This window comes from Pseudomonas halotolerans (genome assembly GCF_039581215.1).
Taxonomy (GTDB): domain Bacteria; phylum Pseudomonadota; class Gammaproteobacteria; order Pseudomonadales; family Pseudomonadaceae; genus Aquipseudomonas; species Aquipseudomonas tehranensis.
Genome location: NZ_JBCNTJ010000011.1, coordinates 1 through 114,453, shown reverse-complemented (window position 1 = coordinate 114,453; position 114,453 = coordinate 1). Strand labels below are relative to the sequence as shown.

Genomic DNA, 114,453 nt, shown 5'->3' with positions numbered 1-114,453 from the left:
AGGCTTTGGCTCTGCCATTGGCGATCATCGCGTACTTCGACCGAGTAGACATCTTCCACGGATTCAATCTTTTTGTGGATATCAGTGACGGCGGGGCAGGTTATTTCATCGGCTTGGACATGGCCGACAAACAGCATCAGTAATCCCGCCACTTTCCCCAGTGTGTTTTGCATGTGCCGGGCCCCAAGCCTTGGTTTGTTTCTATGGTTTGCGGCTTTTTCCGGACGGGCTACTGTCAGTACTGACAGTTATTCATGCCAATTTTGAATAACAAAAGGAGGGGCTATTGACGCTTGGCGATAACGCTTCCACTGTTTGGTTTATGTAGGCGGTGTCGCATGAGTTGACGGGCACTGGAGCAATGAAAGGCGTGCCGGGTATATGGCCTGTGTGGGGGAACAATCCTCGCCTGCCCCAGTCAAACGCACGATTTTGCGCCGCCCCTCTGCGGGCGGTTTTTTCATGGCTCAAGAGGATGTCCGGGATGAAGGTTTCACGCGGTTTTGCACTGTCTTGCCTGCTTGCGCTGGCAGCCAGTCCGGCCTTCGCGCAGTTCAGCCTCAGTGATGCGGCCAATGCGGTGGCGGCGATGCAGGGCGATCAGCAGGAGGGCGCGGTGGCAGCTGCGCCGCAAGCCGCCGGGTTGCTCAATACCTTGGGCTCGGAGCTTAAGATCACGCCAGAGCAGGCCATCGGCGGCGCCGGTGCGATGTTGGGACTGGCGAAGAACCGGCTCAGCGAGCCGCAGTTTTCCGAGTTGAGCAGAAGTGTGCCGGGCCTGGATCAGATCGCGGGCAACAACGCCATCGGCGGGCTGAACGGCTTGGGCGGCCTGGGCGGCTTGCTCGGTGGCGGGTCGGACAAAAACGCCTTGCTCGATGGCCTGCTGGGTAACGTCAAGGACACCCGCGACCTGAACAACGCCTTCAGCGCGCTGGGCATGGACAGCGGCATGATCGGCCAGTTTGCCCCGGTGATCCTTGAGTACCTCGGTCAACAGGGCGTCGCCGGCTCGCTGCTGCAGAACCTGAGTGGCATCTGGGGTGCCGGTGCCGGTATCTGATCAGTCGCGCTCGCTGCGCAAGGCCGCGATGCGCTGATCTTTTTCGATCCAGAGCTGGTTCACCCAGTTCTGGACGTGCTGGCGAAACACCGGATCGTTTTCGTAATCACCTTGCCACAGCGCCGGGTCCAGCTCGCGGGTCTGGATGTCGATAATGACTTTCGGCACCGCACCGCTGATCAGATCCCAGAATCCCGGCGTCCGCGCCTGGGGGTACACCACCGTCACGTCCAGCACCGCGTCCAGTTGCTCGCCCAGCGCCGCCAGCACGAATGCCACGCCACCGGCCTTGGGTTTGAGCAGGTGAATGAAGGGAGACTGTTGCTGCTGGCTCTTGGCGGCGGTGAAGCGTGTGCCTTCGAGGTAGTTCACCACGGTGACCGGTTGGCGCTTGAACAGCTCGCAGGCCTGACGGGTGATTTCCAGGTCCTTGCCGGCCAGTTCCGGGTTTTTTGCCAGGAAGGCCTTGGTGTAGCGTTTCATGAACGGGTAATCCAGCGCCCACCAGGCCAGGCCCAGGAACGGTACCCAGATCAGCTCTTTCTTGAGGAAAAACTTGAAGAATGGCGTACGCCGGTTGAGGGCCTGGATCAGCGCGGGGATGTCGACCCAGGACTGGTGATTGCTGATGACCAGATAGGACGTGTCGCGGCGCAAGTCGCCACCGCCACGTATTTCCCAGCGGGTGGGGATGCACAGGGCAAAGATCAATTTATCGATTTCGGCCCAGGTTTCGGCGATCCACATCACTGCCCACGAGGCGTAGTCGCGAAGACGCCCGGGCAGGACCAGTTTGAGCAACGCGAACACCATCAACGGCCCGAACAGCACCAGGGTGTTGAGCAACAGCAGCAGGGTGACAAAACAGCCGGTGAGCAGGCGGCGCATAGATGACTCTTGCAAACAGGTGGGCGGGCCATGATAAGCAGCTTCGGGCGGCAGGCCAAATCGAGGTGAAACGAGCAGCTTGTGGCGAGCGAAGTGATCTGTGGGAGCAAAGCTTGCTCGCGATGAAGGTAACGCCATTTCTCTGGAACCGGGGTGGCTGTATCGCGAGCAAGCTTTGCTCCCACAGACCCCTTTTCCCCGGCAGAGATGTTCTTGACGCCAACCGAACGAATTCACAGCCCACGGTCTAAAATCCCGCTGCCCACCCTTATAAAGGAAGTCCATTACGTGAAATCCCTTCTTGCCCTGCTTTCCCTGGTGGCCCTGCCAGTGCTGGCCGCCGAGCCGACCCTGTACGGGCGCTACGAATACATCGCGCTGCCGGAAATCGGTGGTGAAGTGCTCAAGGCCAAGATGGATACCGGCGCCCTGACGGCCTCGCTGTCGGCCAAGGACATCGAAACCTTTACCCGCGACGGCGAGGACTGGGTGCGATTCCGCCTGGCGACCAAAGGCGCGAGCAACAAGCTCTTTGAGCATAAAGTCGCCCGCATCAGCAAGATCAAGACTCGTTCCGAGGAGGACGAAGACGACGAATCGGCTGCACCCAGCAAACGTCCGGTGGTGGAGCTTGAAATGTGCCTGGGTGATGTCAAGCGTACCGTTGAGGTCAACCTGACGGACCGCAGCAGCTTCAACTACCCGCTGCTGATCGGCGCCAAGGCCCTGCGTGAGTTCGACGCGGCGGTGAACCCGGCCCGACGCTACACCGCGGACAAGCCCGACTGCTGATTTCCCTGATTGACGTGCCCCCGGGGTTGGGGCACCGTTCCGGCAACTTTACTGTCGGGCGCGGACGCCATGCCTCACATTCTGATTGTCGAAGACGAAGCGGCCATTGCCGATACGCTGGTGTTTGCCCTGCACGGGGAGGGTTTCGGCACCACCTGGCTGAGCCTCGGCGCCGCGGCGCTTGAGTATCAGAAAAACACCCCGGCAGACCTGATCATCCTCGACGTGGGCCTGCCGGATATCAGTGGGTTCGAGACGTGCAAAAATCTCAGACGTTTCAGCGACGTTCCGGTCATTTTTCTTACAGCCCGGGATGCTGAGATCGACCGGGTGGTGGGGCTGGAGATCGGGGCCGACGATTATGTGGTCAAACCGTTCAGCCCTCGGGAAGTGGCGGCAAGGGTCCGCGCGATCCTCAAGCGGGTCGCGCCGCGACCGCCCACCGATTTGGGTGCCGGGCTATTTCATGTCGACACCGACCGGGTGCAGATCAACTATCGCGGCAAACCCCTGAACCTCACCCGCCACGAATTTCGCCTGTTGAACTGTCTGCTGGAGCAACCCGAGCGTGTGTTCAGCCGCGAACAACTGCTCGACGCCCTGGGTGTGGCCAGTGATGCCGGTTACGAGCGCAGCATCGACAGCCACATCAAGAGCGTGCGCGCCAAGTTGCGTCTGGTCAGGGCCGAGGCTGAGCCGATCCAGACTCACCGTGGCCTCGGTTACAGCTACAGCCCGGGGCATAGCTGATGTCGCTGGGCATCCGGATTTTCCTGGTGTATGTGCTGTTCATCGGTTTGACCGGGTATTTCGTCCTCAACACGGTGATGGAAGAAATACGCCCCGGCGTGCGCCAGTCCACCGAAGAAACCCTGGTGGACACCGCCAACCTGATGGCCGAGATCCTGCGGGACGATTTCAAGGCCGGCACCCTCAACCAGAACCGCTGGCCGCAACTGCTCAAGGCTTACGGTGAGCGCCAGCCGGCGGCATCGATCTGGGGTTTGCCAAAGAATCAGGTCAACCATCGCATCTACGTCACGGACGCCAAGGGCATCGTGGTGCTCGACTCCAGCGGTGTGGCGGTGGGCCAGGACTATTCGCGCTGGAACGACGTCTACCTGACCCTGCGCGGACAGTACGGCGCGCGCTCGACCCGCAGCGTTGCCGATGATCCGACGTCTTCGGTGATGCACGTGGGCGCGCCGATTCGCGACAACGGCCGGATTATCGGCGTGGTCACCGTGGCCAAGCCCAACAGTTCGCTGCAACCCTATGTCGACCGCACCGAGCGGCGTCTGCTGGCTTATGGTGTGGGGCTGATCGGCCTCGGTCTGCTGTTGGGCGCCGTGCTGTCGTGGTGGTTGAGCGCGGCGCTGCGGCGTTTGACCGTTTATGCCGAGGCCGTCAGCCAGGGCCAACGGGTGGAGGTGCCGCATTATCGCGGCGGCGAGTTCGAACAATTGGCCGGTGCGGTTGAGCACATGCGTACCCAACTGGAAGGCAAGGCCTACGTCGAGCGCTACGTGCACACCCTGACTCACGAGCTCAAGAGCCCGCTGGCGGCGATTCGTGGCGCGGCCGAGCTGCTCCAGAGTGACATGCCGACGGCCCAGCGCCAGCGTTTCGTCAGCAACATCGACAACGAAAGCGTGCGTATGCAGCAGTTGATCGAGCGTTTGCTCAACCTGGCCCAGGTCGAGCAGCGCCAGGGACTGGAAGAAGAGATTGCCGTACCGCTGGCGGCATTGATGGACGACCTGCTGGAAGCCCGCAGCGGCTGGATCGAAAGCCGGCAGTTGCGGATCGAGCGGCACATTGCCGTGGACCTGACATTGACCGGGGAGCCGTTTCTGTTGCGTCAGGCCCTGGGCAATTTGCTGGAAAACGCCCTGGACTTCACGCCCGTCAACGGGTTGTTGCGCATGAGTGCCGAGCGTGTCGGCAACCGCGTCGAGATCCGGCTGTTCAATCAGGCCGAACCGATTCCCGACTACGCCCTGCCGCGCCTGAGTGAACGCTTCTACTCCCTGCCGCGCCCGGACAGTGGCCGCAAGAGCACGGGTCTGGGCCTCAACTTTGTGGAGGAAGTGGTGCAGTTGCATGCCGGGCAATTCAGTATTGGCAATGTCGAGGGTGGGGTTGAGGTGGTTCTGCGGTTGCCCTGAAACCGAGGCGCGGCCTTCGCGAGCAAGCCCGCTCCCACAGGTTCAGCGCAGTCCTTGTGGGAGCGGGCTTGCTCGCGAAGGGGCCCGTTCAGTCTCCACACAATCTCCATAATCTCTCCATAACCCCGGCACACAGCCACCCCAGACTCTCCTTCATTCGAACAGGGAGAGCCCCACATGAACCGCAGCCTCGCCATAAAACTGGGCATGATCGCCCTATTGATCCTCCTGCTGATGATCCCGTTGTTGATGATCAACGGCCTCATCGACGAGCGTCAGGAGCTGCGCGACGATGTGCTGCAGGATATCGCCCGCAGTTCCAGTCACAGCCAGCAACTCATCGGGCCGATGATCGTGGTGCCGTTTCGCAAGGATGTGCGAGTCTGGAACACCAACGAGAAGACCGGCGTGCGTTTCCTGGAAACCGTCGAGCAAAGCGGTGAGTTGTATTTTCTGCCGGAGCAATTGGACATCGACGGCCAGATCCGCACAGAAACCCGTGCGCGCGGGATCTACGAGGCGCGGTTGTTTCATGCCGACAACCGGATCGACGGCCACTTCAAGGTGCCTGAGCGTTTCGGCGTGGCCACCAAGGATTTGGCCGACTACCGCTTTGACGAGCCGTACCTGAGCGTGGGCATCAGCGACATCCGCGGCATCGAGAATGCCCTGACCCTGACACTCAACCAGCAGACCGTCGATTTCCTGCCCGGCTCGCGGATCGGCTGGCTGGGGCAGGGTGTGCATGTGCCGTTGCCAATGGTCACGGCCCAGGGCAGCACTGAGCTGACCTTCGGTTTCGACCTGCGGCTGCAAGGCACCGGTCAGTTACAGATTCTGCCGGTAGGTAAATCCACCCAAGTGCACCTGTCGGCCGACTGGCCGCACCCCAGCTTCATCGGCAACTACCTGCCTACCCAGCGCGACATCAATGAGCAGGGCTTCAGTGCCGACTGGCAGACGTCGTTTTTCTCTACCAACCTGCTGGAAACCCTGCAAGCCTGCGAGCCAAGCGATGGCTGTGAAGCGTTTCGCAGCCGTGCCTTTGGTGTGAGTTTCATCGACCCGGTGGACCAATACCTCAAGAGCGACCGGGCGATTAAATATGCACTGCTGTTCATCGCGCTGACGTTTGCCGGGTTCTTTCTCTTCGAAGTGCTCAAGAGCCTGGCGGTGCATCCGGTCCAGTACGCCTTGGTGGGTGTGGCGCTGGCGTTCTTTTACCTGTTGCTGCTGTCCCTGTCGGAACACATCGGTTTTGCCCTGGCGTATCTGGTGTCAGCCAGCGCCTGTGTGCTGCTGATCGGGTTCTATGTCTGCCATGTGTTGCGCAGCGTGAGCCATGGCCTGGGGTTTTCGGCGGGGTTGGCGGGTTTGTACGGTTTGCTCTATGGGTTGTTGAGCGCTGAGGATTATGCGCTGCTAATGGGGTCGTTGTTGCTGTTCGGTCTGCTCGGTGTGTTCATGGTCTTGACCCGTAAGCTGGACTGGTACCGGGTCGGAGCGAAGCCGATGGCGGCGATGACGTTCGATCTGGGAGAGGTGAAATGAGCCGGTCGCTGGGGTTGCGCGAAGATCGGCAATGGCGGGAAGTGTTGGTGATGCGCATAGCGCAGTTGTTTCCCTTGGATTCGGTGCGCTGCCATCGCGGGCAAGCCTTGCTCCCACAGGAACCGCGCTCAGGCTGTGGGAGCAAGGCTTGCCCGCGATGACGTCGGTACAGTCACCGCAAAGTTAGACCCTGGGCACTGTCTCGACCATCGAAGGCCGCAAGCTTACTTCGGCAAACCACGCTGCCAATTGCGGATTGGCCTCGCGCCATTCCAGATCGGGATGGCGCAGGTCCAGGTAACCCAGGGCGCAGGCCACACTGATGGACGCAATGTCGAAATGGCAGGCCAGTTCGGCGATTGCCTCGGCTTCGAGCATGCCCAGGGCGCGGCGGATCTTGTCCCGTTGCGCATCGAGCCACTGGGCCCAGTGTTTTTCTGAAGGTCGCAGGGCGGTTTCGTAGCGAATCATTACCGCCGCATCCATGATTCCGTCAGCCAGGGACGCCAGGGTCAGGCGGCGCCACCGGGCTGCGCCGTCCCGGGGGATCAGCGGATTGCCGACGTGCTGGTGGTCGAGGTAATCGAGGATGACGCGGCTATCATGGATCACCGTTCCGTTGGCCAGGCGCAGGGCCGGGATCTTGCTCAGGGGGTTGTCATCCATGAGCGCCGGATCCGGTTTGACCGGCGTAAGCTGGCTGAGCTGCAAGGCCACGCGGTCCTGCTGGCCGGTTTCGTGCAACAGCACCAGGACCTTGCGCACGAAAGGCGAAGCGGGGTTGTGGAACAACGTCATGCTGGGGGCCGACATGCAGGTATCCTCGATTGGCGGGCAAGAGCTTAGCCTAGACAGTTCCAAGGCGGCCGGCGAGGCCGATTGGATGCCAGTGTGGGAGCGAGCCTGCTCGCGATAGCGCAGTGTCAGTCGATATAAATGTGACTGGTTCACCGCCATCGCGAGCAGGCTCGCTCCCACATTGGGGCCGCGTCGGGCTGAATTTATCTGCGTTTGATCAGGCCCCAGGCCCCCAGCACCGTCGGTATTCCCAGTCCCACCCAGCTCACGGCATCCCAGGCCCCGTCGCCCAGCAATGCTGAAAACAAACCTGCTGCGCTAAGCACGCCAATCAGCAGGGGAATACCAAACACCTTCCAGAAACTCGACTGCCGGGGCCTCACGCGACCACCTGCGCTGCGACCGCTGCGCGCTTGGCCGCTTTGCGCCGCACGACCCACAGGTAGACGCCGCTGCCGAGGACGATGATGGTCAGCACGTCCAGGGTCGCCCAGAAGATCTGCATCGGCCGGCCGCCGTAGTCGCCGAAGTGCAGCGGCAAGGACAGGCTCATCACATCCATGTACCACGGCCGTTCAGCCACGGCGGTGACGTCCAGGGTGCTGGCATCGATCAATACGGGTGTCAGCAGATGGGAGGTCAGGTGGGTGTCACCCTTCATGAACACGCTGTAGTGGTGTTCGCTGGAAAACAGCGTGCCGGGGAAGGCGATGAAGCTGGGTTCCATGCCCGGCGCAACCTCTTTGGCGATGTCCAGCAAGCGGGTCGCCGGGGCCAATTGCTTCAGCGGTGGGACGTCGCGATAGGGCTCGACCATGGCGCTGAGGCTGTCATTGCGCCAGGCAGCGATGATCAGGTCGGCGCAGGCAGCGATGACCCCGGTTACGCCCACCGTGAGCGCCCAGACCAGCGTGACCACGCCAATCAGGTTGTGCAAATCGAGCCAGCGCAGGCGCGTGGATTTGTCCTGGCGCACCGTGGCGAATTTGAGGCGGCGCATGAACGGCAGGTACAACACCACACCGGAGACAATGGCGATCACGAACAACAGGCCCATGAACGCCAACAGCAACTTGCCAGGCAAGCCGGCGAACATGTCCACATGCAGGCGCAGCATCACCATCATGAAGCCGCCGTTGGCCGAGGGCATTTCCAGGGCCTCGCCGGTGCGGGCATCGAGCATGAACGTGTGGGAGGAATTGGGTTCGGTGCCCGGCGTCGGCGCCATGATGGTGATGACACCGTTGGGATCATCCTCGTCCCAGCCAAAATACTGGACCACCTCACCGGGGCGATGGGCTTTGGCTTTTTCCACGAGTTGCTGGAGGTCCAACTGCGGCGTGTCGGCTGGCATTTCCCGAAGCTCGGGGGCATCGCCCAGCAGGTGCTCGATTTCGTGATGAAAAATCAACGGCAGCCCGGTGATCGCCAGCATCAGCAGAAACACCGTGCAGATCAGGCTGGTCCAGGTGTGGACGAAGGACCAGCGGCGGATGGTTTTGCTTTTCATGATTGATCCGGGGGCAAAAAGGGCCAACAGGTGGCCCTTAAAAAGGTTTGCGCAAATGCTAACCGTTTACCATTTGTAATTCACGCTGGCGACGACGCTGCGTTGATCGCCGTAGTAGCAGTAGAAACCGTCGCAGGTGGACAGGTAGTCCTTGTTGAAGACGTTTTTTGCATCCACCGCCACCGAGACCCCTTTGAGCGAGTTGTTCAGGCGACCCAAGTCGTAATGGGCCGAGGCGTCGTACACGGTATAGGAACCGACATGTCCCCAGTCGGTGTTGGTGGTGTTGCCGTAGGTGTCGCCGACATAACGCACACCCGCACCGACACCGAAGCCGTCCAGCGGGCCGTTGTGCCAGGTGTAGTCGGCCCAGGCGGTAGCCTGGTTGCGCGGAACCTGGGCCATGCGCTTGCCTTTTTCAGCCGCAGTGCCTTTGGTGATTTCGCTGTCGTTGTAGGTATAGGAACCGATCAGTTTCAGGTTGTCGGTCACATCGCCCGAGGCTTCCAGCTCAAGGCCGCGCACTCGCACTTCGCCTACCTGGCGGGTGACGCTGTTTTCGGTAACGGAGTTGTTTTTCTGGGTCAGGTCGAACACCGCAGCGGTCAACAAGGTCTTGGTGCCGGGCGGTTGGTACTTGATGCCAGCCTCGTACTGTTCACCTTCGGTCGGTTTGAAGGCGTCGGTGCTGTTGACGTTGGTGCCGGCCGCCGCCTGGAAGGATTGGGCGAAGGAAATGTACGGCGTCACGCCATTATCGAAGACGTAGCTCAGCGCCGCGTTGCCGCTGAATTTCTTGTCGCGCTGGGTGTTGGTTGCGTCGGCCTGGTTGTGGAACACCGTGCCGGTGTGGATCCAGTCCTCACGACCACCAAGGGTCAGGCGCCAGTTGTCCAGGGCGATCTGGTCCTGGACGTAGACGCCGGTTTGCTGGGTTTTCTGGTTGTAGTCATACATGTCGAACCACTGGACATTGGAAAAGTCCTGCCCATAGGTTGGGTTATTGATGTTGCTGGTCGGCACGCCGGTGGACCCCCACTGCCAGCGGGCATTGCTGTTGGAGCGCTGGTGATCCAGGCCCAGCAACAGCGTATGGCTCAGGGCACCGGTCTGGAAATCGGCCTGGAAGTTGTTGTCCACGGCGAATTGACTGACGTCTTCGTCAACGATGCCGGCGCTGCGCTTGATGGTGCCGTCGGCGCTCACGGCTTCGTCAGGACCATCCGGCCAGAACGAGCCACCGGCCGTGACGCCCTGAAACGCCAGATCACTCTTGGTGTAACGCAGGTTCTGGCGGAACTGCCAGGTGTCGTTCAAACGATGTTCAAACGCATAACCGAGGGCGTAGTAGGTGCGGTCGTAGAATTCCCAGTCCGGGTCACCCAGGTTTTTGTGGTGGGAAATCTTGCCGGCCGGCGACGACAGCTTGGTGCCTTGCAGCGGCAGGAATTGCCCGGTGATGCCGGTGTCGTCGCGGGTGTATTGAGACAGGAATGTCAGGCGGGTGTCGTCGTTGATGTTCCAGGTCAGGCTTGGGGCGATGTTGTAGCGTTTGTCCGGGATGTGATCGACCTGGGCGTTGCTGTCGCGCACGGTGCCGCTGACCCGATACAGGAACTGGCCTTCGTCATCGACCTTGCCGGTGCTGTCGAAGTTGATCTGCTTGTGTTCGTTACTGCCGGCTTGCAGTTCGACCTCGTGGCTGCTTTCGGCTTGCGGGCGACGGCTGACCATGTCCAGCATGCCGCCGGGCGGCGTCTGGCCGTAGACCGAAGACGCTGGACCACGCAGCACGGCGATGCGCTCAAGGTTCCAGGGCTCGATTTTTGGCGTGACGTAGTTGCCTTTGGGCAGTGGCAGACCATCGAGAAACTGCGTCGGTACAAAACCGCGAACCAGCAGCCAGTCGTTGCGTGAGTCCGAGCCGTAGCCGCTGCTCTGCACGCCCGCGGTGTAGCGCAGGGCGTCATTGAGGTTGAGGACCGAGCGGTCTTCCATCTGCTGGCGCGTGACCACGGAAACCGAGCGCGGCAGTTCGACTATCGGCGTATCCGTCTTGGTGCCGGCAGCGGTGCGGGTGGCGACGTAGCCTTCAGTGGGGCCCCATGCGGTTTCGCTGAGGCCGGCACCGATCACGCTGGTTTCCGGCAGCGCCATGACACCTTCGGGCACGGCCACCAGGCTGTAGGTGCCGGCGCTGCTTTGTTGCAGTTGAAGGCCCGTGCCGCGCAAGGCCTCACGTAATGCGCCAATGGCATCGAACTGGCCTTGGACCGGTGCCGAGGTTTTGCCCGAGGCCAGGGACGGGGTCAGACTCAGGGCGAGCCCGGCCTGACTGGCGATCTGGTTCAGGGTGCTGGCCAATGGCGCGGCGGGCAGGTTGTAGGTGCGCACGCTCGAGGCTTGTTCGGCGGCCAGCAACGGGCCGCTGACCAACGGGGCAGCAAAAGCGATGGCGACGGCCAACAGACTGGGGCGCAACAGGGTGTCTAGCGGGCGGGACATACGGCGGCTCCTGAATGGAAATATTTCTCAATTGCCTTGGTGCCGGATGAAAATTCAAAAGTGATAGGGCTGGATGAAAATAATTTAGATTCGGTTTGCGGATTGGGGCGTCCAGTCTGGTTTTTGTGCTGAGGCAACAGGCCTCTTCGCGAGCAAGCCCGCTCCCACAGGAGTCCGCATTTCCATGTGGGAGCGGGCTTGCTCGCGAAGGCGGCCTACCTGATAAAAGATCGCTCAGGGTTTCGGCGCGACCCTCGGCCCCACCACCACCCACCAACGCGTGTGATGCTCGACCTGCACCGGCAAGGTCGGCAGCAGGGCGCTGAGTGCCAGATCGGTGTCGTGCAGCGGGAAGCTGCCAGTGATGCGCAGGTCTGCCACCTTTGGCTCGACGCCCAGGTAGCCGCGACGATAGCGCCCCAGCTCATGGACCAGGTCTTCGAGGCGGGCGTTGTCCACCACCAGCATGCCGCGGGTCCAGGCATCGGCGCCTGGACTGAGGGCCATCGTCGGCCCGAGACCGTCGCGACGCATCAACACCTGCTGGCCTTCACGCAGGATCTGCTCTTCGTCGGTGGCCTGTGGATGCGCCGCCACCGCCGACTTCAACACGCTCAAGCGCGTGCCTTCTGCTTCTCGCTTGACCAAAAACCGGGTGCCGAGGGCGCGCATGTTGCCTTCGCGGGTTTCAACGATAAACGGACGCGGATCGTTGTGGCCGGTTTCCACCAGGATCTCGCCTGCTTGCAGGACAATGCGTCGCTGCTTGTCATCGAAACGCACGTCCAGCGCACTGTGGGTGTTGAGGTTGATCAACGTGCCGTCCGCCAGGCGCAGGACGCGTTGCTCGCCGGTGGCGGTGCGCTGGTCGGCCAGCCAGTAATCCAGCGGCAAGTAACGATCCCCGGCAAACAACGCCAGGCCGATCACTGCAACAATGCTGGCCAGGCTGCTGCCGAGCTTGCGCACCCGGCGACGAATGTTGGCTCTGGATTGCAACAACGCCGCTCGCCCAGGGCCGTTGGCGACACTGAAGCGTTGGTCGAGCATGCCCAGTTGCCGCCAGGCCCGGGCATGTTCTTCGTCGGCGGCATGCCATTGGGCGAACGCTTCACGCTCTTGGGCGCTACCGCCGCCTGAGTCCAGGGACAGTTGCCAGGCAATGGCCGCATCCAGAACTCCGTTCGAGACGGGTTTGGAAGAAGGCGTGCTCATGTCGGCTCACCATAAAGGGCGATGTAGCATTGGCGCATGCCCTGGGCCAGGTACTGCCGCACCCGGGGCACGGAAACCCCCAGGCGCTCGGCGATTTCTGCATGGCTGAGGCCGTCGAGGCGGTTATAAAGGAAGGCGGCGCGAGCCTTGCTCGATAATTTGCCAAGCAGCCGATCAATCGCCTTGAGGTCTTCGAGGATCAGTTGCTGCTCTTCCAACGACGGCTGTTCGTTTTCCGGAATCAGCATCAGCTCAGTGAGGTAGGCCTGCTCCAGCGCTGCCCGACGGAAATAATCGAACAGCAGTCCCTTGGCGATCGCCACCAAAAATGCCCTGGGCTCCCGGGGCGCTGTCAGTTCCGTCCGGCCCAACAGGCGCACGAAGGTGTCCTGGCTCAGATCTTCGGCCCGCTGCGGGCAGGCCACGTTGCGGCGCAGCCATGCCAATAGCCACCCGCGATGGTCACGGTACAACGCACCAACCAGATCATTGTGGGGGCTTGGGACTGACGACACGAAGCATCACCGACGTTTTAAGTAACGAGAATTGTTCGCGATTGTCGCAGAGGCGGGGGAGGGAAAGCAATTGGCGCTGGTCGGGACCCGGTCTGTGGGCCCAAACAAGTCTGTGGGAGCAAGGCTTGCCCGCGATGCAGGCGACTCGGTTTGGCTGTCAAACCAGGCGATGCCATCGCGGGCAAGCCTTGCTCCCACAGGTAAACCCACCCTCGGAGCAGAGGATTTAGAGCGAAGGCGCCCGTTGCCGTCGCTTCCATTGGCTTACGCGCTGTTGCAGATCCAGTGGGCTATGGATCTGTTGCTGACGGGCGCGGCTGAACAGAATGAGCGCCAATTCGGCGGTGGCCAGGGCGTCGGCGCTGGCGTTATGGCGGTCGAAGACTTGCAGTTTGCACCAGTCGATCCAGTCGTCCAGGCCGGCCTTGCGCAGGTGTGCTTGAGGGCAGAGCATGGGCGCCAGGTCAGCGACATCCAGAAACGTATGCTGCAAGCGGTAACCGAGGTAATCCTTCAGTGCCCGCCCCAGCATGTGGGAGTCGAACGGCGCATGGAACGCCAACAGTGGACTGTCGCCGACGAACTCCATGAACGCCAGCAGCGCCTCGGCGGGGTCGCTGCCGGCGGCAATTTCACTCGGCGCCAGGCCATGGATCAATACGCTTGGCCCCAGCTTTTGCTTGTCGCACTGCAAGGTGCGTTCGAACTGTTGGCTGAAGTCGATGGCGCCGTCTTCTATGACCACCGCACCGATGGACAGCACCTGATCCTTGCTCAGGTTCAACCCCGTGGTTTCCAGATCCAGCACTACCCAGCGTTGCTCCCTCAGGCTGCATTCACCCAGGGGCGCGGGGGCTGGTAGGCGTTCCAGGCGCTGTTGCACGTCGTCAGGCAACATCGGTTGGACCGGGCGTAGCCAGGAAAAAATGCTCACAACTGGTACCTCAGCGTCAGGCTGCTTTGCAGCCGTTGGGCCTGGCGCAGGGATTCGCGCAGAATGCGCCGGTCCAGATGATTAAGGCTGTCGGGATCGACCCGGTTGGAGTAGGGCAGGTTTTCGCGGGTTTGCAGCTGATGTTGTTGCATGCGGGTTTGCTGGATGAAGTGATAGGCCTCTTCATAGGCCGCGCCATCGAGCGGTTGGATCACGTCCTTGATGACCAGTTGCCGCAAGCGCTCCAGGGTATTGTTGGCTTCGATGCCATTGGCCAGGGCCAGCAGGCGGGCGCCGTCGACAAAAGGCGTCAGGCCTTGCACTTTCAAGTCCAGGGTGGCTTTTTCGCCGTTCTTGCGGCTGAGCACGAAATCCCTGAAGCGTCCCACCGGTGGACGATGACGCAGCGCGTTCTCGGCCATCATGCGCTGGAACAAACGGTTATCGGCCACCTGTTCGAGCACTTGCTGGCGCAACTGCTCACAGCCTTGCTCATCGCCCCAGACCACCCGCAGGTCGAAATAAATACTCGAGCTCAATAGGTTTTCCGGCGTCGCTTCACGAATGAAGGCGGCAAAGCGTCGGGCCCATTCGGCGCGGGACAGGCACAGCTCCGGGTTGCCGGCCATGATGTTGCCCTTGCACAAGGTGAAACCACAGAGGGCCAGGCTCTGGTTGATCTGTTGGGCGATGGGCAGCAGCAGCCCGCGGATCTGCGCCGCATGGGCGGCGTCTCGGGCTTCGAACAGGATGCCGTTGTCCTGGTCGGTGTGCAGGGTCTGCTCGCGCCGCCCTTCACTGCCGAAACACAACCAACTGAACGGCACGCCTGGGTCGCCCTTGTCGGCCAGGGTCAGTTCGATGACCCGGCACACGGTGTGGTCGTTGAGCAGGGTGATGATCTGGGTGATCTGCGTCGACGACGCACCATGGGCCAGCATGCGCTCCACCAATTGACCGATCTCGCCGCGCAGGGCCACCAGGCTCTCGACTTTCGGGGCGCTGCTGATGGTCCGTGCCAGATGCACCAGGTCGACCCGCTGCAGGGAAAACAGATCGCGCTCGGACACCACGCCACACAAGCGATGGTCCTTGACCAGACAAACGTGGGCGATGTGGCGCTCAGTCATGGCGATGGCCGCGTCGAAGGCGCTGTGGTCCGGCGACAGATAAAAGGGTGTCGGGGTCATGTGCGCGGCGATGGCTTCGGAAAAGTCCCCTGAACCGTCGGCGACCACATGCCGCAGGTCGCGCAGGGTAAAAATCCCTACCGGCGCTTTTTGCTCGTTCACCACCACAATGCTTCCGACCTGCTGTTCGTGCATCAGTTTCACGGCTTCGCGCAGCGGCATGTCGGGGGGGCAACTCACTGGATGACGCATCGCCAGTTCGCCCAGCCGGGTGTTGAGGGAGTATTGGGTGCCAAGGGCTTGCGCGGATTTCTGCTGGACTTGCTGATTGAACTGGTCGAGCAGGCTGCTGACGCCACGCAGCGCGAAATCACGGAACGGGCTCGACAGGGCGAACAGCTTGATGAATGCCTGCTTGTTCAACTGCAGGCAGAAGGTGTCCTCGCCGGCACGGTGTTCGGTGCGCGTGGCCCGCTCGCCCAGCAGCGCGGCAAGGGGGAAGCATTCGCCGGTGGTGATTTCGAAGGTGGTCTCGGTGCCACCTTTTGCCGAATGCGGACGCTCACCCACGACCCGGCCCTGCTTGACGATATAAAAGTGTTCCACCGTGCCGTCGGCCGGTTTGATGATGGTTTCCCCCGGTGCGTAAAAACGCAGCAGGCATTGCTCCACCAGATAAGCCAGGTGAGCGTTTTCCATTTGGTTGAACGGGGGAAAACGCTGCAGGAATTGCAGCGTCCCTTGGATGTTTTGCAACACTGCGGTTTTCCCTGCCTGGGTAAAGGCGTCCGTTTTTTTCATCACCATGGCGCAGTCTTTTTTTGAATTGTTGTGGTCGGATCTGTCCCCATGGTCAACCCCTGAAGGTAGGGTGCCCATTGGACGTAAGTCTAGGTCGCGGCAAAAGGCGGGGAACGATAGAAAAATCCCACGGTTGGTCTCATCAAGTCTGCAGTAAATGTACTTGGAAAAAAATCCGACGAAGTGCACATTGAAGTGTCGCAGAACGATGTCTGACCACTGTGCCAGGGGATCGATTTAAAGAACGTAGAGAGCATCATGTCCGACCACGATATTTTGAGTGACGCCGAGCGCGAGGCGCTGAGTGCCGTCATGCTGGAACCCGATCTGCCGCCGCAGCGAGTCTTGATTGTCGATGACGACAAGGACGCCCGCGAGCTGTTGTCGGAAATTCTGGCGCTGGACGGTATTCACTGCATGACCGCCGCCAGCGGTGAAACGGCGCTCAAGTTGCTGGAAACCAAGCCGTCGATTGGCCTATTGATCACCGACTTGCGTATGGGCAACGTCGATGGTCTTGAATTGGTCCGCCTGGTCCGTGAGTCGGAGCGGGCCGCGCTGCCGATTATCCTCGTCTCCGGCGATGCGGACGTGAAGGACGCCATTGAAGCGATGCACCTGAGCGTAGTGGATTTTTTACTCAAGCCTATTGATACGGAAAAATTACTGGGCCTGGTCAAGCATGAGTTGGGAGTGGATCTTTGAAAGGATCGCAGCCTTCGGCAGTTCCTACAGGTTGCGCAAATAAAAAGCCCTGATCTTTCGATCAGGGCTTTTTTCGTTGTCACGGTCGCTCAATCACAACCCGTTGGCTGCCTTGAACTCGCGACGACGACGGTGCAGCACCGGCTCGGTGTAGCCGTTAGGTTGCTTCGTGCCTTCGATCACCAATTCGACCGCCGCCTGGAAGGCGATGTTGCGGTCGAAGTCTGGCGCCAGCGGCCGGTACAGCGGGTCGTTGGCGTTCTGGCGATCCACCACCGGCGCCATGCGCTTGAGGCTTTCCATGACCTGGTCCTGGGTCACGATGCCGTGGCGCAGCCAGTTGGCGATGTGCTGGCTGGAGATACGCAGCGTCGCACGGTCTTCCATCAGGCCGATGTCGTTGATGTCCGGCACCTTGGAGCAGCCGACGCCCTGGTCGATCCAGCGCACCACATAGCCGAGGATGCCCTGGGCATTGTTGTCCAGTTCGTTCTTGATCTGCTCCGGCGTCCAGTTCGGGTTGACGGCCAGCGGGATGGTCAGGATGTCGTCCACCGAAGCGCGAGCGCGCTTGGCCAGTTCGGCCTGGCGAGCGAACACGTCGACCTTGTGGTAATGCAGCGCGTGCAGGGCGGCGGCGGTCGGCGAGGGAACCCACGCGGTGTTGGCGCCGGCCAGCGGATGAGCGATTTTCTGTTCGAGCATCGCGGCCATCAGGTCCGGCATCGCCCACATGCCCTTGCCGATTTGCGCGCGACCTTGCAGGCCGGTGCTCAGGCCGATATCGACGTTCCAGTTTTCGTACGCGGCGATCCACTTCTCAGCCTTCATGTCGGCCTTGCGCACCATTGGGCCGGCTTCCATGGAGGTGTGGATTTCGTCGCCGGTGCGGTCCAGGAAGCCGGTGTTGATGAACACCACGCGTTCACTGGCGGCCTTGATACAGGCCTTGAGGTTGACCGTGGTCCGGCGCTCCTCGTCCATGATCCCGACCTTGAGGGTGTTGCGCGGCAGGTTCAGCACGTCCTCGACGCGGCCGAACAGTTCGTTGGTGAACGCCGCTTCTTCCGGCCCGTGCATCTTTGGCTTGACGATGTACACCGAGCCGGTGCGGCTGTTGCGCCGCGACGTGTTGCCGTTAAGGCTGTGGATCGCCGCCAGGCTGGTGATCAGGCCGTCGAGAATGCCTTCAGGTACTTCGTTGCCGTGCTGGTCCAAGATGGCGTCGATGGTCATCAGGTGGCCGACGTTGCGCACGAATAGCAGAGAGCGGCCGTGCAGCGTCACGCTCGAACCGTCGACTGCGGTGTAGACGCGGTCGGGGTTCATGGTGCGGGTAAACGTCTGGCCGCCCTTGGCGACTTGTTCCGCCAGGTCGCCCTTCATCAGGCCGAGCCAGTTACGGTAAATCACCACTTTGTCATCGGCATCGACGGCGGCGACCGAGTCTTCGCAGTCCATGATGGTGGTCAGCGCGGCTTCCATCAGAATGTCTTTGACGCCGGCGGCATCGGTCTGGCCGACGGGGGTGCTGGCGTCGATCTGGATTTCGAAGTGCAGGCCATTGTGCTTCAACAGGAGGGTGGTCGGTGCCGAAGCATCGCCCTGGAAACCGATCAGTTGCGCGTCGTCACGCAGGCCGCTGTTGCTGCCGCCCTTGAGGGCAACCACCAGTTTGCCATCGACGATCTTATATGCGGTGGAGTCGACATGGGAGCCGGCCGCCAGGGGGGCCGCTTCGTCGAGGAAGACGCGGGCGAAGGCGATGACCTTGTCGCCGCGAACCTTGTTGTAGCCTTTGCCTTTTTCCGCGCCGTCGGCTTCGCTGATGGCATCGGTACCGTACAGCGCGTCGTACAACGAACCCCAGCGGGCGTTCGAGGCATTGAGGGCGAAGCGGGCATTCATCACCGGGACGACCAACTGCGGGCCGGCCATGCGGGCGATTTCGTCATCGACATTTTGGGTCGTGGCCTGGAAATCCGCCGCTTCCGGCAGCAGATAACCGATGTCTTGCAGGAAGGCTTTGTAAGCCACGGCGTCGTGGGCCTGGCCGGCACGGGCCTGGTGCCAGGCATCGATCTGCGCCTGGAAATCGTCGCGTTTGGCGAGTAGGGCTTTGTTCTTCGGGGCCAGGTCGTGGATGACTTTGTCGGCACCGGCCCAGAACGCATCGGCGGTGAGGCCGGTTCCGGGGATGGCTTCGTTATTCACGAAGTCGAACAGGACTTTGGCGACCTTAAGGCCACCGACTTGAACGTGTTCAGTCATTGCTTGCCTCACTCTGCTCAGCTATTTCGCTTTTCAGCTCTTCGATTTTGACAATGAAGCCTCGGGACATTTAAACCACAAACCCCGGAACCAGTACATGCCATCGCTGGCGGCTGGGTGGGACCTGTCACGGGCGTTAAGCCTTGCTGACGGGGCTTTCAGGGATGCGACTGCGCCTTAAGCAGACATCGGTCCAACGTTATGTAGTGCGCGCTGCGGCATACTACATGATCAGTTGCGGTTGTGAAAATTAGACTAATTGCGTCGTTCTGCGACCCACTAAAGTGCTACGGTCACAACGAGGCACGGAATGTTCTCAAAAAAATTACAGATTGTTCCAGTTAAATCTTTGAAGTTGTACACGATATTCTTGGCGCGTCAGTCCCGTGGGCGCAAAGCTTGCCCGCGATACAGGCGCCGTGGTTTCAGAAGGACCGAATTGTTTTCATCGCGAGCAAGCTTTGCTCCCACAGGGGCGAGGTATATATCTTTAGGCCACCCGCCTGTCCGCGACCACCTGCCTATACTCTTCTTTCCACAACCAGAGGGCTCGCGCCATGGACCATCTCGTCATCACTGTTTTCGCCCCGGACAAGCCTGGGTTGGTCGAGCAAATCGCCCTTTGCATCGCCGAGCACGGCGGTAACTGGCTGGAAAGCCGCATGTCCCGTCTGGCGGGACAATTTGCCGGCATCCTGCGCCTGAGTGTTCCGGCCGAGTCCCATGATGAACTGATCGAAGCTCTACAAGGGCTATCGGCCCACAACATCCGCGTGCTGATCGCCGAGGGCAGCGTCGAAGAGTCCTGCACCTGGAAACCTATCGCGATGGAACTGGTGGGTAACGATCGTCCTGGCATCGTCCGTGACATCACGCGCCTGCTGAGTGAGCAGGGGGTTAACGTCGAGCGACTGGTCACGGACGTGCGACCGGCACCGATGAGCAGCGAGTTGCTGTTCCACGCCGAAGCGCTTCTCGGGGTGCCGGTGACCTTGTCCCTGGAGACGTTGCAGGAGCGTCTGGAAACCCTGGCCGATGAGCTGATGGTGGAGCTGAAACTCAGCGACGAAAGCTGATACGGGTTATCCAAGGAAAAACTGCGCCTGCCTGTGGATAACCTGTAGAGACACGCCGCTAGCCCATACGGGCCGGGGCTCGATGATGAGTGATTAAAAAATCACCAGTTTTCAATGGCTTGTGCACAAACGGCGGGGATCAGGCTGTGGATAACCTTGGGGCGGATCGACGCAGGCCACGTCGTCTGTGGCCTGCGCAGGGCTGTTCGATTTTTGATCAATTACGTCGGCGCATGCTCACTACGGCATCGATGCTGTACACCGCAAGCCCGGCCCAGATGAACAGGAACGCCACTAACGTGCTGGACGACAGATGCTCGTCGAACAACAACACCGCCAGCAGCAGCACCAGCGTCGGGGCGATGTACTGCAGAAAGCCCAAGGTGGTGTAGGGCAAGTGCCGTGCAGCGGCGTTGAAACACACCAGTGGCACCAGTGTCACGGGCCCTGCCGCCACCAGCCACCAGGCTTCGGAAGTGGTCCAGAAAACGGCTTGGGCACTGGTCGCCGCCGGGTTGAACAACAACCAGGCAACGGCGATCGGCACCAGCATCCAGGTTTCCACTACCAGCCCGGGTAAAGCCTTGACCGGGGCCTGTTTGCGGATCAGCCCATAAAAGCCGAAGGTCAGCGCCAGCATCAACGACACCCACGGCAGGCTGCCCACTTGCCAGACCTGCTGCGCCACACCGACCGCCGCCAACCCCACTGCCAGCCACTGCATGCGCCGCAACCGTTCACCCAGGATCAACATGCCGAGCAATACGTTTACCAATGGGTTGATGTAGTAGCCCAGGCTGGCTTCGAGCATGCGCCCGTTGTTCACCGCCCAGACATAGGTCAGCCAGTTGGCTGCGATCAGCGTACCGCTCAGGGCCAGGATCGCCAGCCGGCGCGGGTTATCCCGCAGTTCACGCCACCAGCCCGGGTGTTTCCAGACCATCAGCAACGCCGCGCCGAACAGCGCCGACCACAGCACCCGGTGGATGATGATTTCCACGGACGGCACATTGGCGATGGCTTTGAAATAGATCGGGAACAGACCCCAGATGATGTAGGCACTCAGGCCCAGGATATACCCGCGACGCGGGTTGGCGGCTTGCATGCAGAATCCTTGCTTAGGCAGCTAACAAAGGAGTGATTGTAAGGAGATTTGTCAGGTTGTGCTGGGAACCTTGTGAACAATCATCAAGGATTTCCTGTGGGAGCGGGCTTGCTCGCGAAGGCAGCGTGTCTGGCAGCACAACTTTGCCTGACCCAGCACTTTCGTGAGCAAGCCCGCTCCCACAGGATGATTCTGAGTGACATCAGAACAACCTCAACGGCTCCTCATTGAGCGCCGCCAGTTGCTCGCGCAGCGCCAACACCTGGTCGCCCCAGTAACGTTCGCTGCCGAACCACGGGAAGCTGCGCGGGAACGCCGGATCGTCCCAACGGCGTGCCAGCCAGGCGCTGTAGTGCATCAGGCGCAGGGCCCGCAGTGGCTCGATCAAGGCCAGTTCACGCGGGTCAAAGTCATGAAACTCGCGGTAGCCGTCCATCAATTCCGACAATTGCCCCAGGCATTCCTGGCGATCACCGGCGAGCATCATCCACAAGTCCTGTACCGCCGGGCCCATGCGGCAGTCGTCCAGGTCGACGATATGAAAAACCTCGTCGCGGCACATCATGTTGCCGGGGTGGCAATCGCCGTGCATGCGGATGTTCTGATGGGGCGTGGCGGCATAGACCTCTTCCACCCGCTTGAGCAGATCCCTGGCCACCGACTCGTAGGCTGGCAGCAGGCTGCGGGGCACGAAACCGCTTTGCAGCACGGTGGCCAGCGAATCGTGGCCGAAGTTTTTCACGCCCAACGCTTCACGATGCTCGAACGGACGGGTCGACCCAACCGCGTGCAGGCGCCCGAGCAATTGCCCCAGGCGATAGAGTTGGTCGAGGTTGCCCGGCTCAGGCGCGCGGCCGCCGCGACGGGGAAACAGGGTGAAACGAAACCCGGCGTGTTCGTGCAGGCTGACGCCGTTGTGAATCAGCGGCGCTACCACCGGCACGTCGCATTCGGCCAGTTCGAAGGTGAAGCGGTGCTCTTCCAGAATCGCTTCGTTGGTCCAGCGCTGAGGGCGATAGAACTTGGCGATCAGCGGCTCGGCGTCTTCGATACCCACCTGATAGACACGGTTTTCATAGCTGTTGAGGGCCAGCACACGGGCGTCGCTGAGCAAGCCCATGCTTTCAACGGCATCGAGCACCAGGTCGGGTGTGAGGGTTTCAAACGGATGGGACATGCTGACTCCTGCGCAGCGGCAGGGCTGCCGCGTCCGGCCCAGCATGGTAGCGCAGACGGAGGGAGATAGGTGACGGCTGTGCTGATGCCATCGCGAGCAGGCTCGCTCCCACAGGATTTTGTGGCGCACCGTAGATTGTAGGTGCACTGGAATCAATGTGGGAGCGAGCCTGCTCGCGATAAGCCCGATCAGGCGCCGATGACCCCGCCGTCCTCACGGGTAATCACCATCACCGACGAGCGCGGCTTACCGTTGGGCAGGTGCTCAGGGAACGTCGAGCCGCCGCTGGGGTGCTGGATGCCGATGAACAGGGTTTTGTAGTCCGGCGAGAAGCTGATTCCGGTCACTTCGCAACCCACCGGCCCGACCAGGAATCGACGGATCTCACCACTGTCGGGGTCGGCGCAGAGCATTTGGTTGTTGCCCATGCCGGCGAAGTCCCCGGTATTGCTGAAATCACCGTCGGTCTGAATCCACAGCCGTCCAGCCTTGTCGAAACCCAGGCCATCGGGGCTATTGAACATGTTCTGCGGGTTGATGTTGGATGAACCGGCCTTCGGCGTGTTGGCATGTACCGCCGGGTTGCCGGCGACCACAAACAAATCCCAGGCGAAAGTACTGGAAGCGTGATCGTCGCGGTCGGTGCGCCAGCGCAGGATCTGCCCGTAGACGTTCTTGGCTCGGGGATTGGGCCCGTCCACCGGCTGACCGGCTTCGCCGCGCTTGGAGTTGTTGGTCAGGGTGCAATAGACCTGGCCGTCTTTGGGGCTGACGACTATCCACTCCGGACGGTCCATGCGGGTGGCGCCGACAGCGGTGGCAGCCAGGCGCGCGTGGATCAGGACTTCGGCCTGGTCGGCGAAACCATGACTGGCGTCAAGACCGTTCTTGCCATGGGTCAACTCAATCCACTGCCCCATGCCTTTGGGATGGTCCGGGTTGGCGTCACCAGCGTCGAAGCGCGCCACGTACAAGGTGCCGTGATCCAGCAGGTTGCGGTTGGCCTTGGGGTTTTTGTGGTCGATCTTGTCCCGGCTGACGAATTTGTAAATGAACTCGCCGCGCTCGTCGTCGCCCATGTACACGACGGCATGACCGTCGCTGGTTTGTGTCAGGGCGGCGTTTTCGTGCTTGAAACGGCCCAGGGCGGTGCGTTTTACCGGAGTGGATTTTGGATCAAACGGATCTATTTCCACGACCCAGCCATGGCGATTGAGTTCGTTGGGGTTTTTCGCCAGGTCGAAACGCGGGTCGTGCAGGTGCCAGTCGATTTCGCTGCTGGCGACGGTGGCGCCGTAACGCTTCTGCGCCGTATCGAACTGCAAGTCCGCCTTGCTGCTGCCAAAGCAGTCGGTGAAGTTTTCTTCGCAGGTCAGGTAGGTGCCCCACGGCGTCATGCCGTTGGCGCAGTTCTGGAACGTACCCAGCACTTTTTTGCCGCTCTTGTCGGCGCTGGTTTTCATCAAGTCATGGCCGGCGGCCGGACCACTGAGGTCGATCGGCGTGTTGCCGTGAATCCTGCGGTTATAGGGCGACTCCTGGACGAACTGCCATTGCCCGTCCCGACGCTGTATTTCAATCACCGACACACCTTCGCAGGCCTGGGCCTTGTGTACATCTTCGGCTGACTGTGGTTGGCCGCCGTGGGGGAACAGGTACTGGTAGTTGGTGTACTCGTTGTTGATCGCCATCAGCGCGCGGTTGTCGTCGCCGGGAAACGGGAACAGGCTCATGCCGTCGTTGTTGTCGCCAAACTGCACTTCCTGGGCGCGTGCGGTGCCATTGCCGCTCGGATCGAACGCCGGCGCATTTTTCTGCAGGGGGTGACCCCAACTGATCAGCACCGAGGACTTGTAGCCCGGCGGCAGCGTAATGGTGTCGGCTGTGGCGGCGGCGATGCTTTCGAAGCCCAGCAGCTTGCTGTTGCCTTCGCTGACGGCGGCGGCCAGTACGCTGCGACTCAGCAGGTTGCCGCCCAGAAACATCGCCGCGCCGCACAGGGCGCCGGCACTGATGAAACCTCGACGGCTCAGGCCGACGATCTTTTCCAGGTCGGTGGATTGGTTTTCTTCTAATAGGCTCATCTGAGGCTCCCTGCTGGTTTTGGCAGCCACCTTAAAGCCGGTCGATGACGCTTTTGTTGCAGCGCGCTACAACGGTGTGCCGAGCAGCACATTTGTCGCCGAAAACTCCACTTGTACTGGTGAGCCTGTACTCAGGTTTCGCTCGCGCAGTTGCAGCGGATCGGCCAAGGCACACAGCGTTTGGCCGTTGGGCAGGCCGATGCGCACTTCGCTAGGGCCATCTTCGGCGGCGGCAACGTGTTCAATCACGCCGCGCAACGCATTTTCCCCAAGGTTGCTGGCTGCTTTTCCCGACGGGTCGACAGGGTGCAGTTCCAGCCAGCCGGCCTTGATCAGGGCAACCACGGCAGTGCCGATACCCAGTTCCAGGCGTACCGTGCTGTCGCGGGTGATCTGCGCCTGGATGACCAGACCCCGAGCGAGTTCCAGGTAAATACGGTCGTTATGACCCTGGGTTTCGATGTCCAGGACTTTGCCGTGCAACTGATTGCGCGCGCTGGTGCGCAGCATCAGGCGACTGAGCAGGCCCAGATCCCCGGCATCTTCGTTCGCCTCCAGTAACTGCGCCTGCAAGGTTTGCAGGCGCTGATACAGGCGCAGCACGCGCCGCCCTTCCTCGGACAGTTTCGCGCCGCCACCGCCTTTTCCCCCAACGCTACGCTCCACCAGCGGCTGGTCCGCCAGGTTGTTCAATTCGTCGATGGCATCCCACGCCGCCTTGTAGCTCAGGCCCGCGCTCTTGGCGGCGCGGGTGATCGAGCCTTGTTCGGCGATGTGCTGCAACAAGGCGATGCGTTGTGGGCGCCGGACGATGTGTTGGGTCAGGAGCGGGGGCAAGGACATGATGGACAACTGCGCAAAGGAATCATGGACGGACGTTGGCGCCTCGCAAGCGGCGCGTCAAGCCGGCTCACCGGGTTTCGGCGTGCGGGCCAGGCAATACACATCAACCCGGGCAGCACCGGCATCCAGTAGCAGGCGGGCCAGTGCCTGGGCCGTGGCGCCGGTAGTGAGCACATCGTCGACCAACGCCAGATGACGGTTGCCAAGCACGGCGTGGGGTGTGACGGCGAAGGCTTGGCGCAGGTTTTGGCGCCGAGCCCTGGCATCGAGCGCCTGCTGAGCGGGGGTGTCCTGGACGCGCCGCAGCAGTTGCTCTTCGCAAGGGATCTTCAAGGTCGCGCTGAGCCAGCGGGCAAGCATCGAGGCCTGATTGAAGCCGCGCTGACGCAAGCGCCGATTGGCAAGTGGCACCGGCACCAGTGCGTCCGGTAGCTCCAGCCCTTCATTGAAGTGATGTTGCAGGGACTGCGCCAGCAGTTCGCCCATTAGTCGCCCCAGCGGCCATTTGGCCTGATGTTTGAAACGTGCGATCAGACTATCGATAGGAAAGTCGTAGGCCCAGGGCGCCAAGACTCGTTCGAAGGCCGGCGGCTGCGTGGCGCACTGACCGCAACGCAGCCCGGCCATGGGCAGAGGCAAGGCGCAGATACTGCACTGGTCACCCAGCCAGGGCAGTTCGCTCTCGCAGGGGGTGCAAATGGGTTGGGGCGTGTCGGTGGTTTCGCCACACAACAGACAGGATTGTTTGTTTTTTAACCAGATGTAAACCGGTCCATCGTATCGTGGTTGACAGCGCATGGCTCTTCCTTAAATATGCCGAACATCCGTGTCGCGCCTGTGGGTATTCCGTGTCCCCAGGTGCCAGCCAAGCATAATCAAGGAAATGCCCATGAGCGCCAGCACCACTGCCAACCTGCGTCATGACTGGTCTTTGGCCGAAGTCAAAGCGCTTTTCGTCCAGCCTTTCAATGACCTGCTGTTCCAGGCGCAGACCGTGCACCGCGCGCATTTCGATGCCAACCGCGTCCAGGTGTCCACGCTGCTGTCGATCAAGACCGGCGCCTGCCCGGAAGATTGCAAATATTGTCCGCAGTCCGGCCACTACAACACCGGGCTGGAAAAAGAGAAGTTGCTGGAAGTGCAGAAAGTCCTCGAAGAGGCCGCGCGTGCCAAGGCCATTGGTTCGACCCGTTTCTGCATGGGCGCGGCGTGGAAGCATCCGTCGGCCAAGGACATGCCTTATGTACTGGAGATGGTCAAAGGCGTAAAGGCCATGGGCCTGGAGACCTGCATGACCCTGGGCCGCCTCGACCAGGACCAGACCCAGGCCCTGGCCCAGGCCGGCCTGGACTACTACAACCACAACCTCGACACCTCGCCGGAGTTCTACGGCAGCATCATCACCACCCGCACCTACAGCGAGCGCCTGCAAACCCTGGCCTATGTACGTGATTCGGGGATGAAGATCTGCTCCGGTGGCATCCTGGGCATGGGCGAGTCCCTGGACGATCGCGCCAATCTGCTGATCCAACTGGCGAACCTGCCGGAGCACCCGGAATCGGTGCCGATCAACATGCTGGTGAAAGTCGCCGGCACGCCCCTGGAAAATGCCGAAGACATCGACCCGTTCGATTTCATTCGCATGCTCGCCGTGGCGCGGATCATGATGCCTCAGTCTCACGTGCGCCTGTCCGCCGGCCGCGAAGCGATGAACGAACAGATGCAGGCCCTGGCATTTTTTGCCGGTGCCAACTCGATTTTCTATGGCGACAAGCTCCTGACCACCGCCAACCCGCAAGCCGACAAGGACATGCAACTGTTCGCTCGCCTGGGTATCCAGCCCGAAGCCCGGGAAGAGCATGCCGACGAAGTGCATCAGGCGGCTATTGAGCAGGCGCTGGTGGAGCAGAAGAGCAGCGAGCAGTTCTATAACGCGGCTGTTTGAGTTGACGCAAAACCAAGTGTGGGAGCGGGCTTTGTGGGAGCCGAGCTTGCTCGCGATGAACGATAACGCGGTCTTGCCATAGACCGCAGAGCCTGCATCGCGAGCAAGCTCGGCTCCCACAAAAGCTCTCCCACAGAGATCTGCCCAGTCTTTAATAGTTGTTCACCCCGAGGCCTGCATGCCCTTCGATCTCGCCGCACGCCTGGCTGCCCGTCGTGCCGAAAACCTCTATCGCCAGCGCCCGCTGCTCGAGAGTCCGCAGGGGCCAGAGGTGGTGGTGGACGGCCAGCCGTTGCTGGCGTTCTGCAACAATGATTACCTGGGCCTGGCCAATCATCCGCAAGTGATCGAAGCCTGGCGCGCCGGCGCGACGCGATGGGGCGTCGGAGGCGGGGCGTCCCATCTGGTGATCGGCCACAGCGCGCCCCATCATGCCCTGGAAGAAGCCTTGGCTGACTTGACCGGCCGCCCGCGGGCCCTGCTGTTCACCACCGGTTACATGGCCAACCTTGGCGCTGTCACCGCACTGGTGGGGCAGGGCGATACGGTGCTGGAGGATCGACTCAACCACGCTTCGTTGCTCGACGCCGGGTTGCTGTCCGGCGCGCGTTTCAACCGTTATCTGCACAACGATGCCCAGAGCCTGGCCAACCGTCTGGAGAAAGCCACCGGCAATACGTTGGTGGTCACCGATGGTGTGTTCAGCATGGACGGCGACATCGCCGATCTGCCGGCCCTGGCCCGTGAGACCAGGGCCAAGGGCGCCTGGCTGATGGTCGATGATGCCCACGGTTTCGGCCCGTTGGGGGCCAATGGCGGCGGGATCGTCGAACATTTTGGCCTGAGCCAGGAGGACGTGCCGGTATTGGTCGGCACCCTGGGCAAAGCCTTCGGCACCGCCGGCGCTTTTGTCGCCGGCAGTGAAGACCTGATCGAAAGCCTGATCCAGTTCGCTCGTCCCTACATCTACACCACCAGTCAACCGCCGGCCCTGGCCTGCGCTACGCTCAAGAGCCTTGAGCTGCTGCGTAGCGAGCATTGGCGGCGTGAACATTTGCAGGTGCTGATCCGCCAGTTTCGCCACGGTGCCGAGCAGATCGGCCTGCAGTTGATGGACAGTTTCACGCCGATCCAGCCGATCCTGATCGGCGATGCGGGGAGGGCGATGCGCTTGTCGCAGAGGCTGCGTGAGCGGGGGCTGATGGTTACTGCGATCCGCCCACCCACCGTGCCAGCCGGCAGCGCCCGTCTGCGTGTGACCTTGACCGCCGCTCACAGTGAGGCGCAGGTGCAACTGCTGTTGGAGGCATTGGCCGAGTGTTTTGCACAACTGGGACCGGAGCCAAGCCATGCGTGATCGACTGATATTGCTGCCTGGATGGGGCTTGGGCGTTTCCCCGCTGGAGCCTCTGGCGGCTGCGCTGCAAGGGCTCGATGAACATCTGCGGGTCGAGATCGAGCCGTTGCCGGCCCTGGCCTCAAGCGACCTCAATGAATGGCTCGAGGAGCTGGACGCCACACTGCCACAGGATGCCTGGTTGGGTGGCTGGTCGCTGGGTGGCATGCTGGCCAGCGAGCTGGCGGCGCGTCGGGGCGAGCGCTGTTGCGGCTTGTTGACCCTGGCCAGCAACCCCTCTTTCGTTGCTCATGATCAATGGCCGAGCGCGATGGCCGGTGAAACCTTTGATGGGTTTCTCGCCGGGTGCGCCGCCGACCCGCGTCAGACCCTCAAGCGCTTCAGTCTGTTGTGCGCCCAAGGCTGCAGCGATCCGCGCGGCCTGTCGCGATTGTTGTTGGCGGGGGCGCCTGTCACTTCGCCTGATGTGTTGATGGCTGGGCTCGAGCTGCTGGCGCAACTGGATACCCGCGCCGCCTTGCAGGGCTTCGGTGGCCCGCAGCTTCACTTGTTTGCCGGGCTCGACGCCCTGGTACCGGCTGAGGCAGCGGGTGAGTTGCTGGTGTTGCTACCTGATGTTGAAATCGGTCTGATCGAGCAGGCCGGCCACGGATTCCCTCTGGAAGACCCCCACGGTGTGGCGGGGGCGATTCAGGCTTTTTTGCATGAGTCCGATGATGACTGATTTGTCTGTTCCCCAATTGCCCGGTGCTTTGCCGAATAAGCGCCAGGTGGCAGCCTCGTTTTCCCGGGCTGCGACCAGTTACGACAGCGTGGCCGAGCTGCAGCGCGACGTAGGCCAGCAGTTGCTGGACCGGCTGCCCGCTTCGATCGTGCCTGAGCGCTGGATGGACTTGGGTTGTGGCACCGGCTATTTCACGCGGGCGCTGGGTACGCGCTTCGGCGAGGCGACGGGGTTGGCGCTGGATATCGCCGAAGGTATGCTCAACCATGCTCGCCCTCAGGGCGGGGCTGCGCACTTTATAGTCGGTGATGCCGAGCGCTTGCCCTTGCAGGCCTCCAGCTGCGATCTGGTGTTCTCCAGCCTGGCGGTGCAGTGGTGCGCGGATTTTGCCTCGGTGTTGAACGAAGTCCATCGGGTTTTGAAACCCGGTGGGGTGTTTGCCTTTACAAGCCTTTGCGTTGGCACGTTGTACGAATTGCGCGACAGCTGGCGTCAGGTGGATGGCCTGGTGCACGTCAACCGTTTTCGCGGGTTCGAAACGTATCAACAGCTATGTGCGGCCAGCGGGCTGAACGTTGTCAGCCTGGAAAACCGTCCCCATGTGATGTATTACCCGGACGTGCGCGGTCTGACCCATGAATTGAAAGCTCTCGGCGCCCACAATCTGAACCCCGGCCGGCCCGGTGGGTTGACGGGCCGGGCGCGGATCCTCGCGCTGGTTGACGCTTACGAACAGTTTCGTCAGGTACAGGGTTTGCCCGCGACCTACCGGGTGGTTTACGCCGTGCTGGAGAAACCGCTATGAGCCAGGCTTATTTCATCACCGGTACCGACACCGACGTGGGCAAGACCACCGTGGCGGCGGGCCTCCTGCACGCAGCGCGACAGGCAGGCATGAGCACCGCCGCGGGTAAGCCCGTGGCCTCCGGTTGTGAAGTCACGCCCAAGGGCCTGCGCAACGCCGATGCCTTGGCGCTGTTGGCTGAATGCTCGGTGCCGCTTGAGTATGCCCAGGTCAATCCGCTGGCGTTCGAACCGGCCATCGCGCCTCACCTGGCCGCTCGGGAAGCCGGTGTGGCCCTGACCGTGCAATCGTTGCTGGGACCGATGCGTGAAGTGTTGGCTCTGGAGGCCGATTTCACGCTGATCGAAGGCGCGGGTGGCTGGCGCGTTCCGCTGGCCGATCAGGACAACCTCTCGGACCTGGCGATGGCCCTGGGGCTGCCGGTGATCCTGGTGGTGGGCGTGCGCTTGGGCTGCATCAGCCACGCCCTGCTGACCGCCGAGGCCATCGCCCGGGACGGCCTGCAACTGGCTGGTTGGGTCGCCAATATCATTGACCCCAAGACGTCGCGCCTGGAAGAAAATCTAGCGACCTTGGCTGAACGCCTGCCCGCGCCATGCTTGGGGCGTGTGCCGAAAATCAAGGGTGTCACCGCCGAAGCCGTGGCTGCGCATCTGCACCTGGATTTGCTGGACTACTAAGGTTTTCGCTATGACGAGGCACTGTGCCATTAGTGTTTTTGTCGGGCCTTTTCCCCAGGCTTCTGTTTCAATGGCCGCTGTCTACCCTTCAAGAAGACGAGTTCTGCCATGGAAATCTCAGGAAATACCGCGTTCTATGCCGGTCTGAGCACGATTCAGACAGGGCAGAACCGTGTCGATCAGGCTTCGAGCCAGATCGCCAACAATACCATCGAGCGTTCGGTCACCAGCCAGTCGTCCGAACTGCAGGCCGATCGTTTACGGTCGGTGGATCGCAGCCAGCAATCGGACTTGGCCAGCAACATGGTTGAAATGTCCCAGGGCAAATTTCAGGTCGAACTGGGCGTGAACGTGGCCAAGGCTTCCGATGAAATGCTCGGTACGTTGATCGACACTTTCGCCTGATTCTCCACCTCAGGTTTGTCAAAACGCCGCGATTATTCGCGGCGTTTTCGTCTCTAACTCCTTCTGGTTCAACTAATCTTTTCCTACGGACGCTGTGAGTGTTTCGCTGCGGTGAATGGCTGTGCCTGGGATTTTTTCAGGGACGATGACGAACGGCAAAAGATCGGCGCTTGACAAGATTTGGGCGTAAACGTATGTTTCAAACAACTGTTTGACCGTCACAACAAATCCATGCGGTCGTTCATTCCCGGTTACATCAGCAGAGGTTTATCGCTATGCCTGACTACAAGGCCCCCTTGCGTGATATTCGCTTCGTTCGTGACGAACTGCTTGGCTATGAAGCGCACTATCAGAGCCTTCCGGCTTGCCAGGACGCAACTCCAGACATGGTTGACGCCATTCTTGAAGAAGGTGCCAAGTTTTGTGAGCAGGTGCTGGCACCGCTGAACCGTGTGGGTGACACCGAGGGCTGCACCTGGAGTGAGTCCGGCGTTAAGACCCCGACTGGCTTCAAGGAAGCCTACAAGCAATTCGTTGAAGGCGGCTGGCCAAGCCTGGCCCACGACGTGGAGCATGGTGGTCAAGGCCTGCCGGAGTCTCTGGGCCTGGCGGTCAGCGAGATGGTCGGCGAAGCCAACTGGTCGTGGGGCATGTACCCAGGCCTGTCCCATGGTGCGATGAACACTATTTCCGAGCACGGTACGCCCGAGCAGCAAGAGGCCTACCTGACCAAGCTGGTTTCCGGCGAATGGACCGGCACCATGTGCCTGACCGAGCCGCACTGCGGCACGGACCTGGGCATGCTGCGCACCAAGGCCGAGCCACAGGCCGACGGTTCGTACAAGGTCAGCGGTACCAAAATCTTCATTTCGGCCGGCGAACACGACATGGCCGACAACATCGTCCACATCGTTCTGGCACGTCTGCCGGACGCCCCGGCCGGTACCAAAGGTATTTCGCTGTTCATCGTTCCCAAGTTCCTGCCTAACGCTGACGGCTCCATCGGTCAGCGCAACGCGGTGAGCTGCGGTTCGCTGGAACACAAGATGGGCATCCACGGCAACGCCACCTGCGTGATGAACTTCGACGCGGCCACCGGTTTCCTGATCGGCCCGGCGAACAAAGGCTTGAACTGCATGTTCACCTTCATGAACACCGCACGCCTGGGCACCGCGCTGCAAGGCTTGGCCCACGCCGAAATCGGCTTCCAGGGTGGCCTGAAGTACGCCCGTGACCGCCTGCAAATGCGTTCCCTGACCGGCCCGAAAGCACCGGACAAAGCCGCCGACCCGATCATCGTGCACCCTGACGTGCGTCGCATGCTGTTGACCATGAAGGCCTTCGCCGAAGGTAACCGGGCGATGGTTTACTTCACTGCCAAGCAAGTGGACATCGTCAAATACGGCGTCGACGAAGAAGAGAAGAAAAAAGCCGATGCGCTGCTGGCGTTCATGACGCCGATCGCCAAGGCGTTCATGACTGAAGTCGGCTTCGAATCGGCCAACCACGGCGTGCAGATCTACGGTGGTCACGGTTTCATCGCCGAGTGGGGCATGGAGCAGAACGTTCGCGACAGCCGCATTTCGATGCTGTACGAAGGCACCACCGGCATCCAGGCCCTCGACCTGCTGGGCCGCAAAGTGCTGATGACCCAGGGCGAAGCGCTCAAGGGCTTCACCAAGATCGTTCACAAGTTCTGCCAAAGCAACGAAGGCAACGACGCGGTCAAAGAGTTCGTAGAACCTCTGGCGGCGCTGAACAAGGAATGGGGCGAACTGACCATGAAGGTCGGTATGGCGGCCATGAAAGACCGCGAAGAAGTTGGCGCGGCCTCGGTGGACTACCTGATGTACTCCGGTTACGCCTGCCTGGCCTACTTCTGGGCTGACATGGCGCGCCTGGCGGCGGAAAAACTCGCCGGCGGCACCACCGAAGAAGCTTTCTACACTGCCAAGCTGCAGACCGCGCGCTTCTACTTCCAGCGCATCCTGCCACGTACCCGCACTCACGTGGCAACCATGTTGTCAGGCGCCAACAACCTGATGGACATGAAAGAAGAAGACTTCGCACTGGGTTACTAAGCCTTACGCGGTTCTTCACAGGCCGCTGTTTCTTCGGGAGCAGCGGCTTTTTTATGCCTGCCGCCAGTCCCCTTGTGGGAGCGGGCTTGCTCGCGAACGCGGTGGATCAGACGGCATCAACGTTGATTGATAGGCCGCTTTCGCGAGCAGGCTCGCTCCCACAGAGAATCTGCGCAGCTATGGAAAAACATTCATCAAACTGAACCCTAAGAAATCACTCCATGCTGCCGTTACAAGGATGGCAGTGTGACATCTGTCACATCTCGCGTGCCTTAATGCTCCAGTAGCAGGCACAATGCCATCTTTGATCAGCCGGGTCGGAGCTTTACCCTTGCCGCGTTCTTCCGCTGTACGTCTCAGTCATTTCCTGCCGTCATTGGTGCTGTTGCTGGCGGGGCTTGCGGCTGCCTACGTCAAGGATCTCAATGTCTTTTTCACCTCCCTGTTCAACGTCCTTCCTACATTGGTGTTGTTGCTAGGAGGTGCGTATTGCGCCGTTTACCGACGTCAGCGTGAGCTGTTTCTGATGATCACGGTGTACATCGCCTACTTCCTGCTGGACACCCAGACCGACTTCTACCGCGACAACGGCAAGGTGCGCGAAGACGCAGCGGTGGTGTTTCACCTGGTCTGCCTGTTACTGCCTCTGTTGTTTGGCCTTTTCGCCGCGTGGCAGGAGCGTACTCACTTGTTCCAGGACCTGGTCGCGCGGTTCGCGGTGCTGCTGGTCTTTGGCAGCGTGGCGCTGGCTCTGGAACAAAGTTATCCCCAGGCTCTGCTGTTGTGGCTTTCCGAGATTCGCTGGCCGGCGTTGCACGGTGCCTGGATGAGCCTGATCCAGTTGTCCTACCCGGTGTTCATCGCAGCCTTCCTGTTGCTGGCCTGGCAATACTGGCGCCACCCGCGACCGTTGCATGCCGCGCAACTGGTGGGTTTGCTCGGGGTGTTCTGGATGTTGCCCAAGACCTTCATCCTGCCGTTTACCCTGAACATCATGTGCAGTCAGGTGATGCTGATGATCGCGGCCGCGGTCGCCCACGAGGCTTATCAAATGGCGTTCCGTGACGAACTGACCGGCCTGCCGGGGCGTCGGGCGCTGAATGAGCGCATGCAGCGTCTGGGGCGCAATTATGTATTGGCGATGAGCGACGTGGACCATTTCAAGAAATTCAATGACACCCACGGCCACGACGTGGGCGACCAAGTGTTGCGTCTGGTCGCCAGCAAACTGTCGAAAATCAGCGGTGGCGGTAGGGCTTATCGCTACGGTGGAGAGGAATTTGCGCTGGTATTTGCAGGCAAAACCATCGAGGAGTGCATGCCTCACCTGGAAGTCATTCGCGAATCCATTGCTAACTACAGCATCCAACTACGCAATCCCGACAGTCGTCCTCAGGATGATCAACAGGGCCGCCAGCGTCGTTCCGGTGCCGGGGCATCCAGTGTGTCGGTGACGGTCAGCATCGGCGTGGCCGAGCGTATCGAGCAGCGCACCCCCGAAGAAGTGCTCAAGTCCGCCGACCAGGCGCTCTACAACGCCAAGGGGGCCGGGCGTAACTGTGTGATGGCCTATGGGCAGAACCGTCGCGGTGCGGTTCGCATGGAAGCTGCCGCGGGTTGAGTGATGACGGCGCATTCAGCGTCTGGACTGTGATTGTGAGCCTCGGTGGCCGGCAGTAGGTTTGAACGACCTGCTACCGGAGAAGACCACCATGCCCGAGTACAAAGCCCCGCTGCGCGACATGCGCTTTCTGATCGATCACGTCTTCGATTTCCATGGCCGTTATGCCGAACTGGGGGCCGGCGATGCCAGCCCGGACATGGTCAACGCCATTCTCGAAGAGGGCGCCAGGTTCTGTGAGAACGTGCTGGCACCGCTCAATCGCTCCGGTGACGAAGAAGGCTGCCATTTCGACAATGGCGTGGTCACCACGCCTACCGGCTTCAAGCAGGCGTTTGCACAGTACGTGGAGGGCGGCTGGCACGGGCTGGCGGCGGACCCGGCTTACGGCGGCCAAGGATTGCCCAGTTCCCTGGGCCTGGTCATCAGCGAAATGGTCGGCTCCAGCAATACCTCCTGGGGCATGTACCCGGGCCTGACCCATGGTGCGATGTCGGCCATTCATGCCCACGGCACCGAAGAGCAGAAACAGGCTTATCTCACCAAGCTCACGGCCGGTCAGTGGACCGGCACGATGTGCCTGACCGAAGCCCATTGCGGCACGGACCTGGGCATCATCAAGACCCGCGCCTTGCCTCAGGCCGACGGCAGCTACGCGATCACCGGCAGCAAGATTTTCATTTCCGCCGGCGAGCACGACATGAGTGACAACATCATTCACTTGGTGCTCGCCAAACTGCCGGACGCCCCGGCCGGGACCAAAGGTATCTCGCTGTTCATCGTGCCCAAGTTCCTGCCTGACGCCAAGGGCGAAGCGGGACCGCGCAATGGCGTTTCCTGCGGGTCGATCGAACACAAAATGGGCATTAAGGCTTCTGCCACCTGCGTGCTTAATTTCGACGGGGCCAAGGGGTTCTTGATCGGCGAGCCGAACAAGGGCCTGAACTGCATGTTCACCATGATGAACCATGCCCGGCTGGGCACCGGCATGCAGGGCCTGTGCCTCGGGGAAGCGAGCTTCCAGGGCGCGATCAAATATGCCAACGACCGTTTGCAGATGCGCTCGCTGACCGGTCCCAAGGCGCCGGAAAAAGCCGCCGATCCAATCATCGTCCATCCCGATGTGCGTCGGATGTTGCTGACCATGAAAGCCTTCAACGAGGGCAACCGGGCACTGACTTACTTCACTGCGCAACTGTTGGATATCGCCCACCTGAGCCGCGACGAAACCGCCCGCCAGGAGGCCGAAGACCTGCTGGCGTTCCTCACCCCGATCTGCAAGGCCTTCATGACCGACACGGGGTTGGAGGTGACCAACCACGGCATGCAAGTGTTTGGCGGTCATGGCTTCATACGCGAATGGGGCATGGAGCAACTGGTGCGAGACTGTCGCATTGCGCCGATCTACGAAGGCACCAATGGTATCCAGGCGCTCGATTTGCTGGGGCGCAAGGTGTTGGGCAGTCAGGGCAAGTTGCTGCGAGGGTTCACCAAAATCGTCCATAAGTTCTGCGCCGCCAACGCTGAACATCCGCAGCTCAAGGATTACGTCGCGCAACTCAACGGGCTCAACCAGCAATGGGGCGAACTGACCACCCAGGTTGGCATGGCGGCCATGAAGAATCCGGATGAAGTGGGTGCCGCCTCCGTGGACTATCTGATGTACAGCGGCTACATCATCCTGGCTTATCTGTGGTTGCGCATGGCGTTGGTGGCCCAGGCGCAACTTGACGCGGGCGAAGGTGACGCGGATTTCTGTCGGGGCAAACTGGCGACCTGTGAGTTTTACTTCAAGCGCCTGCTGCCCAGGACCGCCGCCCATCGGGCCGCGGTTGAGGCGGGGAGCGATTGCTTGATGAAGCTGCCAGCGGAGTTGTTTGCCCTCTGATAGGAGGGACAAGGGTCGCAGGCTTCGCCAGTTCCTACAGGGAGTACGCACTCTTCTGTAGGCGCTGGCGAAGCCTGCGATCTTTTTCGCGATGACTAAAAATAACAAAACAGTCACCGGCTGACCCTATGTGTCGCAAAAGTTGTTGGGGTACACTCGGACCACTGCAAAAACCGTTTTCTTACGAACCAATTGTTTAGATCCTGCGAGGTTTGCCATGGCTGACTACAAAGCGCCCCTGCGCGATATGCGCTTCGTCCTCAATGAAGTGTTCGAGGTCGCGAAACTCTGGGCTCAACTGCCGGCGTTGGCCGAGACCGTGGATGCTGAAACCGTCGAGGCGATTCTCGAGGAAGCCGGCAAAGTCACCAGCAAAAGCGTCGCCCCCCTCAGCCGTGCGGCGGACGAAGAAGGTTGCCACTGGGCTGACGGTGCCGTCACCACGCCCGCCGGTTTCCCACAGGCCTATAAGACTTACGCCGAAGGCGGTTGGGTTGGTGTCGGTGGCGATCCGACCTACGGCGGCATGGGCATGCCCAAGGCTGTTTCGGCTCAGGTCGAAGAAATGGTCAACTCCGCCAGCTTGTCCTTCGGCCTGTACCCCATGCTGACCGCCGGGGCTTGCCTGTCGATCAATGCCCACGCCAGTGAAGAGCTGAAAGCCGCGTACCTGCCGAAGATGTACGCCGGCGTCTGGGCCGGTTCCATGTGCCTGACCGAACCGCATGCCGGTACAGACCTGGGCATCATTCGCACCAAGGCCGAACCTCAGGCCGATGGTTCCTACAAGGTCAGCGGCACCAAGATCTTCATTACGGGCGGCGAACACGACCTCACCGAAAACATCATCCACCTGGTGCTGGCAAAGTTGCCGGACGCACCGGCAGGCCCGAAAGGCATCTCGCTGTTCCTGGTGCCCAAATTCATGGTCAATGCCGACGGCAGCCTGGGTGCACGTAACGCGGCCAATTGCGGGTCGATCGAACACAAGATGGGCATCCAGGCGTCTGCCACCTGTGTGATGAACTTCGACGACGCCGTGGGTTATCTGGTGGGCGAGCCGAACAAAGGCCTGGCGGCGATGTTCACCATGATGAACTACGAGCGTTTGGGTGTGGGCATCCAGGGCCTGGCCACCGGTGAGCGCTCCTACCAGAACGCCATCGAATATGCCCGTGACCGCCTGCAAAGTCGTTCGCCAACCGGTGCGCAGAACAAAGACAAAGTCGCTGACCCGATTATCGTCCACCCGGACGTGCGCCGGATGTTGCTGACCATGAAAGCGTCGAACGAAGGGGGCCGGGCTTTTTCCACCTACGTGGCGATGCAACTGGACACCGCCAAGTTCAGCGAAGATCCGGCTACCCGCAAGCGTGCCGAAGATCTGGTGGCGTTGCTGACGCCAGTGGCGAAGGCGTTCCTGACGGATCTGGGACTGGAAACCACTGTCCATGGCCAGCAGATTTTCGGCGGCCATGGCTACATTCGCGAATGGGGTCAAGAGCAACTGGTGCGTGACGTGCGCATCACCCAGATCTACGAAGGCACCAACGGTATCCAGGCGCTGGACTTGGTAGGGCGCAAGATCGTCGGCAGTGGCGGGGCGTTCTACAAGCTGTTCGCCGACGAAATCCGCCACTTCACGGCTACCGCCAGCGGTGATCTGGCCGAGTTCACCAAGCCGTTGAACGACGCTGTCGGTACGCTGGATGAACTGACCGAATGGCTGTTGGACCGGGCCAAAAGCAACCCGAACGAAATTGGCGCGGCTTCGGTGGAATACCTCCAAGCATTCGGCTACACCGCCTATGCCTATATGTGGGCACTCATGGCCAGGGCTGCTTTGGGCAAGGAAACGCAGGATGATTTCTATGCAAGCAAACTGGGTACGGCGCGGTTCTACTTCGCCCGCTTGCTGCCGCGCATTCATTCGCTGAGTGCTTCAGTGAAGGCGGGCAGCGAGTCGCTGTTCCTGCTGGACGCGGGGCAATTCTGAAATTCACCGCGATGTAAGCAAATGCTTACATCGCGTGCTGGCTTTTTCCCTCTATCGGCCGATTGGATCCAGGGCTAATCTACTTCACATGGACGTCGCGCAGGATGCGCAGAGCAACAACACGGACACGTAGGATTCTGCCAGGATGGCGGAGCGAAATGGATGTCAGGGAAACAGTCTGCAAAGCCCCGCTTCGGCGGGGTTTTCTTTTGCCCGCGTTTTTATCTTCCCGCGCTTTATTCCTTCTGGATGGCTTCTCACTGAACCCTGACGAGCGGTCGGGTGTCCATGAGCTATATGGCAATGTGGCCATCGCCCATCAGGAGTCATCCATGGATATCATTCGAATCATCATCGCCATTCTGCTACCGCCGTTGGGTGTGTTTTTGCAAGTCGGTTTCGCCGGGGCTTTCTGGCTCAACATTCTGCTGACTCTGTTGGGTTACATCCCGGGCATCGTGCACGCGGTGTATATCATCGCCAAGCGTTGAGAATTCATAGCTGTAGATAACCTGTGGGAGCGAGCCTGCTCGCGATAGCGGTAGATCCAGTCAACATCTCCATGGACTGATCCACCGCTATCGCGAGCAGGCTCGCTCCCACATTTGGTTTTGCATTTGCCCTATAGGGGCCCATCCATCACCCTGCGATAGAACAACCATTCATGCTCCAGCGCATGAGCCTGGTTGATCGCCTTGCGAAAGCCATGGCGTTCATCGGCGTAGTAATGCGCTTCTACCGCGACGCTGTTGTTCTGCAGTGCCTCGACCATGGCACGTGTCTGCTGCGGCACGACCACGGCATCCAGTTCACCCTGGAAAAATATCACCGGGGCGCGGATCTGATCAGCGTGCAGCAATGGCGTGCGGTCCCGGTAGCGTGCGGCGTCCTGTTGCGGGTCGCCGATCAGCCAGTCCAGATAATCGCCTTCGAATTTGTGCGTGGCGTGGGCCAGGGCGACGGGGTCGCTGACGCCATAGAGGCTGGCGCCGGCACGGAACACGTCATGGAACGCCAGGGCGCAAAGAGTTGTATAGCCCCCGGCACTGCCGCCACGAATGAACGCGCAACGGCCATCAATCAGACCTTGCTCCTCCAGGTACGTGACTACCGCGCAAGCATCCTCGACATCCACCACGCCCCAGTTCAAATACAGGGCCTGTCGATAGGCTCGGCCATAACCGCTGCTGCCGCGATAATTGAGGTCGGCGACGACAAAGCCGCGCTGGGTCCAGTACTGGATGCGCGGATCAAAGATGGGATAACACGCCGAGGTCGGTCCGCCATGGATGAACACCACCAGCGGCGGCTTTTCTTCGGCGTTCATGGCCGGGTAAAAGAACCCGTGGGCTAGGCTGGAAGCCGAGGGATAGCGCAGGGTTCGGGGGCGACTGATGTGTTCGGCGGGCAGCGGTGCGACGCCACCGGCAAGCGTCACCACTGCATGGCTTTGCCGGTCAATCGCAATCACCGCCGACGGGCTGACTGGCGAAGCGGCGATGGCATAGATGAACCGCTCATCGAGTGCCAGGCTGCGGAAACGCGAATAGGGGCCGGTGAAATCCTCGTATACATCGCCGCTGCGGCAAAGGCCCAGTCGCCCGAATCCCGCCTCGGTCCAGCTCGCCAGGTAAGCGCTTTGGCCCAGCGGCAGCCACGTACAGCCGCCCAGTTGCCAGGGCGCAGGGGCGTGATCGGCGTCGGCGGCGGGCAGCGGCTCCAGGCCGTCGGCCGATTCAATCCAGGGTTGCCAATAACCGGCACGATCGCTCAGGCAATAGAGGCGACTGCAATCATCAAAACGCGGTTGCTGAATGGACTCCTCGTTGGCGCTGCCCGCTACGCAACGCGGCTCGCCCCAGGCACCCGCGTTGCGCTCGGCCAGCATCAGTCTGGTTGACGTCCACGGTTGATGGGGGCGGCTCCACTCAATCCAGGCCAGCCGTCGACCATCCGGACTCAAGATCGGCGCGGCGTAGAAGTCCGCACCTTCGGCCAGCAGATGGCGCTGATGATCTGCCAGGCCGATCGAGACCAAGCGATGCTGATTGGCCTGCTCCTCCACCGCCAGCACCTGGCCGCAAACGAAGTGAAGATCGCCATATCGACACTCACCTGAGGTCAGCGCCACGGGCTGTTCGCCGGCCAGCGATTGGTAGTACACCTGCTGGTCGGCTTCATTGACGAACAGCACGCCGTCGTTGCTCAGGCAGAACGATCCGCCGCCATATTCATAAACCCGGCTACGTGCACTGAACCCGTCCGGGGTCAGGCATCGGGCCTTGCCCTCCTGCCAGTGCCAGATCCGGCAGGCACCGTCTTCGGGACGGTATTCATTCCAGAACAGGCCAAGGGGCCCGGCCTGCAGTTCAGCGAAGTCGATGCCTGCCGCCACGGCCTGGGTGGCGCTGAAAGAATCAGCCTTTAACGATGAGGCGTGAGTTTCGTTCATTGCGAAAGGCCAGTTGTTCAATGGTTTGCGTGGCATGCTCGGCATCTTCCCGAGCCTGAAGAATCACACCGTGATGTGCGGATTTGCTGCACACCGGATCAGCATTGCTGGCATCGCCCGTGAGCATGAAGGCCTGGCAGCGACAGCCGCCGAAGTCCTTTTCTTTTTCATCGCAAGAGCGGCACGGCTCGGGCATCCAGTCATAGCCGCGGAAACGGTTGAAGCCGAACGAGTCGTACCAGATGTGCTGCATGCTGTGGTCGCGCACGTTGGGAAATTGTACCGGCAGTTGGCGGGCGCCGTGGCAGGGTAGTGCGGTGCCGTCCGGGGTGACGGTCAGGAAAATGCTGCCCCAGCCGTTCATGCAGCCCTTGGGACGTTCTTCGTAATAGTCCGGGGTGACAAAGATCAGCTTGCACGGATTGCCTTGCGCTTCCAGCTTGGCGCGGTATTCGTTGGTGATACGTTCGGCGCGCACCAGTTGTTCCCGGGTGGGAAGCAGGCCGACGCGGTTGAGCTGTGCCCAACCGTAGAACTGGCAGGTGGCAAGTTCGACGAAGTCGGCTTCAAGGGCGATGCACAGCTCGATAATGCGGTCGATCTTGTCGATGTTGTGCCGATGGGTGACGAAGTTCAGCACCATCGGATAGCCGTGGGCCTTGACCGCTCGGGCCATTTCCAGTTTTTGCGCGAAGGCTTTCTTTGAACCGGCCAGCAGGTTGTTCACCTGTTCGTCGCTGGCCTGGAAGCTGATCTGGATGTGGTCCAGGCCGGCCTTTTTGAAATCGCTGATTTTCTGCTCGGTCAAGCCAATGCCGGAGGTGATCAGGTTGGTATAGAAACCCAGCCTGCGCGCCTCGGCGATCAGTTCGGCCAGGTCCTGGCGCACCAGCGGCTCACCGCCGGAAAAGCCCAGTTGCGCGGCGCCCATCTCACGAGCCTCGCGAAACACCTTGAACCACTGCTCGGTACTCAGCTCCTTGCCCTGCTCGGCGAAGTCCAGCGGATTGGAGCAGTACGGGCATTGCAACGGGCAACGGTAGGTCAGCTCGGCCAGCAGCCACAGCGGCAGGCCGACTTCAGGCTTGGGCGGCAGGCTTGTGGCGTCAGACAAGTTCGATCCAATGCTCTGCACGGGCGACCTCCATGAATTGCTCGATGTCGTCACCGAGTTCCGGCACGTCGGGGAACTGTTTGGCCAACTCGCCAATGATGGCGGCCACATCCCGTTCACCGTCGATCAGGCCGCCAATCAGCGAAGCGCTGTCGTTGAGCTTGATCATGCCTTCAGGATAGAGCAGCACGTGGCCCTTCTGTGCCGGCTCGTACTGGAAACGATAGCCGGGGCGCCAGCGTGGGGTCTTGCTGCGGTCAAAACTCATAAGCTAATTCCTTTGTGCCACACCCGTTGCCCGGTCACGCTGTGATAGGGCGGGCGGTTCAATTCGTAGGCCATGCTCATGGCATCGAGCATGCTCCAGAGGATGTCCAGTTTGAACTGGAGAATCTCCAGCATGCGCTCCTGGCCTTCGCGGGTGGTGTAATGCTGCAAGGTGATCGCCAGGCCGTGCTCCACGTCACGTCGAGCCTGGCCCAGGCGGGTACGGAAATACTCGTAGCCGGCGGGGTCGATCCAGGGGTAATGCTGCGGCCAGCTGTCCAGGCGTGACTGATGGATCTGCGGTGCGAACATTTCGGTCAGGGAGCTGCTGGCGGCTTCCTGCCAAGAGGCGCGGCGGGCGAAGTTGACGTAGGCATCCACCGCGAAGCGCACGCCCGGCAGCACCAGTTCCTGGGAGCGCAGTTGATCGGGATCCAGGCCAACCGCCTGACCCAGCCGCAACCAGGCTTCGATGCCGCCGTCTTCGCCGGGCGCGCCGTCATGGTCGAGCAGGCGCTGGATCCACTCGCGGCGGATTTCCCGGTCCGGGCAGTTGGCCAGGATCGCGGCATCCTTGAGCGGGATGTTCACCTGATAGTAAAAACGGTTAGCGACCCAGCCCTGGATCTGCTCGCGAGTGGCGCGGCCTTCATACATCGCCACGTGATACGGGTGATGAATGTGGTAATACGCACCCTTGGCACGCAGGGCCGCTTCGAACTCGGCGGGGGACAAGGGGGTGTCAGTCATTTCGGTCTCCGGGTAATTCCCGTGGATTCTGTGGCGTCAGGGTTGGTCCCATCGCGAGCAGGCTCGCTCCCACACTCGATCTGTAACGCATGAAATATCCGGTACGACTCAAACTACTGTGGGAGCGAGCCTGCTCGCGATGGCGTCTCATCAGCCAGCAGCGATTGGCTGACACAGCGCACCCACCCCCACAATCGTCGCGCCCGTCCTACAACTCAATACTCATTCCGTCGTAGGCCACTTCAATCTTTCGACGTACAAGCTCGGCCCGCTCGGGCGAGTCTTCGTCGAGAATCGGATTGGTATTGTTGATATGAATAAGGACCTTGCGCTGATTGGGCAGTTGCTCCAGCACTTCGATCATCCCGCCGGGCCCCTTCTGCGCCAGGTGGCCCATTTCCCGACCGGTGCGGGTGCCGACGCCCCGACGCTGCATTTCATCGTCGTCCCACATCGTGCCGTCCACCAACAGACAATCGCTGGCGGCCATGATCTCCAGCAACGGCCCGTCGACCTTGCCCAGGCCGGGGGCGTAGAACAGTTTGCCGCCGGTGCGCAGGTCTTCGACGATCAGGCCGATGTTGTCGCCCGGATGCGGGTCGAAGCGGTGCGGTGAATAGGGCGGTGCGGCGCTGCGCAGCGGCAGTGGGGTGAAGCGCAGGTTCGGGCAGGCGGGGATCTTGAAGCTTTGGTCGAGTTCGATGCGGTTCCAGCTCAGCCCGCCGTTCCAGTGGGTCAGCATGTTGAACAGCGGAAAACCTGTGCTCAGGTCTTCATGAACCATGTCGGTGCACCAGACTTGATGCGGGCAGCCTTCGCGCAGGCTGAGCAGGCCGGTGGTGTGGTCGATTTGGCTGTCCATCAGAATGATGGCGCCGATCCCGGTGTCCCGCAGTGCCCGACCCGGTTGCATCGGGGCGAACCCTTGGAGCTGGGCGCGAATGTCCGGGGAGGCATTGCACAGCACCCAGTTCACGCCATCATCGGAAATGGCGATGGACGACTGGGTGCGTGCCTGGGCTCGCAGGCTGCCGTTGCGAAAACCTGCGCAATTGGCGCAGTTGCAATTCCACTGAGGGAAACCGCCGCCGGCGGCGGAACCTAGAATCTGGACAAACATGGCCGCTCCATCTGCAAACCGAAATAAAAAACGCCCCGGCTGACCGAGGCGTTGTGCTGCGCGTTTAACCGCCTGCAGCAATCAACGGCTGGCGAAGTACATGGTGACTTCGAAACCGATACGCAGGTCGATATATGCGGGTTTGGACCAAGACATGGAAATACTCCTTTAGGTGGGATGATGTCATCAGGATGGGTCGGTTGAGACCTATACATATAGTCCACCTCCGAAGGGAGATGTTCAGATGCTTAGGCGGCTATGTTACTAAATCTGACATATTCGTTGGCTGCAATTCTCTAAGAAAGCTCATTGCACAGACTGTAATGATCACGGCACCGCGTTCCAAGGCTTTCCAGGGCAGGCTCCATTGGTCAGGCAGTAGCGTGCACTTTCGGCGCTAATCAGATGCCGCACGGCGCCCATCAGATGTTCTCGATCCACACGCATGATGGCATCGGACAATCGCTCAAGATAATCCGACGGGTGGCCAGCGAGTTTGCCCTGCCAGAGCAGTTCCGACGCTTGGGCGCAGGGCAGGGTGGCGCTCTGGAATTGGGCGGCGAGGGCCTGCTGCTGACTGGCTAGCGTCGAATCGTCGAGCTGTCGGAGCAGGTCCGGCAGGCCGCTCAGGAACTGGTCGATATGGGCGATCAACTGGGCCGCCGAGGTGTTGGGTGATTGGACACCAAACAACAAACCGGTTTGCCCATCGATCTGCTTCACGCCGCTGAACACCGCATAACCCAACTGCAACTCGACCCGCAGGCGTTGGTAGAACGGTGTTTGACACAGCTGTGCCAGCATCCGCCAGGCGGCTTCGTCGGGCAGGGTTCGAGTAGGCGTGGGACAAAACAACAACACGGCCTGTTCGTCGCCATGGGCTTGAAGGGTGTGCCAGATCGGCGGCCCACAAGGGGAGGTCGGTTGGGCTTGCTGGGCGGCAATGCCGGGCACCCGGGCCAGCGCCGGGCCCATTGCTCCCTGGGTGGCGGCCGACAGGCCGATGGCCAGTCCGTCCCATTGCGCCGTCGTCCACACGTCAGGGTCGCTTTCGGTCAGCGCCAAGGCTGATGATTGGGCGTTTCGCTGGCAATGATTCGGCAGCTCCTTCAACAGGTGCCGAATCGGCATCAGCGGCGTTTCGTTCCTCGCGGGCGCCGGCGGCAGCGGTTGTTCCAGCTTCGTCAGGATGTGCTCAAGCACCAAGGGCATCGGTGCCTGCAGGCCAACCAGCTTCAGCAGCCATGGGTTGGCGCAGCACTCAAAGGTGACTTCCACGCCGGCCTGACGCGCATCTTCACGCAGCTCCTGCAGATGGCGGTCTAGCCTGGCCGAGAGGTCGAGGGGGGGGCGCGTTGTCAGTCGCCAGCGCAGGTACACCGCGCCTTGCGGGGTGTTGTCCGCCAGCCCCTGGCTGAACTGCATGGGGGAGCGTTCCCGTCGGCCGCGGGAACGGTCCTGGGCGAAGGTGCGCAGACCGCGATGGGCGCTGGTCTGGCCTCGTATCAACCCGGTACGGGGGGCTTCGCTGGCCATTTGCAGGAACGGGTTGGGCGCGGGCAGTTGCCATTGCCCGGTGACGCTCTGCGACGGGTGCAATTGCTTGAGGATTTCCCTGAGCCGTGACAGATCGTTTTCCGACAGTCGAACATCGCGAGCTTCATTGTCCCAGCGGGCCAGTTGCAAGGCCGCCGCCGTCTCCTGCCAACGTTGCAGCCGGGCGGTGAACTCATCGCGCAAGGGCGTCCAGTCGTCCTGGCCTGCGAAAAATCCCAACCAATCGTGCAGCAATGGCTGAATATCGTTCAGCGTTTGATCGTTGCCGAGTTTGAACGCGATGTGTACCAGCGCCTGCCCGGCAAACTCGTACAGCGTCGAAGCTTCGAGGCTGTCAGCCAGACCGCGCTGACGCAAGGTGGCGAGCAGGCCGCCCGGTTTACTGTTGTTCAGCCAGGTGCAGAGGAAATCCATGGCTTGCGGCGAGGCGACGGGCAAGCCCTCGAGGGCGCACAGCAGATCGAGACGCCCTGTGCTGATCTGTTGATAACCGGCCTGGGGCGATGCCATCAGCTTCGGCGGTGGCTGCCGAGTGACCGCTTCACCCGCAGGCACATCGCCGCTGAACTGCTCGGCCAGTGCCTTCAAGGCTTCGATGCTTTGCGGGCCCGCCAGACTCAGCGTCATTTGGCCGCTCTGGTAGAACCTTCGATAAAAGTCTTGCAGTGCCCTTTGGAACTCGGCCTGCTGCACCGCGAGACTGTCGCGATTGCCCGCATGGAAACCGCGCAATGGGTGAGCTGCGGACAGTCCTTCGTGCAAGGCCACCTGCCGCTGGGCCGTTGGATCCTGGGACCAGGCGATGAATTCCGCGTGCAGCACTTCCCGCTCGCGCAATTGGTCGGCTTCATCCAGGCGCGGATGGGAGAGCATGTCCCCCAGTCGTTCCAGACCGCCGGTAAAGGCCGCCGGCGGTAATTCGAAGAAGAAATCGGTGGTGCGTTCGCTGGTGCGGGCATTGACCTGGCCGCCATGCCGCTGCACGTAGGCCATCAGGTTATGCCCTGTGGGAAACCGCTCAGTGCCGAGAAAGAAAAGATGTTCGAGGAAGTGCGCCAGCCCCGGCCAGCCAAGGGGGGCATCATGGCTGCCGACCGCCACCCGCAGCACCGCAGCGCTACGCGTGAGGCCAGGGGCATGGCGCAATGTCACTTGCAAGCCATTAGCCAGGGTTTCAGTGTGGGGGCGGAAGGAATCGGCGGCCGACATGAGCGTTTCCAGAACAGAGAAGCGCTCATGCTAGCGGATTAGGGGGCGTTCTCAATCAGTGTTTGTGCAAGTCGTCATAAAGCTCAGGACGGCGGTCATGCAGGTAGTTGTAGGCCGCGCGGCACTCTTCCATCAGTTGCCGATCCAGCTCACCCACGATCAAGGCCTCGTCCAACCCCGCAAGGGCCGGGCGGCTGCCATCCGGGGCAGCGATGCTGCTTTGGCCGCAGTAGTGCAATTCACCCTCATGACCGCAATAGTTGGCGTAAGCCACGAAACACTGGTTTTCGATGGCTCGGGCGCGCACGGTGACATCGGCGATGAACTCATAAGGCTGCATGTTGGCGGTGGGCACCAGGATCAGTTCGGCACCGGCCAGGGCCAGGCGTCGGGCGTTTTCCGGAAATTCCAGGTCATAGCAGATCAGAAAGCCGAGCTTCCAGCCGTTGAGCTCCACAATCGGCAATGCGCTATCGCCAGCGCTGAACATCGCGTGATCCAGATCGCCAAACAGGTGACTCTTTCGATAATTTGCCCGGCGTTCGCCATGGGCGTCGATCAGTTGCACCGCGTTGTAAATCTGCCCATCTTCGCTGCGTTCCGGGTAGCCATAGGCGATCGCCAGACCGGCCGCCTTGGCGATGCGAGCGATCTGCTGCGCCCATTCGCCGTTGTAGACCTCGGCCAATACATTCACCGCGTCGACACCAATGTTGTAGCCGGTCAGGAACATTTCCGGTAACACCAACACATCGGCGCCCCTGGCCTCCAGCGCCACCTGGTGCAGGCGTTGCAGGTTGGCGGCCGGGTCCAGCGGCAGCGGTGAACATTGGTAAAGGGCTACACGCATCAAAAACTCCTTTTATTCGGGCAGGGCGATCGGACCGATTTCGTCGAACACGTCACCAGGCCCCGGGTTCTCGGGGTGGGTTTCACCGCCGAAGTGTTTCATGATTCCCCACACGGCATTGAGCGAGGTTTGTACCGCGCCCTCAACCCAGGCCGGTGTCCATGAGACGTCATCGCCGGCGATAAAGATCCCTCGCTGTTCGGCCGGCATGTCGTCCTGCATGAAATGTGCGTACATGCGCTGGTTGTAACGATAGTGGCCGGGCAGGGCCCCTTTGAATGCGCCGAGGAAATGCGGGTCGGCTTCCCAGGACACGGTGATCGGATCGCCGATGATCCGTGCGGCGATGTCCACCTTGGGGTAAATCTTCTTCAAGGCGTCGAGCGCCAGCTTCACACGCTTTTCCACCGGATGGGGGAGCATTTTCAGCGCGTCGCTCATCCACGAGTACGACAGGCAGATGACTCCCGGCTTGTCGTCTCCGTTGTCGAACAGATAGGTGCCACGGGTGAGACGATCGGTGAGCGTCATACTCATCAGGTCACGACCGGTTTCCGGGTCCTTATCCTTCCAGAACGGTCGGTCGACCATCACGAAAGTCTTCGACGACTGCATGTAGCGGGTGCGGTCCAGGGCCATCCACATTTTTTGCGAGAACAGCGCCTCTTCGCATTCGATCTGGGTGGTCAGCAGCCAGCTTTGGCAGGTGACCAGCACCGCAGCATATTCGCGGGTGTTGTTCCACACGTCGGTCACGCTGAACCGGCCATCGTCGGCGCGCGCGATGCGCTTGACACCGCTGCGCGGGGCCCCCAGGTGCAACGAATTCAGGCTGGTGCCTTCTGGCCAATGCGCGCAGCGCTCCGGCACATGTTTCCAGATGCCATGGGGCACCTGCTCGACACCGCCAACCACCAGGTGCTGATGATCGTCGCAGTTGGTCATCACCACGCGGAAGATTTCCAGCATCGAGTTGGGGAAGTCTGAATCCCAGCCGCCGGTGCCGAAACCAACCTGGCCGAACACTTCACGGTGCTGGAACGAGAGTTTGGCAAACGCCTTGGACGTGGCGACGAAATCGTAGAAAGTGCGGTCGTCCCACAGGGGGACCAGGGTGTTCCACAGTGCCTTGAGGCGTGGCACGTCGCGGTCGCGAATCGCCTGCTGGATATCGCCGAAGCGCGAACCGTCCTCCAGTGCATCCGCCCAGGCATCGGCCACTTCCTGGAACAATGCCGGCAGGTCGGCCATCTTTTGTGCGTAGTAGGTCTGGCCTTCCAAATCGATGACGGTACTGCCCGAGGCCGGGGTCAAAGGGTTGGGAAACGGTTTGGTCTCCAGGCCCAGTTTGTCGACGTAGTGATAGAACGCCGTGGACGACACTGGAAACCGCATGCCCCCCAGTTCGGCAATGACACCCTCGGCGCCGTTGAACGCCTGTGAGCGCAGGCGCCCACCCATTTTCGACGCTTCGTAGACCACCGGTTTGAGGCCCAGCTTCATCAACTCGTAGGCCGCCACCAGACCGGCAATCCCGGCGCCGACAATCGCGACTTCCGCCCCGTGGTTGTGGGCGGGAATACTGCCCAGGCCGGCGGGATGCTCGATCCAGTCGTCAAAAGCGAAAGGAAAGTCCGGACCGAAAATGGTGATGGGCTTCTTGCCGTCTACTGGGTGGCGATTGTTCTTGTTCATGGCTGACCTTGATTGGGCGACTCGACGCGGCTTTCGCGTCTGAGTATAGGAAAGATGCCAGCCATTCTAGAGAGGGTGAAACACGTTAATAAGACGCAATGTGTCGTCGTTTTGGATGATTTATAGTCATTTTGACGTATTCATTGATCCTAATGACGAAACCCGGCCTCTGGGGAGCGAGCTAGCCGGCCCGACGGCATCACGCGCACGTCAAGTCGCACACTCTAGACCGGCTGCCCTCGATCGATCTTGCTGCTGAGGATGATCGAAGTGGTGGTTTTCTCCACCCCATCCACGCTGCCAATCTGATCCAGTAACTGATCCAGCTGCTCCGGTGAGTCCGTGCGCAGCCAGGCCACATAGTCGAATTCGCCACTGACCGCACACAGTTGCTGGACCTGGGCCATCGCACTCAAGCGCCGCAGCACGTCCTTGCCGGAGCGCGGTTGAACCTTGATGCCGACATAAGCCTGCAACCCGCCGTCAATCACCCGCTGCCCCAGACGCACGCCGTATCCGGTAATGACTCTGGTTTTTTCCAGCCGCGCCAGCCGCGACGTCACGGTGGTGCGGGCGATGCCCAATTGTCGCGCGAGCATGGCGACGCTTTCCCGGGCATTGATTTGCAGGGCGGCAATCAGTTGGCGGTCGATTTCGTCGAGGACGGGAGGGCGGGTGTCAGACAAGATGGGCTCCGGCGTGGATATCGGTGGCTGGCATGTTACAGGCTCGCATGCCTTTGCCACCTACTCCATTGGGATGCGGTCGGGAAATGCCTGCCGCCATGACGTTGGTCATGGCGGCAGTACCTGCAGAGTTGGCGATGCGGGTATCAGCCCGTTTCAGATGTGGCCGCAGCCCAATCCCGGCTGCGGCCGGCCAGGATCATTTCCAGCGATTGATATCCCATGCCTTGCGGTCGAGATCCAGATCGGGGAATTTTGCCGGATCGAATACCGGCCTTGCCACACCGGCTTTCAACTGCGCGCGGAAGTCGTTGATCACCCGTATTGCAGTAGGGAACAGCATCAGAATCGCAATCAGGTTTACAAGTGCCAGAATGCCCATCATCGGGTCTGAGAAGAAAAACACCGAGGTGGCGTTCGGGGCCGCGGCGCCGAGGAAAATCAAGCCCAGGATAAACACGCGCAGCACCAGCAGGGCCGGTTTGGAGGGGGTGATGGCTGCCAATGCGTTTTCGCCCAGGTAGACGTTGTAGATGATGGACGAGAAGGCGAAGAGCAGGATCGCCAGGCTCAACGCATAGCGCGACCACTCACCAAAATGGCTGGCCAGTGACTGCTGTGTCAGCACGACACCGTCAATGCCTGTTGCCCCGGCAACATAGACATCACCCAGCAGGATGATGAAAGCCGTGCACGAGCAAATCACGATCGTGTCGATGAAGACCGAGAACGATTGGGTGATGCCCTGGCTGACCGGGTGGTGTACCAGCGCAGTCGCTGCCACGTTCGGTGCGGAACCCAGCCCCGCCTCGTTTGAGAACAGGCCGCGGCGCAAGCCTTGTGCAATCGCAGCCCCCATGCCACCGGCGATGGCTTCTTCATAGCCGAAGGCACTGGAGACGATGCGTACGAAGAGTGCCGGAATTTCACCGATGTTCATCACGATGACGATCAGGGCAAGCGCCAGGTAACCCAGTGCCATGACGGGCACCACGACGTCGGCCGCCTTGGCGATGCGCTTGATGCCACCAAAGATCACGAACCCGGTGACAAGCACCAGTAGCGCTCCAGTCACCAAGCGGCTGATCCCGAACGAATCCTGCATCGCGCCGGCAACTGTGTTGCCTTGAAAGGCGTTGAAGCCAAGGCCGAAGGCCGCCAGCAGGCAGACCGCATAAACGATCGCAAGCCAGTTGTAGTTCGAGCCAAGGCCATGCCGGATATAGTCGGCGGGGCCGCCACGGAAGGAGTGCTCACCGTCGGTGCGCTTATAAATCTGGGCAAGCGTACATTCGACGAGGCTTGTCGCCATGCCGACGAGCGCGATGCACCACATCCAGAAAACCGCGCCGGGCCCACCCAGTGTGATCGCGACGGCGACACCGGCAATGTTTCCTCCGCCCACGCGACCGCCCACGGATACCAGCAGCGCCTGTCGCGCACTGAGGTTGTTGGGGTCGCTGTTCTGGTTCTTGCCTGAGAGCACGCGGAACATCCGGCCGAAGAATTCGAACTGGACGAAACCCGACATAATCGTGATGAACACGCCGAAGACCACGAGAATGGGTATGAGCGACCACCCCCACGTGAGGCTGTCGACATAGCCAAACAGCGTTTGCAGGAATTCCATCTGTTTCTCCTATATTTCTTATTATCGGCGAAGCCGCTCTCTTGAGCGTCCCGCGATCAGTTTATGCCTGGTTTTACATCCGATTTCTCGTCTTCGGACGTTTCGATGCCGCCGATCGTTTCCGATCCGAAAACCCGCAATATGGCACCGTCGAGTCGTTCGAGGGCAGCACCGGCCTTTATCGCTGGCAGTGGCCGGGCCCTGGCGGGCGCAACTGTACTACAGAGCGGTAGTTTCGGCGCCCTGAGAGTGATGCTTAATCAGACGCCGGAACGGTTCTATGCATGGCAACCGCGGTCATGTGCCTTGCAGAAGCGGGCTGTGGGATAGCGGCAGCCCGGAGATCCCGGGACCTATCCAGCCTATGACGGTCTGACCCAGGCCAATCTCGCTCACGCGACAGAAGGTCATCGCCATCGAAAAGGATGAGCTGTCGGTCGGCAGGGTTGCCTATGCGCGTGTCCTTGGAACCACCTCATCACGCTAAGATGACACTGAGCGACGCAGAAGGCTGCTACACGATATCGCTACCATCCTGAGCAGGGGGACGCGCGGGTGCTGAGGACGATGCGGGGGCCTGCGTAGCGGCGAGCGGTTGCATGGGGATGTTCTGACCATCACCGGCTTGGCCTTGAGAGCTGCCCACCGCGCGTTGCCTCAGCGCTCCAATACTTTTGTCCCAGGCCAACTGGGAGGTGGTGCCGATGGCGCCGGCGGCGCTGATGACTCCGTCCCCTGCCGCTTGAACTGCACTTTTGGTGTGCTTGGCCCCTGAAACAGCTGTTTCTTTGGCAAATCTGGCGCCGGTGAGCGATGTCTTGAGTGCAAGCTCACCGCCCTTGACCGCCACCCTGCCAGCTGCATCTGCGCTCCCTTCTACTGCTTTTGGTACATGGGCATCGACTGCAGCGGTGGCTTTTTTCGGCAACGACCCACCTAGCGAGGCGCCAGCTGCCCACAACCCGAACGCCACGGTGCCCAATACGTTTTTTACCCCCTCCGAGGCCGCGGTAGCCGCCATTTTTCCCAGTTCCTTGGACTTGGCCAAGTTAGCGGTGGCGGCTGTGCCCGCGCCCATTGCAGAAAAACCGCCAATCAGGAGACCGTTTCCTACCACACTGACCGGGTCTACTATCTCTTTCAAGGCATCGCCGCTGATGACCGCATTCAAAGCCGTAGCCGCGCCTTCACCGAGCCGTGCGGAGACCATCTTAACCAGGGCAGTGGCATCGAGATCCTTCAAAGTCTTGAAGTCGTCCAGCCATTCGGTGTCTTGATCAATGGGCTTGTGAGCCTGCCCCTCCGGTACAGCATCTCGACGGCCATAGAGCATTGCAGGGTCAGCTAAATGGTTCGTGCGGTCGCGGCTTACATTGTAATGCTCAATTGCCATACCCACGATGATAGCCGTGACCGGTCGGAGGGCGGGCTGCAGGATTGCATCCAGGTTCTCTTTGCCAGCAGCCGTCATGGCCAGCGTTGACGCGTACATTGCTGTATTACGTACGGCAAACCCGGTAAGCCATTTATTGGCTTCGTCGAAGGCATTGCGCAATGGACCTTTGTCCAGGGCCAGCAGCTTTTGCGCCACGGATGCTTGAAGCGCCGGGTGTAGTGTCTTGCTATCAGGTTTAAGGTAATAACCAGGCTTAAAACCGGCGATGGTCTTGTTGCCGGCAGCATCCGCCATGCCGGCATACAAGCACGCCATAGCGTTCTCTATAGCCGCTTCGCGTACGGTATTGGCATGCTTGCCCGCTACCTGCAGGATGGACGGCTTGAAATTACCTGCCTCGGTAACCGCCGCAAAGGGCGTCCCCCCCATCCCGGACTTTATTGACGCAAATAGTCTGTCGGCTCTGGCTGCGTTTTTTTCCGCCTTCTCCATGTCGTGGACGTTATAACCCCCCACCTCTAACCGTTGAGCCCGGTCATCGCGAATGGCGTTCAGCTCCGCGTTGCGGGCGCTTGAGGCAGGGGGGGCGGGTTGGCCGGAGTCAGCGTCTGTTTCGAGGTGAGCCTCGAAATGTTTTTCAAGGCGCATGCTCATCGCTAACCCGATAGAGCCGAGGTTAGGAGAATGAGAGGCCTGTTGCGCTGCTTCCTGCTGTATCCCATCAGGTACACGACTGAGCGAGCCGCTTGCACCTACATTAATCGTATCCATGGCATTTTCCTCTGAGTGATCGGCAGATAGAAGAATGCAAATGACTCCGGTGGCCTACGCGCCCCCCCGGCCAATCACTCCCCCGCTCCGACACATCTCAACCTGGACGCTATGAGCGGCGACATCCTTACCCCTGAGTGACCGTGCCGGAAGAAGGGTTCCAAAGAATTTAATAAAAGTGAAATGGCGGCTACGTGTCGCGATCAATAATTACCGAGCCCATGAAGGACAGGCTCATTTGGACCATAGGGCCGTATCCGCGATGGTTCCGCCAGAAACGCGAAAGCCGCGCAATGCGCGGCTTTTTGTATGGTGGGCCCACACGGACTTGAACCGTGGACCAAAGGATTATGAGTCCTCTGCTCTAACCAACTGAGCTATAGGCCCTCAGTAGGCCGCGGATTATAACGACGGTTTCTCGGCTGTGCTATCCGAAAAATCCGATACGGTCATACGAAGAAACGTTGCGGCGAACTCTTCGGCGCACAGCGGCAGGCTGACGATGTAGCCCTGGATCTGTTCGCAGCCTTCTTCTGCCAGGAATCGCTGTTGGGCCAGGGTCTCGACGCCTTCGGCGATGATCGTGAATTGCATGCTGCGGCCCAGGGCGATAATTGCCCGCACGATGGCCACGTCATGAGGGTCATCGGGCAGACCACGGACGAAGGACTGGTCGATCTTGAGGAAGTCCAATGGCAATCGCTTGAGATAGCTCAGGGATGAGTAGCCGGTGCCAAAGTCGTCTATCGCCAGTTGCACACCGAGCTTTTTCAGCTGGTGCAGCACCGCGAGGGCTTCTTCGGCCTGGCTCATGATGAAGTTTTCGGTAATTTCCAGTTGCAATAAGCCCGGCTTGAGATGGTGCTCACGCAGCAGTTGCTCGATACGCCCCAGCAAGTTGGGTTGGCGCAATTGGGCTCCTGCCAGGTTGACCGACAGTGGGCCGAGACTTTCATAGGTATCGTTCCATTCGGACAGTTGCCGACAGGCACGTTCCAGTACCCAGTCGCCGATCTGCAGGATCATGCCGTTTTCTTCAGCCAGCGGGATGAAATGTTCCGGCGGTACGTCGCCAAACGTGGGGTGGGTCCAGCGTATCAGCGCCTCGGCGCCCACCAGCCGGTTGTCGGCAAGGCTGAATTTGGGTTGGAAGGACAGTGATAGTTCGTTGCGCTCGATGGCGCGTCGCAACTCGTGCTCCAGAGCCACCCGCTCACTGGCCTGGGCGGTGAGGTCCCGGGTGTAGCTTTCAACCCGGTTGCGACCCTTGGCCTTGGAGCGGTACATCGCGGCATCGGCATTTTTGACCAGCGTGGCAACGTCGCAGCCATCCTGGGGGTACAGACTGGTCCCGATGCTGGCGCTGATGAAGAATTCATGTTCGCCGGCCTGGAACGGTGCGGCAAAGCAATTCAAGAGTTTTTGGGCAATGTGTTCGGCATCGCTGGGTTGTTGCAGGCCTGGCAGCAGGATGATGAATTCGTCGCCACCCAGGCGCGCCACGGTGTCGATGTCGCGCAACTGCTCACGCAAGCGCACGGCGATGCCCTTGAGCAGCAGATCCCCCACCGGGTGCCCCAGGCTGTCATTGATGTGCTTGAAGCGGTCCAGGTCCAGGAACAGCACCGCACCCTGACCGCCATCTTCCTGCTGGCTGTTGAGCGCCATGAGTAATCGGCTTTCGAACAATGTGCGATTTGGCAGGCCGGTGAGCGGGTCGTGGTGCGCCTGGTAATCGAGTCGGGCCTGAGCGTGCTTGAGGCTGGAAATATCGGCAAAGACTGCAACGAAATGGGTGATTTCCCGATCCCGGTTACGCACCGCGCTGATGGTCAACCAACTGGGATACAGCTCGCCGTTTTTACGCCGGTTGGAAATCTCCCCCTGCCAGTGTCCCTCAGCCGTCAACTGGTGCCACATCGCGGCATAGAACGCGCTGTCATGTAGGCCGGAAGCCAACAGCCGCGGGGTATGACCCAGGGCTTCGGTTTCGCTATAGCCGGTGATTTCACTGAAGGCGCGGTTCACTGCGCTGATGTGCTGTTGCGTATCGGTGATCAGCACGCCTTCGGCGGTGCTTTCAAACACGGTGGCGGCCTGTTGCAGTTTTTCCTGCATCAGGTGGCGTTCGGTGATGTCCCGGGCGATGGTCAGCATGCAGTCTTCGTCGCCGATGGGCAGAGGGCGGCTGGATACTTCACAGAGCCGTATCTGTCCATCGTTACGGCGAATATGACACCTGAAGTCCCTGACATAACCGTCTCGTTGCAATAGGTCGAGCATCTGTTTGCGCTCATTGAGGTTGACCCAGATGCCCAGGTCCAGGGTGGAACGGTCCACCGACAGGGCGCTGTTGAAGCCGGTAATGCGACTGAAGCCTTCGTTGACCTCAATCAGCAGGCCGTCGCTTTGCCGGGACAGTAGCAGGCCGTCGGGCGAAGCATGAAAAGCCTTGGCGAACTTCTCTTCGGAGGTCTGCAACTGCTGCTGGGTTTCCTTGAGCTGGCTGATGTCACGGACGACCACGACCAGCGCTGGGGTGGTGTCGAGATCGAAGGGTTCGGCCGAGATCAGCCCGGTGAACACCTGGCCATTGCTGCGGCGAAAAGGCATCTCCAGATTGCGGATGCTGCCGGCCTGTAATCGTTGCAGCAGGCTCGGGCCGACGTCCTGGATGCCCCAGATGTTCAGTTCGGTCGCGGTCTGGCCCACCACCTCTGCGGCGCCCAGGCCAATCTGCTCCTCGAAGGCCTTGTTGACCTCCAGCAGGCAACCGTCCTGCAGGCGAGCGATCACCAGGATGTCCGGACACTGACGGAATACCGAGGCGAATTTTTGCTCGGAAAGGCGCAGCGCTTCCTCGGTACGTTTGGCTTCGCTGATGTCGATCATCAACCCGCGCATCACCGGTTCGTGCCCGTGTTGGATGAGGCTGACAATATCGCGCACCCACAGGCAGCGGCCATCAGCAGTGATCACGCGGTAATCAATGCAATGGTCGCGGCCCGCTAGCACTTCATGGTCGCAATAGGTCTGGGCGCGGATCAGGTCGGCGGGATGAATAATGTTGCGCCAGAACCCTGGAATCAACCAGTGGGAGAGGGGATAGCCGAGCAGATCTTCAGCGTGGGGGGACACGTAGCTGTAGGTGAAGTCACTGACCCTTGCCTCCCAGGCAATGGCCGAAAGGCTCTCCACCAGCCCGCGATAGTGGTATTCGCTGCTGCGCAACTCTTGTTCCAGATCGACTCGTCGCGCGATCTCTGAGCTGAGGCGCCGATTGATGCGGATCACCGCCGCGAGTATGCCGCTCAAGAGGAGCAGTGCAGGCAGGCCGTAAACCAGTAGGTCTGACCAGAACCTTCGGTAATCTCGGACATTGCCGACCCATTTCTCCTGAATTTCGCTGATCTGGGCGGGCGACATGTCAGCTATGACCTTGTCCAGAATACCCACCAGTAGCTTGTTCTCGCGCGGGACGCCCATGGCCAGTTGATAGCGATAGGGTGTTTCGCCGCTGACATAAAGCCCGTCGAGCTTGAGTTGGCGCAGGCTCCAGACACTGGAAGCCAGGTCGCCCACCACCGCATCCACTTTATCGGTGGCCAAGGCTTGCAAGGCTGAACTGACATTGGGCAGCGCCACCAGATTCAGGTCTGGATGGTGGTTGCGCAACAGTTCGTGGGGCGCATAGTTTTCCACCACGGCGATTTTCAGTCCGTACAGATCCTCAAGGTTATGAGGTTCTGCACCGCCATGATGGGCCAGGATGACGATGGGAAAGTCGAGATAGGGGCGGGTGAAGGCCAGGTAGTTCTGGCGTTCGGGCGTGGACATGATACCGGGCAACAGATCGATTTTGCCCTGTGCGACCTGTTCCAGCACCATGGTCCAACTGACGGGCTCGATAGGCGTGAGCGTGACAGCCAACCGCTCGCGAATAACATCCACATAGTCGGCTGCCAGGCCCTGATATCGCCCCTGGTCGTCGCGAAATTCGAACGGTGGCCAGGAGGCGTCGACACCCAGGCGCAGGTCGGGGTGGTCCTTGAGCCAGCGGCGCTCTTCGTCGGTGAGCATCAGCGCGCCAGCCGTTGCGGTCCAGGTCATCAATGACAGCAAAATCACGGCCGTCAGTCTGGGCATCACGGTCTCGTCATGGCTTGGGGAGGATGTTTCGAGTGTAGACGGGCAATAGGGGCGGGGAGGCGTAACGGGGGGATTTTATCTGCACAAAACAAAACCCCCGGCAGGGCCGGGGGTTTTTAACGTCACTCGTCGAGGAAAGAGCGCAAGTGCTCGCTTCGCGTCGGGTGGCGCAGTTTGCGCAACGCCTTGGCCTCGATCTGACGAATCCGCTCGCGGGTTACGTCAAACTGCTTACCGACTTCCTCAAGGGTGTGGTCGGTATTCATGTCGATGCCGAAGCGCATGCGCAGTACCTTGGCTTCACGGGCAGTGAGGCCGGAGAGTACTTCGCGAGTCGCTTCCTTGAGGCTCTCGACGGTGGCGACATCGATCGGCGACTGCATGGTGGAGTCTTCGATGAAGTCACCCAGATGGGAGTCTTCGTCATCACCGATCGGGGTTTCCATGGAGATCGGCTCTTTGGCGATCTTCAATACCTTGCGGATTTTGTCCTCGGGCATTTCCATGCGTTCGCCCAGCTCTTCCGGGGTCGGTTCACGACCCATCTCCTGCAACATCTGCCGGGAAATGCGGTTGAGCTTGTTGATGGTCTCGATCATGTGCACCGGAATACGGATGGTGCGGGCCTGGTCGGCGATCGAGCGAGTGATCGCCTGACGGATCCACCAGGTGGCATAAGTCGAGAACTTGTAGCCGCGACGGTATTCGAACTTGTCCACCGCTTTCATCAGGCCGATGTTGCCTTCCTGGATCAGATCGAGGAATTGCAGACCGCGGTTGGTGTACTTCTTGGCGATGGAGATCACCAGACGCAAGTTCGCTTCGACCATCTCTTTCTTCGCGCGGCGGGCCTTGGCCTCACCGATCGACATGCGACGGTTGATGTCCTTGATCTCGGCGACGGTCAGACCGGTTTCGGCCTCCAGCGCGCTCAGCTTCTGCTGGCAACGAACGATGTCTGGTTGCAGGCGGGCAATGGCTTCAGCGTATTTGCTTTTGCCTTTGGCCAGTGCATCGGTCCAGCTTTCGTCGACTTCGTGGCCAGGGAACTGACGCAGGAAATCAGCACGTGGCATGCGGGCATCACGCACGCACAGTTGCATGATCGCGCGCTCTTGCTGACGCAGACGATCCAGGGCGCCGCGGACACGCTCCACCAGGCCTTCGAATTGCTTGGGCACCAGTTTGATCGGCATGAACAGCTCGGCCAGCGCCAACAGCTCGGCAATTGCCTGCTTGTTGCTGCGGCCGTGCTTCTTCAGAGCCTTGCGAGTGATTTCCATCTGGTCGGCCACAGCACCGAAACGCTGTGCAGCGATGACCGGATCCGGACCGCTTTCGGCTTCTTCTTCGTCGTCGCTGGCTTCGGCGTCATCATCATCGGTGTCGTCGTCGGCCTTGGCGGCTTTCGCGTCGATCGGTGGTGGCACTTCGGCTGCAGGCGGTGCGATGCCGTCGTCCGGGTCGATGTAACCGCTCAGGACGTCGGACAGGCGACCACCTTCGGTGGTGACGCGGGTGTATTCGGAGAGAATATGGTCAACCGTACCAGGGAAGTGCGCGATTGCGCCCATCACTTCGCGGATGCCTTCTTCAATACGCTTGGCGATTTCGATTTCGCCTTCACGTGTGAGGAGCTCTACCGTACCCATTTCACGCATGTACATGCGCACGGGGTCGGTGGTGCGACCAATGTCGGTCTCGACCGCTGCCAACGCTGCGGCCGCTTCTTCAGCGGCCGCCTCGTCGGTATCGGCGTCGGCCAGCATAAGGGCATCCTTATCTGGAGCAACCTCGAATACGTTGATCCCCATGTCGTTGATCATGCGGATGATGTCTTCCACCTGTTCCGGATCTGAAATATCCTCCGGCAGGTGGTCGTTGACCTCCGCGTAAGTCAGGTAGCCCTGCTCACGACCCAATAGGATCAACTCTTTGATACGAGACTGCTGTTGCGCTTTTCCGGACATAACACCCTATCCACTGAAGGTCTTGGCGGGCAAAAAACAAGCCGAGGATTATACCTGAGCTGTGACCTCACGCGCCAGTTGAGGTCGGGTTTGATGCGCAAACATTGCGGCTGAGTAAGTCGCGCAATTGGTTTTTCTCTTCGCTGGTCAACTCGCTCTGGCGAGCTTTTCGCAGAAGTTGTTCCAGATTTCGCTCGCGTTGGCGGGCGGACAAGCTAGTAATGGTGTCGAAAAACTGTTGTTCAAGGTTGTCTCCATCAATCAGCCATTCCTTCTCGGCCAGGGCCTTCAACAGGCGCCCTTGTTCGGTGCCGTGCCACCGGGCGATCAGCTGGAAAGAGTTCAGTTTGGGGTTCTTCTGCACGGCTTCAAGGAGTGCGATCAGCAATTGCGTATTGCTGTGGTCCTCGGCGGCGAAGTGCCCGGCGTCCTCGACCTTTTCAGCCAGTTGCGGGTGGTGCAGCAAAGTCCGCAGGGCGGCCAGTGTTGGTGGTTCGACGGCGGCCGGCACGCGTGGGGCACGTGGCTGGTCGCGATCGCCGCGCTTACCGTTCTTGTCCCAAGGCTTTTTGTCCCATTTCTTGCCTCCGCTGCCCGGTTTCTTGGGTGTCCATTCCTGTGTAGGCGCGTAGTCCTGCTGCGGTTGATGATAGTCGGCGAAATCCGGCATCGCGTCGTAATCAATGCCCGGGTCGTAGGCTGGCGGCGCTTCCTGGGGAGCGCTGTGGACCAACTGATTGACCGCCTCGCTGTTCAGGCCGGTGATTTCGGTCAGGCGCTGGCGCATCAGGGTGCGCAGGTTGGCGCCGGGTACCTTGTCGATCAGCGGTGCGGCGAGGGTGGCCATATGCGCCTTGCCTTCGAGGGAGCGCGGATCGGCTTCTTCGGTCAACTGCTGGAAAAAATAATCGGCCAGCGGCTGCGCGTGCTGGTTGATTCGCGCACGGAATGCATCGGTGCCTTCGGAGCGCACCAGGGTATCCGGGTCCTCGCCCTCGGGCAAAAATAGAAAGCGCGCTCGCCGCCCATCCTGCAGGCATGGCAGCGTCGCTTCCAGTGCTCGCCAGGCGGCATTGCGACCAGCTTGGTCGCCGTCAAAGCAGAACAGCACGCTGGGCACGACGCGAAATAGGCGCTTCATGTGTTCTTCGCTGGTGGCGGTGCCCAGGGTTGCAACGGCATTGCGCAAACCTTGCTGGGCCAGGGCGATCACGTCCATGTAGCCTTCGACGACAATGATTTCGTCGAGGTTGCGGTTGTTCTTGCGCGCTTCGTATAGCCCGTAGAGTTCCTGTCCTTTGTGGAATACCGGGGTCTCCGGGGAGTTCAGGTACTTGGGTTTGTCGTCGCCCAGGACCCTGCCGCCAAACGCGATGATCCGCCCGCGCGTGTCGCGGATGGGGAACATTACCCGGTCGCGGAAGCGGTCGTAGCGCTTGCCGGTTTCGGCATTTTCGATCAGCAGGCCGGCATCGATCATGGCGCGCTGCTGCAAGGTGTCGCTGCTTAAATGCTTGTACAGATTGTCCCAGCCGGGCGGGGCAAAGCCGAGGCCGAAGTCCCGAGCGATTTCGCCGGTCAGGCCGCGACCCTTGAGATAATCCACAGCGGCTTTGCGGGCGGGATGGCTTTTGAGGGCCTGGCGATAAAAATCGGCCGCCGCGGTCAGCAAGGGGTAGAGCGGCGAGTCAGTTGGTTGGCGCGGTTTGTGCGCTCGGCCACTTTCCTCGCGGGGAATTTCCATGCCGGCGGCTTTGGCCAGTTCTTCGACAGCCTGGGGGAAATCCAGGTTGTCGTGGTCCATGATAAAGCCGAGGGCATTGCCGCCAGCGCCACAGCCGAAGCAGTAATAAAACTGTTTGTCGGGGCTGACGCTGAAGGACGGGGTCTTTTCTTTGTGGAACGGGCAGCAGGCCGTGTAGTTCTTGCCGGCTTTTTTCATTTGCAGGCGAGAGCTGACCACATCGACGATGTCGGTGCGGTTCAGGAGGTCGTCAATAAAGCTCTGGGGAATCAGCCCGGCCATGGCGTTCTCATCATCACTGCGCGAAATATGGACCCGAAATCAGCAGGCGTAACCGACTCTTGGTCTTGAGGCACGGTAAAACGGTGGCTCGACCGGGTCGTCTGCATCATCGCTGTCGGGAAGTGTATCTGCCGATAGTTCACTGACGTTAATCACTAATCAGTATTCGACTGTTTGAATATGTTGCGCTGAGTCCGGTAACGGCCTTTCAGGCCTCGGATCATCAGGTGGGCACGCAAGCAGGTGCCTTGGGCTGATCGTCGTTAGAGGAATCAGGGGTGTGCTCGTCAGTAGCCTTGGAAGGCTCGTCAGAAGAGACGTGCACCGCTGGCAAAAGAGCCAGGTCTGACGTGGTAAAGCAGGTTGTCTCGGTCGCATGTGCGACTTTGACGGTGAAGCATCAAGCGTTTTCCGCAAATGCCATAAGCCCGGCTTGAGGGCCGGGCTTGGCAGAAGCTTGCTACGGACGTCTGTGTATTAGTACAGACGTACGGCGCGGCGCTGTTCGCGCTGAACTTTCTTGGCGTGACGCTTAACAGCGGCTGCTGCTTTGCGCTTACGCTCGGAAGTCGGCTTCTCGTAGAATTCGCGGCTACGAACTTCAGCCAGAACACCGGCTTTTTCGCAGGAGCGCTTGAAACGACGCAGAGCTACGTCGAAGGGTTCGTTCTCTTTTACTTTGACGGCTGGCATCCAGAGCTACCTTCATTCATTACCGGGGTCAACATCCTCGCGGCAAAAGAGCACTTGAAGACGTCGGTTTTTAAGGGTTGCGGATGTTAACCCCTCATCGCTCGGAATGCAAAGCCTCTGATCGAAAACCGCTGGTCGGGGCACAACGTGACGACTATTATGCGCGCCTTCGAATTCAGCCTCTACAAGGCGCAAACCCATGCTAGTACTGGGATTAGAAACCTCCTGCGACGAAACAGGTGTCGCATTATACGACAGTGAACGCGGCCTGTTGGCCGATGCACTGTTCAGCCAGATCGACCTGCACCGCGCCTATGGCGGCGTGGTGCCCGAGCTTGCGTCCCGCGATCACGTCAAGCGCATGCTGCCCTTGATTCGCCAGGTCCTGGCCGAGGCCGGCTGTGTGCCGACGGAGATCGACGCCATTGCCTACACCGCCGGGCCGGGCCTGGTGGGCGCGCTGCTGGTGGGGGCTTCCTGTGCCCAGGCGCTCGCCTTCGCCTGGGGGATCCCGGCCTTGGGTGTGCATCACATGGAAGGTCATTTGCTGGCGCCGATGCTGGAGCCGCAACCACCGGAGTTTCCGTTCGTCGCTTTGTTGGTCTCGGGCGGTCATACCCAGTTGGTCCGGGTCGATGGTATCGGCCAATACGAACTGTTGGGGGAAACCCTGGACGACGCTGCCGGTGAAGCTTTCGACAAGACTGCGAAGATGATGGGCCTCAATTACCCGGGCGGACCGGAAATCGCCCGGTTGGCGGCCCAAGGGATTGAAGGGCGTTTCGTCTTTCCGCGGCCGATGTGTGACCGCCCTGGCCTGGATTTCAGCTTCAGCGGCCTGAAAACCTACGCCCTGAACACCTGGCAGCAATGCGTCAGCGCCGGAGACGACGGCGAGCAAGCCCGTTGCGACATCTCGCTGGCGTTCCAGCAAGCGGTGGTGGAGACTTTGACCATCAAGTGCAAACGCGCCCTGAAACAGGCCGGACTCAAGCGTCTGGTGATCGCTGGCGGAGTCAGTGCAAATAAGGCTTTGCGCGTGTCACTGGAGAACATGCTTGGCAGCATGAACGGCGACGTTTACTACGCCAGGCCGGAGTTCTGCACAGATAACGGGGCGATGATTGCCTTCGCCGGATGCCAACGTTTGCAAGCTGGCCAGCACGAAAGCCTGGCAATCAGCGTGCAGGCGCGCTGGCCCATGGAGCAGTTGTCACCGCTGTAGGGCGTGCGGTTTAAAAATGCCGTTCGCGCCCGGCAAACAGGTCGCGTAGATTGCCCCGGTGGCGCCAGACGATCAGTGCAACAAGTGCGGTCACCGGCAGCAAGGCCGTCGGTTCCTGCCAGGCCAGCAACGGCAGGATCAGCGGTGTGGCAATCAGGGCGGCCAGGGAGCTGGTGCGGGTGAGGTAGAACGTCAGCAGCCAGGCGACGACGGCCAACAGGGCGGCGGGTGGATACAGGCCCAGCAGCATGCCGGCGGCGGTGGCGACACCCTTGCCGCCGCGAAAGCGAAAGTACAGCGGGAACAAGTGGCCGATGACGGCGCAGACACCGATCCAGGCCTGTTGCTGCAACGAAAGCCCGGCAAGACTGGCGAGCAGAACCGGGACAAGGCCTTTGCAGAGGTCGCCAAGCAAGGTCAGGATGGCAAGTTTGCGTCCGGCCAGGCGCAGCATGTTGGTGGCGCCGGCATTGCCCGAGCCACTCATTCGCGGATCCGGGCGACCGGTCAGGCGGCTGAGCAAAATGGCGAAGGACAGCGAGCCGAGCAGGTAGGCGAAAGTCGCCAGTAACCAAAACATGCTAACTATTCCGGGCGAGGACGCCCTGATTCTAACGGCGCATTGCGCCCTTGTCGTGCTGCGGAGAAGAGTGCTTGGACAGAGTGTTTATCGAAGGCCTGGAAGTCGACACGGTCATTGGTGCCTACGACTGGGAGCGCGGCATCCGCCAGTGTCTGCGGCTGGATCTGAGTTTCGCCTGGGATAACCGTCCGGCCGCGGCCGGCGATGACTTGGCCCTGGCGCTCGATTACGCCAGCGTATCGTCGCGCATCCAGGCATTTGCCGAGCAAGCCCAGTACCAGTTGGTTGAGACATTTGCCGAACGACTGGCCCAGGCGCTGATGGACGAGTTCAAGATTACCTGGCTGCGTCTGAAAGTGACCAAACCCGGCGCTGTGCCGGCGGCCAGTGGCGTTGGCGTGGAGATCGAGCGCGGATGCCGCTGACTCAGGTTTTTCTCGGGCTCGGCAGCAATATCGAGCGCGAAGTCCACTTGTGCGCAGGTCTTGAGGCCTTGGCCGGTTTCCTGGTGGACATACGCTGTTCGGCGGTGTTCGAGAGCCAGCCGGTAGGTATCAAGAGCGGGCCTTTTTTCAATTTCGTCGTAGCTGCCTACACGGATCTGCCGCTGATGGAGCTGGACCGTCGCCTGAAGTTCATCGAGGCCGACAATGGTCGTTATGCGCCGGACCGCAAAGGGCTGCCGCTGGATATCGACGTGTTGTTATATGGCGAGCAGGTCGGCAATTTCGACGGCTTGATCCTGCCCCGCGCCGAAATCCTCAAGAACGCCTTTGTCCTTTGGCCGTTGTCGTTGATTGCACCGGATCGGATTCACCCTGGCGTGGGCAAAAGCTTCGCGACTTTGTGGGATGAGTCGCAGATTGACCAGGTGCTGGCGCCGGTGGCTTTTGAGTGGCGGGGCCAGCCGCTTACGCCGTCGAATCTGCTGTGAGGCGCCTGCCGCCATCGCGAGCAAGCTCGCTCCCACAATGGATTTCACTCGACCACAAGACATGTGTCCACTGAGGGTCGCTGTGAGAGCGAGCAAGCTCGCTCCCACAATGGATTTCACTCGACCACAAGACATGTGTCCACTGAGGGTCGCTGTGAGAGCGAGCTCTTGCTCGCGATGACGGTGGGCGCTCCGCCGCAAATGTAAACTGACTCAGCTCGCCGCTTCCTTATAGGCTTTCAATGCCTTGAGCCGCTCGCGCTTGATCGCCTCACCCAGCTCCGGCCCTTTGAAGCCCTTCTCCAACAAAGGTTGCACCGCTACCCCGCGGGCCGCAGCTGCCGCGCCGCGCAGATACTCAGCCTGTGGATAACTTCTGCCTTCAAGCCCCTTGCGGCCCCGCGCATCCATCTCACAGGCCGCGATGAACTCCTCGAAGCGCTGGGGGCGGCGATACACGTCAAAGCTGTGCAACAGCTCAAGCAAGGTAGAAGCCTTTAACTCAAGCGCGCGATGACCGTGGGTGTGGTATTGGCCGACGAGTAACGCCAGTTCCTGGCAATCGCGAGGTGCCTTGAAACGTTCATTGACCGCTTTGATCAGCTTCAGCCCCTTGTGCTCATGGGCGATGTGTCGCGGCCATTCGTGTTCGGGCGTCAGCCCTTTGCCCAGGTCATGCAGCAGGCAAGCCCAACGGACCGTCAGTGGCTGTGCATGCAAGGCTGCCTGCTCCAGCACGCTAAGGGTGTGGACGCCGGTGTCGATTTCCGGGTGATGGGCCTCGGGTTGCGGCACGCCAAAGAGTGCATCAATTTCAGGCATCAAGACTTTGAGGGCGGCGCAATCGCGCAGGACTTGGATAAACACCTGTGGCTGGTTTTCCATGAGGGCGCGGGAAATTTCTTTCCAGCTGCGCTCGGCGGTCAAGGCTTGCAGTTCGCCAGAGTCGCTGAGCTGACGCATCAGTTCCAGGGTTTCGTCCGCCACTTTGAAACCCAGCGCAGCATAGCGCGCGGCAAAGCGGGCAACCCGCAAGACCCTGAGGGGATCTTCGGCGAACGCGGGGGAAACGTGGCGTAGCAGGCGGGCTTTGAGGTCGCGTTGACCGTTGTAGGGGTCGGTAAGATTTCCATGGTCATCTTCGGCCATGGCGTTGATCGTCAGGTCCCTGCGAATCAGGTCTTCTTCGAGTGTGACTTCAGGGCTGGCATGGAACACGAAACCGCCATAACCGCGGCCGCTTTTGCGTTCGGTACGGGCGAGGGCGTATTCATCCCCGGTCTTGGGGTCGAGGAAGACGGGAAAATCAGCCCCCACCGGGCGAAAGCCCTTGGCGAGCATGTCCTCGGCAGTAGCCCCCACCACGACCCGATCGATGTCGGTGACAGGAATGCCCAGCAGGCGATCGCGAACGGCGCCGCCGACTTTATAGATCTGCATAAAAAACCTCCGTTGGTCTGACAGGATAACCTTTGCGCCAGGCGTCCGGAGGTGAAAACGGGTTCAAAGATGAATGACGGCCAGGTCCAGCCGGCCATAATCTCCTTCGGTTTGTTCGGTTCGAGGTGGCACGTGATGGGTTTTCATCACCTGGTCGCCCTGCAGGGTTTCGAGATGAATGTCGAACCCCCAGAGGCGGTGCAGGTGCTTGAGGACTTCATCGGTTGAATCGCCCAGCGGTTTGCGATCGTGTGCCTGATGGCGCAGGGTCAGCGAGCGATCGCCCCGGCGATCGATACTGTAGATCTGAACGTTGGGTTCGCGGTTGCCCAGGTTGTATTGGGCCGCCAGCGTCTCGCGGATGATGCGATAACCGCTTTCATCATGGATGGCAGGCACCAGCAGGTCATCTTTCTGGTCATCATCGAGGATGCTGAACAGTTTCAGGTCGCGGATGACCTTGGGCGAGAGGTACTGGAGGATAAAGCTCTCGTCCTTGAAGCTGCTCATGGCGAATTTAATGGCGGACAACCAGTCTGAGCCTGCGATGTCCGGGAACCAGCGCCGATCCTCCTCGGTGGGGTTTTCGCACATGCGCCGGATGTCGCGGTACATGGCAAAGCCTAGTGCATAAGGGTTGATGCCGCTGTAATACGGGCTGTCGAACCCAGGCTGAAACACCACGCTGGTGTGGGACGTGAGGAACTCCATCATAAAGCCGTCGGTGACCAGGCCTTCGTCGTAGAGGTCGTTCATGAGCGTGTAATGCCAGAATGTGGCCCAGCCTTCGTTCATGACCTGGGTTTGGCGCTGTGGATAAAAGTATTGAGCGATTTTACGCACGATGCGCACGATTTCCCGCTGCCACGGCTCCAGCAGCGGCGCGTGTTTCTCAATGAAATAGAGGATGTTTTCCTGGGGTTCGGCAGGGAAGCGCGCGTTGTCTTTCTCGCTGTACTTGTCCGCGCCTTTGGGGATGGTGCGCCACAAATCGTTGATCTGTTTTTGCAGATGTTCTTCGCGGTCCTTTTGACGACGGCGTTCTTCTTCGGCGGAGATCGGATAAGGTCGTTTGTAGCGGTCCACGCCGTAGTTCATCAGCGCGTGGCAGGAGTCCAGCAGGTCTTCCACTGCATCAATGCCGTGACGTTCCTCGCATTGCATGATGTATTGCTTGGCAAATACCAGGTAATCGATGATCGAGCTGGCATCGGTCCAGGTGCGAAACAGGTAATTGCCCTTGAAGAAGCTGTTGTGGCCGTAGCAGGCATGGGCCACCACCAAGGCCTGCATGCAGATGGTGTTTTCTTCCATCAGGTAGGCGATGCAGGGGTCGGAGTTGATCACGATCTCGTACGCCAGCCCCATCTGGCCGCGGCTGTAGGATTTTTCGGTACTGAGGAAGTGCTTGCCGTAGGACCAGTGGTGATAGCCCAGTGGCATGCCGACCGACGCGTAGGCGTCCATCATTTGCTCGGCGGTGATCACCTCGATCTGGTTCGGATAGGTGTCCAGGGCATAACGGTCCGCGATACGGCTGATTTCGCGGTCGTAGGCCTGAATCAGCTCGAACGTCCATTCCGAGCCGGTGGAGATGGGTTGACGCTTCTGCTCTTTTTTGGCGGTCATGTCACTAACCTGCGCTGGAAGAGTTCACGGAAGACCGGGTAGATATCCCCGGCCGAGACCAATTGCTGCTGGGCAAATGTGTCGGAAAACGCTTCGGCAATGCGTTCATATTCGTACCACAAGGCCTGATGTTCCCGTGGAGTAATTTCCACATAGGTGTAGTACTGGACGAACGGCATGATCTGGTTGATCAGGATGTCGCGGCAAATGGGCGAATCATCGTTCCAGTTGTCGCCGTCCGACGCCTGGGCTGCATAAATGTTCCATTCATTGGCCGGATAGCGTTCGGCCATGATTTCCTGCATCAGCTTCAAGGCACTGGAGACAATCGTGCCGCCGGTTTCCCGCGAATAAAAGAACTCCTCTTCGTCTACTTCCCTGGCGCTGGTGTGGTGACGGATGAACACCACGTCAATCTTGTCGTAGTTCCGTTTGAGGAACAGGTACAACAGGATGAAGAACCGCTTGGCAATGTCCTTGGTGGCCTGGGTCATGGACCCCGACACGTCCATCAGGCAGAACATCACGGCCTTGGAGCTGGGGTTGGGTTGTTTCACCAGCAGGTTGTACTTGAGGTCGAAGGTATCGAGGAATGGCACGCGGTGAATACGTGCGCTGAGTTTCTCGATTTCCGCTTCCAAGTCTTGAATGTCGCCAAAATTGTCGGGTTCTTCGCGCTTCAGGCGGGCCAGTTCGTCCTTGGCTTCGCGCAACTTTGCCCGGCTGCTGCCAGACAGCGCGATGCGCCGGGCGTGGGCCGAGCGGAGCGTGCGGATAATGTTGATGCGTGAAGGATTGCCTTCATTGCTGATGCCGGCGCGCACGGTCTTGAAGGTATCGGTTCCGGTCAGGTTGCGCTTGACCAGGTTCGGTAGCTCGAGGTCCTCGAACATGAACTCCAGGAATTCCTCCTGGGTAATCTGGAACACGAACTCGTCCATGCCTTCGCCGGAGTTGCCAGCCTTGCCCGGGCCTCTTCCGCCACCTCCCCCTTGCGGACGCGGGATGTGTTCGCCGCTGGTGAATTCCTTGTTGCCGGGATGCACGACGGTCTGTTTGCCGCCGCGCCCGTGATGCAGCACCGGCTCGTCGATGTCGCGGCCAGGGATGCTGATCTGCTCGCCATGTTCCATGTCGGTAATGGAGCGGCGGCTGACCGCCTCTTCGACGGCCTTCTTGATGTGGTCACGGTAACGCCGCAGAAACCGTTGGCGGTTCACCGTGCTCTTGTTCTTGCCATTAAGGCGTCGGTCGATCACATAGCTCATGGGTGGCCCTCCGGGCAGCTTCAAGTTGTGAGCTACAAGCTGCAAGCAGAAGCAGTGGACCGGATATCAGGCTTACACGCTTCTCTTGCAGCTTGTCGCTTGTAGCTCGCAACTGCCCTACTGCGATTTGCGGACCCGCAGGTACCACTCGGAGAGCAGTCGTACCTGTTTGTCGGTGTAGCCACGTTCGACCATGCGTGTGACGAAGTCGTTGTGTTTTTGCTGGTCCTCTTTACTGGCCTTGGCGTTGAAGCTAATGACTGGCAACAGGTCTTCGGTGTTGGAGAACATTTTCTTCTCGATGACCACCCGCAGCTTTTCGTAGCTGAGCCAGGTCGGGTTCTTGCCGTTGTTGTTGGCTCGGGCCCGCAAGACAAAATTGACGATTTCGTTGCGGAAATCCTTGGGGTTGCTGATCCCGGCCGGTTTCTCGATTTTTTCCAGTTCTTCGTTCAGCGCCACGCGGTTGAGGATTTCGCCGGTTTCCGGATCGCGGTATTCCTGATCCTGGATCCAGAAGTCCGCGTAAAGCACGTAGCGATCGAAGATGTTCTGCCCATATTCGCTGTAGGACTCCAGGTACGCTGTCTGGATTTCCTTGCCGATGAACTCGATATACCGTGGAGCCAGATATTCCTTCAGGAAACGCAAGTAACGCTCGCGGGTCTCCGCCTGGAATTGTTCCTGCTCGATCTGTTGTTCCAGCACATACAACAGGTGAACCGGGTTGGCTGCGATCTCGTGCGGGTCGAAGTTGAAGACCTTGGACAGGATCTTGAAGGCAAAACGTGTGGACAGACCATTCATCCCTTCATCGACCCCCGCGTTGTCGCGGTATTCCTGGATCGACTTGGCCTTCGGATCGGTGTCCTTGAGGTTTTCACCGTCATAGACCCGCATCTTCGAATAGATGTTGGAGTTTTCTGGCTCCTTCAGGCGCGACAGCACAGTGAACTGGGCGAGCATCTTCAACGTATCGGGGGCGCAGTGGGCCTTGGACAATGAGCTGTTGAACAGCAACTTGTCATAGATCTTGACCTCATCGGTGACTCGCAGGCAGTACGGTACCTTGACGATGTAGATCCGGTCGATGAAGGCTTCGTTGTTCTTGTTGTTGCGGAAGGTGTGCCATTCCGACTCGTTGGAGTGCGCCAGCAGGATGCCGCTGAACGGAATCGCCCCCAGGCCTTCGGTGCTGTTGTAGTTGCCTTCCTGGGTCGCTGTCAGCAGGGGGTGTAGCACTTTGATGGGGGCCTTGAACATCTCGACGAATTCCATCAAGCCCTGGTTGGCCCGGCACAAGGCTCCCGAATAGCTGTAGGCGTCGGCATCGTTTTGAGGAAACTCTTCCAGCTTGCGGATATCGACCTTGCCCACGAGGGCCGAGATGTCCTGGTTGTTTTCATCCCCAGGTTCGGTCTTGGCCACGGCGATCTGGTTGAGGATGGAAGGGTAGAGCTTGACCACACGGAACTGGCTGATGTCACCGCCGAACTCGGCCAGACGCTTGGTGGCCCATGGCGACATGATGGTATTGAGGTAGCGGCGAGGAATGCCAAAATCTTCCTCAAGGATCGCGCCATCCTCGGTAGCGTTGAACAGCCCCAAGGGCGACTCGAACACGGGTGAGCCCTTGATGGCATAGAAGGGGACTTTTTCAATCAGTTGCTTGAGCTTTTCGGCCAGGGACGATTTACCGCCCCCCACCGGGCCAAGCAGATAAAGAATCTGCTTCTTCTCTTCCAGGCCCTGAGCGGCGTGGCGAAAGTAGGACACGATCTGGTCGATGCACTCTTCCATCCCGTGGAAGTCTTCAAAGGCCGGATAGCGGCGAATCACCTTGTTGGAAAAGATCCGCGAAAGCCTGGAGTTGGCCGAAGTATCCAGCAGCTCCGGCTCTCCGATTGCCAGCAACAGACGTTCCGCAGCCGATGCATAGGCGCTGCGGTCCTGCTTGCAGAGATCGAGGTATTCCTGCAGCGAGTATTCCTCCTGCCGCGTGGACTCGAAACGTTGCTGGAAGTGGCTAAAAATGCTCATGACGTCACCTCGCTCGATACGTGGAGCCGGTGTCGGATCAATCAGTCGATGCTGGTCAGCCGCTGGGACCCCAGCTGCCGTTTACCCCCCAGAATGCTTTCAGAAATGCCGTCTCCTGAAAGCTGACTCCCGATGACCCGCGCGCCGGTGTACCGGCTCTCCCCTGTTTTGGATGGCCTGAGGCTAAGGATAGTTCGGAATCGGCGAGGTAAAGGTTGAATGCGTAATAAGTTGTGGCAGGCCCCTTGCCACTCATCACTCAAACCCACGGATGGCGTGGGTTCGGGGCGTCATAAAAAATTATTCAGGGTTGCCTTGGGCTGTTTCTGACGGATAAATCGTGCGCCACAGCTCAAAACCACCGTCCAGGCTATAGACGTCAGAGAAGCCTTGGCTGACCAGGTAAGCGGCTGCACTCTGGCTGGAGTTACCGTGATAACAAACCACGACGACCGGAGCATCGAGGTCGGCATTTCGGATGAATTCGGAGAGGGAGTGGTTATCCAGGTGGGTCGAGCCGCTGATGTGCAGGGCCGCAAAAGTGGCCGGATCTCGAACGTCGACCACCACTGCGCCTGTTTCACGCAGGGCTTGGGCCTGTTCCGGGCGGATACGTTTAAATGCGGTCATTTGGGACTCCTGTAGCCTGACGCGCGGCACCGATCAAACGATGGTAGCGGTCGTTACTGATGCAATGGTCGGATGATGAAGGGGTTTGGCGTGACCCTGTTCGTCACATTCGCAACGCAGCTGTTCGCCTGAGTCGACGTCCATCAGCGTCATTGCGCTACCCCATACGCATCCGGTGTCGAGGGCGAAAACCCCAGGTTCGTCGGATTGGCCTTCCAGTGCCGCCCAGTGCCCGAAAATGATCTTCAGGTTACGGGTCTTGCGCTCTTTGTGCTTGAACCAAGGGGCATAGCCAGGTGGCGCGGTTTCAATGCCTTCCTTGCCCTTGAGGTCCAGCTTACCGTCGCGGGTGCAGAAGCGCATGCGAGTGAAATAATTGGTGATGACGCGCAGACGGGCGGTGCCGGTGAGATCGTTGTCCCATTTGACCGGTTCATTGCCGTACATGCCATCCAGGTAGGGACCGAACAGGTTGTCGTCGCGCAGCGCTTGTTCGACTTCGCCGGCGCACTTGAGCGCCTTGCGCAAGGACCATTGGGGGGGGATGCCGGCGTGTACCAGCGCCAGGTTGCGTTGCTCGTCGTAGTGCATGAGCTTTTGCAGGCGCAGCCATTCCAGCAGCTCGACGCAATCGGGGGCATCGAAGATCTCGCTCAGGGTATCGGATTTTTTCAGGCGCTCGATGTTCTGCCAGGCGGCCAGCAGGTGCAGGTCGTGGTTGCCGAGCACGCAGACCAGCGAATCGCGGATGTTGTAGAGAAAGCGCAAGGTCTCAAGCGATTGCGGGCCGCGATTGACCAGATCGCCCACCAGCCACAGCGTGTCTTTCTGCGGGTCGAAGGCGACCCGTTCCAGCAGGCATTTGAGCGGTTCAAGGCAGCCTTGCAGATCGCCGACCGCATACGTGGCCATCAGTGCAGGGCTCCGGGCACCGCCAGGCGAAACGGCTTGATGATGGCATCGAAACGCGTACCGTCCTCCGCCAACATCTGGTACGTGCCCTGCATGGTGCCGACCTTGGTCGTCATCACCGTGCCGCTGCTGTAGCTATGGCTTTTTCCAGCGTCGATCAGCGGTTGCTGACCGACCACACCCTCGCCCCGTACGTGCTCGACGTGACCATCGCCGTCGGTGATGACCCAGTGGCGTGATAGCAGCCTGGCTGGCAATGAGCCGTTGTTGCTCACGGTAATGGTATAGGCGAAGGCGAAACGGTTGTGCTCGGGTTGCGACTGTTCTGCCAGAAAGCGGGTGGCGACGCTGACGTCGACCTGATAACGAAGATCGGACATGCAAAAAGGCCTTACTTAAAAGCGAAGCGGGACGCGGGCGTAGCTGATGAGGTCAGTCTAGGCCAAGTATCGGGTAGTAGACCAGACGTCCCACCCGATAGCGATGAGCTTGTCAGTTGGCGTCGGCTTTGGCTGCTACCTGTTCGCTGAGCTTGTCGGCCAGACGCACGAACGCCGCCAGGTCCAATTGTTCGGGACGCAGGCTGCCGTCAACGCCAGCGGCTTCGATTTCGGCGCTGCTGAGTAATAATTTCAGGGTGTTGCGCAGGGTTTTGCGACGCTGATTGAAGGCTTCGCGTACGACGCGCTCCAGCAGGCGATGATCTTTGGCCGGGTGCGGCAGGATCGCATGAGGCACCAGGCGGACGATGGCCGAGTCGACTTTCGGGGGCGGGTTGAACGCCCCAGGGCCTACGTTGAACAGGTGTTCGACCCGGCAATGGTACTGAACCATGATCGACAGGCGACCCCAATCACCGCCACCAGGACCTGCTGCAAGCCGCTCGACCACCTCTTTTTGCAACATGAAGTGCATGTCGCGGATCAGGCCAGCGTTGCTCAGCAGATGAAAGATCAGCGGCGTGGAGATGTTGTACGGCAGGTTCCCCACCACCCGCAGGCTATTGGGCGCAGCCTCCAGGCTATTGAAGTCGAACTTCAGCGCGTCGCCCTGATGCAGGTTGAAATTGCTCATGCCAGCGAACTGCTGGTTGAGGATCGGGATCAGGTCCTTGTCCAGTTCCACCACGTCCAGTTGCGCACCGCTGCCGAGCAGGCCTTCGGTCAGGGCGCCCTGACCTGGGCCAATCTCCAGCAGGCGATCGTCGGGTTTGGCATTGATCGAACGCAGGATACGATCGATTACGCCGGCGTCATGCAGGAAGTTCTGGCCGAAGCGCTTGCGCGCGCGGTGTTGGTATTGCTCGGTCATAAATGGGTCTCGGCCATCTGGTAGGCGGTTTCCAGGGCGACCTGCAGGCTGCCGGTATCGATCCTACCGCTGCCGGCCAGGTCCAAGGCGGTGCCATGGTCCACCGACGTGCGGATGATCGGCAGTCCCAGGGTTACGTTGACTGCCGCGCCGAAGCCTTTGTACTTCAGCACGGGCAGGCCCTGATCGTGATACATCGCCAGCACCGCGTCGCAGTGCTCCAGATATTTGGGGGTAAACAGAGTGTCGGCAGGCAGCGGGCCATGCAGGTCCATGCCCTCGCTGCGCAAGCGCTCCAAGGTGGGTTCTATGGTGTCGATTTCTTCGTGGCCCAGATGTCCGCCTTCACCGGCATGAGGGTTGAGCCCGCACACCAGGATACGGGGTCGGGCGATGCCGAACTTTTCCTGCAAGTCCGCATGCAATATTCGCGTGACCCGCTCCAGGCGTTGCGCAGTGATGGCGTCGGCGACATCCCGCAAGGGCAGGTGAGTGGTCACCAGTGCTACGCGCAGGCCACGGGTGGCGAGCATCATGACCACCTGCGGGGTGTGGGTCAGGTCAGCCAGGAACTCGGTATGCCCGGAAAAGGCAATCCCGGATTCGTTGATCACGCCCTTGTGCACCGGGGCGGTGATCATGCCGGCGAAACTCCCGTCCAGGCAGCCCTGGCCAGCGCGGGTCAGGGTTTGCAGGACGAACGCCGCGTTGGTCTTGTCCAGTTGCCCGGTAATCACCGGGGCGCCCAGCGGCGTGTCCCAGACATACAGGCTATTGGCGGGTGCCGGGGCATCCGGCCAGGCGCCCGGTGTCACGGGCAGCAGGTCGACGACCACCCCCAGTTGCGCGGCCCGCTCGAGGAGCAGGTCGCGGCTGGTGATGGCTATCAGGGGATGTGGCTGGGGTTGCGAGGCGAGCAGCAGGCACAGGTCGGGACCTATACCGGCAGGCTCGCCGGGTGTCAGCGCGAAACGCTTGGGTTTCACTGCGCTGCCTGGTCTGCACCAGGGAGTTTGATTTCGACGTAGGCTTCGTCGCGGATCTGACGCAGCCAGGTTTGCAGCTCTTCGTCGTACTTGCGGTTGCGCAGGACGGTCATCGCCTGTTGCTCACGAGCCTGGGTGGTGCTGTCGGTGGCGCGGCGGCCAAGGACTTCCAGTACGTGCCAGCCATAAGGGCTCTTGAACGGCTTGGACAGTTGGCCTTGTGGCGTTTCGGCCATCACCTGGCGGAACTCGGGTACCAGTGCGTTCGGGTCAACCCAGTTCAGGTCGCCGCCGTTGAGGGCAGAACCTGGGTCTTCCGAGAAGCTCTTGGCCAGTTCGGCGAAATCTTCACCCGCTTCGATACGCTCATAAAGCTTTTCCGCCAGACGCTTGGTCTCGGCTTCGCTGCGGATCTCGCTTGGCTTGATCAGGATATGACGAACATGCACTTCGTCACGCACCTGAGTACCGCCACCGCGTTTTTCCAACAGTTTGAGAATGATGAAGCCGCCGGGCGTGCGGGCTGGCTGGGTGATATCACCTACGGCCATGCTGCTCAGTTCGCGATCGAACGGAGGGGGCAATTGGGCGGCCTTGCGCCAGCCCATGTCACCACCTTCCAGGGCGTTATCACTGGCAGACCTGGCAATGGCCATCTGACCGAAGTCGGCGCCTTGCTTGAGCTGCTGGTAGATGTCCATCGCCTGACGGTAAGCATTCTGGATGGCTTCGGAGTTGGCGCTTTCCGGGGTAGGAACCAGGATGTTCGCCAGGTGCAGTTCCTCGGAAAGCTGCATCTTGCCCAGATCGGAGGCGAGAAAGTTCTTCACTTCCTGCTCGGACACCTGGATGCGTTCGGCCACACGGCGCTGGCGCACACGGCTGATGATCATCTCGCGGCGGATCTGATCGCGAGCATCCTCGTAAGAGAGGCCGTCACGAGCCAGCGCGGCACGGAACTGGTCGACAGTCATGTTGTTGCGCTGGGCAATGGTGCCGACGGCCTGGTTCAGTTCTTCGTCGGTAATGCGAATGCCGGAACGTTCGCCAATCTGCAATTGCAGGTTCTCGACGATCAGGCGTTCGAGCACTTGTTGATCCAGTACGCCCGGAGGCGGCAGCCCGCCACCGCGCTTGGCGATGGTCTGCTGCACTTCATGGACGCGCTGGTCCAGCTGGCTCTGCATGACCACGTCGTTGTCGACGATAGCCACCACTTTGTCGATGGGCTGTACCGCAGCGTTAGCCGCAGTACCCAGGAACAGCGCGCCCAGCATCAGCGGGCGCAGACAATCAGAAAGCTTGGTCTTCACGTTCACGATAACCTTGGATGCCTTTGTCGAGGAAGCTCTCTACCTTGGCGCCGGTGAGGCCGCCGAGTCCCTTCAGGACAATTTGGAGGAAGATGCCGTGGTCGCCCTTCTCGTTTTCCGGGGCGGCTTGACTGAACTCTTCATAGTCGACCCAGTAACGGTTGATCAGGCGCAGTTTCCAGCAGCAGTTGTCATATTCGAAACCACCGAAGGCTTCCAGGGTACGGTTGCGGTTGTAGTCATACTGCCAGCGGCTGATGAGATTCCACTGCGGCACGACTGGCCAGATGACCGAGAAGTCGTGCTGCTGGATCTTGTAGTAGTCCTTCACGTAGCCCGGAGTGCCCGGAGTGCCATAGTCGCCGCCACCCACGGACCATTGGCCAGTAGTCTGGTCGTAGCGGACCTGGTCGTTGCGGTAGCGGTAACCGGCGTTGATGACCTTGTTCGGGTTGTCTTCAGGCTGGTAGTGGAACATCGCGCTGCCCGAGCGGGGGCTGCGGGTGTCCGGGTCCCAGTTGTAGGTGGCCGTGGTGCGCCAATCGCGATTCCAGCGGAATTCGTATTCCAGTGCGTATGGCGATACGTCCGACTTGGCATCTTCACGCGTGTTGAAGTCGATGCCGGGCAGTTGGACTTCGCGGTCCTTGAAGTAAAAGGCCTGGCCGACGCTGACGCGCTGGCGCTCGAAACCGTTTTCCTGGATCCAGCGACTGGTCACGCCCAGGGAGAGTTTGTTCTCGTCGCCGACACGGTCGGAGCCGGAGAAACGGTTGTCCCGGAACAGCGAGGAGTAGCTGAAAGTGGATTCGCCGGTGTCGAAAACCGGGATGTCGCTCTGATCTTTCTCAGGCACATAGAGGTAGAACAGTCGCGGTTCCAGGGTTTGACGGTAGTTGCTGCCAAACCACTGGGTGTCCCGGTCGAAGTACAGGCCGCTGTCGATGCTGGCGATTGGAACGCCGCGGCTCTGGCTGCCACTGTAAGTGCCCCGCAGGCGGTCAGCCTCGGCCGATTGTGCGGCGATCTGCGACTTGCCCCTGCCATCCAGGTCCAGATCGTATTGGGTGTACTGGTATTTAAGCGAAGGCTTGATAAAGCCGTAGGACGCTTCCATCGGCAGGCTCATGACCGGCGCCAGGTTCAGGCGATTGCCGTTAGCCCGTGCCAGGCCGCGAACGTTGTTGTCCAGCCACGGCTCGGTGTTGCCGTCCTCATCGGTATAGTTACCGGTCCGCAAATCCCGATCAAACCGCACCAGTTCCGTCTTGTAGGCGAAATCCAGACCATACGGCTGTTGGGGAAGGGTGCCATTGAAGGTGATCTGCGGCAGGCGGTTATACGGCGTGATCTTCGAAATCGTCGCCATCTGGTAAGCCTGGGCATTCAGCCGCGCAACGTAGTTGTCACCCCGATAGCTGACAGCACCCTGTTGATTTACAAATTCCTGAGACTCGACACCAATCTGGTCGGACTGCAGATCCTGGAAGTAATAAGGATCACTGATCTTGGTGTAGTCGACTTCTGTCAGCACACGCGAATCGAGCCCGCCTTTATGCTGCCAGTTGTACATGTAGCGGGTCTTGTCGTAGTCGGACTGCCCGCTGCGTTCATCGTCTTCATCGTTGAGGTACGCCGCACCGAACTGACCTTCGCTGGATTTGGTCAGGTAGCGGAATTCGCCTTCCATCAACAGGCCGCGCTTGCTCATGTAGCGCGGGTACAACGTGGCATCGTAGTTGGGTGCCAGGTTGAAGTAATACGGGGTGACCAGCAAAAAGCCGGTATCGCTGCCGGTGCCGATGGTCGGCGGCAGGAAGCCGGACTGGCGACGGTCATCGATCGGGAAATAGATGTACGGCGTATACAGGACTGGGAAGTCCTTGACCCGCAGCGTCACGTTGGTGGCGGTGCCGAAGCCGGTAGCCGGGTTCAGGGTGATGTTGTTGCCCTTGAGTGTCCAGGCGTTGCTGCCTGGCTCACACGTGGTGTACGTACCATCCTTGAGGCGGATGATCGCGTTTTCGGCACGCTTGGCGTACAGCGCGTTACCGCGGATGCGCGACTTGTGCATCACGTATTCGGCGTTGTCGACCTTGGCTTCGCCAGTGTCCAGTTGCACATCGGCGTGGTCGCCGACGATCAGCGCACCGTTGTCGCGAACGCGCACGTTGCCGCTCAGTTCGCCGCGGTTTTCAGCCTGGTACAGGTTGGCCTCGTCGGCCTCGACCTGCATGCTGCCCTGACGCATGACCACGTCGCCGGCCAGCGTTGCCACCTGTTCTTCCTGCTGGTAGCGCGACGCCTTGGCGCCGAGGAAGGTCGGCGCGTCGCTTTTGTCCGTCTTGTCATTCATGCCAGGACGAACGGGTTCGATATAGGCACCGGCGCAATAAGGACCGGTTTCGGCCAATTGGGCAGGGGTGAGGTTCTCCCGTGGAACCCAGTCCAGGTGACTGTAGTCCGCACTGCGAGACTTCAGGCCGCGACCTTTGGCTTCGGTGACGAGCACCGGCTTGTCGCCAGCTTCTTCGCCCGAGCCGCTGTCGGCCGGGGCCTCGCCGCTGGCGGAAACCGCACTGCCGTCATGCACCGGACGTGGCGGCAATGCAGCAGCCGGCGTCTTGGGCGAACAGTCCCAGGCACCCGAAGCGGAGACGGAGCAGTCATACTGCTGCGCCGCGACGACGAATGAAGAGGCCAAGGGTTGCAGGGCCAGCAGACTGCCGGTGACCAGCAACGGAAATTTTTTACGAAACGCGGGGGATTTCAATGCCATCTTATTAGTCCGGGCTTCCTGCGTGCCATCTGCCCGCGGTGTGGGCCGCACGCCTCTCGATGGTCTGAAAAAGATGCTGGATAATAAAGCATGACCCGCTTGACGGCTAGCGCCGTCGGAGACCCTTGCAATGCCTGACCAAGATGTACGCCTGCAACACCTGAAAGTTTGGCTCGATGAGCAGCTGCCGATCCTTTTTGTTCAGCAGGGCTGGGGCGCCGTACCCCCGGCCACGTTGACCGCGGCCAGCAGCGACGCGAGTTTCCGCCGTTATTTCCGCTGGGAAGGCGAGGGCCGCAGTTTGATCGTGATGGATGCGCCACCGCCCCAGGAAAACTGCAAACCCTTCGTGGACATTGCTTTTTTGTTGGCAAAATCCGGCATCAACGTGCCAAAAATTTATGCCGAAGACCTCGAGCGCGGTTTTCTTTTGCTCAATGACCTGGGCAATCAGACGTATCTGGACGTGATCAACGGCGACAATGCCGACGCATTATTCCGTGACGCCCTGCAGGCCCTGCTGGCTTTCCAACAACTGCCGATGGTCGCGCCACTGCCCAGCTACGACGTCGCTTTGCTGCGTCGGGAGCTGGAGCTGTTTCCTGAGTGGTACGTCAAGCATGAGCTGGGTATCGAATTGGATGCTGCTCAACAAGCGCTCTGGCAACAGGCCAGCGACCTGCTGATCAACAGCGCGCTGGCTCAGCCGAAAGTGCTGGTCCATCGCGACTACATGCCGCGCAACCTGATGCTCAGCGAACCGAACCCCGGCGTACTGGACTTTCAGGATGCGGTTTATGGCCCGGTGACTTATGACGTCACGTGTCTGTTCAAGGATGCTTTTCTCAGTTGGCCCGAGGAGCGCGTGCGTGGCTGGCTCGAGGATTACTGGCAGCAGGCCGGTGTGCTCGGCATCCCGGTCCAGCTGGACTTCGAGGATTTCCTGCGGGCCAGCGACCTGATGGGGGTGCAGCGCCATCTCAAGGTCATCGGTATTTTCGCGCGTATTTGCCACCGCGACGGCAAACCGCGCTACCTGGCTGACGTGCCACGCTTCTTTGCCTATATAGAAGCGGTCATTGCCCGTCGCCCTGAACTGGCGGAACTGGATCAGTTGCTCTCCAGCCTGCGTCAGTCGGCCGGAGCGACGGCATGAAAGCGATGATCCTGGCGGCGGGTAAAGGGGAGCGCATGCGGCCCTTGACCCTCACCACGCCCAAACCGCTGGTTCGTGCCGGCGGTGTCCCCTTGATCGAATACCATCTGCGTGCGTTGGTTCGCGCCGGGTTCAAGGACATCGTGATCAATCACGCCTGGCTCGGTCAGCAAATCGAAGATTATCTGGGGGACGGTTCGCGTTTCGGCGTGAGCATTCATTTCTCGCCCGAAGGTGAGCCGCTTGAAACCGGCGGTGGCATTTTCCGCGCCCTGCCGTTACTGGGCGAGGAAGCGTTCCTGGTGGTCAACGGCGACATCTGGACCGATTACGATTTCAGCGCCTTGCGCCGACCTCTGGACGGCTTGGCGCACCTGGTGCTGGTGGATAATCCCGAACATCATCCGGGCGGCGATTTCATCCTGGCCGACGGGCAGATTCATGATGGCGGGGCGGCTGCCGACAAACTGACCTACAGCGGCATTGCCGTCTTGCATCCACGGTTGTTCGAGGGCTGCCTGGACGGCGCGTTCAAACTCGCACCGCTGCTACGCAAGGCCATGGCCGAGGGTCAGGTCAGCGGCGAGCACCTGAAGGGACACTGGGTGGATGTGGGGACTCATGAACGTTTGGCGCAGGTTGAAACCTTGATAGAAGCGAGCCGTTGATATGTGGTGGCCAGGGACTCTGATTGGAGCCGGGGCGGGCTTTGCCATAGCCAGCATTCCGGGGGCCATGCTGGGAGCATTATTAGGACAGGCGCTGGATCGGCGACTTAATCTGCAGGGCTGGGCGCAGGTGCGCGAGCGCTTGGGTGGTCGCCCGGCATTACGCAACGATGAGTTGCTGTTTGTATTGCTTGGCCGGCTGGCCAAGAGCGATGGACGAGTGGTGGATGGGCACATCCAGCAGGCTCGTCAGGAGATGCGTGCGCTGGACCTGAGCGAACCGGCACAACGCCGGGCCGTTGCCGCATTCAACCGGGGTAAATCCGGAAACGATCATCTGCGCGGTTATTTGCGTCGCCTTGCGACCCAGCCTCATGCAGCTGAAGGCGTGCTGCGGGCCTGTTGGCGGATGGTTTGGGCCGACGGTCGCGCGGGCACCAGCGAGCGTGAGTTGCTCGCCCAGTGGGGCAAATGGCTGGGGTGGACGCCGCAACAGGTCCAGGCACTGGCGGTGGATTACGAACCACACAAACCGTCGTTACCCAACAGCGGAGCGACCTATCAGGAGGCGTTACGCTTGCTGGGGGTTTCGGCCACCAGCGAGCCGTCGCAGATCAAGCGGGCTTACCGCCGCCTGCTCAGCCGTCACCACCCGGACAAGATTGCCGGCAGCGGGGCGACGCCATTGCAAGTGCGTGACGCCACCGACAAAACCCGGGAGTTGCACAACGCTTATCGGTTGATCCGCGAGCGCCGGGATTTTCGCTAGAAGGGATCACAACGCGGGCTGGGTTGGGGCTTGTATAAGCCTCACTCCCCCGGCTTCTGCGGGTTCAGCCAACCCCGAACCCGACGAAACAGCTGTTCCTGCTGTGCCGATGAGTTGGGCACTGCTTTGAGCGATACCTGACTGAAGCTAGAACCTTTAAGGCGTTTGCTCGCCTGCAGGCGTTCAAGTGCTTCATTTCGATCCTGCGGTTTGTCCATGTAGAAGATGTCGGCGGTCGCCAGTTTCAAGGTGGGGGTCAGTTCGGCCAGGGCGGGTTTGACTGTGGCCGGGGTCTGGGCGGCGACCATCACGAACCGCTCGATCTGCGAAGGCTGTTTTTCATTCAGGTAACGTGCTGCCCAATAGGCGCCGGTGCCATGGCCCAGCAGAACAATGCTGCGGGCGCCCTGCTGTTCGGCGTAGGCCAGTGCCGCATCGATTCGGGCATAGATACGTTCGGCATCGGCCAGGAGGTGGTCCTCGCTGGTTTGGGCGACGACCGGATCCACCGCGTCGGCCTCGCCGCCCGCCACTTGTTCAATCGGTGCTGCGGTCGTGGCGTCCGGTGCCGCGCCAGCCACGTCGGCCGGTTTGGTCTCGGGCGGTGTTTCCACCACGCGCGGTGCGATGACATCGCTTTGCAGGTCCGGCAGGGTGATACTCAGGCTGCTCCACTCGATATCCGGTAGTTTTTTGCGCATCGGGCCAATCACTTGAGGCCAGTCAGCAGTTTCGCCAGCGCCGGGGACTATGATGACCGTGCCCTTGGGTTCGCTGGTGTTGGCTGGTTTCCAGAGCGCCAGGAAGGTGTCGCTGCCGGTTTGCAGCTGTTGTTGCTCCTGGGCCGGGATCTCCCGTTCAAGTGCCGTCGCTTCTTCTTCGCTGCGTTCGAGCAAAGGCGGACGTTCGACCGGTTTTTCCTCGGTGGCTTGATCCGCCGCTGCGGGCGCCGCTTCTTCAGCCTGTACAGAAAAGGCACTCGGCAGGATCAGCGACAGGCACAATGCTGGCAATGCCAGGCGATAAACAAAGGGCATCGGATATTCCATGACCAGAAGTATTTCCGGCAGCCTAATGGGTTGGTCAGTATTTGTCAGTGCATGAGACTTCAATGATGCGTTTTTGCTGCCTGTGGGTTATCGGCTGTTTGTGGCTTCCCTTGATGGCGTGGGCTGCGCCCGCACCGTCGTTAACTGGGGTGCAACTGGACGAGGGCCAGCGACAATGGCTGGTCCGGCATCCGCAACTGCGCGTCGGCCTCGTGCTGCAGGCGCCGTATGCGCAATATGACCGGCGCTTGCAGCGTCTGTCCGGCACCAATGTCGAGCTGATGCAATGGTTGGGTAAGGCGCTGAATGTCGAACTGACCTGGCGCAACTTCCAGGACGTGGCGCAACTGGAAGCCGCGTTGCGCTCCGGTGAGGTGGATGTTGCCCCAGGGCTGACCCAGACCCCGGCCGGTTTGCGACTCTGGCGGTTCTCCGACCCCTACATGCGCGTGCCGCAATTGATCGTGGGCCAGAAGAAAGGCGCCGAAGGGGTCGAGCTGGAAAAACTCGATGCTCACGTGCGGGTGGCGGTGCGCATGCCCAGTATCACGGCCGATTATTTGCGCAGCAATTACCCGACGTTGAATCTTCAAGGCGTACCGTTGGAACGCCAGGCCCTGCAACTGTTGTTGAGTCAACAGGCCGGCTACGCCGTGGTCGATGAGGCGCAATTGGGGCGACTGATGGTCGAGCCTGAATTCTCCGGGTTGGTGGTCGTGGGCGATATCGGGCTGCCGCAACTGTTGCGCGTCGCCACTCGCCGGGATTGGCCAGAATTGGCCGACATCATCGAAAGCGGTTTGCAGGCGATCCCGGCCAAGGAGCTGGAGCAACTGCACAGTCGCTGGCTCAAACCCAAGTACCCACGCTTGACCGATTCGCCGGGGTTCTGGCAAAACCTGACCCTGTTGCTGCTGGCCCTGCTCTTGAGCTGCGTAGCCATTGTGTTCTGGCAGCGACGTGAGCAAAGGGCACTGGAGCGGCGCCTGCGCAATGCGCGAAAAGACATTGCCCAGCGGGCCGCCAGCGAGGAAGCCCTGCGCCTGACGCAATTTTCCATCGATCAAAGCACTGTCGGCATTCTCTGGGTCAATTGGGATAGCCATGTACGTTATGCCAACCGCGCCGCCGAAATCATGTTGGGCTATGCGCCAGGCGGCATCATTGAACGACCCTTGATCGACTTCGAACCGGGCCTGCACATGGATCGCTGGCTGAACCTGTGGAAGCGTGCCCGGGCCAGCGAGGATGGGCCACAAAGTTTCGAAACCGAATGCGTGCGGGCCGATGGAAGTATTCTTCCGGCCGATGTTTCCTTGAGCTTCCTGCGTTTTCGCGATGCCGAATACCTGGTGGTCTACATAAACGACGTCACCGAGCGCCGTCGTGCGCTGGCGGCGCTGCGCGAAAGCGAGGCGCGCTTGCAGGGCATCGCCGCCAACGTCCCGGGCCTGGTCTTTCGCCTGGAGCGCGCCCCGGTGACCGGGCAGATCGACTTTGCCTACATCAGTGAAGGCAGCGAAAGCCTCGTGGGCTATTCACCCGCGACCCTGGCCCGCAGTGACACCGGCCTGCGCAGCCTCGTCCACCCTCAGGACAAGGCCAGCTACCACCGTACTCAGGACCAGGCGCTGGACAGCGACAGCGACTGGTCGTGGCAGGGCCGCATCCTGACCCGCGAAGGTCGGGAGCGCTGGGCCGAGATCAAGGCCATTACCCGTCGTCTTGAGGACGGGGCCTACGTCTGGGACGGCATCGTCTGGGACATCACCGAAAGCAAGCGCATCGAACTTGAACTGGCCAGCTCCCGGGAACAACTGCGCGAATTGTCGGCGCACCTGGAGAGCGTGCGGGAAGAGGAAAAGGCGCGTATTGCCCGGGAAGTCCACGACGAGCTGGGTCAGATGTTGACGGTCTTGAAGCTGGAAACGTCCATGTGCGAACTGGCCTATGCGCAACTCGACCCGGGCCTGCAAGAGCGGCTCAACAGCATGAAGCGCCTGATTGCCCAACTGTTCCAGTTGGTGCGGGATGTGGCGACGGCGCTACGACCTCCGATCCTTGATGCCGGCATCGCCTCCGCCATTGAATGGCAGGCGCGGCGTTTCGAGGCGCGCACACAGATCCCCTGCCTGGTGCAGGTGCCGGACAATCTGCCACCCTTGAGCGATGCCAAGGCCATCGGTCTGTTTCGGATTCTCCAGGAAGCGCTGACCAATGTGATGCGCCATGCCCAGGCGCATACTGTAGAACTGACGCTGGTGCAGGAAGACGACCAACTCTGTCTGACGGTGAGCGACGACGGTGTAGGATTCGTCCCCGCCACGGGTCGGCCGACCTCCTTTGGCCTGGTCGGCATGCGGGAGCGGGTGTTGATCATGGGCGGGCAGTTATCGTTGGAAAGTGAACCAGGGGAGGGTACGACCCTGGCGGTGCGGGTACCGTTGACCGAGGCCTGATGGCTTTCGCTAGGCTTGCCTGAGGCTATCGCGAGCAGGCTCGCGATGAGATTCTGAATCTGGAGAAAAACGTGATCCGTGTACTGGTAGCCGAAGACCACACCATCGTCCGTGAAGGTATTAAACAGTTGATTGGCCTGGCCAAGGATCTGGTGGTCGTGGGGGAGGCGAGCAATGGCGAGCAATTGCTGGAGACCTTGCGGCATGTGCCCTGCGAGGTGGTGCTGCTGGATATCTCCATGCCGGGCGTCAATGGCCTGGAGGCGATTCCGCGGATCCGCGCGTTGAACAATCCGCCGGCCATCCTGGTGTTGTCGATGCACGACGAGGCGCAAATGGCGGCGCGGGCGCTGAAGGTCGGCGCCGCGGGTTACGCGACCAAAGACAGCGACCCGGCCTTGCTGCTCATGGCGATTCGCAAGGTCGCGGCTGGCGGGCGCTACATCGACCCGGAGCTGGCCGACCGCATGGTTTTCGAAGTGGGCCTGACCGACAGCCGACCGCTGCACTCGCTGCTGTCCGAGCGTGAGTTTTCGGTCTTCGAGCGCCTGGCCCAAGGGGCCAACGTCAATGACATCGCCCAGCAATTGGCCTTGAGCAGCAAAACCATCAGTACCCACAAAGCGCGGTTGATGCAGAAGCTCAACATCACTTCCTTGGCGGAACTGGTGAAGTACGCGATGGAGCATAAGTTGCTCTAGCATCCCCCGAATTCCCTTGTGGGAGCGGGCTTGCTCGCGAAGGCGATCGTACATTCAACGCATTTGTCGACTGACACACCGCTTTCGCGAGCAAGCCCGCTCCCACAGGATAGATGCGCCGGCATATCCATTTACGACACGCCCCAACACCGCTTTTACCCCTGCTTGCGGCTTGCAGCTCATAACTTGCCGCTGCTCTTACCCAATCCCGCCATCCTTGTAGGGAAATCCCTACACCGACTCTTCCATCCGGCTGAGGCCATTCTCTCCTGCGTCCCGATTTTCGCGGCCCCCAGGCTCCACTAGGCTTGATTCACAAGCAGTCATCAATACAAAAGGTGCGGGTATGAGCCAGGTCGATTCAAGCGCGGGGGCCAGTGATGTGTTGGTCAGCTTTCGTGGTGTGCAGAAGAGCTACGACGGCGAGAACCTGATCGTCAAGGACCTCAACCTGGACATTCGCAAAGGCGAATTCCTGACGCTGCTCGGGCCGTCCGGTTCCGGCAAAACCACCAGCCTGATGATGCTCGCCGGGTTTGAAACCCCCACCGCCGGGGAGATCCAGCTGGCCGGGCGCTCCATCAACAACGTGCCGCCCCACAAGCGCGACATCGGCATGGTGTTCCAGAACTATGCCTTGTTCCCGCACATGACCGTTGCCGAGAACCTGGCATTCCCGCTGACTGTGCGCGGTTTGAATAAAAGCGACGTGAGTGATCGGGTCAAGCGCGTCTTGAGCATGGTCCAGCTGGACACGTTTGCCCAACGCTATCCGGCGCAGTTGTCCGGCGGCCAGCAACAGCGCGTCGCCCTGGCCCGGGCATTGGTGTTCGAACCGCAACTGGTGCTGATGGACGAACCCCTCGGCGCGCTGGACAAACAACTGCGTGAGCACATGCAGATGGAGATCAAGCATCTGCATCAGCGCCTCGGTGTGACGGTGGTTTATGTCACGCATGACCAGGGCGAGGCCTTGACCATGTCCGACCGCGTAGCGGTGTTCCATCAGGGCGAAATCCAGCAGATTGCCCCGCCACGCACCCTCTACGAAGAGCCAAAGAACACCTTCGTCGCCAACTTCATCGGCGAGAACAACCGTCTCAACGGCCGCCTGCACAGCCACACCGGCGATCGTTGCCTGGTAGAGCTGGGGCGCGGTGAAAAGGTCGAGGCCCTGGCGGTGAACGTCGGCAAACCCGGCGAACCGGTGACCCTGTCGATCCGCCCGGAACGGGTGAGCCTCAACGGCGCAAGCGAACAATGTGTCAACCGCTTCTCAGGGAGGGTGGCGGAATTCATCTATCTGGGCGACCACGTCCGGGTTCGCCTGGAGGTCTGTGGCAAGAACGACTTCTTTGTGAAACAACCAATTGCCGAACTCGATCCCGGGCTCGCGGTTGGGGACGTGGTTCCGCTTGGCTGGCAAGTCGAGCATGTGCGTGCGCTCGATCCCCTTCTAGAGGCGAACTGATCGCCCCCTGCTTCACCAACACCAACCCTGCACGTGGAGAGAACAATAAATGTTGAGATCCCTGAAGTTCACAGCCCTGACCCTGGGCATGATGGGTGCGGCAAGCGCGATGGCGGCGGGCCCGGACCTGACTGTGGTGTCTTTCGGCGGGGCGAACAAGGCGGCTCAGGTCAAAGCCTTCTACGCACCGTGGGAAGCGGCCGGCAATGGCAAGATCATCGCTGGTGAATACAACGGTGAAATGGCCAAGGTCAAGGCCATGGTCGACACCAAGAGCGTTTCGTGGGACCTGGTGGAAGTCGAGTCGCCGGAGCTGTCCCGTGGTTGCGACGAAGACATGTTCGAGCAACTGGACCCGGCGCTGTTCGGCAAGGCCGAAGACTACGTCAAGGGCGCCATTCAGCCTTGCGGCGTGGGCTTCTTCGTGTGGTCGACTGTGCTGGCCTACAACGCCGACAAACTGAAAACCGCGCCAACCAGTTGGGCGGACTTCTGGGACACCAAGCAATTCCCAGGCAAGCGTGGCCTGCGCAAAGGCGCCAAGTACACGCTGGAATTTGCTTTGATGGCCGATGGCGTCGCACCTAAAGACGTCTACAAAGTCTTGGCCGGCAAGGATGGCCAGGATCGCGCCTTCAAGAAGCTCGACGAACTCAAGCCGAACATCCAGTGGTGGGAAGCCGGCGCCCAGCCGCCGCAGTACCTGGCTTCCGGTGACGTGGTCATGAGCTCGGCTTACAACGGTCGGATCGCCGCGGTGCAGAATGAAAGCAACCTGAAAGTGGTGTGGAACGGCGGCATCTATGACTTCGACGCTTGGGCGATCCCACGCGGCCTGGACAAGACCCGCGCTGAAGCTGCGAAGAAATTCATCGCTTTCTCGGTGGCACCGCAGCAGCAGAAGACCTACTCGGAAAATATCGCTTACGGCCCGGCCAACACTCAGGCTGTTCCGCTGTTGTCCAAGGATGTCTTGAAAGACATGCCGACCACTCCGGAAAACATCGCCAACCAAGTGCAGATCGACGTCAGCTTCTGGGCTGATAACGGTGAGCAACTGGAACAGCGCTTCAACTCCTGGGCGGCGAAGTAATTAACACTCTGTGATGGGTGGGCTTGCCCACCCTGTGGGAGCGGGCTTGCTCGCGAAGACGTCAGCACATTCAGCAACATTGTCGACTGACGCTCCGCCTTCGCGAGCAAGCCCGCTCCCACATTTAAACGGTATGAATTTAACGATCGAGGTGGCTTCCCACCTTCGCATTGATCAAAGATTTCCGGAGTTCGCCATGGCCATCGCCGTTCCACTGAACGCGGGCACCAGCCCCACCTTGAAGCAGCGGCTCAAGCGCGCCGAGCGGGTCAACCGCTGGAAGGCCCAGGCCTTGATCGCGCCGCTGGTACTGTTTCTGTTGCTGGTGTTCCTGGTGCCGATCGTGGCGCTGCTGTTCAAGAGCGTCAGCAACCCGGAAGTGGTCAACGGCATGCCGCGCACCGTCGCCGCGGTCGCTGCCTGGGATGGACGTGGGTTGCCCGGCGAGCCGGTATACAAAGCCGCCAGCGAAGACCTCGCCGAGGCCCGCAAGAATCAAACCTTGGGCGATTTGTCCAAGCGCCTGAACATGGAACTGGCCGGCTATCGCAGCCTGCTGACCAAGACCGCTCGTGCGCTGCCGTTCGCCACTGAGCCGGTCTCCTATAAAGAAGCGATGGAGAACCTCGACGAACGCTGGGGCGATCCGGCGTATTGGCAGGTGATCCGCCGCAACACCAGTGATGTCACTCCGTATTACCTGCTGGCGGCCGTCGATCATCGCATCGATGATCTGGGGGAACTGGCCCCGGCCACCCCCGACCAGGCGATCTACCTGGATATTTTTGCTCGTACATTCTGGATGGGCCTGGTGATTACCACGATCTGCCTGGTCCTGGCCTATCCGTTGGCTTACCTGCTGGCGAACCTGCCGTCGCGCCAAAGCAACCTGCTGATGATTCTGGTGCTGTTGCCGTTCTGGACATCGATCCTGGTGCGGGTGGCGGCGTGGATCGTGCTGCTGCAATCGGGCGGGCTGATCAACAGTGGCCTGATGGCCATGGGTATTATCGATAAGCCTCTGGAGCTGGTGTTCAACCGCGCCGGTGTCTACATCTCCATGGTCCACATCCTGCTGCCGTTCATGATCCTGCCGATTTACAGCGTGATGAAAGGCATCTCGCCGACTTACATGCGTGCGGCGATTTCCCTGGGCTGCCATCCGTTCGCCAGTTTCTGGCGCGTGTACTTCCCGCAGACCTATGCCGGTGTCGGCGCCGGTTGCCTGTTGGTGTTCATCCTCGCCATCGGCTACTACATCACCCCGGCGCTGCTGGGCAGCCCGAGCGATCAGATGGTCAGCTATTTCGTCGCGTTCTACACCAACACCAGTATCAACTGGGGCATGGCCACGGCGCTCGGCGGGTTGTTGTTGCTGGCAACCGTCGTGCTGTATCTGATTTACAACTGGCTGGTGGGCGCCAGTCGCCTGCGCCTGAGCTGAGGGGAGATCGAAATGCTGAGTCCTTACATGTCCCCCGTCGAGCGGGTGTGGTTCTACAGCTTGCGCATATTCTGCGGGCTGATCCTGTTGTTCCTGATCCTGCCGGTGCTGGTGATCATTCCGTTGTCGTTCAACTCCGGCAGCTTCCTGGTGTACCCGTTGCAAGGCTTTTCGTTGCAGTGGTACCACGACTTCTTCGCCTCGGCGGAGTGGATGCGGGCGCTGAGGAACAGCGTCATCGTGGCCCCGGCGGCGACGCTCCTGGCGATGGTTTTCGGCACCCTGGCGGCTATTGGCCTGACCCGTGGCGACTTTCCGGGCAAGGCGCTGGTGATGGCCCTGGTCATCTCGCCGATGGTGGTGCCGGTGGTGATCATCGGGGTGGCCAGTTACCTGTTCTTCGCGCCGCTGGGGATGGGCAACAGTTTCTTCTCGCTGATCGTGGTCCATGCCGTGCTGGGCGTACCGTTCGTCATCATCACCGTGTCAGCAACCCTGCAGGGCTTTAATTACAATCTGGTTCGGGCCGCGGCCAGCCTTGGGGCCTCGCCCTTGACGGCGTTTCGTCGCGTGACCCTGCCGTTGATCGCCCCAGGCGTGATCTCCGGCGCACTGTTCGCCTTCGCGACCTCGTTCGATGAAGTCGTGGTGACGCTGTTCCTGGCCGGTCCCGAGCAGGCAACGTTGCCAAGGCAGATGTTCAGCGGCATCCGCGAGAACCTCAGCCCCACCATCGCCGCCGCCGCGACGCTGCTGATCGTCTTCTCGGTGATCCTCTTGCTGACCCTGGAGTGGTTGCGCGGGCGTAGCGAGAAACTGCGCACCACCCAAGTCTGAGGTCCAACGCAAAACCAATGTGGGAGCGGGTTTGTTCGCGAAAGCGGTGTGTCATTCAGCAAATAGGTTGAATGTTTGACCGCATTCGCGAGCAAGCCCGCTCCCACAGGTTTGCGGGGTATTCATGGGCTGAATGCAAGACAACCTTAAATACCGAGCTATTCTTGTGCCAGCCCATACTCGAACAAGAGGCCGCGCACATGAGTCTTTCCTCATTCAAGATCGCCCACAAACTGATCACCGGTGCCGCTGCTATCGAGCAACTGGCGGCCGAGCTGACCCGGCTGGATGTCGACAACCCGTTGATCGTCACCGACGCCGCGTTGGTCAAGTCCGGCACTGTGGAGTTGGCGTTGCAACATTTGGGCGGGCGCGATTACGAGGTTTTCGACCGGGTCATGCCCGATCCGGAAATCGCCATCGTCGAAGATTGCATGCAGGCCTACCGCGACGGCGGCCATGACGGCTTGATCGGCCTGGGCGGCGGCAGTGCCATCGACATTGCCAAATGCGTGGGGGTCTACGCCGGTTACCACGGCGAGCTGCAGGATATGTTCGGGGTCGACCAGGTCCCGCGCAAAGGCGCGCCCATGATCGCCATCCCCACCACGGCCGGGACCGGCTCGGAAGTCACCAACGTGGCCATCCTCTCCGACAAGGCCGCGCAGCTTAAGAAAGGTATCGTCAGCGATTATCTGCTGCCGGACGTGGCGCTGGTCAGCCCGCAGATGACCCTCACCTGCCCCCGAAGCGTGACCGCCGCCAGTGGCGTCGATGCACTGGTGCATGCCATCGAGTCCTACCTGTCGCTCAATGCCTCGCCGATCACCGATGCCTTGGCTATCGGCGCAATAAAACTGATCACCCGCGCCTTGCCCAAAGCCTACGCCAACCCCGCTCATTTGCAGGCTCGCGAAGACATGGCCACGGCAAGCCTGATGGCCGGCATGGCGTTTGGCAATGCCGGGGTCGGGGCGGTGCATGCGCTGGCGTATCCGTTGGGCGGGCGTTTTCACGTGTCCCATGGTGTGGCTAACGCCTTGTTGCTGCCGTACGTCATGGCATGGAACAAGATGGCTTGCGTCGAGCGCATGCGCGACATCGCCGAAGCCATGGGCATTAAGACCGCGCACCTGAGCGACCTTGAAGCCGCTGACGAAGCCGTGGAGGCCATGGTTGCGCTGTGTGCTGCCGTGGAAATCCCCCAGGGCCTGAGCAGTCTGGGGGTGACGGACGAGGTAATCCCGTCCATGGCGGTGGAGGCGGCCGGAATCGAACGACTGATGCGCAACAATCCACGCAAACTGAGCGCCAGCGATATCGAGAAGATCTACCGCGCGGCGTATTGATCGTCTGCCACGGTGGGCGCGCCAAATCTTGAGGTATACAATGCGCGCCATCGTGATTTCGCTCAAAACAGGTGCGTCATGCAGCCCTTCGCTATTGCTCCGTCGATTCTCTCTGCCGATTTTGCCCGCCTGGGCGAGGAAGTGGACAACGTTCTGGCCGCCGGCGCCGACATCGTGCACTTCGATGTCATGGACAACCATTACGTCCCCAACCTGACCATCGGCCCGATGGTCTGCGCGGCGCTGCGCAAGTACGGCGTCACGGCGCCGATCGACGCGCACCTGATGGTCAGCCCGGTGGATCGCATCGTCGGTGACTTCATCGAGGCCGGTGCCACCTACATCACCTTCCACCCCGAAGCCACCCAGCACATCGACCGCTCCCTGCAGTTGATCCGCGAAGGCGGATGCAAGGCCGGTCTGGTGTTCAACCCGGCGACGCCCTTGGACGTGCTCAAGTACGTGATGGACAAGGTCGACATGATCCTGCTGATGAGCGTCAACCCGGGCTTCGGCGGGCAGAAGTTCATTCCCGGCACGCTCGACAAGCTGCGTGAAGCCCGCGCACTGATCAAGGCATCGGGCCGTGATATCCGCCTGGAGATCGACGGTGGCGTGAACGTCAACAACATCCGCGAAATCGCCGAGGCCGGTGCCGACACCTTTGTCGCAGGCTCGGCCATTTTCAATGCGCCGGATTACAAAGAGGTCATTGAAAAGATGCGCGCTGAACTGGCTCTGGCCCGTCCATGAGCGGCTTCGAGCAGCTGTTTCCCGGCAGTTTGCCGCGTCTGGTGATGTTCGACCTCGACGGCACTCTGGTCGACTCGGTGCCGGACCTGGCGGCGGCCGTGGACAACATGCTGCTCAAGCTCGGTCGTCCGGCCGCCGGAATTGACGCTGTGCGCCACTGGGTCGGTAACGGCGCGCCCATGCTGGTGCGGCGGGCCTTGGCCAACCACATCGATGCCCAGGGCGTCGATGACGCCGAGGCCGAGCGGGCGCTGGAGTTGTTCAACGAAGCCTATGAAGGCAATCACGAACTGACGGTCGTCTACCCCGGTGTGCGTTCCACCCTCAAGTGGCTGCACAAGCAAGGCGTGGAAATGGCCCTGATCACCAACAAGCCGGAGCGTTTTGTCGCGCCGCTGTTGGATCAGATGAAAATCGGTCGTTATTTTCGCTGGATCATCGGTGGCGATACCCTGCCACAGAAAAAGCCTGACCCGGCCGCGCTGTTTTTCGTGATGAAAATGGCCAATATTCCGGCCTCTCAATCGCTGTTCGTCGGCGACTCGCGCAGCGATGTGCTGGCGGCGAAAGCGGCTGGGGTCAAATGTGTGGCGTTGAGTTACGGCTACAACCATGGCCGGCCGATTGCCGAAGAGTTTCCCACGCTGGTGATCGACGATTTGCGCCTGCTAATTCCCGGTTGCCTGGACCCGGCCGCTGAGATAACGTTGCCCGACGCTGTTCAATCCTCTTCTGGAAACGCCATCGTGGTGGTCACTCGCAAACTCTGGATGAAAGTCATGAAGGCCCTGGCCCGCTGGCGTTGGCGCGCCTGACCTGATCCTGGCCGGTTAGCCGGCGCGTTTGCATACCTGACTGTCAGCTCCTCCTGCCACGAGGCACACCATGATCCGCGAAGAATTCCTGCGTCTAGCCGCTGCCGGCTACAACCGTATCCCGCTTGCCTGCGAAACCCTGGCCGACTTCGACACACCGCTGTCGATCTACCTCAAGCTGGCCGATGAGCCCAACTCCTACCTGCTCGAGTCGGTGCAGGGCGGCGAGAAATGGGGCCGTTATTCCATCATCGGCCTGCCGTGCCGCACGGTGCTGCGGGTCCATGACCATCGTGTCAGCGTGACCCACGACGGCGTCGAGATCGAAAGTCTGGAAGTCGAAGACCCGCTGGCCTTCGTCGAAACCTTCAAGGCCCGCTACAACGTACCCACCATCCCCGGTCTGCCGCGGTTCAACGGGGGCCTTGTGGGTTATTTCGGCTACGACTGCGTACGCTACGTGGAAAAGCGCCTGGGCACCTGCCCGAACCCAGACCCGCTGGGCGTGCCGGACATTCTGCTGATGGTCTCTGATGCAGTCGTCGTCTTCGATAACCTCGCTGGCAAGATGCACGCCATTGTCCTGGCCGATCCGTCCCAGGAAGACGCCTACGAGCAAGGTCAGAAAAGTCTTCAGGCGCTGCTGGAAAAACTCCGGCAGCCGATCACGCCGCGTCCTGGCCTGGATTTCAGCAAACAGACGGCGGCCGACCCGGTGTTCCGTTCCAGCTTCACGCAGGACGATTACGAGAGGGCCGTCGACACCATCAAGGAATACATCCTGGCCGGCGACTGCATGCAGGTGGTGCCGTCGCAACGGATGTCCATTGACTTCAAGGCCGCACCGATCGATTTATATCGGGCGCTGCGCTGTTTCAATCCGACGCCTTACATGTACTTCTTCAACTTCGGTGACTTCCACGTTGTGGGCAGTTCCCCCGAAGTGCTGGTGCGGGTCGAAGACAACCTGATCACTGTGCGGCCTATCGCTGGCACTCGTCCCCGTGGCGCCACGGAGGAAGCCGACCGGGCGCTGGAAGAGGACCTGCTGTCGGATGACAAGGAAATCGCCGAGCACCTGATGCTGATCGACCTGGGCCGCAATGACACCGGGCGCGTCTCGGAAGTCGGTTCGGTGAAGCTCACCGAAAAGATGGTCATCGAGCGTTATTCCAACGTGATGCACATCGTCTCCAACGTCACGGGCCAGTTGAAGGCCGGGCTGACGGCGATGGACGCCCTGCGGGCCATCCTGCCGGCCGGAACCTTGTCGGGCGCACCTAAGATCCGCGCCATGGAAATCATCGACGAACTGGAACCGGTCAAGCGTGGGGTGTATGGCGGGGCCGTGGGCTATTTTGCCTGGAACGGCAACATGGACACTGCCATTGCCATCCGCACCGCCGTCATCAAGGACGGTGAACTGCACGTACAGGCCGGCGGCGGAATCGTGGCCGACTCGGTGCCGGTGCTGGAGTGGGAAGAAACCCTGAACAAGCGCCGGGCAATGTTCCGTGCCGTAGCGCTGGCCGAGCAGACCCCAAGCGACTGAACCGTTCCGGAGCTGCGTAGGAACTGAGTAGGAGCTGTCGAGTGCAACGAGGCTGCGATCTTTCCCCAGACACTTGAGTCTCAAGCGAAAGATCAAAAGATCAAAAGATCAAAAGATCAAAAGATCGCAGCCTCCGGCAGCTCCTACAGAAGCAAGCCGCCTTCTTTAGAAATCCAGACTGACCCCGACACTCACCCCCTGCTGGGTAAAGTCATCGTCCTTGCGCAGCGTATAACCGCCGCGCAGGGCCAGATCGTTGGTCAACTTGTGGCTGACCCCCAGGCTCAGGCGATTCAAATGACTCTGCGGCGTATAGCCTTCAAGCGTGAAATCATTGGCCGGCAGACTGTTGAGGGCGATGTTCACCTTTTGGGTGTCGTCTTCGTACTCGCGTTCGTGGGCATATTCGCCATACACCTGGGTCTGACGGGTGAAGTTGTATTTGCCTTGCAAGCCAATGCCCAGGCGTTTCGAGTCGCGGGTCTGATCATCGAAGGTCAGGGCGGTGGAGCGGCTGCTCTTTTCTGAATAGCCGTCGACTTCCACCTTCGCATAATCGGCGCTGATAAACGGTGACAGGTGCCACTGACTGCCCGGTTGGGCGATGTCGTAGCCCAACCGCGTGCTGAATGCCCACAGATGACCGTCGGTGTCGCCCTTTTCCTGCGCCTCGTTGACGCCCAGGTCGAATTTTCTTTCCAGGTTGTCGTAGTCGAGCTTGCCGCCGGTCAACGCCGCATCGGCCCACCAGCGGTTTTGCTGGAACTGGGCGAAAGCGGTAGCCAGGTAGCTGTTGAGCTTGTAGTCCGAATCGTTGCTGCCTGCCTCCATGTCCTGGCGGTAGAAACCGGCGGCTACACCCACGCGCCAAGCCTCGTTGAGACGATAGCTGCCCCCGACATTCAAGCTGTAGCCGCTGCCGTCGGCGCTGGCGCCACTGCTTTGACTGTCCATGTCCAGATGCTGGCCGCCGCCGGCGACAATTGCCCGCCATTGGCCGACGGCCTGCCAGTTCTCCCAATCCGATTGCCACTGGCTGCGTAATTCATCCTGATGAGCGCGCAGGGTCGAGTGTGCCATTTCCGGCAGCAATGTCAGCTCCCATGGCGCCGCAAGCAGGGAAAAGGCGTAATCGGCGATCAGTTGCTGTCCGGCCTCGGTGGGGTGGACCGAGTCGTTATAGATCAGCTTGGTGGGGTCTGGCGTCGCGCTGTTGATGCCATAGGTGGGGTTTTCCGTGCAGCCGTTGCCGCTGAAGCAGGTGGCGGTGAGGTTCTCGCCGGTGGCGAGGCCGAATCGTGCTGGATCGGCGAAACTTTCCTGCAGCAATAGCGGAACGTTCAGTGGAATGATTTCGGCATCAATGCCTTGCAGCCGCGTGACCAGTTGCTGGTTGAACTGGTTGCTGAGCTGCGAAACGGCGTCCTGCAAAGGCGTGCCATTGAGCGCAGGGGTGAGGCCCAAGTCGGGCAGCAGCCAGACCATTACATAACGGGCACCGGCGTTTTGCAGCACTTGGACACTGTCGGCCAGGCGGTCCGCGGCGGCGTTCGCCTGGGCAGGCGTCAGTACCAGGCCCTGGAGAAAGTCGTTACCACCGCCGGAAAGGTAATACAGCGCGTTCGGGTCGGCACGCAGGCCGTTGGACAGCAGGTACCCGTCACGGCTGCGCTCACCCGTGTCGGAAACGCCGGTAATCGACTCGAGGATCTGGTCGGTGCGATACCCACCCACGGCCCAGTTGTTGCCATCGGCTTGGCCTTCGCTGGCACGAACCGCCGAGGTGGAGGCTGCGGTTTCATCGTCGGAAAAGCCCAACCGTCCGCCCAGCAGTTGGGTGGAGTTGAGAGAGTAGGATTCGCCGCTTCCGTCCAGATAGAGCGGGCCGGTGCGGTTGGTAAAGCGTTGGGTGGCGCCGGCCGGGCCGTCCGGGTCGGCAAATTGGCCGGCATCGTTGAGGCTGTCGCCAAACACGATGAAGCTGGAGTAGGGATTGGGGGCGGCGCCCGCCTGGGCGCAGGCCATCGCCAGAAGACAGCCGGCGATGGGTACGAACAACGTTTTTTTTATCATGGGAAAGTCCGTTTTTATCTTATTGTTGTTAGAAAACGAAACGACAGTACCAAAAACTTCCAGCATTTTGCCATCCGCCCGGCAAGTCGCGATTGTTTCAAAGCCCTTCGGGGGGCGTCATATTGCGTGCACCGTCCAGCTAAGCTACTGTGCCGGAACGTATGAACGAGACTTCCCCTGTGTCGATTGTCAGCAAATTTCCGGATCAATTGATCAAGGCACACGCCCGTTGGCGTTGGCGCGCCTGAATGTTCTTTGCCGGCCTGGCCGGACCTGTACCGATTTGCCTTCTTTACCCGCTTGAAAGTCGCTTCGCTGGCCCATCACAGGCCTCGCCAAGCGCAGCACCGTGCGGGTCACTCTCCGAAGGCTGTATTTCAAGTCAGTGAATTCAATAGGTTGCTTACGCCATGTTGCTGATGATCGATAACTACGACTCTTTTACTTACAACGTTGTGCAGTACCTGGGCGAGCTGGGCTCCGAAGTCAAGGTCGTGCGCAACGACGAACTGACCATCGCCGAAATCGAAGCCCTCAAGCCCGAGCGCATCGTGGTCTCGCCCGGTCCTTGCACGCCGACCGAAGCGGGCATTTCCATCGAAGCCATCAAGTATTTCGCCGGCAAGCTGCCGATCCTGGGTGTCTGCCTGGGGCACCAGTCGATCGGCCAGGCCTTTGGCGGCGAGGTGGTGCGCGCCCGGCAAGTCATGCACGGTAAGACTAGCCCGGTATTTCACGAGAACAAGGGCGTGTTCGAAGGTCTGAATCTTCCGCTGACGGTCACCCGCTACCACTCCCTGATCGTCAAGCGCCAAACCCTGCCAGATTGTCTGGAGCTGACCGCCTGGACTCAGCTCGAGGACGGCTCTGTGGATGAAATCATGGGGCTTCGTCACAAAACGTTGAATATCGAGGGCGTGCAATTTCACCCCGAGTCTATTCTCACCGAACAGGGTCACGAGCTGTTCGCCAACTTCCTCAAACAAACCGGCGGCACGCGCTAAGGACTTTTCATGGATATCAAGACAGCCCTGAGCCGTATCGTCGGCCATCTCGACCTGAGCACCGACGAGATGCGCGATGTGATGCGCGAAATCATGACCGGCCAATGCTCGGATGCGCAGATCGGCGCGTTCATGATGGCCATGCGCATGAAGAGCGAGAGCATTGATGAGATCGTCGGTGCCGTTTCGGTCATGCGCGAGCTGGCGGACCAGGTCGAACTCAAGACCCTGGATGGCGTAGTGGATGTGGTCGGCACCGGCGGGGACGGCGCCAATATCTTCAACGTTTCCACCGCCTCGGCCTTCGTTGTTGCCGCGGCCGGTTGCACCGTCGCCAAGCACGGCAATCGTGCGGTCTCCGGCAAGAGTGGCAGCGCCGACCTGCTGGAGGCGGCCGGGATCTACCTGAACCTGACGCCCGTTCAGGTGGCGCGTTGTATCGATAACGTCGGTATCGGTTTCATGTTCGCCCAGACCCACCACCGCGCCATGAAGCATGCCGCCGCGCCGCGTCGTGATCTGGGCCTGCGGACGATGTTCAACATGCTCGGCCCGCTTACGAATCCGGCCGGCGTGAAGCATCAAGTGGTGGGTGTGTTCAGCCAGGCATTGTGCCGGCCCCTGGCCGAGGTCTTGCAACGTCTGGGTAGCAAGCACGTGCTGGTGGTCCATTCGAAGGATGGCCTGGACGAATTCAGCCTGGCAGCACCGACGTACGTGGCTGAATTAAAAAATGATCAGATCAGCGAGTATTGGGTCGAACCTGAAGACCTTGGCATGAAGAGCCAGAGCCTGCATGGGCTGGCGGTGGATGGGCCGGCCCAGTCGCTGGAACTGATTCGCGATGCCTTGGGGCGCCGCAAGACTGAAAATGGCCAGAAGGCCGCCGAGATGATCGTACTCAATGCGGGCGCCGCGTTGTATGCGGCGGATCACGCCAACAGCCTCAAGCAGGGCGTGGAACTGGCCCATGATGCGTTGCACACCGGCCTTGCCAGGGAAAAACTCGAAGAGTTGGGTGCATTTACCGCCGTATTCAAAGTGGAGAACGAAGGATGAGCGTGCCAACGGTTCTGGAAAAAATTCTGGCTCGCAAGGCTCAAGAGGTGGCCGAACGCAGTGCTCGGGTCAGTCTGGCAGAGCTGGAAACCTTGGCGCGGGCAGCGGAGGCGCCGCGTGGCTTTGCCAAGGCGCTGATCGATCAGGCCAAGCGAAAGCAGCCAGCGGTGATTGCCGAAATTAAAAAGGCTTCCCCCAGCAAGGGCGTGATTCGCGAGCACTTCGTCCCTGCCGACATCGCCAAGAGCTACGAGAAGGGCGGTGCGACCTGTCTCTCGGTGCTAACCGATATCGATTTTTTCCAGGGCGCCGATGAATACCTCAAGCAGGCGCGGGAGGCGTGCAAGCTACCGGTGATTCGCAAGGATTTCATGATCGATCCTTACCAGATCGTTGAAGCCCGCGCGCTGGGCGCAGACTGCGTGCTGTTGATCGTTTCCGCCCTGGACGATGTGAAAATGGCCGAGCTGGCGGCGGTCGCCAAAGGCGTGGGCCTGGATGTCCTGGTGGAGGTCCACGATGGCGAGGAGCTGGAGCGGGCCTTGAAAACCCTCGATACTCCGCTGGTCGGCGTGAACAACCGCAACCTGCATACTTTTGAAGTCAGCCTGGAAACGACTCTGGATTTGTTGCCGCGTATTCCGCGTGATCGCCTGGTGATCACCGAGAGTGGGATTCTGAACCGGGCCGATGTCGAACTGATGGAAGTCAGCGATGTTTATTCGTTCCTGGTGGGCGAAGCGTTCATGCGCGCGGAAAATCCGGGTACCGAGCTGCAACGCCTGTTCTTCCCTGAACGCGGCGTTCCGATAAGCGGTTCGACACTGGATTGACTCAATGTCGCCCGTGATTTCCCTGACCGTCGAAGCCGGTCTGCAAGCCGAACAGGATTTGTTGGCCAGCATCTGCGCAGGCGACGCTGAGTTCGGCGTGTTGTTCTGGCAGCCCAACGATCGCGCGCTGGTCATGCCACGTCGTTTGAGTCGTTTACCGGGGTTCGAGCACGCCTGCGACGTTTCGGCGGCCCATGGCTGGCCAGTGCTGCTGCGCGAAACCGGCGGTGAGCCGGTGCCGCAGTCTGCCGCCACCGTCAATATCGCCCTGGTTTACGCACCGCCGCGTAGTGAAGGCGACCACGGCCGCATCGAAACCGGTTACCGCCGGTTGTGTGATCCGATCTGCCAGTTGTTGGATGAGCTGGGCGGGGTGGCTTCGTTGGGCGAAGTCGAGGGCGCGTTCTGCGACGGTCGATTCAATGTCAATCTCGATGGCCGAAAAATGGTCGGCACTGCTCAGCGCTGGCGCCAGAGCAAGGGTGGCCAACGCCCGGTGGGCCTGGTGCATGGAGCATTGCTGCTGGAGAACGAACGCGAATCGATGGTTGCCGCGGTCAATCGTTTCAATGAGGCCTGTGGCCTGGCGCAGCGAGTGCGCGCCGAGAGTCATATTGCCTTGCATGAAAAATTCCCGGCGCCCCACGCGTTGCAGCGGCTTGAGGCACTGTACCGGGAACTGCTGACCAGGCTGCTCGCCTAACGCGTCCCAAACACCACCATGGTCTTGCCTTTAACGCTGACCAGGTTGCGCTCTTCCAGATCCTTGAGCACACGACCGACCATCTCCCGCGAGCAACCAACAATCCGGCCGATTTCCTGGCGGGTCACCTTGATCTGCATGCCGTCCGGGTGGGTCATGGCATCGGGTTGCTTGCACAGTTCCAGCAAGCAGCGAGCGACGCGACCGGTTACGTCAAAGAAGGCGAGGTCGCCCACCTTGCGGGTCGTGTTGCGCAGGCGCTGTGCGATTTGTCCGCTGAGGACGTAAAGAATGTCGGGATCCTGCACCGACAGTTCCCGGAACTTGCTGTAGCTGATCTCCGCGACCTCACATTCGACCTTGGCCCGTACCCAGGCACTACGTACCTGTTCTTTGCCTGCCTGTTCAAACAATCCAAGTTCGCCGAAGAAATCCCCGGCGTTGAGGTAGGCGATGATCATTTCGCGACCGTCATCATCCTCGATCAGGATCGTGACCGACCCTTTGATGATGAAAGACAGGGTGTCGGAGCGATCGCCCGCGCAGATGATGTTGTGCTTGGCCGGGTAGCGGCGACGCTGACAATGCATCAAGAGTTTGTCGAGATTCTTGATCTTGGGTGTGGGAGTAATGGCAACCATGGTTGTATCCCGAAAGACTGCGCGATGTATTGATTTGGATTTTTTGTGGGGAGCGAATGGCAATCGCGATAGCTGGCCATACGCCAGCTAATTGGCGCCAGCTTAACAGAGGCGCCCCTAATTGATTTGAGAATTTACCTACGTGTATTTGTCATGCGTCCTAAGGCAGAGGCCGCCGTGGCGGGGGGCTGTGCTAAGCTGGCGACCCTTTTTTCAGACAGTGGAGTCTTGGCGATGAAGGCACGCATCCAATGGGCTGGCGAAGCCATGTTCCTCGGTGAGTCAGGTAGCGGTCATGTGGTCGTCATGGATGGCCCGCCAGAAGCCGGAGGTCGGAACCTGGGTGTAAGGCCGATGGAAATGCTCCTGCTGGGCGTGGGCGGCTGCAGTAACTTCGACGTGGTCAGCATCCTTAAAAAATCGCGCCAGGCTGTCGAAAGTTGCGAAGCCTTCCTGGAAGCGGAGCGCGCCACCGAAGACCCGAAAGTGTTCACCAAGATTCACATGCATTTCGTGGTGAAGGGGCGTGCCTTGAAGGAAGCCCAGGTCAAGCGCGCCATTGAGCTGTCAGCCGAGAAATATTGCTCGGCTTCCATCATGCTCGGCGCCGCCGGTGTTGAAATCACCCACGATTATGAAATCATCGAATTGGGTTGATCGACATCCAACCATCATAAAAGCAGTGCAAGCTCTGGCGATCAGAAGCCGACCTCTGCATAATGCGCCACTTTTTTCAGGGCAGTGATCGGTCCCCGACCGGTCCCTTGTCTGGACAGACAACCAAAATCGCCATCGCGAAGAGGTGTTAACCGTCCTACGCAGGTGCGTCGTTCGCATCTGACGGGCATGCTTGATCACGCGGCCAGGCCGCAATACATAGAGAGTTTTCAAACGGTGAAAAGCAAACTCAAGCTCCATGGGTTCAATAACCTGACAAAGACCTTGAGCTTCAACATCTATGACATCTGCTATGCGGAAACCCCGCAGGACCAGCAGGCCTACGTCGAGTACATCAATAAAGAGTACAACGCCAAGCGCCTCACGCAGATCCTCACGGAAGTTGTCGATATCATTGGTGCCAACATCCTGAACATCGCCAGTCAGGACTATGAACCCCAAGGCGCCAGCGTGACCATTCTGATCTCGGAAGAACCGGTGACACCGACCGACAGCCAGATCGAAGAGTCGCCGGGCCCATTGCCGGAAATCATCCTGGCCCACCTCGACAAGAGCCACATTACGGTACATACCTACCCGGAAATACACCCGGTGGACGGTATTGCGACGTTCCGCGTGGACATTGATGTGTCGACCTGTGGCGTCATTTCACCGCTCAAGGCACTCAACTTCCTGATTCACCAGTTCGACTCGGACATCGTGACGGTGGATTACCGCGTGCGTGGATTTACCCGCGACGTTGAAGGCCATAAGCATTTCATCGATCACGAGATCAACTCGATTCAGAATTATCTTTCCGAAGACACTCGCGACGCGTACCAGATGACCGACGTGAACGTGTATCAGGAAAACCTGTTCCACACCAAAATGTTGCTCAAGAACTTCGAGCTTGATAACTACCTGTTCGGGGACGCTACCAGCAACCTTTCTGCTGAACAGCGGGATCAGGTGGAAGACCGTGTGAAACACGAGATGCTGGAAATTTTCTACGCGCGCAACATGCCTCGCTGAAGGTTTCAGCTACAAAAAAGGCGGCTCCCCATGGGAGTCGCCTTTTTTAGTTTCTGTAGAACGTGGATGAACGCTCAGGCCTGCCACGCTGTGGCACGGTGATCAGATTCGATAAGTACTCTTGGTCATGACCTTGGCCAACAGGCTCATGCCAAACTTCACCGGCGCTGGAAAACGGAACCCTCCGGCTTCGAGCGCACTTTGGGCGTGGTGCTCTTCATCCTCACGCATCTGCTCCAGAATCGCTCGGGACTTTTCATCCTCTGCCGGCAATTGCTCCAAATGCTCATTCAAGTGTTTGCACACCTGATGTTCAGTGGCCGCCACAAAGCCGAGGCTTACTTTGTCGCTGATCAGCCCGGCTACGGCGCCGATTCCGAATGACATCCCATAAAATAACGGGTTAAGCACGCTGGTATGGCTGCCCAGTTGGTGAATACGTTGTTCGCACCAGACCAGATGATCGATCTCTTCCTCGGCGGCATGCTCCATTGCTTCACGTACCTGGGGTAGCTTTGCGGTCAGCGCCTGGCCCTGATACAGCGCCTGGGCGCAGACTTCACCGGTGTGATTGATGCGCATCAGGCCAGCGACATGGCGGGTTTGCTCGTCACTCATTTGCACATCCGGCTGCACGATAGCCGGCGATGGGCGATAGGGCTGACCGCTGAAGGGCAGTAGCGTACGCATCGCGGTATCGGCTTGCAGTAGCAGACGGTCAATCGGTGAGTAGTGACGTTGGGTAGTCATGCTTACCTCCGGGAAAAATCATGGCGGCCAGTTTAACCCAATCGGCCGCTCAGGATTTGCGTTGGATCAGGGGTATCAGCCCGGCGGCCAGTTCATCTGGCGCTGCCCAAGCACATGCATATGAATGTGATAGACGGTCTGTCCCCCCAGTTCATTGCAGTTCATCACCACACGAAAACCTTCTTCGCAACCCAGTTCAAGCGCCAGGCGCTGGGCAGTGAACAGGATATGCCCGGCCAGGCCCTTATCTTGCTCGGTCAGGTCATTGAGCGTGCGGATCGGTTTCTTTGGGATGACCAGGAAATGCACCGGTGCTTGCGGGGCGATGTCGTGGAATGCCAGAACTTGATCATCTTCATAAATGATCTTGGCCGGAATCTCCCGGTTGATGATCTTGGTAAACAGAGTATCCACAGATGTTTCTCCACTGGGTAGTCGAGCTCAAGTGTATTGAAGGCCTGCTTGGCGAGCCCTTTTTTATCACGGAAAACGGCATTCAGCGGGGGCAGCAGGCCTTGTTGCTCATGCCGGCAATCGTGCGAACCAGCCATCGCGGCCCCAGTCGTGGCAACGCCGCCAGCCAGCGATTGCGGCGCCCAGGAATGATGATCGCCCGGTTTTTTTCCAGTGCGCGCACGGCATACAGCGCGACTTCCTCCGGGCTCATCAGGGTTTGGCTGTCGTTGAGTTTCTGTTCATTGAGCTGCGCCCGGGCGAAAAAGCTGGTTCGTGTCGGGCCGGGGCAAAGCACCGATACCTTTATTGCACTTTTTTTCAGCTCGACCCGCAGGGCTTCGGAGAAATGCAGCACGTAAGCCTTGCTGGCGTGATAGGTGCTCATCCAGGGGCCAGGTTGGAACGCGGCGATCGATGCAACGTTCAGGATCTGGCCGCCGCCCTGCAGTGCCATGCTGTTGCCCACCGAGTGACAGAGCCGCGTCAAGGCGAGGATGTTGACTTCGATCAGGTCCTGCTCGGTCATCCAGTCCTGGCCCAGGAATGGCCCGCTGGTGCCGATGCCGGCGCAGTTGACCAGCAGGTCGATCTGTCGCTCACCTTCTTCCAGCTCAAGCAAAAAGCCTGAAAGCCTTAGCGGTTCCCCCAGGTCACAAGCCCGGAACAACACCTCCACGCCAAAACGCTGAGTCAGTTCGATTGCAATACTTTCCAGCCGATCACGCTGTCGAGCCACCAATATCAGGTCGCGACCGCGGCGGGCGAGTGCTTCGGCCATTGCCAGGCCAATGCCACTGGAGGCGCCAGTGATCAGAGCGTAACGGGTCATGCAGTTCTCCATCGCAACGGCCCGTCGCCAGTGTACTGAGCTGTCACCGGCACGAAGCGCGCTTATTGTTCCTCTTCGTAGTCTACAGAAGGTGCAACAGGCGCGGCTGCTTCAGCGGCTGGTTCTGCTGTGTCTTGTTCGATCAACTCGCTGCTTTCATAGCTGCTCAAGGAACTGCTGTCGTATTCCTCTGTGATGCCGCTGAATGCCCCGGCCATTGCGGCAAGGAAAGCCACCACGATCATGACAATCCACAGCGATGAAAGTACCTTGACGGCAGTGCTGTTGGGCGGCGGCGGGGGGCCATAGCGATTGGCGCCGCTGTTGCCGGGCAAGGCCATGAGTACAAAGGGGAAGACACTGCCTACGAATGGCACCAGGTTGAGCAGCCACAACCATCCTGACCAGCCCAGGTCGTGCAGGCGCTGGACGCTGAACTGGATGCTTACATAAGCAAAACCCAGTGCGATGATCAGTCCCAACAGGCCGCCGACGATCATTGCCGCCGTGGAACTGGAGGCGAGGAACCAGGTCAGGCCCAATGAAAAGGCCATGCCGACCACAAACAGCATGACCAGGGTCAAGACCATGGTCCAGCCCAGGAAGCGCAAGCGGCCGATGCGCCCATCGAAGCTGAAGGGTTTGAGCGTGCTGTACTCGGTCATCGCTTCGCCCACTTCGGCGCGGGGCGGTGCGTACGGGGACGCAGGGTCGATGATCGAGTCGGGGTGGCGTCCGCTCGACGGCGGCGAGTGCTGTACCTCGTCCAGGTTCAGTTCGAGGGAAGGCTCGGCTTCGATTCGAGCATCGATTCCGCTCTTGTTGAGAGCCTCCAGGTACTTCTGCGCTTCGGCCTGGGACAGGTTGCTTTTAAGCGCCACCTTGCGCCCGCTGAACAAGCGCTCAATGGCGCTGACATCGCTTTTGAACAGTTCAGCCAGGTTAAGCTTGGCTGTAGTGGCATCGACACCCGGCAGCAGGGCTCCATCGAATACGATATTGAAACGGGTTTCGCTCATGCCAGGCATCCTTGTCTCATCAGGTTAAGCAATGGTTTTGATCCGGTTGATTTCAGCGGGGCCATTGGCCGCCGAGTTGTGTCGCGCGGGCCTGCGCCTGCCGGTATTCTTCATCCAGGCGTGCCACTAGCTGATCGACATTTGGTAGATCGTGGATTTCACCCACGCCCTGGCCTGCGGACCATACGGTTTTCCAGGCCTTGGCTTCGTCGTTCAGCGGCTTGAGTTTTGAACCGAAATCCACCTCGCCCTTGCCCTGCAGGGCGGCCAGGTCGAAACCGGCGTTTTCCAGGCTCTGGCGCATGAAGCTGGCTGGCACCCCGGACACCGCGGGAGTATGCACGATGTCTGCGGCTCTGGATGTGAGCAACATCTCTTTATAAGCGTCGGGCGCGTGGCTTTCGGTCGTGCCGATAAAGCGTGTGCCGAAGTAGGCCAAATCCGCGCCGAGCAGTTGGGCGGCCAGAATCTGATGGCCGTGGTTCAGGCATCCTGCAAGCAGCAGGGTTTTATCGAAGAACTGCCGAATTTCAGCGACCAGAGAGAAAGGACTCCAGGTCCCGGCATGTCCACCTGCGCCGGCGGCAACCGCAATCAAGCCGTCGACACCGGCTTCGGCCGCTTTCTCGGCATGACGTCGCGTGGTGACGTCATGGAATACCAGTCCACCATAACTATGAACCGCATCCACCAGTTCTTTCACTGCGCCCAGGCTGGTGATAACAATCGGCACTTTATGCTCAATGCAGATGGCCAGATCGGCCTGAAGCCGGGGGTTGCTGTGGTGGACGATCAGGTTCACGGCATAGGGTGCCGGGTTTTCCATGGTTGCCAGGCCCGCTTCGATTTCTTCCAGCCAGGCTTTGAAACCACTGCTTTCGCGCTGATTGAGTGCCGGAAAGCTGCCGACGATTCCGTTGCGGCAGCAGGCCAGTACCAACTGTGGTTTGGAAATCAGAAACATCGGCGCTGCCACGACGGGCAGGCGCAAACGTTGTTCAAGCAGAGCGGGCAGCGACATCGGATGTACCCCGGATAAGTGATGCTCGATTGGAAGTTAGAACGGCCGAACCACGACCAGAATTACGATAGCCAGCAATATCAGAACCGGCACTTCATTGAACCAGCGATAAAAGACATGGCTGCGGGTGTTTTCGCCACGGGCGAAGCGCTTCAATTGCGCACCGCACATATGGTGATAACCGATCAGCAGCACCACCAGGGTCAGCTTGGCGTGCATCCAGCCGCCTTGAGTGAAGTAGGCTGTTGCGTTGAGGCTGAGCAGCCAGATGCCGAATACCAGGGTGGCGATCATCGACGGCCCCATGATGCCGCGATACAACTTGCGCTCCATGATGATGAAGCGTTCCTTGCTGACGTTGTCTTCGCTTTGGGCGTGATAGACGAACAGGCGCGGCAGGTAGAACAGACCGGCAAACCAGCAGACCATGCTGACGATATGAAGTGCTTTGAGCCATAGATAGAGCATTTTGGTTTATTCCCAGATTCACGGTAGCCCGATAGTAGAGGCTAGAGCGGCCACACGTCACCTTGGCGGTTGTCGCCGGGCCGCGCGGCCCCTATCATCGACAGCTTTCCAGTGGGTTCGTTGAGGGCAGGTATATGGTCAAGGTCGGTATCGTCGGCGGCACGGGTTACACCGGTGTCGAACTGCTGCGTCTGTTGGCGCAGCATCCGCAGGCTGAAGTGGTGGTCATTACCTCCCGATCCGAGGCCGGACTGGCCGTCGCTGACATGTATCCGAACCTGCGTGGCCATTACGACGGCCTGGCGTTCAGTGTTCCGGACATCAAGACCCTCGGGGCCTGTGACGTGGTGTTCTTCGCCACACCTCACGGTGTTGCTCATGCCTTGGCAGGCGAGTTGCTGGCCGCCGGGACCAAGGTCATTGACCTGTCGGCAGACTTCCGCCTGCAGGATGCTGAAGAGTGGGCCAAATGGTACGGTCAACCACACGGTGCGCCGGACCTGCTGGACGAGGCGGTCTACGGCCTGCCGGAAGTCAATCGCGAGAAAATCAGGCAGGCACGGTTGATCGCTGTACCGGGCTGCTATCCAACGGCAACGCAACTGGGCTTCCTGCCACTGCTCGAGGCAGGTCTTGCTGATGCGTCGCGTCTGATCGCCGACTGCAAGTCCGGTGTCAGCGGTGCCGGTCGTGGTGCCAGTGTCGGCTCGTTGTACTCCGAAACGTCGGAAAGCATGAAGGCATATGCAGTCAAAGGTCACCGTCATCTGCCGGAAATCCGCCAGGGGCTGCGCCGCGCCGCGGGCAAGGATGTCGGCCTGACTTTCGTGCCGCACCTGACGCCGATGATTCGCGGCATTCACTCCACACTGTACGCAACCGTCGTCGACCGTTCCGTGGACCTGCAAGCGTTGTTCGAAAAGCGTTATGCCAACGAACCGTTCGTCGACGTGATGCCGGCCGGCAGCCACCCTGAAACTCGCAGCGTACGCGGCGCGAACGTTTGCCGGATCGCGGTGCATCGTCCGCAGGATGGCGATCTGGTCGTGGTGTTGTCGGTGATTGATAACCTGGTCAAAGGCGCGTCCGGTCAGGCTGTGCAGAACTTGAACATTCTGTTCGGGCTGGATGAGCGTCTGGGGCTGTCCCATGCCGGGATGTTGCCTTAAGGTGACTCTGCGGCTGCAAGCTTGGGACGACCCGCTTGCGGCTCAGAGCTTATAGCTTGCCGCTGTCCTTCAAATAGTTGACCGATTTTCTAGGAGAAGCGGATAATGCGCGTCATCACGCATTATGGCGGCGTAAGCGCCGGGAGATATTCAGCATGAGCGTCGAAACCTTCACCCCCACGGCTTTGCAATTCACCCACGGTGCCGCGCACAAGGTGAAGAGCCTGGTCGATGAGGAGGGGAATGATCGTTTGAAGCTGCGCGTTTTTGTGACGGGCGGCGGTTGTTCGGGTTTTCAATACGGCTTCACTTTCGATGAGGAAGTGGCCGATGACGACACCATCGTCGAGCGCGAAGGTGTCAGTCTCGTGGTCGATCCGATGAGCTTCCAGTACCTGGCGGGTGCTGAGGTGGATTATCAGGAAGGACTGGAAGGATCGCGGTTCGTCATCAAGAACCCTAACGCCACCACGACCTGTGGGTGCGGTTCTTCGTTTTCGATCTGACGGCTTCAATAAAAACGCCGCGGCGCCTTACGGTGCTGCGGCGTTTTGCTGTGCGGCGAAAAAATGGATTCAGGCGGGATAGATGGCGCCGAGTATGCGCGAACCCCGTGCGCCGGTGACGCTTGGGCGATTTGCTGCAATGCCTTCAAGGCAGCAATGGGCCAGCCAGGCAAAGGCCATGGCTTCGACCCAATCCGGGTCTACACCGTAAGTGGCCGTACTGCTGACCTGGGTGTTCGGCAGTAAATCAGCCAGCCGCTTCATGAGCGAGCGGTTGTGTGCACCGCCGCCGCAAACCAGCAGCTCTTGAGTGTCGGTTTGGGCATTCTGCAGTGATTGGACGATGGTCAGTGCCGTCAATTCGAGCAGCGTTGCCTGCACGTCTTCAGGGGCGAAGACTGGCAGGTGCGACAGGTGCTGGGTCAGCCAGGACAGGTTGAACACTTCTCGCCCTGTGCTTTTAGGGCCTTGAGTGACAAAGAAAGGGTCGCCAAGCAGAGCCTTTAGCAGAGCCGGTTCGACTTTTCCGCTGGCAGCCCACAGGCCATCGCGATCAAAGTGCTCGCCCCGTTGCAGATGTATCCAGGCGTCCAGCAATACGTTGCCAGGGCCGCAATCGAAACCGGCTACGGGCTTTTCGGATTCTATCAGGCTGAGATTGCTGAAGCCGCCGATATTCAGTACGGCGCGATTGCCGATCCGCTCTTCAAACAGCGCTTCGTGAAACGCAGGAACCAGAGGGGCTCCTTGCCCGCCAGCAGCGACATCGCGACTGCGAAAATCGCTGACAACTGCAATGCCGGTCAATTCGCTCAGCAATGCCGGGTTACCAATCTGCACGGTAAAACCGCGGGCCGGTTCATGCCGTATGGTCTGGCCATGGCTGCCGATCGCCCTGATATCCTCAGGTTTGAGCTTCTGTTCGTCGAGTAGAGTGCGGACGCCCTGTGCAGCCAACCTTACCCAGCTTTGTTGGGCAATGGCTGAGCGAGCAATCTCATCGGGCCCGCTGCTGCACAACTCAAGCATTTCGCTGCGCAGGGCGGCGGGCATGGGAGTGTAGTGCGTGGCGATCAGCTTGATCGCCGGATTCAGTTCGATCAGCGCGATATCCAGTCCATCCAGGCTGGTGCCAGACATCACGCCGATATAGCGCACCATGGCTTAGCGCTTGCTCGAGGCGAGCATGGTGGCTTTTTCCTGATCCATGCGGGCCATCAAGGGTTTGCTCTGAGCCAGGAAGCGGGAGCGCTCGGACTTGGCGATCGGATCGGCCATGGGGAGCTTCTGGCCCAGCGGATCAACGTGAACGCCGTTGACCTGGAATTCATAATGCAAATGCGGCCCGGTGGACAGACCGGTAGTACCAATATAGCCAATCACTTGGCCTTGCTTGACGCTGCCGCCGGTCCTTACGCCTTTGGCGAAGCCTTGCATATGACCATACAGCGTACGGTAAGTATTGCCGTGCTGGATGATCACAGTGTTGCCATAACCACCCCGACGTCCGGCCAGCAGCACTTTGCCGTCTCCGGCGGCCTTGATTGGCGTGCCTCGGGGAGCTGCGTAGTCGACGCCTTTGTGGGCGCGGATCTTGTTCAGGATTGGATGTTTGCGGCCTACGGAGAATCTTGAACTGATACGGGCGAAATCTACCGGGGTGCGGATGAATGCCTTGCGCATGCTGTTGCCATCGGCAGTGTAATAGCTGCTGTTGCCTTGTTTGTTGGTGTAGCGCACCGCCGTGTAGGTCTTGCCACGATTGGTGAAACGCGCGGAAAGAATAGGGCCGTTGCCGACGCTCTTTCCGTTGACCATTTTCTGTTCATAGATGACATCGAATTCGTCGCCTTGGTGAATATCCTGCGCGAAGTCGATGTCGTAGCCAAACACGCTGGCCATGTCCATTGCCAGGCTGTGGGAAAGGCCGGCGCGTGCGGCCGATTGCGACAATGAGCTGTTGATGACGCCATGGGCGTAGGCTGCGTGCACGGTTGGTTTGGTGATGACCCGGTTGAATGCATAACCCTTGTCGTTTTTGCTCAGGGTTATGCTTTCCAGGTCGCTCAGCTTGGTGTGCAAACTGGTCAGTTGGCCGTCAGGGCTGAGTTCGAACTCGAGTTTCTGCCCCCTCTGTAGCCGAGCGAACTGTTTGGCTTTCTTGTCGCTGGCCAAAACCTCGTGGACCAGGGTTGACGGCAGGCCAACCTTTTCGAAGAGAGTGGAGAGCGTGTCGCCTTTGGCAACTATGATCTCATGGTGGCCTGGGTCCTTCTTTTCTTCGACTGCGGGCTCCGCTTGGGCGGATGCGGGAGCGTCGTCAGTGTTGTTTTCGATCTGCGCGAAGGGGGAGGCGGTAGCCTCGTTTGTGGCTTGGACGGCTTCGGCAGCGTCTTGATCTTGTGTCAGTTGTTCAGCAGGACTTTCCAGTTCGAGACTCAGCGTCGTCTTTTTGGCTTCCACATCGCTGGAAGGAAATACCAGGAGCGCCAGGCTAAGAAGGGCGGCGATGCCACTTGCGGCGAGCAGGTGGGTCTTGGGGTAAAGCGGCGGCGCTTTAGATGGTTCTATGGTCATAGGTAATTTGACTTTTGAAGAGATGAATTGGAAAAGATGAATGACATGATGAAGATGAAATAACTGTATAAAATATAACCAAATCACCTATGAAGCAAGCCCGCGGACACTCTGTCTGTGGATTGGTGTCCGCGCGCCCGGCAAACCTTGTATTTGGTGCGCGATCTTGTATGGTTGGGTCCCTTTGAATCTGAGCCTTGCGGGTCTGTTATGAAGTCGGTTGAAGAGCAGCTAGCGCTGATCAAGCGTGGTGCGGAAGAGTTGTTGGTCGAGTCCGAGCTGATTGAAAAGCTCAAGCGCGGGCAGCCGCTGCGTATCAAGGCTGGTTTCGATCCGACGGCACCCGATCTGCATCTGGGGCATACCGTGCTTATTAATAAGCTGCGTCAGTTCCAGGACCTGGGGCATCAGGTCATCTTCCTGATAGGCGACTTCACTGGGATGATCGGTGATCCGAGTGGCAAGAGCGCGACGCGCCCACCGCTGACTCGCGAGCAGGTTCTTGATAATGCCGAGACCTATAAGACGCAGGTCTTCAAGATCCTTGATCCGGCCAAGACCGAAGTCGCTTTCAACTCCACTTGGATGGATCAGATGGGGCCGGCGGATTTCATTCGCCTGACCTCTCAATACACCGTGGCTCGTATGCTCGAGCGCGATGATTTTGACAAGCGCTATAAAACCAGTCAGCCGATCGCCATTCATGAGTTTCTCTATCCGCTTGTGCAGGGCTATGACTCGGTTGCGTTGCGTGCTGACGTTGAGCTTGGCGGTACGGATCAGAAGTTCAACCTGTTGATGGGGCGTGAGCTCCAGCGTGGTTATGGTCAGGAAGCCCAGTGCATTCTGACCATGCCGTTGCTGGAGGGGTTGGATGGTGTGAAGAAGATGTCCAAGTCGTTGGGCAACTATGTGGGCATCCAGGAAGCGCCGGGCGTTATGTACGGCAAGCTGGTTTCCATTCCTGACGTGCTTATGTGGCGTTACTTCGAATTGCTCAGCTTCCGTTCCATGGATGAGATCAACGCATTCCGTGCGGATGTTGAGGCTGGGGCAAATCCGCGGGACATCAAGATCAAGCTGGCCGAGGAGATTGTCGCTCGTTTCCATGGTGAGGAGGCTGCGGCCAATGCTCATCGTGCGGCGGGTAACCGCATGAAGGATGGCGAATTGCCGGATGATCTGCCTGAGATCGAATTGACTGCGGCCGAGGATATGCCGATTGCAGCCGTCCTTAACAAGGCAGGCCTGGTCAAGAATGCTGCGGCAGCGCGAGATCTTCTTGGTTCGGGCGGCGTGCGCATTGATGGTGAGGTGGTGGATCGCGCCTACATATATAAGCTGGGCGCTACCCATGTCTGTCAGGCTGGCAAGAAGGCTTTTGCGCGTATCGTGTTGAAGCCGGAATAAAAGCAGAAATTAATACTTGACGGCAAATTCTGGACGTCTATAATTCGCCCCACTTCCGGCGCAGTCGAAACGGAAAACTCCTTGAGTTTCAATGAGTTAAGTAGGTTTCGAA

General features: G+C 60.0%; 98 protein-coding genes, 1 tRNA gene and 1 pseudogene (1 of these 100 only partly in view). 44 read left to right on the top strand and 56 right to left on the bottom strand.

Annotated elements, in window-relative coordinates:
- Window positions 1–173: the 5' end (the start) of a DUF3757 domain-containing protein gene (locus tag AAIS01_RS16335; RefSeq protein WP_343469774.1), read on the bottom strand. The gene continues 250 nt to the left of window position 1, outside the view; 173 of the gene's 423 nt are visible here — the first part of the coding sequence; it begins with the start codon at window positions 171–173; its stop codon lies off the left edge, out of view.
- Between the two features lie 311 nt (window positions 174–484).
- Here AAIS01_RS16335 and AAIS01_RS16330 point away from each other — a divergent pair, with 311 nt between their 5' ends.
- The gene (locus tag AAIS01_RS16330) at window positions 485–1,063 is read left to right on the top strand and encodes a DUF2780 domain-containing protein (protein ID WP_343469773.1); all 579 of its coding nucleotides are present in this window, start codon (window positions 485–487) and stop codon (window positions 1,061–1,063) included.
- Here AAIS01_RS16330 and yihG read toward each other — a convergent pair whose 3' ends face one another.
- A complete protein-coding gene (gene yihG, locus AAIS01_RS16325) occupies window positions 1,064–1,951 on the bottom strand; it encodes a 1-acylglycerol-3-phosphate O-acyltransferase, YihG family (protein ID WP_343469772.1) in 888 nt (295 codons plus the stop codon). It abuts the gene before it with no gap.
- Between the two features lie 288 nt (window positions 1,952–2,239).
- Between yihG and rloA2 the strand changes: the two genes are divergently transcribed.
- The 4 genes from rloA2 to creD all read left to right on the top strand — a co-directional run bounded on the left by rloA2 (window position 2,240) and on the right by creD (window position 6,462).
- Complete coding sequence (rloA2, locus tag AAIS01_RS16320; protein WP_092455697.1) at window positions 2,240–2,743, top strand: retropepsin-like aspartic peptidase RloA2; 504 nt, start codon at window positions 2,240–2,242, stop codon at window positions 2,741–2,743.
- A 69-nt stretch (window positions 2,744–2,812) separates the two neighbouring features.
- Window positions 2,813–3,493, top strand: a complete 681-nt coding sequence (creB, locus tag AAIS01_RS16315) for a two-component system response regulator CreB (protein WP_343469771.1) — start codon at window positions 2,813–2,815, stop codon at window positions 3,491–3,493.
- A complete protein-coding gene (creC, locus tag AAIS01_RS16310; RefSeq protein WP_343469770.1) occupies window positions 3,493–4,911 on the top strand; it encodes a two-component system sensor histidine kinase CreC in 1,419 nt (472 codons plus the stop codon). Before creB ends, creC begins: the two co-directional genes overlap by 1 nt.
- Window positions 4,912–5,088: 177 nt before the next feature.
- On the top strand, window positions 5,089–6,462 hold the full coding sequence (creD, locus tag AAIS01_RS16305; protein WP_343469769.1) for a cell envelope integrity protein CreD: 1,374 nt from the start codon (window positions 5,089–5,091) through the stop codon (window positions 6,460–6,462).
- A 183-nt stretch (window positions 6,463–6,645) separates the two neighbouring features.
- On the opposite strand, the gene AAIS01_RS16300 is transcribed toward creD, so the two are convergent.
- The 8 genes from AAIS01_RS16300 to AAIS01_RS16265 form a co-directional block, all read right to left on the bottom strand.
- Window positions 6,646–7,275: a glutathione S-transferase gene (locus AAIS01_RS16300; protein WP_343469768.1), complete on the bottom strand. Its 630-nt coding sequence runs from the start codon at window positions 7,273–7,275 to the stop codon at window positions 6,646–6,648.
- 188 nt (window positions 7,276–7,463) lie between these two features.
- Window positions 7,464–7,643: a hypothetical protein gene (locus AAIS01_RS16295; protein ID WP_343469767.1), complete on the bottom strand. Its 180-nt coding sequence runs from the start codon at window positions 7,641–7,643 to the stop codon at window positions 7,464–7,466.
- Window positions 7,640–8,770 carry a PepSY-associated TM helix domain-containing protein gene (locus tag AAIS01_RS16290; RefSeq protein WP_343469766.1) on the bottom strand — a complete coding sequence of 377 codons (1,131 nt, stop codon included), beginning with the start codon at window positions 8,768–8,770 and terminating at the stop codon, window positions 7,640–7,642. Before AAIS01_RS16290 ends, AAIS01_RS16295 begins: the two co-directional genes overlap by 4 nt.
- Before the next feature lie 66 nt (window positions 8,771–8,836).
- Window positions 8,837–11,275: a TonB-dependent siderophore receptor gene (locus AAIS01_RS16285; protein WP_343469765.1), complete on the bottom strand. Its 2,439-nt coding sequence runs from the start codon at window positions 11,273–11,275 to the stop codon at window positions 8,837–8,839.
- A 234-nt stretch (window positions 11,276–11,509) separates the two neighbouring features.
- Complete coding sequence (locus AAIS01_RS16280; protein ID WP_343469764.1) at window positions 11,510–12,490, bottom strand: FecR domain-containing protein; 981 nt, start codon at window positions 12,488–12,490, stop codon at window positions 11,510–11,512.
- Window positions 12,487–13,005, bottom strand: a complete 519-nt coding sequence (locus AAIS01_RS16275; RefSeq protein ID WP_343469763.1) for an RNA polymerase sigma factor — start codon at window positions 13,003–13,005, stop codon at window positions 12,487–12,489. The genes AAIS01_RS16280 and AAIS01_RS16275 overlap by 4 nt, the downstream gene beginning before the upstream one ends.
- A gap of 226 nt (window positions 13,006–13,231) precedes the next feature.
- Window positions 13,232–13,939: a 3'-5' exonuclease gene (locus AAIS01_RS16270; RefSeq protein WP_343469762.1), complete on the bottom strand. Its 708-nt coding sequence runs from the start codon at window positions 13,937–13,939 to the stop codon at window positions 13,232–13,234.
- The gene (locus AAIS01_RS16265) at window positions 13,936–15,876 is read right to left on the bottom strand and encodes a putative nucleotidyltransferase substrate binding domain-containing protein (protein ID WP_343469761.1); all 1,941 of its coding nucleotides are present in this window, start codon (window positions 15,874–15,876) and stop codon (window positions 13,936–13,938) included. Before AAIS01_RS16265 ends, AAIS01_RS16270 begins: the two co-directional genes overlap by 4 nt.
- Before the next feature lie 252 nt (window positions 15,877–16,128).
- On the opposite strand from AAIS01_RS16265, the gene AAIS01_RS16260 reads away from it, so the two are divergent.
- Window positions 16,129–16,575 carry a response regulator gene (locus tag AAIS01_RS16260; RefSeq protein WP_343469760.1) on the top strand — a complete coding sequence of 149 codons (447 nt, stop codon included), beginning with the start codon at window positions 16,129–16,131 and terminating at the stop codon, window positions 16,573–16,575.
- 93 nt (window positions 16,576–16,668) lie between these two features.
- Here the strand turns inward: AAIS01_RS16260 and AAIS01_RS16255 are convergent, their stop codons facing one another.
- Window positions 16,669–18,846 carry a malate synthase G gene (locus tag AAIS01_RS16255; protein WP_343469759.1) on the bottom strand — a complete coding sequence of 726 codons (2,178 nt, stop codon included), beginning with the start codon at window positions 18,844–18,846 and terminating at the stop codon, window positions 16,669–16,671.
- A 557-nt stretch (window positions 18,847–19,403) separates the two neighbouring features.
- Here AAIS01_RS16255 and AAIS01_RS16250 point away from each other — a divergent pair.
- Window positions 19,404–19,922, top strand: coding sequence for a glycine cleavage system transcriptional repressor (locus AAIS01_RS16250; protein ID WP_343469758.1), 519 nt, complete (start codon window positions 19,404–19,406; stop codon window positions 19,920–19,922).
- Between the two features lie 217 nt (window positions 19,923–20,139).
- On the opposite strand, the gene rarD is transcribed toward AAIS01_RS16250, so the two are convergent.
- The 5 genes from rarD to AAIS01_RS16225 form a co-directional block, all read right to left on the bottom strand.
- A complete protein-coding gene (gene rarD, locus AAIS01_RS16245) occupies window positions 20,140–21,027 on the bottom strand; it encodes an EamA family transporter RarD (protein ID WP_214912499.1) in 888 nt (295 codons plus the stop codon).
- Window positions 21,028–21,229: 202 nt separating this feature from the next.
- Entirely contained in the window at window positions 21,230–22,204 is a 975-nt protein-coding gene (locus tag AAIS01_RS16240; protein WP_343469757.1) for a serine/threonine protein kinase, read from the bottom strand.
- 188 nt (window positions 22,205–22,392) lie between these two features.
- On the bottom strand, window positions 22,393–24,288 hold the full coding sequence (locus AAIS01_RS16235; RefSeq protein ID WP_343469756.1) for a PhoX family protein: 1,896 nt from the start codon (window positions 24,286–24,288) through the stop codon (window positions 22,393–22,395).
- 66 nt (window positions 24,289–24,354) lie between these two features.
- Window positions 24,355–25,131 (bottom strand): TOBE domain-containing protein, encoded by a 777-nt coding sequence (locus AAIS01_RS16230; RefSeq protein ID WP_343469755.1) that lies wholly within the window; start codon window positions 25,129–25,131, stop codon window positions 24,355–24,357.
- A 57-nt stretch (window positions 25,132–25,188) separates the two neighbouring features.
- Window positions 25,189–25,929 carry a double zinc ribbon domain-containing protein gene (locus tag AAIS01_RS16225; protein WP_343469754.1) on the bottom strand — a complete coding sequence of 247 codons (741 nt, stop codon included), beginning with the start codon at window positions 25,927–25,929 and terminating at the stop codon, window positions 25,189–25,191.
- Between the two features lie 91 nt (window positions 25,930–26,020).
- On the opposite strand from AAIS01_RS16225, the gene bioB reads away from it, so the two are divergent.
- From bioB to AAIS01_RS16170, 11 genes are all read left to right on the top strand, one after another.
- Complete coding sequence (gene bioB / locus AAIS01_RS16220; protein WP_343469753.1) at window positions 26,021–27,076, top strand: biotin synthase BioB; 1,056 nt, start codon at window positions 26,021–26,023, stop codon at window positions 27,074–27,076.
- 178 nt (window positions 27,077–27,254) lie between these two features.
- Window positions 27,255–28,433: an 8-amino-7-oxononanoate synthase gene (bioF, locus tag AAIS01_RS16215; protein WP_343469752.1), complete on the top strand. Its 1,179-nt coding sequence runs from the start codon at window positions 27,255–27,257 to the stop codon at window positions 28,431–28,433.
- A complete protein-coding gene (locus AAIS01_RS16210) occupies window positions 28,426–29,157 on the top strand; it encodes an alpha/beta fold hydrolase (protein ID WP_343469751.1) in 732 nt (243 codons plus the stop codon). Before bioF ends, AAIS01_RS16210 begins: the two co-directional genes overlap by 8 nt.
- The gene (gene bioC, locus AAIS01_RS16205; RefSeq protein WP_343469750.1) at window positions 29,150–29,962 is read left to right on the top strand and encodes a malonyl-ACP O-methyltransferase BioC; all 813 of its coding nucleotides are present in this window, start codon (window positions 29,150–29,152) and stop codon (window positions 29,960–29,962) included. The genes AAIS01_RS16210 and bioC overlap by 8 nt, the downstream gene beginning before the upstream one ends.
- Complete coding sequence (gene bioD, locus AAIS01_RS16200; protein WP_092400845.1) at window positions 29,959–30,642, top strand: dethiobiotin synthase; 684 nt, start codon at window positions 29,959–29,961, stop codon at window positions 30,640–30,642. The genes bioC and bioD overlap by 4 nt, the downstream gene beginning before the upstream one ends.
- A 108-nt stretch (window positions 30,643–30,750) precedes the next feature.
- Window positions 30,751–31,047 carry a pyrroloquinoline quinone biosynthesis protein PqqE gene (locus AAIS01_RS16195; protein WP_092400848.1) on the top strand — a complete coding sequence of 99 codons (297 nt, stop codon included), beginning with the start codon at window positions 30,751–30,753 and terminating at the stop codon, window positions 31,045–31,047.
- A gap of 275 nt (window positions 31,048–31,322) precedes the next feature.
- On the top strand, window positions 31,323–33,128 hold the full coding sequence (locus AAIS01_RS16190) for a phenylacyl-CoA dehydrogenase (protein WP_343469749.1): 1,806 nt from the start codon (window positions 31,323–31,325) through the stop codon (window positions 33,126–33,128).
- Window positions 33,129–33,459: 331 nt separating this feature from the next.
- Window positions 33,460–34,749 (top strand): GGDEF domain-containing protein, encoded by a 1,290-nt coding sequence (locus AAIS01_RS16185; protein ID WP_343469748.1) that lies wholly within the window; start codon window positions 33,460–33,462, stop codon window positions 34,747–34,749.
- A gap of 91 nt (window positions 34,750–34,840) precedes the next feature.
- Entirely contained in the window at window positions 34,841–36,637 is a 1,797-nt protein-coding gene (locus AAIS01_RS16180; RefSeq protein WP_343469747.1) for an acyl-CoA dehydrogenase C-terminal domain-containing protein, read from the top strand.
- A 217-nt stretch (window positions 36,638–36,854) separates the two neighbouring features.
- Window positions 36,855–38,633 (top strand): acyl-CoA dehydrogenase C-terminal domain-containing protein, encoded by a 1,779-nt coding sequence (locus AAIS01_RS16175; protein WP_343469746.1) that lies wholly within the window; start codon window positions 36,855–36,857, stop codon window positions 38,631–38,633.
- A 332-nt stretch (window positions 38,634–38,965) separates the two neighbouring features.
- Window positions 38,966–39,124 carry a YqaE/Pmp3 family membrane protein gene (locus tag AAIS01_RS16170; RefSeq protein WP_092400858.1) on the top strand — a complete coding sequence of 53 codons (159 nt, stop codon included), beginning with the start codon at window positions 38,966–38,968 and terminating at the stop codon, window positions 39,122–39,124.
- A gap of 131 nt (window positions 39,125–39,255) precedes the next feature.
- On the opposite strand, the gene AAIS01_RS16165 is transcribed toward AAIS01_RS16170, so the two are convergent.
- The 11 genes from AAIS01_RS16165 to AAIS01_RS16115 form a co-directional block, all read right to left on the bottom strand.
- Window positions 39,256–41,085, bottom strand: coding sequence for a S9 family peptidase (locus AAIS01_RS16165; RefSeq protein WP_343469745.1), 1,830 nt, complete (start codon window positions 41,083–41,085; stop codon window positions 39,256–39,258).
- Window positions 41,051–42,181, bottom strand: coding sequence for a pyrroloquinoline quinone biosynthesis protein PqqE (gene pqqE / locus AAIS01_RS16160; protein WP_343469822.1), 1,131 nt, complete (start codon window positions 42,179–42,181; stop codon window positions 41,051–41,053). Before pqqE ends, AAIS01_RS16165 begins: the two co-directional genes overlap by 35 nt.
- A 10-nt stretch (window positions 42,182–42,191) precedes the next feature.
- Window positions 42,192–42,467, bottom strand: coding sequence for a pyrroloquinoline quinone biosynthesis peptide chaperone PqqD (pqqD, locus tag AAIS01_RS16155; protein ID WP_047228106.1), 276 nt, complete (start codon window positions 42,465–42,467; stop codon window positions 42,192–42,194).
- A complete protein-coding gene (gene pqqC / locus AAIS01_RS16150) occupies window positions 42,464–43,216 on the bottom strand; it encodes a pyrroloquinoline-quinone synthase PqqC (protein WP_092455666.1) in 753 nt (250 codons plus the stop codon). Before pqqC ends, pqqD begins: the two co-directional genes overlap by 4 nt.
- Before the next feature lie 208 nt (window positions 43,217–43,424).
- On the bottom strand, window positions 43,425–44,336 hold the full coding sequence (gene pqqB, locus AAIS01_RS16145; protein ID WP_343469744.1) for a pyrroloquinoline quinone biosynthesis protein PqqB: 912 nt from the start codon (window positions 44,334–44,336) through the stop codon (window positions 43,425–43,427).
- A gap of 81 nt (window positions 44,337–44,417) precedes the next feature.
- Window positions 44,418–44,492 carry a pyrroloquinoline quinone precursor peptide PqqA gene (gene pqqA / locus AAIS01_RS16140; RefSeq protein ID WP_003177660.1) on the bottom strand — a complete coding sequence of 25 codons (75 nt, stop codon included), beginning with the start codon at window positions 44,490–44,492 and terminating at the stop codon, window positions 44,418–44,420.
- A gap of 171 nt (window positions 44,493–44,663) precedes the next feature.
- Entirely contained in the window at window positions 44,664–47,102 is a 2,439-nt protein-coding gene (gene pqqF, locus AAIS01_RS16135; protein ID WP_343469743.1) for a pyrroloquinoline quinone biosynthesis protein PqqF, read from the bottom strand.
- A gap of 55 nt (window positions 47,103–47,157) precedes the next feature.
- Window positions 47,158–47,952, bottom strand: coding sequence for a carbon-nitrogen hydrolase family protein (locus AAIS01_RS16130; RefSeq protein WP_343469742.1), 795 nt, complete (start codon window positions 47,950–47,952; stop codon window positions 47,158–47,160).
- A gap of 12 nt (window positions 47,953–47,964) precedes the next feature.
- The gene (locus AAIS01_RS16125; RefSeq protein WP_343469741.1) at window positions 47,965–49,647 is read right to left on the bottom strand and encodes a flavin monoamine oxidase family protein; all 1,683 of its coding nucleotides are present in this window, start codon (window positions 49,645–49,647) and stop codon (window positions 47,965–47,967) included.
- A gap of 224 nt (window positions 49,648–49,871) precedes the next feature.
- Window positions 49,872–50,333 (bottom strand): Lrp/AsnC family transcriptional regulator, encoded by a 462-nt coding sequence (locus AAIS01_RS16120; RefSeq protein WP_092455661.1) that lies wholly within the window; start codon window positions 50,331–50,333, stop codon window positions 49,872–49,874.
- A 199-nt stretch (window positions 50,334–50,532) separates the two neighbouring features.
- The gene (locus AAIS01_RS16115) at window positions 50,533–51,963 is read right to left on the bottom strand and encodes an alanine/glycine:cation symporter family protein (protein ID WP_343469740.1); all 1,431 of its coding nucleotides are present in this window, start codon (window positions 51,961–51,963) and stop codon (window positions 50,533–50,535) included.
- Between the two features lie 388 nt (window positions 51,964–52,351).
- Here AAIS01_RS16115 and AAIS01_RS16110 point away from each other — a divergent pair.
- Window positions 52,352–52,450: pseudogene (locus AAIS01_RS16110) on the top strand (transcriptional regulator); the annotation flags it as partial.
- A 27-nt stretch (window positions 52,451–52,477) separates the two neighbouring features.
- Here AAIS01_RS16110 and AAIS01_RS16105 read toward each other — a convergent pair.
- From AAIS01_RS16105 to rpsU, 6 genes are all read right to left on the bottom strand, one after another.
- The gene (locus AAIS01_RS16105) at window positions 52,478–54,130 is read right to left on the bottom strand and encodes a RopAA-2 (RefSeq protein ID WP_343469739.1); all 1,653 of its coding nucleotides are present in this window, start codon (window positions 54,128–54,130) and stop codon (window positions 52,478–52,480) included.
- 310 nt (window positions 54,131–54,440) lie between these two features.
- Window positions 54,441–54,517, bottom strand: a tRNA-Ile gene (locus AAIS01_RS16100).
- Between the two features lie 15 nt (window positions 54,518–54,532).
- On the bottom strand, window positions 54,533–58,276 hold the full coding sequence (locus AAIS01_RS16095; RefSeq protein WP_343469738.1) for a bifunctional diguanylate cyclase/phosphodiesterase: 3,744 nt from the start codon (window positions 58,274–58,276) through the stop codon (window positions 54,533–54,535).
- A 125-nt stretch (window positions 58,277–58,401) separates the two neighbouring features.
- On the bottom strand, window positions 58,402–60,249 hold the full coding sequence (gene rpoD, locus AAIS01_RS16090) for an RNA polymerase sigma factor RpoD (RefSeq protein WP_343469737.1): 1,848 nt from the start codon (window positions 60,247–60,249) through the stop codon (window positions 58,402–58,404).
- Window positions 60,250–60,316: 67 nt separating this feature from the next.
- The gene (dnaG, locus tag AAIS01_RS16085; protein ID WP_343469736.1) at window positions 60,317–62,275 is read right to left on the bottom strand and encodes a DNA primase; all 1,959 of its coding nucleotides are present in this window, start codon (window positions 62,273–62,275) and stop codon (window positions 60,317–60,319) included.
- A gap of 477 nt (window positions 62,276–62,752) precedes the next feature.
- Window positions 62,753–62,968: a 30S ribosomal protein S21 gene (gene rpsU, locus AAIS01_RS16080; RefSeq protein ID WP_002551877.1), complete on the bottom strand. Its 216-nt coding sequence runs from the start codon at window positions 62,966–62,968 to the stop codon at window positions 62,753–62,755.
- 199 nt (window positions 62,969–63,167) lie between these two features.
- Here rpsU and tsaD point away from each other — a divergent pair, with 199 nt between their 5' ends.
- The gene (gene tsaD / locus AAIS01_RS16075) at window positions 63,168–64,193 is read left to right on the top strand and encodes a tRNA (adenosine(37)-N6)-threonylcarbamoyltransferase complex transferase subunit TsaD (protein WP_343469735.1); all 1,026 of its coding nucleotides are present in this window, start codon (window positions 63,168–63,170) and stop codon (window positions 64,191–64,193) included.
- Between the two features lie 10 nt (window positions 64,194–64,203).
- Here tsaD and plsY read toward each other — a convergent pair whose 3' ends face one another.
- Window positions 64,204–64,773 (bottom strand): glycerol-3-phosphate 1-O-acyltransferase PlsY, encoded by a 570-nt coding sequence (plsY, locus tag AAIS01_RS16070; RefSeq protein WP_214912474.1) that lies wholly within the window; start codon window positions 64,771–64,773, stop codon window positions 64,204–64,206.
- A 74-nt stretch (window positions 64,774–64,847) separates the two neighbouring features.
- Here plsY and folB point away from each other — a divergent pair, with 74 nt between their 5' ends.
- Together folB and folK are read left to right on the top strand one after the other, a co-directional pair.
- Complete coding sequence (folB, locus tag AAIS01_RS16065) at window positions 64,848–65,201, top strand: dihydroneopterin aldolase (RefSeq protein ID WP_343469734.1); 354 nt, start codon at window positions 64,848–64,850, stop codon at window positions 65,199–65,201.
- Complete coding sequence (gene folK, locus AAIS01_RS16060; protein ID WP_343469733.1) at window positions 65,192–65,710, top strand: 2-amino-4-hydroxy-6-hydroxymethyldihydropteridine diphosphokinase; 519 nt, start codon at window positions 65,192–65,194, stop codon at window positions 65,708–65,710. Before folB ends, folK begins: the two co-directional genes overlap by 10 nt.
- A 213-nt stretch (window positions 65,711–65,923) precedes the next feature.
- Here the strand turns inward: folK and AAIS01_RS16055 are convergent, their stop codons facing one another.
- The 11 genes from AAIS01_RS16055 to AAIS01_RS16005 form a co-directional block, all read right to left on the bottom strand.
- Window positions 65,924–67,150, bottom strand: a complete 1,227-nt coding sequence (locus AAIS01_RS16055; RefSeq protein ID WP_343469732.1) for a multifunctional CCA addition/repair protein — start codon at window positions 67,148–67,150, stop codon at window positions 65,924–65,926.
- Window positions 67,151–67,213: 63 nt separating this feature from the next.
- The gene (locus tag AAIS01_RS16050; protein ID WP_343469731.1) at window positions 67,214–68,779 is read right to left on the bottom strand and encodes a SpoVR family protein; all 1,566 of its coding nucleotides are present in this window, start codon (window positions 68,777–68,779) and stop codon (window positions 67,214–67,216) included.
- On the bottom strand, window positions 68,776–70,047 hold the full coding sequence (locus tag AAIS01_RS16045; RefSeq protein WP_214912469.1) for a YeaH/YhbH family protein: 1,272 nt from the start codon (window positions 70,045–70,047) through the stop codon (window positions 68,776–68,778). The genes AAIS01_RS16050 and AAIS01_RS16045 overlap by 4 nt, the downstream gene beginning before the upstream one ends.
- 117 nt (window positions 70,048–70,164) lie before the next feature.
- Window positions 70,165–72,087 carry a PrkA family serine protein kinase gene (locus AAIS01_RS16040; RefSeq protein ID WP_343469730.1) on the bottom strand — a complete coding sequence of 641 codons (1,923 nt, stop codon included), beginning with the start codon at window positions 72,085–72,087 and terminating at the stop codon, window positions 70,165–70,167.
- A gap of 300 nt (window positions 72,088–72,387) precedes the next feature.
- A complete protein-coding gene (gene glpE / locus AAIS01_RS16035; protein WP_343469729.1) occupies window positions 72,388–72,717 on the bottom strand; it encodes a thiosulfate sulfurtransferase GlpE in 330 nt (109 codons plus the stop codon).
- 33 nt (window positions 72,718–72,750) lie between these two features.
- The gene (locus AAIS01_RS16030; RefSeq protein ID WP_343469728.1) at window positions 72,751–73,629 is read right to left on the bottom strand and encodes a symmetrical bis(5'-nucleosyl)-tetraphosphatase; all 879 of its coding nucleotides are present in this window, start codon (window positions 73,627–73,629) and stop codon (window positions 72,751–72,753) included.
- Window positions 73,629–74,009 (bottom strand): Co2+/Mg2+ efflux protein ApaG, encoded by a 381-nt coding sequence (gene apaG / locus AAIS01_RS16025; RefSeq protein ID WP_047228072.1) that lies wholly within the window; start codon window positions 74,007–74,009, stop codon window positions 73,629–73,631. The genes AAIS01_RS16030 and apaG overlap by 1 nt, the downstream gene beginning before the upstream one ends.
- Window positions 74,010–74,121: 112 nt before the next feature.
- Window positions 74,122–74,940, bottom strand: coding sequence for a 16S rRNA (adenine(1518)-N(6)/adenine(1519)-N(6))-dimethyltransferase RsmA (rsmA, locus tag AAIS01_RS16020; RefSeq protein WP_343469727.1), 819 nt, complete (start codon window positions 74,938–74,940; stop codon window positions 74,122–74,124).
- Window positions 74,937–75,926: a 4-hydroxythreonine-4-phosphate dehydrogenase PdxA gene (gene pdxA / locus AAIS01_RS16015; protein WP_343469726.1), complete on the bottom strand. Its 990-nt coding sequence runs from the start codon at window positions 75,924–75,926 to the stop codon at window positions 74,937–74,939. The genes rsmA and pdxA overlap by 4 nt, the downstream gene beginning before the upstream one ends.
- Window positions 75,923–77,239: a peptidylprolyl isomerase SurA gene (gene surA, locus AAIS01_RS16010; RefSeq protein ID WP_343469725.1), complete on the bottom strand. Its 1,317-nt coding sequence runs from the start codon at window positions 77,237–77,239 to the stop codon at window positions 75,923–75,925. Before surA ends, pdxA begins: the two co-directional genes overlap by 4 nt.
- Window positions 77,220–80,018 (bottom strand): LPS-assembly protein LptD, encoded by a 2,799-nt coding sequence (locus tag AAIS01_RS16005; protein WP_343469724.1) that lies wholly within the window; start codon window positions 80,016–80,018, stop codon window positions 77,220–77,222. The genes surA and AAIS01_RS16005 overlap by 20 nt, the downstream gene beginning before the upstream one ends.
- 130 nt (window positions 80,019–80,148) lie before the next feature.
- On the opposite strand from AAIS01_RS16005, the gene AAIS01_RS16000 reads away from it, so the two are divergent.
- From AAIS01_RS16000 to AAIS01_RS15990, 3 genes are read left to right on the top strand one after another with little or no spacing between them, the layout of a single operon-like run.
- On the top strand, window positions 80,149–81,174 hold the full coding sequence (locus AAIS01_RS16000; protein ID WP_343469723.1) for an aminoglycoside phosphotransferase family protein: 1,026 nt from the start codon (window positions 80,149–80,151) through the stop codon (window positions 81,172–81,174).
- Window positions 81,171–81,842: an N-acetylmuramate alpha-1-phosphate uridylyltransferase MurU gene (gene murU, locus AAIS01_RS15995; RefSeq protein ID WP_092400929.1), complete on the top strand. Its 672-nt coding sequence runs from the start codon at window positions 81,171–81,173 to the stop codon at window positions 81,840–81,842. The genes AAIS01_RS16000 and murU overlap by 4 nt, the downstream gene beginning before the upstream one ends.
- A 1-nt stretch (window position 81,843) precedes the next feature.
- Window positions 81,844–82,611, top strand: a complete 768-nt coding sequence (locus tag AAIS01_RS15990) for a TerB family tellurite resistance protein (protein ID WP_092400932.1) — start codon at window positions 81,844–81,846, stop codon at window positions 82,609–82,611.
- Window positions 82,612–82,652: 41 nt separating this feature from the next.
- Here the strand turns inward: AAIS01_RS15990 and AAIS01_RS15985 are convergent, their stop codons facing one another.
- Window positions 82,653–83,648 (bottom strand): alpha/beta hydrolase family protein, encoded by a 996-nt coding sequence (locus AAIS01_RS15985; protein ID WP_343469722.1) that lies wholly within the window; start codon window positions 83,646–83,648, stop codon window positions 82,653–82,655.
- Between the two features lie 74 nt (window positions 83,649–83,722).
- On the opposite strand from AAIS01_RS15985, the gene AAIS01_RS15980 reads away from it, so the two are divergent.
- The 10 genes from AAIS01_RS15980 (at window position 83,723) to trpE (ending at window position 96,134) form a co-directional block, all read left to right on the top strand.
- Entirely contained in the window at window positions 83,723–86,119 is a 2,397-nt protein-coding gene (locus AAIS01_RS15980; RefSeq protein ID WP_343469721.1) for a PAS domain-containing sensor histidine kinase, read from the top strand.
- A 71-nt stretch (window positions 86,120–86,190) separates the two neighbouring features.
- Window positions 86,191–86,820: a response regulator gene (locus tag AAIS01_RS15975; protein ID WP_076383435.1), complete on the top strand. Its 630-nt coding sequence runs from the start codon at window positions 86,191–86,193 to the stop codon at window positions 86,818–86,820.
- A 346-nt stretch (window positions 86,821–87,166) separates the two neighbouring features.
- Complete coding sequence (locus AAIS01_RS15970; RefSeq protein ID WP_092400941.1) at window positions 87,167–88,291, top strand: ABC transporter ATP-binding protein; 1,125 nt, start codon at window positions 87,167–87,169, stop codon at window positions 88,289–88,291.
- Window positions 88,292–88,340: 49 nt separating this feature from the next.
- Window positions 88,341–89,384 carry an ABC transporter substrate-binding protein gene (locus AAIS01_RS15965; RefSeq protein WP_343469720.1) on the top strand — a complete coding sequence of 348 codons (1,044 nt, stop codon included), beginning with the start codon at window positions 88,341–88,343 and terminating at the stop codon, window positions 89,382–89,384.
- A gap of 196 nt (window positions 89,385–89,580) precedes the next feature.
- Window positions 89,581–90,828, top strand: a complete 1,248-nt coding sequence (locus AAIS01_RS15960) for an ABC transporter permease (RefSeq protein WP_343469719.1) — start codon at window positions 89,581–89,583, stop codon at window positions 90,826–90,828.
- Window positions 90,829–90,840: 12 nt separating this feature from the next.
- Window positions 90,841–91,665: an ABC transporter permease gene (locus AAIS01_RS15955; protein WP_343469718.1), complete on the top strand. Its 825-nt coding sequence runs from the start codon at window positions 90,841–90,843 to the stop codon at window positions 91,663–91,665.
- Between the two features lie 200 nt (window positions 91,666–91,865).
- The gene (locus AAIS01_RS15950) at window positions 91,866–93,014 is read left to right on the top strand and encodes an iron-containing alcohol dehydrogenase (RefSeq protein ID WP_092400952.1); all 1,149 of its coding nucleotides are present in this window, start codon (window positions 91,866–91,868) and stop codon (window positions 93,012–93,014) included.
- Between the two features lie 78 nt (window positions 93,015–93,092).
- Window positions 93,093–93,767, top strand: a complete 675-nt coding sequence (rpe, locus tag AAIS01_RS15945) for a ribulose-phosphate 3-epimerase (protein ID WP_092400955.1) — start codon at window positions 93,093–93,095, stop codon at window positions 93,765–93,767.
- Window positions 93,764–94,582, top strand: a complete 819-nt coding sequence (locus AAIS01_RS15940) for a phosphoglycolate phosphatase (RefSeq protein ID WP_214912449.1) — start codon at window positions 93,764–93,766, stop codon at window positions 94,580–94,582. Before rpe ends, AAIS01_RS15940 begins: the two co-directional genes overlap by 4 nt.
- Before the next feature lie 70 nt (window positions 94,583–94,652).
- The gene (gene trpE, locus AAIS01_RS15935; protein WP_343469717.1) at window positions 94,653–96,134 is read left to right on the top strand and encodes an anthranilate synthase component I; all 1,482 of its coding nucleotides are present in this window, start codon (window positions 94,653–94,655) and stop codon (window positions 96,132–96,134) included.
- A gap of 165 nt (window positions 96,135–96,299) precedes the next feature.
- On the opposite strand, the gene estP is transcribed toward trpE, so the two are convergent.
- On the bottom strand, window positions 96,300–98,207 hold the full coding sequence (gene estP, locus AAIS01_RS15930; RefSeq protein ID WP_343469716.1) for an esterase EstP: 1,908 nt from the start codon (window positions 98,205–98,207) through the stop codon (window positions 96,300–96,302).
- Between the two features lie 410 nt (window positions 98,208–98,617).
- Between estP and AAIS01_RS15925 the strand changes: the two genes are divergently transcribed.
- Genes AAIS01_RS15925 through AAIS01_RS15910 form a run of 4 tightly spaced genes read left to right on the top strand, consistent with a single transcriptional unit; the run spans window position 98,618 to window position 101,806 of the window.
- Window positions 98,618–99,211 carry an aminodeoxychorismate/anthranilate synthase component II gene (locus AAIS01_RS15925; RefSeq protein WP_092400964.1) on the top strand — a complete coding sequence of 198 codons (594 nt, stop codon included), beginning with the start codon at window positions 98,618–98,620 and terminating at the stop codon, window positions 99,209–99,211.
- Between the two features lie 9 nt (window positions 99,212–99,220).
- A complete protein-coding gene (trpD, locus tag AAIS01_RS15920; RefSeq protein ID WP_343469715.1) occupies window positions 99,221–100,270 on the top strand; it encodes an anthranilate phosphoribosyltransferase in 1,050 nt (349 codons plus the stop codon).
- The gene (gene trpC, locus AAIS01_RS15915; RefSeq protein WP_343469714.1) at window positions 100,267–101,103 is read left to right on the top strand and encodes an indole-3-glycerol phosphate synthase TrpC; all 837 of its coding nucleotides are present in this window, start codon (window positions 100,267–100,269) and stop codon (window positions 101,101–101,103) included. The genes trpD and trpC overlap by 4 nt, the downstream gene beginning before the upstream one ends.
- A 4-nt stretch (window positions 101,104–101,107) precedes the next feature.
- A complete protein-coding gene (locus AAIS01_RS15910) occupies window positions 101,108–101,806 on the top strand; it encodes a lipoate--protein ligase family protein (RefSeq protein ID WP_343469713.1) in 699 nt (232 codons plus the stop codon).
- On the opposite strand, the gene crp is transcribed toward AAIS01_RS15910, so the two are convergent.
- Complete coding sequence (crp, locus tag AAIS01_RS15905) at window positions 101,803–102,447, bottom strand: cAMP-activated global transcriptional regulator CRP (protein WP_343469712.1); 645 nt, start codon at window positions 102,445–102,447, stop codon at window positions 101,803–101,805. The two genes, AAIS01_RS15910 and crp, sit on opposite strands and share 4 nt — an antisense overlap.
- 234 nt (window positions 102,448–102,681) lie before the next feature.
- On the opposite strand from crp, the gene AAIS01_RS15900 reads away from it, so the two are divergent.
- Window positions 102,682–103,104, top strand: a complete 423-nt coding sequence (locus AAIS01_RS15900) for an OsmC family protein (RefSeq protein ID WP_003206127.1) — start codon at window positions 102,682–102,684, stop codon at window positions 103,102–103,104.
- Between the two features lie 237 nt (window positions 103,105–103,341).
- Window positions 103,342–104,136, top strand: coding sequence for an adenosylmethionine decarboxylase (speD, locus tag AAIS01_RS15895; RefSeq protein ID WP_047228048.1), 795 nt, complete (start codon window positions 103,342–103,344; stop codon window positions 104,134–104,136).
- A gap of 102 nt (window positions 104,137–104,238) precedes the next feature.
- Here the strand turns inward: speD and coq7 are convergent, their stop codons facing one another.
- The 6 genes from coq7 to hemJ all read right to left on the bottom strand — a co-directional run bounded on the left by coq7 (window position 104,239) and on the right by hemJ (window position 108,679).
- The gene (gene coq7 / locus AAIS01_RS15890) at window positions 104,239–104,886 is read right to left on the bottom strand and encodes a 2-polyprenyl-3-methyl-6-methoxy-1,4-benzoquinone monooxygenase (protein ID WP_214912444.1); all 648 of its coding nucleotides are present in this window, start codon (window positions 104,884–104,886) and stop codon (window positions 104,239–104,241) included.
- 75 nt (window positions 104,887–104,961) lie between these two features.
- A complete protein-coding gene (locus AAIS01_RS15885) occupies window positions 104,962–105,300 on the bottom strand; it encodes a histidine triad nucleotide-binding protein (protein WP_214912443.1) in 339 nt (112 codons plus the stop codon).
- 82 nt (window positions 105,301–105,382) lie between these two features.
- Window positions 105,383–106,171 carry an SDR family NAD(P)-dependent oxidoreductase gene (locus tag AAIS01_RS15880; protein WP_343469711.1) on the bottom strand — a complete coding sequence of 263 codons (789 nt, stop codon included), beginning with the start codon at window positions 106,169–106,171 and terminating at the stop codon, window positions 105,383–105,385.
- 62 nt (window positions 106,172–106,233) lie between these two features.
- Window positions 106,234–107,190: a DUF805 domain-containing protein gene (locus tag AAIS01_RS15875; protein ID WP_343469710.1), complete on the bottom strand. Its 957-nt coding sequence runs from the start codon at window positions 107,188–107,190 to the stop codon at window positions 106,234–106,236.
- A 52-nt stretch (window positions 107,191–107,242) separates the two neighbouring features.
- Entirely contained in the window at window positions 107,243–108,211 is a 969-nt protein-coding gene (locus AAIS01_RS15870; protein WP_343469709.1) for an NAD(P)H-dependent flavin oxidoreductase, read from the bottom strand.
- Window positions 108,212–108,247: 36 nt separating this feature from the next.
- Complete coding sequence (gene hemJ / locus AAIS01_RS15865; protein ID WP_343469708.1) at window positions 108,248–108,679, bottom strand: protoporphyrinogen oxidase HemJ; 432 nt, start codon at window positions 108,677–108,679, stop codon at window positions 108,248–108,250.
- A gap of 134 nt (window positions 108,680–108,813) precedes the next feature.
- Here hemJ and argC point away from each other — a divergent pair, with 134 nt between their 5' ends.
- Window positions 108,814–109,848: an N-acetyl-gamma-glutamyl-phosphate reductase gene (argC, locus tag AAIS01_RS15860; RefSeq protein WP_047228042.1), complete on the top strand. Its 1,035-nt coding sequence runs from the start codon at window positions 108,814–108,816 to the stop codon at window positions 109,846–109,848.
- Window positions 109,849–110,003: 155 nt separating this feature from the next.
- Window positions 110,004–110,354: an iron-sulfur cluster insertion protein ErpA gene (erpA, locus tag AAIS01_RS15855; protein ID WP_003206114.1), complete on the top strand. Its 351-nt coding sequence runs from the start codon at window positions 110,004–110,006 to the stop codon at window positions 110,352–110,354.
- 69 nt (window positions 110,355–110,423) lie between these two features.
- Here erpA and AAIS01_RS15850 read toward each other — a convergent pair whose 3' ends face one another.
- Together AAIS01_RS15850 and AAIS01_RS15845 are read right to left on the bottom strand one after the other, a co-directional pair.
- Window positions 110,424–111,515 (bottom strand): anhydro-N-acetylmuramic acid kinase, encoded by a 1,092-nt coding sequence (locus tag AAIS01_RS15850; RefSeq protein WP_343469707.1) that lies wholly within the window; start codon window positions 111,513–111,515, stop codon window positions 110,424–110,426.
- 3 nt (window positions 111,516–111,518) lie between these two features.
- Window positions 111,519–112,931, bottom strand: a complete 1,413-nt coding sequence (locus tag AAIS01_RS15845) for a peptidoglycan DD-metalloendopeptidase family protein (protein ID WP_343469821.1) — start codon at window positions 112,929–112,931, stop codon at window positions 111,519–111,521.
- 210 nt (window positions 112,932–113,141) lie between these two features.
- Between AAIS01_RS15845 and tyrS the strand changes: the two genes are divergently transcribed.
- On the top strand, window positions 113,142–114,341 hold the full coding sequence (tyrS, locus tag AAIS01_RS15840) for a tyrosine--tRNA ligase (protein ID WP_076383442.1): 1,200 nt from the start codon (window positions 113,142–113,144) through the stop codon (window positions 114,339–114,341).
- Window positions 114,342–114,453 lie beyond the last annotated feature (112 nt).

What these genes read in the sequence shown, in the direction of transcription:
- bioC (WP_343469750.1), top strand. Translation starts at nt 29,150, where the DNA reads ATGACTGATTTGTCTGTTCCCCAATTGCCCGGTGCTTTGCCGAATAAG.
- AAIS01_RS15880 (WP_343469711.1), bottom strand. Translation starts at nt 106,171, where the DNA reads ATGACCCGTTACGCTCTGATCACTGGCGCCTCCAGTGGCATTGGCCTG.
- AAIS01_RS16235 (WP_343469756.1), bottom strand. Translation starts at nt 24,288, where the DNA reads ATGAGCCTATTAGAAGAAAACCAATCCACCGACCTGGAAAAGATCGTC.
- AAIS01_RS15960 (WP_343469719.1), top strand. Translation starts at nt 89,581, where the DNA reads ATGGCCATCGCCGTTCCACTGAACGCGGGCACCAGCCCCACCTTGAAG.
- AAIS01_RS16280 (WP_343469764.1), bottom strand. Translation starts at nt 12,490, where the DNA reads ATGAGCACGCCTTCTTCCAAACCCGTCTCGAACGGAGTTCTGGATGCG.
- AAIS01_RS16330 (WP_343469773.1), top strand. Translation starts at nt 485, where the DNA reads ATGAAGGTTTCACGCGGTTTTGCACTGTCTTGCCTGCTTGCGCTGGCA.
- AAIS01_RS16285 (WP_343469765.1), bottom strand. Translation starts at nt 11,275, where the DNA reads ATGTCCCGCCCGCTAGACACCCTGTTGCGCCCCAGTCTGTTGGCCGTC.
- rsmA (WP_343469727.1), bottom strand. Translation starts at nt 74,940, where the DNA reads ATGACCGAGCAATACCAACACCGCGCGCGCAAGCGCTTCGGCCAGAAC.
- pqqC (WP_092455666.1), bottom strand. Translation starts at nt 43,216, where the DNA reads ATGACTGACACCCCCTTGTCCCCCGCCGAGTTCGAAGCGGCCCTGCGT.
- trpC (WP_343469714.1), top strand. Translation starts at nt 100,267, where the DNA reads ATGAGCGTGCCAACGGTTCTGGAAAAAATTCTGGCTCGCAAGGCTCAA.
- pqqB (WP_343469744.1), bottom strand. Translation starts at nt 44,336, where the DNA reads ATGTTTGTCCAGATTCTAGGTTCCGCCGCCGGCGGCGGTTTCCCTCAG.
- AAIS01_RS16105 (WP_343469739.1), bottom strand. Translation starts at nt 54,130, where the DNA reads ATGGATACGATTAATGTAGGTGCAAGCGGCTCGCTCAGTCGTGTACCT.
- AAIS01_RS15940 (WP_214912449.1), top strand. Translation starts at nt 93,764, where the DNA reads ATGAGCGGCTTCGAGCAGCTGTTTCCCGGCAGTTTGCCGCGTCTGGTG.
- creC (WP_343469770.1), top strand. Translation starts at nt 3,493, where the DNA reads ATGTCGCTGGGCATCCGGATTTTCCTGGTGTATGTGCTGTTCATCGGT.
- AAIS01_RS15965 (WP_343469720.1), top strand. Translation starts at nt 88,341, where the DNA reads ATGTTGAGATCCCTGAAGTTCACAGCCCTGACCCTGGGCATGATGGGT.
- AAIS01_RS15850 (WP_343469707.1), bottom strand. Translation starts at nt 111,515, where the DNA reads ATGGTGCGCTATATCGGCGTGATGTCTGGCACCAGCCTGGATGGACTG.
- AAIS01_RS16000 (WP_343469723.1), top strand. Translation starts at nt 80,149, where the DNA reads ATGCCTGACCAAGATGTACGCCTGCAACACCTGAAAGTTTGGCTCGAT.
- AAIS01_RS16055 (WP_343469732.1), bottom strand. Translation starts at nt 67,150, where the DNA reads ATGCAGATCTATAAAGTCGGCGGCGCCGTTCGCGATCGCCTGCTGGGC.
- AAIS01_RS15875 (WP_343469710.1), bottom strand. Translation starts at nt 107,190, where the DNA reads ATGAGCGAAACCCGTTTCAATATCGTATTCGATGGAGCCCTGCTGCCG.
- AAIS01_RS15955 (WP_343469718.1), top strand. Translation starts at nt 90,841, where the DNA reads ATGCTGAGTCCTTACATGTCCCCCGTCGAGCGGGTGTGGTTCTACAGC.
- rpsU (WP_002551877.1), bottom strand. Translation starts at nt 62,968, where the DNA reads ATGCCAGCCGTCAAAGTAAAAGAGAACGAACCCTTCGACGTAGCTCTG.
- AAIS01_RS15845 (WP_343469821.1), bottom strand. Translation starts at nt 112,931, where the DNA reads ATGACCATAGAACCATCTAAAGCGCCGCCGCTTTACCCCAAGACCCAC.
- crp (WP_343469712.1), bottom strand. Translation starts at nt 102,447, where the DNA reads ATGGTTGCCATTACTCCCACACCCAAGATCAAGAATCTCGACAAACTC.
- trpE (WP_343469717.1), top strand. Translation starts at nt 94,653, where the DNA reads ATGATCCGCGAAGAATTCCTGCGTCTAGCCGCTGCCGGCTACAACCGT.
- AAIS01_RS15990 (WP_092400932.1), top strand. Translation starts at nt 81,844, where the DNA reads ATGTGGTGGCCAGGGACTCTGATTGGAGCCGGGGCGGGCTTTGCCATA.
- AAIS01_RS16290 (WP_343469766.1), bottom strand. Translation starts at nt 8,770, where the DNA reads ATGAAAAGCAAAACCATCCGCCGCTGGTCCTTCGTCCACACCTGGACC.
- rpoD (WP_343469737.1), bottom strand. Translation starts at nt 60,249, where the DNA reads ATGTCCGGAAAAGCGCAACAGCAGTCTCGTATCAAAGAGTTGATCCTA.
- AAIS01_RS16045 (WP_214912469.1), bottom strand. Translation starts at nt 70,047, where the DNA reads ATGAGCTATGTGATCGACCGACGCCTTAATGGCAAGAACAAGAGCACG.
- apaG (WP_047228072.1), bottom strand. Translation starts at nt 74,009, where the DNA reads ATGTCCGATCTTCGTTATCAGGTCGACGTCAGCGTCGCCACCCGCTTT.
- trpD (WP_343469715.1), top strand. Translation starts at nt 99,221, where the DNA reads ATGGATATCAAGACAGCCCTGAGCCGTATCGTCGGCCATCTCGACCTG.
- bioD (WP_092400845.1), top strand. Translation starts at nt 29,959, where the DNA reads ATGAGCCAGGCTTATTTCATCACCGGTACCGACACCGACGTGGGCAAG.
- dnaG (WP_343469736.1), bottom strand. Translation starts at nt 62,275, where the DNA reads ATGGCCGGGCTGATTCCCCAGAGCTTTATTGACGACCTCCTGAACCGC.
- AAIS01_RS16115 (WP_343469740.1), bottom strand. Translation starts at nt 51,963, where the DNA reads ATGGAATTCCTGCAAACGCTGTTTGGCTATGTCGACAGCCTCACGTGG.
- glpE (WP_343469729.1), bottom strand. Translation starts at nt 72,717, where the DNA reads ATGACCGCATTTAAACGTATCCGCCCGGAACAGGCCCAAGCCCTGCGT.
- erpA (WP_003206114.1), top strand. Translation starts at nt 110,004, where the DNA reads ATGAGCGTCGAAACCTTCACCCCCACGGCTTTGCAATTCACCCACGGT.
- AAIS01_RS15985 (WP_343469722.1), bottom strand. Translation starts at nt 83,648, where the DNA reads ATGCCCTTTGTTTATCGCCTGGCATTGCCAGCATTGTGCCTGTCGCTG.
- AAIS01_RS16255 (WP_343469759.1), bottom strand. Translation starts at nt 18,846, where the DNA reads ATGACTGAACACGTTCAAGTCGGTGGCCTTAAGGTCGCCAAAGTCCTG.
- AAIS01_RS16240 (WP_343469757.1), bottom strand. Translation starts at nt 22,204, where the DNA reads ATGTCCCATCCGTTTGAAACCCTCACACCCGACCTGGTGCTCGATGCC.
- AAIS01_RS16180 (WP_343469747.1), top strand. Translation starts at nt 34,841, where the DNA reads ATGCCCGAGTACAAAGCCCCGCTGCGCGACATGCGCTTTCTGATCGAT.
- pqqF (WP_343469743.1), bottom strand. Translation starts at nt 47,102, where the DNA reads ATGTCGGCCGCCGATTCCTTCCGCCCCCACACTGAAACCCTGGCTAAT.
- AAIS01_RS15970 (WP_092400941.1), top strand. Translation starts at nt 87,167, where the DNA reads ATGAGCCAGGTCGATTCAAGCGCGGGGGCCAGTGATGTGTTGGTCAGC.
- bioB (WP_343469753.1), top strand. Translation starts at nt 26,021, where the DNA reads ATGAGCGCCAGCACCACTGCCAACCTGCGTCATGACTGGTCTTTGGCC.
- AAIS01_RS16265 (WP_343469761.1), bottom strand. Translation starts at nt 15,876, where the DNA reads ATGGTGATGAAAAAAACGGACGCCTTTACCCAGGCAGGGAAAACCGCA.
- rpe (WP_092400955.1), top strand. Translation starts at nt 93,093, where the DNA reads ATGCAGCCCTTCGCTATTGCTCCGTCGATTCTCTCTGCCGATTTTGCC.
- pqqD (WP_047228106.1), bottom strand. Translation starts at nt 42,467, where the DNA reads ATGAGTTTTGACCGCAGCAAGACCCCACGCTGGCGCCCCGGCTATCGT.
- AAIS01_RS16195 (WP_092400848.1), top strand. Translation starts at nt 30,751, where the DNA reads ATGGAAATCTCAGGAAATACCGCGTTCTATGCCGGTCTGAGCACGATT.
- AAIS01_RS16210 (WP_343469751.1), top strand. Translation starts at nt 28,426, where the DNA reads ATGCGTGATCGACTGATATTGCTGCCTGGATGGGGCTTGGGCGTTTCC.
- tyrS (WP_076383442.1), top strand. Translation starts at nt 113,142, where the DNA reads ATGAAGTCGGTTGAAGAGCAGCTAGCGCTGATCAAGCGTGGTGCGGAA.
- argC (WP_047228042.1), top strand. Translation starts at nt 108,814, where the DNA reads ATGGTCAAGGTCGGTATCGTCGGCGGCACGGGTTACACCGGTGTCGAA.
- AAIS01_RS16130 (WP_343469742.1), bottom strand. Translation starts at nt 47,952, where the DNA reads ATGCGTGTAGCCCTTTACCAATGTTCACCGCTGCCGCTGGACCCGGCC.
- AAIS01_RS16170 (WP_092400858.1), top strand. Translation starts at nt 38,966, where the DNA reads ATGGATATCATTCGAATCATCATCGCCATTCTGCTACCGCCGTTGGGT.
- AAIS01_RS15980 (WP_343469721.1), top strand. Translation starts at nt 83,723, where the DNA reads ATGATGCGTTTTTGCTGCCTGTGGGTTATCGGCTGTTTGTGGCTTCCC.
- AAIS01_RS16125 (WP_343469741.1), bottom strand. Translation starts at nt 49,647, where the DNA reads ATGAACAAGAACAATCGCCACCCAGTAGACGGCAAGAAGCCCATCACC.
- folK (WP_343469733.1), top strand. Translation starts at nt 65,192, where the DNA reads ATGCCGCTGACTCAGGTTTTTCTCGGGCTCGGCAGCAATATCGAGCGC.
- creD (WP_343469769.1), top strand. Translation starts at nt 5,089, where the DNA reads ATGAACCGCAGCCTCGCCATAAAACTGGGCATGATCGCCCTATTGATC.
- hemJ (WP_343469708.1), bottom strand. Translation starts at nt 108,679, where the DNA reads ATGCTCTATCTATGGCTCAAAGCACTTCATATCGTCAGCATGGTCTGC.
- AAIS01_RS15900 (WP_003206127.1), top strand. Translation starts at nt 102,682, where the DNA reads ATGAAGGCACGCATCCAATGGGCTGGCGAAGCCATGTTCCTCGGTGAG.
- murU (WP_092400929.1), top strand. Translation starts at nt 81,171, where the DNA reads ATGAAAGCGATGATCCTGGCGGCGGGTAAAGGGGAGCGCATGCGGCCC.
- AAIS01_RS15870 (WP_343469709.1), bottom strand. Translation starts at nt 108,211, where the DNA reads ATGTCGCTGCCCGCTCTGCTTGAACAACGTTTGCGCCTGCCCGTCGTG.
- AAIS01_RS16250 (WP_343469758.1), top strand. Translation starts at nt 19,404, where the DNA reads ATGGACCATCTCGTCATCACTGTTTTCGCCCCGGACAAGCCTGGGTTG.
- AAIS01_RS16300 (WP_343469768.1), bottom strand. Translation starts at nt 7,275, where the DNA reads ATGTCGGCCCCCAGCATGACGTTGTTCCACAACCCCGCTTCGCCTTTC.
- AAIS01_RS16005 (WP_343469724.1), bottom strand. Translation starts at nt 80,018, where the DNA reads ATGGCATTGAAATCCCCCGCGTTTCGTAAAAAATTTCCGTTGCTGGTC.
- creB (WP_343469771.1), top strand. Translation starts at nt 2,813, where the DNA reads ATGCCTCACATTCTGATTGTCGAAGACGAAGCGGCCATTGCCGATACG.
- AAIS01_RS16175 (WP_343469746.1), top strand. Translation starts at nt 36,855, where the DNA reads ATGGCTGACTACAAAGCGCCCCTGCGCGATATGCGCTTCGTCCTCAAT.
- AAIS01_RS15925 (WP_092400964.1), top strand. Translation starts at nt 98,618, where the DNA reads ATGTTGCTGATGATCGATAACTACGACTCTTTTACTTACAACGTTGTG.
- rarD (WP_214912499.1), bottom strand. Translation starts at nt 21,027, where the DNA reads ATGCAAGCCGCCAACCCGCGTCGCGGGTATATCCTGGGCCTGAGTGCC.
- tsaD (WP_343469735.1), top strand. Translation starts at nt 63,168, where the DNA reads ATGCTAGTACTGGGATTAGAAACCTCCTGCGACGAAACAGGTGTCGCA.
- AAIS01_RS16260 (WP_343469760.1), top strand. Translation starts at nt 16,129, where the DNA reads ATGTCCGACCACGATATTTTGAGTGACGCCGAGCGCGAGGCGCTGAGT.
- AAIS01_RS16095 (WP_343469738.1), bottom strand. Translation starts at nt 58,276, where the DNA reads ATGCCCAGACTGACGGCCGTGATTTTGCTGTCATTGATGACCTGGACC.
- AAIS01_RS16225 (WP_343469754.1), bottom strand. Translation starts at nt 25,929, where the DNA reads ATGCGCTGTCAACCACGATACGATGGACCGGTTTACATCTGGTTAAAA.
- plsY (WP_214912474.1), bottom strand. Translation starts at nt 64,773, where the DNA reads ATGTTTTGGTTACTGGCGACTTTCGCCTACCTGCTCGGCTCGCTGTCC.
- AAIS01_RS16190 (WP_343469749.1), top strand. Translation starts at nt 31,323, where the DNA reads ATGCCTGACTACAAGGCCCCCTTGCGTGATATTCGCTTCGTTCGTGAC.
- coq7 (WP_214912444.1), bottom strand. Translation starts at nt 104,886, where the DNA reads ATGACTACCCAACGTCACTACTCACCGATTGACCGTCTGCTACTGCAA.
- AAIS01_RS16040 (WP_343469730.1), bottom strand. Translation starts at nt 72,087, where the DNA reads ATGAGCATTTTTAGCCACTTCCAGCAACGTTTCGAGTCCACGCGGCAG.
- AAIS01_RS15910 (WP_343469713.1), top strand. Translation starts at nt 101,108, where the DNA reads ATGTCGCCCGTGATTTCCCTGACCGTCGAAGCCGGTCTGCAAGCCGAA.
- yihG (WP_343469772.1), bottom strand. Translation starts at nt 1,951, where the DNA reads ATGCGCCGCCTGCTCACCGGCTGTTTTGTCACCCTGCTGCTGTTGCTC.
- AAIS01_RS15950 (WP_092400952.1), top strand. Translation starts at nt 91,866, where the DNA reads ATGAGTCTTTCCTCATTCAAGATCGCCCACAAACTGATCACCGGTGCC.
- AAIS01_RS16230 (WP_343469755.1), bottom strand. Translation starts at nt 25,131, where the DNA reads ATGTCCTTGCCCCCGCTCCTGACCCAACACATCGTCCGGCGCCCACAA.
- AAIS01_RS16165 (WP_343469745.1), bottom strand. Translation starts at nt 41,085, where the DNA reads ATGAACGAAACTCACGCCTCATCGTTAAAGGCTGATTCTTTCAGCGCC.
- AAIS01_RS16050 (WP_343469731.1), bottom strand. Translation starts at nt 68,779, where the DNA reads ATGACCGCCAAAAAAGAGCAGAAGCGTCAACCCATCTCCACCGGCTCG.
- bioF (WP_343469752.1), top strand. Translation starts at nt 27,255, where the DNA reads ATGCCCTTCGATCTCGCCGCACGCCTGGCTGCCCGTCGTGCCGAAAAC.
- estP (WP_343469716.1), bottom strand. Translation starts at nt 98,207, where the DNA reads ATGATAAAAAAAACGTTGTTCGTACCCATCGCCGGCTGTCTTCTGGCG.
- AAIS01_RS16030 (WP_343469728.1), bottom strand. Translation starts at nt 73,629, where the DNA reads ATGGCCACGTATGCGGTCGGCGATCTGCAAGGCTGCCTTGAACCGCTC.